Raw genomic sequence first — 115,343 nt, 5'->3', positions numbered from 1 at the left:
ACCACCCCTGACCAATCAAAACGAGTGCCCCGATAATACCCTTTATCCGCATCGGGCAGGTACAGATGAGCGTGAACCAGCCCGTTCGTTATATCGGCTTCGGGAACCTCCGGAACCGATTTCATGCTGATGGTCAAACCAGCCAGTGCGCCAAGGAGAAAGCAGGTACGTATCGCCGATTTTTTCATGATCTATTTTAAGGCAAAGGCTACGTAGTTACCGCCAATTTTCTGGCCTCGCCCACCGCCGGCCGCGATGACAACGTATTGTTTTCCATCGACTTCATAGCTGATCGGCGTGGCGAAGCCACCCGCCGGAAGCTGGTATTCCCAGACAACTTTGCCCGTTTTTCGATCAAACGCCCGAATCTTTTCGTCTTTCGTACCTGCGATAAACACAAGCCCACCCGCTGTGGCCAGTGGCCCGCCATAACTGTCGGTGCCGGTTGTCGGAACGCCTTTTTTTGCCAGTTCGGGGTACTCGCCCAGCGGCACCCGCCAGAGGTAATTCCCGGTGTTGAGGTCGATGGCGTTCAGCGTGCCCCAGGGTGGTTTGATGCCCGGATAACCATCCTGATCGGTGAAGCGCTGCCAGACTTTACTCACGTAGGCGGGCATGTAAGGGAAGCCGGTTTTGGGCGTTTCGGTAGGGGAGGCCGCCACCTTTGCCGGGCCGGTTTCGGTGTTCAGCAAAAAGCTGATGAGCGCATCCCGTTCCTTCTCCGACAGTTGCTGGAACGATGGCATCCGACCACTGCCGGTTCTCAGAATGGACCTGATTTCCTCCACCGACCGTTTTTTGCCAATGTCTACCAGCGAGGGCAGTTCGGGGCCGCTTCCTTTTCGATCCTGCCCATGGCAGGCCGAGCAGTTGGCAACATAAAGCGCATTTCCGGCGGTGAGTGGTTTGTTTTGAGCGTTCATCCCCGTTCGTTCGGCCATGATCAGCTCCCAGGGTTCCTCGTTGACATTCTGATACAGAACGCCATCAGGATCAATGGCGTTGCCGCCCCATTCTGCCCCACCGCTGTAGCCGAAAAGTAACGTACCGCTTGTGCTGGGTGGCGCAAATTTGTTGGTGGTCCGTATCTTCTCAAACCGTTCCTTCACGTAGGCATGGGCCTCTGGTGAGCGATCGGTGATGTCGGCTTCGGTGTAGACCTGACGCGAAAGGGGCAGCGGCTTGAGCGGGTATTTCTGGGTCGGCCAGGGGTGTTCGCCGGGCAACCCATTGACCGGGACCTTACGTTCCTCGACCGGAAAGAGCGACGTGCCCTTATCCCGATCCAGTACGTATACCAGGCCGTCTTTTGTCGCCTGAACCACCGCATCGACCAGCTTTCCGTTGTGTTTTAACGTAATAAGGTTCGGGGGCGATGGATGGTCCCGATCCCATAAATCATGATGGATGGTCTGGTAATACCATTTTAGTTTGCCCGTTTCGGCATCCAGCGCCATAATGCAGTTAGCAAACAGGTTGGACCCTTTGCGGTCGCCCCCGTAGAAGTCGGACGCGGGTGAACCCGTACCGAAATAAACCACGCCCCGTTTCTCATCGAGCGACATGCCGCTCCAGTTGTTGGTAGCCCCAATTTTCTTGTAAGCGTCTGGCGGCCAGGTGTCGTAGCCGAACTCACCCGGTTGCGGAATCGTATGGAACACCCATTTCAGTTTGCCCGTCACGACGTCGAATGCCCGCACGTGCCCTGGTGCGGCATCGCCCCCTTCGGACACCGCCGAACCAATAACCAGCGTGTTTCGGTAAACGATGCCCGGCGACGTAGCATTGACGGACAGCTTACTGACGTCGTGGTCCAGATTGGTTTGTAAGCCTTCGTGTAAATCCGCTTTGCCATCGGTACCGAAGCTGAGAATACCTTCTCCGGTTTGCGCATTCACGGCATACAAACTTGACCCAACGGTATAGAGTATACGCTTGTCGTTGCCTTTTTCCCAGTAAACAACGCCCCGATTTGAGTTCAGCCGGTCGTTTTTCGAGGGGTCAAACTTCCAGAGCTGCTCCCCCGTCCCGGCTTTGAGCGCGAATAATTTAAGCTCGGGCGTGGTGCCATACAGCACCCCATTGACAACAATCGGCTGGCACTGAATCGCCCGATCCCTCCGCCGACCGGGATTGTTCGGGTCGGGCTTTTCGGAGGCATCATATAGCCAGGCAACCTGTAAATTGTTGACGTTTCCGGTGTTTATCTGGGTGAGGGGCGAATAGCGATTTCCGGCTTTGTTACCCCCATAATTGGGCCAGTCCCGGCCCGTATCGACGGCCGTGTTTCGTTCCTGCATGCCGTAAATCAGGCAACTTCCCAGCAGTAGTCCAGTGGCTGCTACGTGGCGGGTTGTTGCATCAGAAAACGGCCAAAATTGAGTTGAGAGACGTTTCAATACGTTGAATTTGTTAAATTTATGTACCTGTTTTTTACGTGCGCTCATGCCTATGAATCGTTTAGTTCAGCCGTGCCATCAGGGATAGAGCCTCTTTGTTGCCAGCATCCACGGTTAAAACTTTTTGTCCGTAGTTGGCTGCCCCCGCTTTGTTATCCATTCGGTAGTAAGCATTCGCGATCTGGGTTAAAAGGGTGACATTCTTTGGGTCAGTAGCCAATTGTTTTTTCAATTGTACGACCTGTTCAGCATATGCTTTAACCGGGTTCAGGTTGAATTGGGACGTATTGTTTTGAATGGCAAAATCCAGATAGGGGATGGCCTGTTCTGGCCGATCGAGTTTAAGAAACAGCACAAACAAGTAGCGGGCTTTATCAAAAGAAGGAGCCAAGGCAAAAGCTTTCTGAAAATAGAAAATAGCGTTCTGGTCGTCTTTTAATTCCCCGCTTAACATAGCTGCTTTTTCAACGTAGCGGGCGTCCATTGGATACTCAAGCACGAGTGCTTCTACGGTGCGCCGGGCTTTTCGAAAATCATGATGAGCCAGATAATAATCGTATACGTTACTGAGCGCGTCGAGCCAGGTTATTTTTTGCGTGGTCAGGTCATACGCTATTTTTTCTTCGGTTGTTTCAATCGTAAACGGTTGAGCGGACATCACTTCATTGAAGGGCCAGTTTCGTTTGAGATTACTTACTTTGTAGCGCCCCGCCAATGAATCTACTTTTGTGATGGGCATGTCCTGAAGCAGTTGATCAATGCTTATTTCTTTTTCTTTTGGTACGGAAATAAACTTTTCTTTTTTCAGGGCCTCATAAAACGTATCAGACAATAAGGCATACCCCAATAAATTAGGGTGAACGTGTTCGAGAATTAAGGCATCGCCAATAATGCCATTTGCTGATTTACGTTCGAAGGTTGCCTTTGCGTCGACCAGGTGTGCATTCTTGTAATTGCTGCATAGTTGGTAGAGTATCTTATTGAAACTATTAGGTGCGCGAAAACGCAAACCATCCAGATCTTTTGCTTCGTCAAAATAGGTTTTAGCCTGGCTAAAATCACCCTGCAAATAAGCTGTTTGCCCCAGGTAATAATGGCAACGTGCATGCCCGGTATAAATCTGGTTAGCGGCCTTGAAATACGTATACGCATCGGAGAAATTTTTTCGATTATAAGCGGCTACGCCCAGCGCATATTGCTGGTTGAAACCCGGAAAGGCAGTACGTCCGACCGGGAAACTGACAAACGGTTTCAAGTCCTTTTCATTACTGACCAGATTGCTGACAAAAACAGGAATGCCATGTTGAGCCAGCAGCGCCAGCGTTGCCTCCAGGTTATGACGGAACTGCTCAACTCCCCGCTGGTAAAGGGCTGAATCAAAGGCTATTTTCTGCTCGGCAACCATCAGCTTTATGCGTGTGCCACCCTCGCCAGCCTTATCTCCGCCTGCCGTACGGTGTAGCTTCTCATAGACGTTGGTCATCAACTGCACAAGCCGGAACTGGCGTAAATAGAGGAGTGTATTAACAAGCTGCGGATTGCCGCCAATGTGTTCGGTAGAGCCGACTCCTAAGGCACCATAGTATTCATTATGGCCGGAATAAATCAATACCGCATCGGGTTCATAATTCACTACGTCTTTTGCAAAGCCATACACGGTATATGAATTGACGGCGGTCAGCGAGATGTTGATAATTTCAAAATTTCGGTCTGGAAATGTGTGCGTTAATCGATATTGAAGCCAGCGATGAAAAGAACCGTTGTGGAAATAAGGATACCCAATGGTTGTGGATTCACCAAGCACAAAAATTCGTAACGTATTGGCGTCTTTTTTCTTTTTGAAAGGCTCGACATTTCCCGTTGTGGCTATTGCCTGATTGGTAAAATATTTTTTAGATGCGTCAGGATTTAATACTAAGAAATTCCTGTCGGTGGGGTAGTCAATAAATAAGCGCACATCCTGCCCATAATTAAAAAGGCGTAAGGCCATTTCAACGAGACATAAAAGAAAAAGAGAAAGTAAAACGCTAATTACTTTAAAGAATATAATCCTTTTAGACGCTTGTTTTTCGGCTGGTTTATATTCTTTTACGACACTCATCGTTGACTACGTTATTTATAAATAATTCACTCTCCTTATATATTTTTTGAACACAGAGGCACCGAAGCGTCGGACCGCAGAGAATACAGGGTTAAAAAACTAATAGAGTCTGGTTGTCAATTTATAAAAGCTATTAAAACTCTGTGTCTCTATGTTCAAAAAATATGTTTGTATTGAAAAAAACTAATTAATACCCTTCATTCTGGACCCAGGCCGGATTTCTGGCCATCTCATTGATGGGAATAGGGGCCAGGTATTTCTGGGCGAAATTGGTATTCGCCGGAATCGGGTTTTCGGAAGAACTCCGTGCCGCCACAATCTGCGGAAGTAGTTGGAGCCGGACGATGTCGAACCACCGCACGCCAAATTCCCCGGCAAATTCGTAGGCGCGTTCATAGACCACCGCGTCCCGGAAGGCAGTCGCCGAAAGTCCGGGAGTCAGGTCGGGCAAGCCAGCTCGTTTGCGCACCAGATTGATGGCTTTATAGCTGTCAGCCGTTGGTCCACCGGCGGCCATCGCAGAGGCTTCCGCGTAGTCGAGCAGCACCAGGGGATAGCGAATAATGTCGTACACTTTGTTGGTACTTGGATTGATGGCGTTGATGACGGTTTCTGTTTCAGAGACGCCATCGCCATTCAGGCCCGCCCGGAACTTCTTGTAATAGGGATGTCCAGCGTGCGTTTCGGGCGAGTCCCAGGGAACCAGTTTAAACGTCTTGCCATCGGGCTGGCGCAGCTTGATGGTCGTGTAGAACGTAGCGTCGGTCCGGGTGCAGGGCGGGGCGTTTTTGTAAAAATTGATTTCGGGGTAATAATCATCCCACCCGCTTGACCCGTTCGTCGCCACTTCGTCGAGCGGCACCGACGATGACCCGGCACTACGTAGTGGCAGGCCACCGCTGACATTGTATTGCAAACCAAAGATAGATTCCGGGCTATTGTTCGTCGCAAAAACGGTGGCATAGGCCGTATTCAGGTTGAACTGATTTGACTGAATCACCGCGCTGGCTTCATCCGCAGCCAGTTTGTAGTTGCTTTCCTGTTTGAGGGGCCAGCCCGTCATGGTCAGATACACATCGGCCAGCAGCGAACGGGCTGCCATTTGATTGGCTTTGCCCGGCTGGCCCGGAAAGGACGCAGGCAATAGCTCTTTCGCTTTCTGCAAATCGCTGATGATAGCGGCATACACTTTGTCCACCGGATCTCTGGGCGGGCGGTCGTTCACATCGATCTGCGTCAGGATGATTGGAACCGGGCCGAACGTTCGCACCAAATAATAGTAGCCCAACGCCCGCAGGAAGTACGCCTGACCCGCAGCCTGATTCTTCAGTACGTCCGTTGACGCCACTTTGGTGTAGTTGGCAATCACGTTGTTGGCCTGATAAATGCCCTGCCACGGACCCTGCCATTGCGCCACCAGACTCAGGTTGCCACTGCCGCCACTGAGCCGATCGAACAGGCGAAAGTCTTCTTTATTCAAACCTGGATCGGTCGTGAAGTCGTCGGACCCAAAGTAAGACGTACTACGGTTGGTGAAACCCCAGGCGCCATCGCGAGCGAACTGGATATAGATAGCCGCCACGGATGCGTCGAGATCGGCCTGCGTTTTAAAATAGGTGCCCGGCGTTAAGCTGCCTTTGGGGTCCTCGGTGAGGCTTTGGCAGCCGCCCGCCAAAATCATCACGATGAATACGAGAAGTACTGAGTAGTTGGTGTTCATGATTATGTCTCTTGATTTAGCGATCAAAAACGGAAAAATAGCGGTTATAAGCCGAGCCGTAGGCCCACCGTATAGGTTTTAGGATTTGGAATAACGCCCATTTCCAGCCCCTGCGTGATCGCGTTGGTCCCGTTCGATACTTCTGGATCGTAGCCTGGGTATTTGGTGATGGTGAACAGATTCTGCCCACTCACATACACTTCGAGGCTGCGGATTTTTGCCTTGCTTAACAGGGTTTCCGGAATGCGGTAGGTCAGCGACAGGTTCTTCAGTTTGGTGTAACTACCATCGTATACGTAGCGGCTGCTGTTGTTAAAGTTCTTGCTGGTATTGCTGAACGCCGGATTATCGGTCTGATTGCTGGCCGTCCAGATGTTCAGCGCGTCCGTTGTGGTCGCGTTACGCTGGTCGCCCAGACCTCCCCACAGATACGCCAGTGTCTGCGAATAGATCTGGTTGCCATGCGTACCCTGGAACATGAAGCTGAGTGTAAAATTACCGTAACTTACGTCGTTGATAAACCCGAACGAATACTTGGGCGTACCGTTGCCAATGGCCACTCGGTCGTCGGTTGTGTAGGCATGATCCCCGTTGACATCCAGGTATTTGGCGTCGCCCGGTTTCATCCCAAATTGAGCGGCCTGATCGGCTTCGTTCGTTTTCCAGGTACCCAGGAACTGGTAGCCGAAAAACTCACCCAAGGGTCGGCCAACCCGCAGGATCGATGCGCTGTTGAAGGCCGACCCGACGCCGTTCACGATGACATTGTCGAGCCCACCCAGGTCGGTGACCTTATTGCGGTTAAAGGATATGTTGAAATTGCTGGTCCAGCGCAGTTTGCCGGTCGCAACGGGAGTTCCGCTCAGCGAAAATTCGAGTCCCTTGTTCTCGACGCTGCCGATGTTGCGCAGGTAGTCGCCACCCCCTAAGTAGAAGGGTGCCTGATAGCTATACAGCAGATTCGTGATGTTTTTCTGATATACATCGGCCGTAAATCGCAGGCGTCCATTCAGAAAAGAGGCATCAAGACCGGCGTCGTATTGAGTGGTCGTTTCCCACTTCAGGCTGTTCGACACGGGCGATCCCAGGGGCGTCGCCACGCTGGGGGTGGTGCCGTCAAAATAATAGGCTGGTTGACCGCCCCCCGTCGTTACCTGGGCAATGGTCGCGTAGGCACCAACCGCCTGATTGCCGGTCTGGCCGTAGCTGGCGCGTATTTTTAAGTCAGAAAATAGCTTGGAGTTGGTCAGGAAAGTCTCTTTGGCCAGGTTCCAGCCGAGAGCAAGTGAGGGGAACGTACTGTATTTCTGGGTCAGGTGCGATGAGCCATCCGTGCGAACACTGGCCGTGAGCAGGTATTTATCCTTGTATGCGTAGTTGACCCGGCCCATGTACGATTGCAGGCCATCGGCCGAGTAACCCGACGACGTTTGCTGCGACGTTCCCAGGCTTAAATTGTAGTAACCCAGCGCATAGGTGGACAAACTGTTTGCCCGCGCATTGACCGACATGCCCTGTCCCTGCTGTTGTTCATACAGGGCTGTAACGGTCAGCGCGTGCTCACCAAAATCGGCTTTGTAGGTCAGGAAGTTACTATTCTGGAAATTCCAGTTCCGGGATGCGTTTACCTGCGCATACAGCACGCCATTTCCTGTTCCCGGACCAAATAACGACTGGTTAAACGGAGACCCGATCTGATACGTAGTGTTGGTCGTAAACGTCAGACCTTTAATGATCTGATACGTTAGAATGGCCGTTCCGGCGACGTTCGTATTCCGGCTGTCATCGAGTTGGCTGGTTGCCCGCGCCACGGGGTTGAACTGGATCGACGCATAGGGCGCCGTAAGGATGAATTCACCGGTTGTCGGGTTGCGAACAGGGGAAGTCGGGTCCCATTCCGTGGCCTGCGTAAAGGGGTCCGTCAAATCGCCCGAATAATTCGTGTTCCGGCTATTGGGCAACACGGCTGACAGGTTGAATTTAACATTGATCCGGTCGTTGATTTTGGCGTCAATGTTGGCGCGCAGCGTGGCCCGCTTGTAATACTGGTTGAGAATCAGGCCCGGTTGGTCGAGGTAATTGGCTGACAGCAAGTATTTAACGTTGGCTGATCCACCCGATACGTCGAGCTGATAATTCTGGACCAACGGTTCCTGATGAAGTTCATCCTGCCAGTCGGTGCCGCCACTGGCTTTGAGGGCCTGCAGCCGATCGTCCGAAAAAGCAGGCGCATTACCCGTCGAGGCAAACTGCGTATTAACCGTCCGGGCAAAGTCGTAGGCGTTCATCAACGACAGTTTTTTGGGCATGCTGGCCCGGCTGAACCACGTACTGAAATTCACTTTGGCTTTGCCTTCCTGCCCCGATTTCGTCGTAATCAGCACGACCCCATTCGAGCCTCGGGAACCGTAAATGGCGGTAGCCGAAGCATCTTTCAGGATTTCCAGCGACTCAATGTCATTGGGGTTGATCGACTCGATGTTTCCGCCAATGAATCCATCGATTACGTACAACGGGTCATTGGAGCCCGTAATGGAATTGGCCCCCCGGATGCGAACGCTCAACCCACGGCCGGGCTGCCCGCTGCTGCTGGCCACCACCACGCCGGACGTAGTGCCCTGCAACGCCTGTTCGACCCGAACGAGTGGCCGCTTGGCGATCTCTCTGGCGCTAACTGTGCTGGTAGCCCCCGTTACGTCGCTTTTCCGCTGTTCGCCATACCCAACGACGACGACTTCCTGTAGTCCCTTCTCACTCACGGTTAGGGTGACATTCAGGGTGGATTGCGCGCCAACGGTTACCTCCTGACTCTCGTAGCCGACGAAACTAAACACAAGAATTACATTTCGTTCAGGCAGGTCGAGCTGAAATTGCCCGTTCGGATCGGTCGTTGTGCCTCGCTGGGAGCCTTTGACCACAACGCTCACGCCGGGCAGGCCTTCGCCTTTTTCGTCGGTAACCCGGCCCGTTATTGGCGCCAATGCACGTCTGAAACTCTGAACTCTGTCGGTGAGCATGTCCGACATTTTTTTCGCGACTTCCGACCTGGAATCTAAACGAAGCCCGGTTCGTAGCTCTGCCGTTGGGGGCGTTGACCCGTTAACCGGTTTCTCCAGTACCGATTCTTCTTTCCGTTTTATAACGATGGTTTTGCTGACAATCGAATAGCTTAACGGCTGATTCCTAAACAGTTCATCCAGCGCGTTTTCTAACGTAGCATTTTTCAGATGAAGGGAAACCCTGTTGCTTTTCGTGAGCAGATCCGTTTGCAGAAAAAAGGAATAACCGCTCTGTTTCTCGATCTTATCCAGCACTTTTTCGAGCGGAGCGTTCCGTTCATTCAGGGTAATGCGCTGGCTGTAGCCTGATGCATACATGTGCAAACAGGACACCAGGATCAGCATACTGGTAATGTTGAGTCGCATGATCAATTTTCGTTTCATGCCCGGACTGCATTCGGCCAGCCGGGAATTTATAAGCTTTTCCCAGGGCGCTGCCAGGCGATGCCATAGGTAAAAAGTAGAATAGTTCATACTTTTGTATGGGTTTGGAATTTGTAAATGCTTGTAGGTCAATAGTTTTTACGTGTCTGCCTGTGTTACTGGCAGGTTATTCCAAGCGTCAGGCCGGGAAGTGCTCGCAACACGTTCCGGCTTTTTTTGTGGGATACCCTGCGGCTGTGCCGAGCCTTGCCCGATACGGCCATGTCGATCATGATTTAACTGTTATTTTTCGTCCGTCTAGTTTAAAATTTACACCACTCAATTGCAGGATCTGGAAAATCTGGGAGAGAGGCACATCTCTGGAAATCTTGCCTCTAAATTTCATGTCCGGTATTTTGCCCTGGTAGCTAACCTTAACATCATACCAGCGGGCGATCTGGCGCATGATCGTGGGCAGGTCGGTGTCTTTGAAATGAAACTGGCCATTCTTCCAGGCCACCGCTTCTTCCAGGTCTGCCTGCGCGATCAGATTCAGGTTTGGCCGGTTCCCCGAGGCCAGTTGCGCCTGCTCACCGGGTTTAAGAATCAGGGCCGGGGCAGCCTTCCCGTCGAGTCGACTGGTTGATACGTTAGCCAGTGTTTTGATGACCTTTACCTTGCCTTCCAATAGGGTGGTTTTGACGCTTCTCTCGTCCGAATAACTATTGATATTAAAGTGAGTCCCCAACACTTCGACAACCTGACCTGCCGAACGGACCCGGAACGGCCGCGCTGCATTTGGTCCCGTTTTTAGGTGGGTAATCTCAAAATAAGCTTCGCCATTCAGCTCGACCTGCCGCTCGTGGCTCAGAAATTTAGTGGGATATTTCAGCGATGACGCGGCATTTAACCAGACCTTGCTGCCATCGGGAAGAATGACGCGGAATTTCCCTCCGCGGGGTGTCGTAATGGTGTTATAGGCAACAGCCAGCGCTGGTTTGGACGATACAGACGCTGTTGCTTTAGAAAGGTCGTAAACTAATTGACCATCAGCGGTTTTGGTGATTACCATGTCCGCTTGCTTGGCAATTTCACCATTGGTAGCATCGTCCAGGTTTATCCGAGATGCGTCGGCCAGTGTTAAAACGGCCTTGCTTCCGCCCGGTAGAATGTCGTTTGGCTGTTGGGCAACTGGCTGAGTGGGTTTATCCTTATAAACAAACTGATAAACGAGAAGGCCCGAAATGACGATAACAAGGGCTGCCGCCATGAACTGGGCTAAACGAATGCCTATATACGTAGTACGTGCCGCTTTAGCGTACCCTGTTTCGGCGACTATCCGTTCCCAGGCCGCTTTTTTATTGGCCGAACCAAATTGATCAAATTCCTGACCAAGAGTGCCTTCCTCCGTCAGCTTCTCAAATAGCGCTCTATTGTGCTCGCTTTGGGCGATCCAATCGGCCAGTTCTTCCCGTTCCTGATGGCTCAATTCGCCCTTGAGGTACTTTGCAATCAGGTCGCCTTGCCTGAAATAGCCGCTGTAGTCTTCCATTGTGCTGCTTTACGCAATAGAGACACCTGACTTCTATAATAGGATAAAGGAAATAAAAATTTTAATGAACTATTTTTTGACGACAACTTGGAGCGGTTAAAATTATAATAGTATCCCGTTGATTTTCAGTACTACACTAAAAGAAGGGGAAAGGTTGAGCATAGGTTAAACTATGTGCGAGGGTTAGCTGGTCTCCGGCGAAGTGGAGAACTTAACTTTACCGAACCACGGCCTAAAAGCTACCCTAACCAAATTTAAAGTGTATTCCAGAGGATAAGTAAGCCAAATAATTCGGGCGACAGGTTTAGCTTTAGCAGTTCCAGCGCCCGATGTTTCTGTTTTTTGACGGTATTGATGGACATCGATAACTCGTCGGCTATCTCCTGATTCTTTTTCCCTTCGAGATAACTCATGACTGAAATTGTCCGGTAGTTCTCGGGTAGGGCATTAATGGCGGCATGAATTTGGGCCATCACTTCCGACGAGATGATGGCATCCATGATGGTTGCTTCCTCAGGTTCACTGGTTCCCTGTTGCTGTAGGTATGCATCAACCACTTTCGCGTGACGTATTACATTCAGGCTGGCATTACGAACGGTGCTGTACAGATAGTTTTTCACCGCTACTTTATTGGCCAGGATAAACTCACGTTCCTGCCAGTATTTTATGAAAGCATCCTGGGCAATGTCCTGCGCCTGCGCCTGATCACGAACAATTTGTTGGGAAAAGTAGACAAGACGATCATAGAGTTCCTTGAACAGACTGTCCAGGTCAAGCGCGTCCGGGGTGGCGTCCGGACCACTTATCGTTGCATACATCTTCCGTAGAACACCCATCGTATGACGTAGTAAAGGTACGCGAATGGGGTTGTAAGCAAAGGCTTCTAGTGACAAAAGCGAATGCTACAAAACCATTATCTTTCTAAATAAATGACTGCTAAGTAAATGGCAGATACTTAAAAAAATCTTAACAAATGCTTAATATGTAAGTAATGGAGGGATTTTTAGGAAAAAAAAGAGAAAATTTGAGGGGTAAGCAGGCTTTTCCTGTGCTTTCGTCCAGGTCCTCAACCAATACGATCGGCCGTGATGAAGACAAGGTGACGTAGTAGAATTCCTCTGCAATGAAGAGAGCCACCTTATTTCGTGCCAAAGATCAGGCTTACAGCCTTATATAGTTAGTCGATTAGTTTTTTGGAGACCGATGAATTTTGACACGATTGACTATCTGAACAGTGGAACCCCCCGGCAACGGGAAGTACATCGGGTGTTGACAGAACACCAGGTCCTGGCTAAGCTGGATGCTTTTTCTCCCATCCTGGTGGGTACCCTACCCATCAACATCGATATTGAAACAAGCGACCTCGATATTATCTGCTACTGGACCGACAGGCAGACGTTTACGGCCCTCGTTCGAGAAAAATTTAGCTCCGAAAAGGGATTCCGGATCCGAGAATCGTTAACGCCGGACAGGGAGATTGTCGTGGCTAATTTTAACCTTGAGGGGTTTGCTATTGAAATCTATGGACAGAACATTCCAACCCGGCAACAAATGGGCTACCGGCATATGCTGATCGAATACAAACTCCTGTCAGAGCGCGGTGAAGCGTTCCGACAGGAGATTATCGTCCTCAAACGAAAAGGCTACAAGACTGAACCGGCTTTCGGTCTATTGCTCGGCCTTCAGGGGAATCCATACGTGGCGCTATTGGCGTATGAACATGATGGATAATCGTTAACTGGGGTTTCTTATATATGCCGTATTGGTTTTCAGCAGATAAACATCAGTAACCGATTTTTGATGAGCGTACTGATGGGGTGCCCGATAGGCTTTTTCAACCAATCAACTCAGCTTTTGAGTTGGTCGGCTGATTTGAATTCCTTAACTTTGAGTATGGCAGATCAATTCATGCGTTCGGTTTCGGAGTTCAATAATGAGCTAAAATTAAAAGGCTTCAATGTTTTTGAGATAGAATGTGACAGCAGCGCCACCCGCATCTATAGCCGGAAAGATTTCTACAAAATTTGCCTGACAACCGGCCAGAGCATCATCCATTATGCGGACAGGAGTTTTGAGCACAACGATACGGTTCTGTTTTTTGGCAATCCACACGTTCCTTATTCATGGGAAACGATTTCAACTACTTACGTGGGCTACACCTGCCTGTTTTCTGAGGACTTCCTCAAGTTGTCCGACCGGTCAGAAAGCCTGCAAAATTCTCCTTTGTTCAAGCTCAGCGGCACACCGATATTTATGATAAGTCAGCAGCAACGGGAGTTTTTAAATACAATCTTTCAGAAAATGATTGAGGAGCAGCAGACCAATTATTCGTACAAAGATGACCTGATGCGCAACTATATACACCTGATTATTCACGAAGCGCTGAAGCTAGAGCCCTCGCAACATTTTGACCAACACAAGAATGCCGCTTCCCGGCTGGCCGCGGTTTTTCTTGAATTGCTGGAACGGCAGTTTCCGATTGAGACCATCGCCCGTCCCTTGCAACTGACTACGGCGCAGGATTACGCCAGGAGCCTGAATGTTCACGTCAACTACCTAAACCGGGCTGTTAATGAGGTGACCGGTAAATCCACCACGGCTCATATTGCAGAACGCGTACTGGGCGAAGCAAAAGCCCTGCTACAACATACCGACTGGAACATTTCCGACATTGCCTATGCCCTAGGCTTTGATTATCCTTCCTATTTCAACAACTTCTTCAAAAAGTTTACGGGTACCAATCCCCGAAACTTCCGTCTGGCGGAGGTTTGAAATGTATAAGTATTGGTTTGAATACTTTTAACTGACCTATCCTTTCCGGCTGTAGCTTTGTCTGTATATAAATGTAGCAGATAAACCTAGACAGTTGCTTCGGCAGCCGATTGATATGATAGCAGTAAAAGGGTATGCAGCCCAAACCAAAGAGTCGGACCTGGCCCCCTGGAATTTTGGGCGCCGTGAGGTTGGTCCCCACGATGTACAATTTGACATTCTCTACTGTGGCGTTTGTCATTCGGATCTCCACCAGATCAAAGATGAGTGGGGTGGGAGCCTTTTTCCGATGGTACCCGGTCATGAGATCGTGGGCAAAGTCGTCGCCGTTGGCGAGCACGTCACCAAATTCAAGGTGGGCGATTTAGCGGGCACCGGCTGCATGGTCGATTCCTGCCGCGTGTGCGAATCCTGCCAGCATGGCCTGGAGCAGTACTGCCTCAACGGCAATAGCCAGACCTATAACGGACTGGAGCAGGATAAGAAAACCCCTACGTATGGTGGCTACTCCAATACCATCGTCGTCAATGAAGATTTCGTACTACACATACCTGAGAATCTGGATTTGGCGGCTACGGCTCCCCTGCTCTGTGCCGGCATTACTACGTATTCACCCCTACGCCACTGGAAGGTGGGGCCGGGTCATAAGCTGGCTGTCGTGGGTCTGGGAGGCTTGGGACACATGGGCGTCAAGTTCGGGGTAGCTCTGGGGGCCGACGTAACGGTGTTGAGTACATCCCCCCAGAAAGAAGCCGATGCTAAAAAGCTGGGCGCGCATCATTTTGTGGTAACGAGTGATCCCGCTCAGCTCGAAGCAGCCAAAGGGCAATTTGATTTCATCCTTGATACGGTATCGGCGGAGCATGATTACATGCAGTATATGACGATGCTGAAAGTTGACGGCGTACACATCTGTGTGGGTGCTCCCCCAACACCGTCGGCCATGCACGCCTTTAGCCTCATCATTGGTCGGAAAAGTATTGCCGGATCAAGTATTGGCGGTATTGCAGAAACTCAGGAGATGCTGGATTTCTGCGCCGAGCATGGTATTGTTTCAGACATCGAGATGATTGACATTAAAGACATTCAACCCGCGTATGATCGTATGGTGAAGGGGGACGTGCGCTACCGGTTTGTCATCGACATGGCTACTTTATAGCACGACCATTTTTAGTAAAGCTATGCCGCCTGAATCAGTGAGTAATGATATTTTCCAGCGGATGCGGGCTGGTGAACCGCTGCGAAAAGATGATCCTGAATACGCTACATTCGCCGAGGTCGTGGCCCGTACCATCCGGCAATGCGTCCAGATGAACGCCACGGCTACCGAGCTTGACGAGGTCCGCAGCCAGTTGAGTGCCATTATTGGGACCGGGATCGACGAGTCGACGACGATTTTCCCTCCGTTTTATACCAACTTTGCCCAGTTTATTCGCCTGGGCAAAAACGTCTTTATCAACCACAACTGTTCGTTTCTGGATATTGGTGGGATTACAATCGAAGACGATGTTCAGATCGGCCCCAGTGTCAAGCTTACGTCCGAAAATCATCCGCTGGATCCCGCAGATCGTAAAACAGTTCTTCTTCAACCCATTCTGATCAAACGGAATGCCTGGATTGGCGCGGGGGCCACCATCTTACCGGGCGTTACGGTTGGCGAAAACGCGGTGGTGGCAGCGGGGGCTGTGGTAAGTCGGGATGTACCGCCCAATACGGTCGTTGCCGGGATTCCAGCGAAGGTGTTGAAGACAATTTGACGCCAAACCAGCAAACAAAACGTATTGTCATGAAATCTTTCCACACATTATTAGCTATCGGGTTGTTTATTAGTACGCTCGTATCCATGACGGCCTGTGTTGGCACTAAACAGCATCAAAAAATGAAAACCGATTCGAACACGTCTCTTTTTCCAAAGGGCGAAAAATTAACGAATGAGTACTTTAGCGGGAATGCCTACCTGACGTCCCTTGGGGCGAGAGATAAAAATAACGATTTTGCTCTGGGTAGCGTAACGTTTGAACCCGGTGCCAGAACCTACTGGCATACCCATCCGAAAGGGCAGGTGCTGCTCGTTACGGAAGGCGAAGGGTTTTATCAGGAAAAAGGCAAGCCTGCCCGACGCATACAGAAAGGGGATGTGGTCAATATTCCTGAACAGGTAGAGCATTGGCATGGCGCATCGGTCACGCATAAACTGGTTCATATCGCGATTACCAATTACCGGGGCGATACCAATGTGGTATGGCTCACCCCTGTTTCGACCGAAGACTACACGGAAGTCAATGCACACTAACCGACAGACGTAATGCGCAAAACCAACTTGCTGTCCGGAATACTACTTTTTGTTATTTTATTACCTACAACGGTCATGAAGGCACAGCAGGCAAGCGCCGTAAATCAGGTACTAAATGCCCGGCAGCAACGTATCGTCGCCATTTCTGCGTTAACCGCCACGGGCGATCTGGACGGGCTGAAAGCGCAGCTGAGCGCGGGGCTCGATGCCGGTCTAACGGTCAATGAAATCAAAGAAATACTGGTGCAATTATACGCTTATTGTGGTTTTCCAAGGAGTCTGAACGGTATAACCACGTTTATGGCTGTGTTGGACGACCGGAAAGCGAAAGGCATTCAGGACCCGCAGGGCAAGAAAATCCGGTTGCCTGACGACCGTTCCGATACCTACGAGCAGGGACGAAAAGTACTGGAGACCTTAACGAAAACGCCCCAATCAAAGCCAGCGCCCGGTTTTGGTGAATTCGCTCCACGGATAGATGCCTTTTTAAAGGAACACCTTTTTGCCGACATATTCAGCAGCGATGTGCTAACCTATCAGCAACGGGAACTGGTAACCATATCTGCCTTAACTGCCATGTCGGGCGTTACATCCCAGTTACAAGCTCACCTAAAAATGGGGATGAATACCAGCATTACCGAAAGTCAGTTGGTAGCGGTTGCGGACTTAATCGAAACGTTAGTCAGCCGAACCCAGGCAAACACGCTACGTACCTTACTAGGCAAGCCTGCTGTCCCGGTCATCGAACCGGATATGATGGTACGTATTGCGGAAATTGAGATCGCGCCGGATCATCTGGATGAATATAAGGCTATTCTGAAGGAAGAGTCGGCCGCATCGGTTAAACGAGAGCCTGGGGTCATTGCTATTTTTCCGATGTATGAGAAAGAAAAACCCACCCAAATCAGGCTGGTAGAAATATACGCCAGCCAGGCTGCTTACCAGTCGCATTTGAAAACACCGCATTTTCAGCACTACAAAACCTCTACCCTGAACATGGTAAAATCATTGAAACTGGTTGAGATGGCTACTATCACCCCGGAAACGATGGTGGAGCTATTTGAAAAGTTAAAATGAGCTTTAAGGCTGGTCAGTACTGATTTTCAGGCCGTTCCAAATCAGTCCATGATGGCTGAGAACGACTGTCGGTAATCTTCGCCATAGATGATTTTATAATCTCTGGCGAATTTTTCGAAGGCATTCTTGGCCAGCGTATGTTTGCCCATCAGGGCCAGCGACTTGCATTTCATCACGATCGCTTCCTCATTGACCGGATCGTAATAGAAAATGTAATTGGTAAGTTGAACGAGAAATTCGGGATCGGTGCTAATGCTCAGGCTTTCAGTATATTGCAGAAATGTATTGATAATTTTATTGGAAATGTCTGATTTGAATTCATCCAGCCAATTATACTCCGTATTCAGTAAAAAAGAACCCCGTTTGGTGATTTCGCCCAGTTCACTGATCGTCTGTTTGGTAAGCGTTGCTTTATCGGTAACGATACCCATATAGCGCTCATAATCAACGTAAACCTGCCTGAAGTCGAACGTAATGCTCCAGTAACCCGATTCTTTTGAGAGCGAGCAGCCGCCAACTTTATCCAGTATATGCCGCAGCTTGGCAATGTTTACCGATCGATTATTGCTCGCATCACGACCGGCCTTGTCGGGCCACAGAATTTCATTAAGTTTTTCGGACGGCACGCCCCGTTGTTTGCCAATACTATTGAGGGACAGCAATAAAAACAACTCCTTAAGCAAGGGCGTGAACGCTTTGGTGATATCATTACTGGCTTGATCGAACACCTGAAAATTACCGAAAAAATAGACGCTGGCCGTGTGCACCGATTGGCTGGCGACGACAGCCAGTAGCGTTGGTTCGGTTGGTATCGCCCGGGGACTTACTTCTGCTGACTGGTCTGGAAGTGGCCCTGCTTCAGATCGATACGTCTTTGGGTGTAAACGCTTCCGCACATACAGGAAGCCTACAATACCCAGCATAAGACTGACCAGCGCCCAAAACCAGTACGCAGTAAAGGATAGTTTTTTTGCTGATTCCCGGGGTTCCAGCACATTAGGCGGAAACGAGATCGTGTAGATTTTTACGTCGGTTGTGTTCTTTTCACTTCGCAGTAGCGTGACCGCAACCAGTTGATGGCTGGCGGGACAATAATACAAATCTGCAAACGAATGCGTATCGTGAAATTGATACGGAATAGAATTGCCAACGGGTTCGTAGGTCGGCTTAATCAACGACCCCCGAATGAGTTGTAGCTTCGATTTAAACTGCTGATTGGGGAAGATCAGGCCATAAAAAAGCGTTGCTTTGGCGTCGATTATCAGCGAATTCCCGAAGGCGAAATCTGTTTTCGGAAGGGGTAACTCATAGAGTTTTTTGAACGAATTTTCTTTTACTACGTAGCGCAGCAGGTCATACGAGCTTTTCGGATTCAGCATTTGCTCGCCGGTCAGACTGCCGTAACCGCCAATGACATAGGCCGTGTCAGCTCCGGACGTAGTACCTAATGCGGCCAAATAACGTGGGGTGTACGTACTGTCTTTGGTCGGAATAATTTCCCACGTTCGAGTAGCAAATCGGTAGCGTTGAATGCTGTTTTTGTACGTCAGCTGACCGTAGCCGCCGAGAATGTAGAGGGCAGAATCAACCCCGGAAATGAATTTATTCGCCTGCCAGTACTCTGTGGCAATGGTGTACTTTGGCGTAATAGCCTCATTTTTCCAGCTGCGGCTGCCGGGGTCATACGCAGATACCGCCTTTTGATCGGCGTAGAACGTATACAGTTTTTGGGTGAACGGGTTATAAATGGACTGATTCCCAGGCAAAAAGCTTGGTGGCTGATTTTTGTGAGCCACGACCCTGACCTGCCGGTTCTGAACAGCATACCGATAAAGAATATCGGAACCGACAACATGGACCGTTTCGGTGGTGGGGTCAAACGCTACGCTGGCACTGCCATTTATACTGAACTGTTTGGCTAATTTCCAGTCCGTATGCAGCGATTTGATCCAGACAGGGTTCTTGACGGAAGCCACTTTTCCAGCTAGCTCATCGGTTGCGCTAGGGCCTTTGGTTTCGTTCAAGGGCCAGTAATACGTACGCTGCCCGTCTTCGGCGATCGCAATGTCTTTCAGGTTCATGGGAGGCAAATCTTTCGACTTGAACCCCCTGAACTCATTGCCGCCAAAAAGAATCGTAAAACAACCGGATTGATCGAAGGGGACTTTTTCCTGAACGACCAGTCTATTGTTCGTGAAGACCAGTAGGGATTGGCGCTTCAGATCCAGCTGGATTTTGAAGGTATTCCAGCGGTAGAAAAGTTGAGCCGAGTCAATCTTTATGACGGATTTCGAGAACCGTTCGCCGATGATGATTTTAAAACTTTTCGATTTTTGATCGTACAGTAAATCAAGGTTTTGCTTTTCATTCTGAATGATCCTGAAAATATACCCGAAATAGGTGGTGTAATTTGGCGCAAGGGATAAATCAAATGATAGCTCAACGGTTCCGTTTAGGCACAACGGGTTGTCGGGACTTAGATTCAACGACGTACGATTATCCTGTATTTCTTCCTGTCCAACAAAGCGCAACCCGTAGGATTGGGCGTTTAGCGTAACCGAAGCCGTCAAGAACGTAGCTATAGTGGAGAAACATAGACGTAGTAACACGCCGTAGATAGTCCTGCTAATTCCCGATATCATGTTGATTATCCTGCCTTATGCCATCAGTACGATGCGGGTAATTTGCCCACTAACGGTTGACTTACTGCCTGCGTTATACAGTAAAGTGGTTGAGGGTATTAATTTACCGAACCCACGTTGCCTTACAGGACCCGTAATTTGTGCAGGGGCGCCTTAGGATAGGAGGTTCATGGCCAAACGAAGCTACCCTTATAAGGTACTGTTGGGGTGCAAACAACTCTTCCAGTATTCGATGATTTGCTTGATCTGGTTAAAAAGGCCATCGTAAGACGGGGACTTTTTATAAAATCCCTGAACGGTAGCATCGTAGGCCATACGAACAAGCTGGGAATTGGCCGCTGTGGTTAAAAATACGAATGGAATGGATTTCCGCCTTAAATACTCGCTCTGGTTAATATATTGCCGAAGCTCCAGCCCATTCATAAGCGGCATATTGATGTCGCACAAAATCAGAAAGGGCTGTTGCTGTGTGTTTTCGAAATAATGCAGGGCATCCTGACCATTAGCGAAGAAAATCACCTCATTGACAACGCCGAGCCGCTGAATGGCCTGGCTAATAAGATACTGATCATCTTCGTCATCCTCAATAGAAATAATAGGACCTTGCAGGGACATGGGTTAATGAAGTCTACTAGATTGATTGGTAAATATAGGCCTTAAATTTCATGTGGGTCATGATAAACTGGATTACTCAAAGGTATTTCCTGAGGTAGTTACTATTGATTGTCGACATAGTCTCTCTGGTAACGCACTCAAAACCTTAATTTATAAGACCGAATCGAGAGCCCTTCACTATTAAATAAAGCGTTTTAACGAATTTAGCCGTTATACCTTTAAACGTACGATTATGGCCCGCGAAGAAAAACAGAAAAAGAACGTCAAGAAAGTGGCTACAAAGGCTCCCAAGGTACATGGTGCCCCCAAAGTGCCTAAATATGAGCAGAATGAATCGGGGTTTTCACCCATGGTTCCGCCGTCCAAGAGTAAGAAATGAGGCTGCTTACTACGTAGCCTCAGGGAATCAAATGTCAGTAGTTGAACAAGTTTAATCGTATGCTGATCTGTCGTAAACGACTCATTTTGGTACTGGGAATTTTGGTCGCCACCGTTGGCAATAGCCTCGCACAGTCAGCGCCCGACCTGCGCCGGATACGCTGGGGCTATTCCAAAAAACAAGTTCGAGAGGCTGAAGAAAAAAAGCCGACATCCACCCGAAGTGATAAGCTAATCTATGCTCAGGTGCCGCTTGGCAATCGGATGGTGGGTCTCGAATATGAGTTTAACGGCGATTCACTACTCTCGGCATCCTACTATTATTACGTGAACGCGTCCATTACTCAGTCGGATGTAGTGGCGGCCGCCACAGAATTTGAGGCCTTACTAACCGAAAAATACGGTCCAGGGAAATCGGCCAAAGTGGGGGAGATCAAACAGACGCTATGGATGACTCCCAGAACACGGATCAGTCTGGCCCTGGGCAACGTGGACAAAGGCTGGTCGGTAGAACTGGTCTATCTGTGTCGCGTTTGTTCGGGCGACGTTCAGGCCATGCCGAAGGAAGAATTTAAGCCGCGTAAAGAGATCCAGGATTTTTGAGAAACGGGGTAAGCGTCGCAAAGGTGGTATTAACCGAAATGCCCCGCTAGGGGCTTAACAGCATAGCGTCGGTAGTAAAAAATGGCTAACTAACTCGAGATAGCGTGCCGTCAGGTACACAACCGCATCGAATCGTCGCGTACCTGACGACACGCTAACGTAGCTGTGAATTACCATAAACTATTGACGCTACGCTGTTGAATCCCTACGGGATATTTGTAGGATTAATTAGTGAGAGTCAATACGGGGTCGATCAACGGTAGAATCCGCAGGCCGAAGAATAAAGAATTGCGCTATGCGTTAAGTCTATGAAATCTGGGGATGCGGACGTAGTGCGTTTCGTTATTCGTTCAGGTGTAAAAATTTTGATACGTTTTTTTAAGGGCCAGCTAGTTAATTAATTCGCTATGAAACAGTGAATTAGCTGATTAGTTGGTCTCTTTGTGTGATTTCCTGCCTCCCTACTAGTCATCATTGTATGAAAGTTTCTTCCGGACGTTTGTATCTGCCTGGCGCATCGGTCATGCTATTACTACTGTTCACCCGCTTATACATCAATTTATTACCAGTCCTGAATCAGGCGAAGCAAGCGTATGCAAAGGGGCAGGTGCTGACGGTAGAAGTGGGGCTAAAATCGACCGCTATTCAGCGGCTGCTCACCACCGGCAATTACTATACCGACTCACGGGACGTAGCCCTCGTGGCTGACTCGCTGCCCGCCAAACTTGCACAGAACGGTACGTTGGATAATCTCGGAGCCCTGAACAAGCGGCAATTTTCTGTGCTGGCTCCAGTGGCTTGGCGTAGTCGAATGGGAGGGGCCGATTTTCGAAGCCGCTTGCAAGTGTCGCGTCAGCAGATGGGTTTCGATTCGGTGCTGTACAATCGGGAGTTGACCAATCCCAAGCCGTATCCGTCCGTCGTAAATACGGGACGTGGTCCGGTGGCTATGTCGGGTCGGGTAGTCCGGGACGATCGACCCATGGCGGGAGTTTTGGTACAGCTCAAACGGCATCCGGCGACGGCCCAGCCCGATACGCTTCCCGATCGCTTTATTTACGCTCGTACGGATGCCGATGGCCACTTTTCGTTTACAGGTCTGAAAGCGGGGGCGGGCTATAGCGTTGTGCCGCTCAAACCCGGCTTTGAATTTGGCAGTCGACGCGGTACGTCCCGGCTCACCAGCGATCAGTCGTTTTCGTTTGCCGCCCGCCCGCATCATCTCCGACTGATTGGATCGACGGTGTACGGGCAACTCAAAGCAGACCATGCCCTTGCCGTTCGAACACCGGCTACGTATGGCAGGCAATTCTGGGGAATTGTACTCGGTTTTTTCCTGGCCTTCTGGGTCGTGCAGTGGATTTGGTCACTTCGGCGCTTTCAACCCGATCCGTTGTTGTTGCCGATCCTGATGCTGCTCACCGGCTTGTCGGTGCTGACGTTACTCGCGATTCAGGACCCGTTGCAGGACACGCTCTATGCCGCCCAAACGGTTCAGGGTATCGCCCTTGGTCTGGTGGGGATGACCATTTTGTCGCAGATAAACATCGGTCGATTCTACGCTACCTGGTGGTTTGACGGGCTTTTTGCCTTTCGGAGCCGGTCGTCGGTTCGGTTATCGGGCTGGACATGGCTGTTGCTGGCCGTTGGGCTCGCCGGACTGACGCTGCTGGTAGGGTCAGGTCCGGAAGGAAGCGGTGTGCGGGTAAACTTATCCATTTTGGGGCTAACGTTTCAGCCCAGCGAAATCACCAAATACTTGCTGTTACTCTTTTTTGCCGGTTTTTTTGCGGCCAACGAGCAGCAAATCCGGCAATTACCTGACTTGCGCTGGCGGTTTACCGTGAGTTTCGGTGCACTGGCCGGGGCCGGTTTGTTAATGTTTCTCTACCTGTTGCTGGGCGATATGGGACCGGCGCTGGTCGTCTGTTTTACGTTCTTATTGTTCTACAGCATTGCGCGGGGCAACCTCCCCCTGACACTGGCAACCGGCGTTGGGTATGGCGTCGCGTTGTGGTTGCTGCCGGGCTGGCTCGCTACGTTGCTAGTACTTGTCCTCGTGGTTGGTTACATGTATTGGAAGGGCGATGCCCGATCGAAAACCGGATTGGGCTGGCTGGCCTTGCTGGCTGAAGCACCCGTACTGCTGTTGCTGGTGATGGCCATGTTTGCTTTCGGTGATCTATTACCGTTCGTGGGGAGCCGCCTGGCCGACCGCAAGGCAATGTGGCTAAATCCCTGGAACAACGACGTGTATGGGGGGGATCATCTGGCGCACGGATTCTGGGCGCTGGCCTCCGGTGGCTGGTCGGGACAGGGACTGGGCAAGGCCTTTGCCAACGCCATACCAGCTGCCCATACCGACATGATTTTGCCCAGCCTGGGCGAAGAATTGGGTGGCCTGGGTGTCGTATGCGTTTTTCTTCTGTTCGGCGTGTTGTTGCATCGGATTTTTCTTCACGCCCGACGGGCGGGTCAGCCCTTTAGTTTTTTCCTGACCGCTGGCATTGCCATAGCCACAGGCATCCAGTTTCTGATTATCGCGGGTGGGTCTATCGGGTTATTGCCGCTCACGGGCATCAGCGTTCCATTTCTGAGCTACGGAAAAATTTCACTCATTATTAACCTGACCGCGATGGGCGCCGTATTTAGCGTGGCCCACCGACCGGGGCAAGTGGCTCAGCGCGAATACCTTGAGAAACATTACGACGTAGTGCTGATGGCGGGCATCACCGGGTTTCTGGCGGGGGTCGTGGTGCTTATTGGACACTTGTTGCCCATCGTTGGCTGGCGTGGAAGTGCCTACATTGTGCGGCCCGCGCGGGTGGTCACGCGCAACGGCGATCCGGTATATAGTTACAATCCACGTATTGAACGATTGACGAGGGCGCTCGCTGCGGGCACGATTTACGACCGAAATGGGCTGGTGCTGGCCACCAGTGAACCCGGCCTGATTACCCGGCAGTTGGGTAAATTACAGCAAAGCGGGCTCAATGCCAGTCAGGTTCAGGCATTGACGAAGAAACGGCTTCAGCGATATTACCCGTTTGGGGATCAGCTTTTTTTCTGGCTTGGCGACCTGAATACGCAACTTTTCTGGGGGCAAAGCAACGGCTACTATGCCGAAGCGACGCACCTGAGCGAGTTGCGGGGCTTCAACAGTCGCCCCCGAAAGTTGGACCTCGTCACGACCGACTACCGGGCCGATCGCTTTAGTCCATCGGTTCCGCAAACGCGGACGTTGTCGGTATACGATTACAGCGAGCTGGCACCGGCTTTGCGGGCAGGTATCGACAGTCGGGAAGTGGCCGAACGTAAAGCCAGAAATCGTGATCTTCACATAAGCGTGAACGCTGATTTACAGGTAGCGATCCAGAACGCGCTCGCTACGTCCGACTACCGCGATAAACGTATTTCGGTGGTGGTGCTGGATGCTGGCTCGGGTGATGTGCTGGCCTCGGCTATGCATCCCTTGCCGAACCTGCAAACGCCCGATGCGATGCTGCTGGCTGACCGGGACCGACAGAAATTGCCGTACCTTGTAACCGAGCGCGATTTAGGCATGACCTATCCAACGGCTCCGGGGTCAACGGCCAAAATTCTGACGGCGATGGCGGCCTTTAATAAACTTGGCTCATCGGCATCGGCCGTTAGCTACCGGATTTCGTGTGAGGAAATCATCCGTCGGGGCACGCGGGAATCGGAGCCCTGCAACGAATCGGTGGATATGCGCAAGGCGATTGTTCGATCGAGTAACGTGTATTTTATTCGCACCGCGAACGACAATAAGCTGGATAACGAACTGGCCGACCTGTATCTGGCGACGGGCATGAACATTGACTTCGTGGGGGGGTATTCGTTTTCCGATACCCGCACGGCTAAAGAGAAGGATCAGATTGAGCAACACTGGCGCGATTCGTCGTTTGTGGTGCGCCGGAATTTGTACAACAGCACGCAGTATCCCCGTCGCTACCGAAGTGAGTTTTCAGGACTGGCGTGGGGGCAGGGACAGTTAACATCGACCCCCGTAGCCCTAGCCCGGATGGCTGGAGCCATTGCCAACAAAGGCGTCCTGCAACCGTCGCGCTACGTCCTGAACCGGGCTGGTCTACCGCAACCCGTGCCAGCAGGCAGCCGACTGGCCCGGCAGCCTGAGTATGCTGAGCAACTGGAATCGTTTATGATTGATCAATCGAACTCGGGACGTAGTAAAATTAGTATAGCCAAAGTAGCAGGTAAAACGGGCACGCCCGAACGTATCGTGCAGGGTGTTCGACGGAACGATGGCTGGTATGTGTTTTTTGCCCCCACGCCCGACGGTCGGTCGCATACGGTGGTTAGTGTACGCATCGAGCTGGGCGATTCATCGGCTGACGCCGTCCAGCTAGCCAACACCGTGGTGGCGCCAATCCTAAAACAGCGTGGTTATTTAGGGAGTTTTTAACAAGGCTCTCACCCGGCGAAGTAAAGCGAAAATAAACAAACAGACTACATGAGCATTCTCGATAGCGTCAAAAACCTATTCGGATTTACCCCGGCCCAACCTGCTCCGGCCGTCAACACGACGGAGGAATCTGCTGAACCTGTTGTAGAAACGCCTAAGCCAGCACCGCAGGGACCGCCCCCGGCTGGACAGCGACGGGATCAGTTACTCCGGTTTATCGTCGATAAATTGCGACCTTACCAGAATGAGCCGGAAACGACGCCTGCTGGGGTTAAGCTATGCATTGTTCCTGAAAATACTGAGGAGGAAGAATTGTACCGAGTGGCTTTATGGGCCAGCCAGCCGGGCAAATTCCAGAAAGAATTAAGTCGGCAACTGGCGGATAATTATATCAAATTGCCCGAAAACTGGCGGTTTGAGTATACTTTTTATTCAGATGCGCTACCGGATTGCACGTATCGCGAAGGTAGTCTGGGTCTACTTGTGCTGGATGATTCGAAACCAACGGGTCCGCCCAAACGGGCTCGCGTATCGGCGTTGGTAGGCCAGACGGAACAAACCGATTACACGCTTGATCCTGCGCAGAAAACCATGTTCTGCATCGGGCGGGGGCATTCCGTGCAGACGACGTCGGGGCGGGTGCGAACCAATGATATCGTGATCCTCAATGACGACGATCCGGCGTTCAATCCTGAGAAGGGGAGAGGTAACGGAGCTGTCAGCCGTTCGCACGCGACCATCCGTTACGACGTAGCACACCAACGGTATGCGCTCCTTGTCGATGCGGGCGGACTGCCATCCAGCGGCAACAAAACCAAAATCTTCCATCCCGACAACACCACTGAACGGGCCGACATTCCCGGTATGGGCTATCCCCTTCAGCACGGCGATCAGATTGAGCTGGGCGGAGAAGTTGTGCTCTTGTTTGAATTGCCATAATTAAAATGAACACAGAGGCACAAAGAACACAGAGCAATTTAATCCTTTGTGTTCTTTGCGCTTCTGTGTTTAATAACTTTTATACCAGTTAATTGTACCTTTCACATCCAACAAACACCAGACATTACGTATGAAAAAGCGTATTTTACTACCCCTGATTATGGCGACGCTCATTGGTTGCAACGCCAACAAAAGCGAAAACACTACGTCCGATCCCGGCTTTGCGACCGTCCTGGATGATTATTACGAGCAACGGTTAAAGCTGTTTCCCCTGGAGGCTACCAGCCAGGGCGACAATCGCTTTAATGACCAGCTACCCAACGATATTTCACAAGCATTTCTGGAGCAGACAAAAAGCTTTTATACCGCTACACTGGATAAATTAAAGCCATTTGATCGGGAAAAACTGTCGGATGAAGACAAGATTTCTTACGACATTCTGAAACGCGAACTGGAGTTGCAACTGGAGCAGTATCCGTTTCATCTGGAAGATATTCCGTTTAACCAGTTTACCGGCCTGACGCTGACGTTTGGGCAGCTAGGCAGTGGGGAAGGGGCGCAACCGTTCAAAACAGTGAAGGATTATGACGATTGGTTAAAACGCGTTTCGGCCTTTGCCGTTTGGGGTGATACGGCCATCGCTACGTTCCGTAAAGGCATGGCCACCAGCAACGTATTGCCAAAAAGCCTGGTAGTGAAGATGATTCCGCAGATGACAGATCTGGTCGTGACCGATCCCACAAAAAGCCTGTTCTACGGACCCATTCAGAAACTGCCTGCGACGTTTAGTGAGGCCGACAAAACCCGACTAACCGCTGCGTATAAGAAAGCTATCTCGGAACAAATCGTGCCGACCTACCAGAAGTTAGGCACTTTTCTGAAGAATGAATACCTGCCCAAAGCCCGGACCACATCGGGCATTGACGTGTTGCCGAAGGGACCGGAATTATACAAGTATCTGGTTAAAGTGCAGACCACGACCAACGACACGCCGGAGGAAATCTACCAGATCGGCCTGAAGGAAGTGAGCCGGATTCAGAGCGAGATGGAGAAAGTGAAAACGCAGGTTGGCTTTACCGGTAGTTTGGCTGAGTTTTTTACGCACCTCAAAACCGACAGAAAATTCTATCCGTACAAAAGCCCCAAGGACGTACTGGACGCGTTCAATACCATTCTGGCCAAGATCGAGCCGAACCTGAAAAAAGAGTTCATCAACACCCCCAAGTCGAAATTCGAAATTCGGCAAACCGAGAAATTCCGTGAAGCGTCGGCCAGCGCCGAATATAACCAGGCATCGGCCGATGGGAGCCGTCCGGGCATTTTCTACGTCCCCATCCCCGACGCGACTAAATTCAATGTCACTTCGGGCATGGAGTCGTTGTTTCTGCACGAAGCCATTCCGGGTCACCACTATCAGTTGTCACTTCAACAGGAGAACACCAGTCTGCCCAAGTTTCGGCGGTTTGCCTGGTACGGGGCCTACGGCGAAGGCTGGGCGTTGTACTGCGAATCGCTGGGAAAAGAACTGGGCCTGTATACCGATCCGTATCAGTACATGGGCGCGCTGGGCGACGAAATTCACCGGGCCATCCGGCTGGTGGTGGATGTGGGCTTGCACACGAAGCACATGACGCGCGAGCAGGCGATCAAGTACATGATGGACAACGAACCCATTGCTGAACAGGGCGCTACGGCCGAAATTGAACGCTACATGGCCATTCCGGGCCAAGCACTATCCTATAAAATCGGGGCCATGAAGATCCGGGCGTTGCGGACCAAGTATGAGCAGGAACTCGGCGCAAAATTCAACCTGGCGGCTTTCCACGATGAGTTTCTCAAAGATGGCTGTATGCCACTGGACGTATTGGAGCGCAAAATGGATGCCTGGTCCGCGCGGCAGAAATAGCGGATACTGTTCGTAGGGCCGACCGGGTGGTCCGACACATCGGCGGTCGGCCCTGCGTTTCCCAATGCCTTATTGAAACATCGTGGCAGGGCGTTGGACGTTGATGGGAATTCCATTGGCTGGCACTGATTCCAGGTAGGCCGCAAACTCTTTATTATAGAGCGCGCCCTGACGCTTGGCACGCAACAACCGAACGGCTTCTTTGCCACTCAGGCCCAGATACGTTAGAACCAGGCCCGCCAGTAAGGCCGAGCGATTATGGCCCATGCCGCAATGCGACAAAACCTGGTGGCCGCTGTTAATTAAATTGGCACCCAGCCGGGCCAGGTCGTGTAATTTTTTGAGGTCAGGCAGGTGTTGATCTTCGAAGGGAAAGAAAATGTAAAGCGTCTCATTCATGACTTCCGGAATATTCTGATCCAGCGTACAATCCAGATTGAATACAGCGTCAATGGCTAATTGGGAAATGGGGGTCCAATCGTCAATAGAAGGAGAGATAAATAAAGTGCCTTCGTCGGTAATCTGGTAGAGTTCCATCAGCTAATCGTCTTTATTTCTTGGTACCATAACGGGCTGTAGATGAACTACTTGTTGTTATGTTATTTTAAAAGAGGTAGGCAATTTTAGTGAAATATGAATGCACTGACCGAGTAATTTAATTAAATGGTATACGGATTAGAGTTAACGGTAGGTATTGGTTGAAAAAAGGGGATAAATACGAGTATTCTCGGCTTCTTAATCATAAAAAAAGGCCCGCTGGACGTTGACGTCCAGCGGGCCTTTTTTTGATAAATAGCGCCTTATTTTATGGAGACGGGCACCTCCACATTTTCCCAGGTAAGCACAAACCCTTTGCCCGTTACGTCGTATTTGAGTTTCTCCGTCATGCTGGCGGCTTTTCCCGCTTTTGCGTCAACAGTCAGTACGTCTTTTGCTGGGTCCATATTTGCATCGCCCCCTCGTTTTATGCCCCACTGGCCCGTTTCGGAGTTGAAAATAAATTTCCAGTCCTTTTCGCCCGGCACCGCAAACAGGCTGTACTTGCCCGCCGGTAATTTTTTGCCTTCTACCATAATATCCTTGTCGGTCTCAAAAATGGTCGCTTCGTTCGCACCGGCCCGCCACGCTTTGCCGTAGGGTACCAAACTGCCCCAGATAGTCCGGCCCTTAACGGACGGGCTGCTATACGTAATGGTAATGGTTGCTCCGCCCACTTTTCCAGAAGCCGTTGCCGGGGGACTTGGCCGACTCGCTTTATCGCCCTGTGCCCAGGTTACCGTAGACAACAACAAGCCAAAAATTGTTAAGACAAGCCCTTTTGCGATTATTTTTTTCATGGTTAAACTGGTTTATTGATTTAGATGAGCTACTTTTTACCGGGTAAAGTTAATGGTTTCTCCGTCAGATTTGATTCGATAAATTGACAGGCGGTAGTTGCCAGTACTTTTTTAAAAGACGCATGGGGGGACGCAACATAAGACCGTCTCTACAACTACATCATCTATGATTCGATGGCTCATTACCACATTCACTACGTTCCTGCTTTGGGCTGTTGGCGTTACCGATACGGACACGCTGCGTTCGGGACGGCTGCACATTGACAGTCGGGATGCGGCTACGGGTAAATTGACGCCCGTGCGGGTGAGGATCACGCAATTGGGTAAACCGGTGGCGGCTGTTCCCGATGAAGCCGTAGCTGTTTCGTATGGGTTGTGGGACCATGCCGATGGATTTGCCTTTCAGCCCGATAGTTCGTTCTACGTGGCGGGTTCATTTACCATGACATTGCCGCCAGGAACTTACCAACTTGTGGTATCGAAAGGAAATGAATACCTCCGTCAAACGCATTCAGTGACGATTAAGCCAAATCAGGAAATCCGGCAAACGTATCGACTGGCGCGCTGGATCAATATGGCCGCTCGTGGCTGGTATTCGGCGGATGGGCATATTCATATTCGGCGGTCGCCCCATGAAGATCAGCCCTTACTTGACTGGATTCAGGCTGAAGATATCAACGTGGGCGTGTTGCTGAAAATGGGCGATTTCTGGGAAACCTATTACCCGCAGTATGCATTCGGAGAAAAAGGGGTGTATAGACGGGGTAACTACCTGCTGACGCCCGGTCAGGAAGACCCGCGCACCCCCGAGATTGGCCATGCGCTGGGTTTTGGCGCTACGTCGTCCGTGCGCTACAGCCGGGATTATTATTACTACGATAAGGTATTTGACGAGGTGCACAAACGGGGTGGTCTTACGGGCTACGCGCACCAGGCCGAGTCCTTCCACGGGTATCGGGGACTGATGCTGGATGGACTGCGCGCTAAAGTGGATGTGCTGGAGTTGCTTCAGTACTGCGTGTCGGACAAGCCGTTACGTACCGAACACTATTACCATCTGCTCGATCTGGGGTTTCCTTTAACCGCAACCGCTGGCTCCGATTTCCCGTGGTGCGGTCACGATCATGACCACGGACCACCCGAGCACTCAGCCCAAATCGGAAATGCCCGTTTTTATACCTACCTGACCGGTCCCTTTAGCCACAAGGCCTGGCTAGCGGCTGTAGCGGCTGGGCACACGTTTGTAACGAGCGGACCGATTCTTGACTTTCGGGTGAACAACGCCTTGCCGGGCGACCGGCTAAGGCTGAAAAAGGGGGATAATCTGACCATTACGGCGCAGGCTTTTGGTCACTCAGCACAAATGCCCCTCGATTCTATCGACATTATTGGCCACGGTCGGGTTTTAGGACGTATCACCAGGAATGACCCAGGGCAATCGGCAAGCCATCTGGTTATCACCCTAAACCTGAAATCCATCGAACGGGGCCTGTGGATCGCAGCCCGGTGCTATGGCGGTTCACAGCAAGCGGCTCACACGACGCCTGTGTACGTAACCATCGACGGGGGTGGATTCCATAATCCTGAAACGGCCGGAAACTACCTGAATCAAAGCGAAAAATACCTGCAGGAGTTAGAGAAGGAACTGGAGACAAAGCAGGATAACCCCGAGTCGCGGGCCTGGTATTATCAAAAAGGCCTCAAAACCCGCATTGAGGAAACCCGTCACGTCATTGCTGATTTGAGGAAGCGGCTGAGTACTCACTAAACATATACGGCTCTATGCACGCTGGTTAACGTACCTGACGAAAATCAGTTTTCCGACTGACATATATCAATAACTGGCGATTTAGAAACGCTCAACTTTGACTGATTAACCAGCTTGTTGTCATCGCTCCATAGCGGCAGTTTCCTGGGGCTTGCGCTGCTCCACCCAACTGAAAGAAAATCGTTAACTCCCTAAAATCACCCATCGGCATGAATCGTGTACCGTCAATCAACTTGTTCCCGCTACCTATAACGACTACTTCCTGCCACGAGGAACATCAGCACTGGCAACAAATTATTCGCCAGCAGGAGGAGGAAATTCAACAGCTTAGGACGCTGTTGCTCGATGTAATGGATCAGTACAATTGCCGGAGCCTGCGCCACGATGCCATCGATTATTACCAGGATCTGAACCAGCTGCAAACCAAACTTGATCGACTTCACCGCGACCTGATCTGCAACGGAGTCGATTGCTCACCCGCCAAACAGGAACTGGCATGCGACAATGTGCACTTTGGCCTGTCAGCCACCATTGAGCGACACACTACGTTGCTGATCAGCGAATTTTCCCGGATCAAGGACGGATGCCTTCAGTTTCTGTCGGGAATGATGAGCCTGAATCTGTTGTAAAACAAGGCTTTCTACACCTCGAAGGGAAGGTCGTATTCTTTCGTAACTACTTTCGAGCTACGCGTTTTTACTTCCACTTTGGCTTTGAGAGGTGAGCCAAGCACGAGGTAATTTTTTACGAACTGATCCTGATGCACCATCCAGGAATTGTTTTCCAGCAAGTACTCGTCAACGCCCTTTTTGGAGGCCTGATACGCCCATCGTTCCGTTATCAGCGGCTCATAGTTGATCGTGTTTCCCATGTAAAGAACCTGGATACCCGGTAAGGATTGATTGCCCAGCTCCGTACAGTTTACGACGGTGATTGTTAATGAAGACCCATCTTCGAGGTCACGTACCGACCATTCGTCGGCTACAGTTTTTGCGTTTGCCATTGTATCGTGTTAAGTTTTTGTAGCTTACTTACTGCAAAGAAACACTACATAACGGCGGGGTCAACGCGGGAGTCGATAACTGGTGGGAATGAATCAATAAGTAGCTGGTTTTGGCGGGGTTTTGGCTGATACGTACCCAGGTAAAACAACAACCGGGTAAATCATAGGCTCAATTGAGTCCATGACTTACCCGGTTGGGGCTAAATGATTTAGGTTTACAGCAAGTCGATCAGTATGACCAGCACATGCAAAATCAAGCTGGTTACAAATGCCGGGAAGATATATTTTACGGGTAATGCGGATAGAACCGGTACCAGCACCAGTAGAAAACAAAGCATGCTCATCAGGAATTGCCAATCGCCCCCACCGGTGTTGAACATCACCAGCAGAAGCACTGGCGACAGGATACAGCCCTGAAGGGCCACCGCCGTAGCCGCCCAGCCGATGCGGTTGAATTCGGCTTTATCAACGTAATTTTTATACGTGGTTAGCCAGTGACTGGATGAGGTACTGGAATAATCAGTTGTTGCATGTGTGAGGGTTGCCATGAGCATTGTGTATTTAAATGATGACACAAAGGACGTTGAACGGCCTTTCTCAATTCCTGATCGAAATCATACGAAAACCTGATTTTTGTTCAGTTATCGGGCTAAAGATTAGCGACTTTTGAGCGGAAATAAGTGACCATTTTGACCAATTCAGCTAGTACGATCAATTTATTGCCATTCAACAGACGCTAATTTGGATGCATTCCCCTCCCTACTTTATCTTCACTCGATATTTTCAGGAAAGCACGTCTTTTCGCGTTATTGTGATTGCCCGTCGCTTATCACATGGAATGTCTTTCCTGGGAATAGAGTCAGGTAACGGCTCTATCTCAACGGTTTAACTGATTGTCTTGCATGATTCTTATTGTTGATGATAGACGGGAAAATATTCTTCCCTTAAAAAAGATTCTCGAACTGCATCGTTTTTCGGTTGATACGGCCGAATCGGGGGAGGAAGCCTTAAAAAAAGTCCTTAAAAACGCGTACTCCGTCATTATTCTTGATGTACAAATGCCCGGCATGGATGGCTTTGAAGTGGCCAATGCCATTGCTGGTTTCAGCAGAGCCAAGGATACGTCCATTATTTTTCTGTCGGCCGTAAACACCGAGAAAAAATTCATTACCAAAGGCTATACCTCCGGGGGCGTTGACTACCTGACCAAACCCGTTGATCCCGATATTCTGGTCCTGAAAGTAAAGACGCTCCAGAAACTGTATGAGCAGCAACAAGAGCTTAGAGCTACCCAGGACTCGCTGCGCAAGGAGATTGACGTGCGCAAACAGGCCCAGGAGGCCCTGAGTGAGCGTATGGAGGAGTTACAGAAAGTCCTGGCCTCCCTACCCCAGATGGCTTTTACAATGGCACCGTCGGGTAAACTCGAATACGTGAATGAACACTGGTTTCGCTATGCCGCTAGTGCAACGGACTTCCCCGAAAACCACCCGGATGACGAAAGTTGCGACGACTGGAAAACAGCCTTTGCCAATGGGAAAGAGTTTACGCGGGAGGTGCGCCTGAAAGAATTGAGTACCGGATCGTACTGTTATCATCTTCTGCGTATCGTTCCCATCAAGCAGCAGGACGTAGTGATTCGATGGATTGGCACATTTACGGATATTCATTCGCAAAAGGAGGCTGCCGAACTGCTGGAGCAACAGGTCGAGTTAAGAACCAATGAACTCCAGCTTAAAAATGTCGAGTTAGAACGTACTAACCACGAACTCCAGCAGTTTACCTGGGTGGTGTCGCACGATTTGAAGGAGCCGCTGCGAAAGATTCAGCTGCTTAATGATACCATCAAGGTAAAGTACCTCCGGGATAATCCCGATGCGGTCTCTTACCTGGATCGGGCCATCCGGTCGGCGGCCCGCATGTCGACGATGATCAATGATTTACTGGCCTATTCCAGGCTTTCAATGCCGGAAGATTATCAGCCTACCGATCTTAAAGTCCTGCTCCATGAACTCCTGCTTGACTTTGATGATACCATCAGCCAAAAGAAAGCTGTAATTATCTTCGATGAACTCCCGGTTCTTGACACGATTCCGGGCCGGATACGGCAGGTTTTTCAGAACCTGATCAGCAATGCCCTCAAATTTGCCAAAGAAAACGAACCGCCACAGATACGTATCAGTGGCGAGCTGATTGATAGTAAGGCCATTGATGCCAGCCCATCACCCACCGGAACGTATTGCCGGATTGTAGTCCAGGATAATGGCATTGGCTTCGATGAAAAATTCCTGGATCGTATTTTTATTATTTTTCAACGCCTGCACAACCGGGCTACGTATGAAGGGACCGGCATCGGGCTGGCCATTGCGAAGAAGAATATCGAGAAACATAATGGCCTCATTTCTGCCAAAAGCCGGATTAATGAAGGAACGCGCTTTATCCTCGTTCTGCCGGTCAAACAAAGCAACCAGACACAACTTACTGACATATTATAGCCCGATCTGCCTACCACCATGCCACAAACCACCATGTCGAACTCGGTTATTCGGCAACTGCAACTTGTTTTTACTTTCTCAACGCTCTTACTCCTGATCAGTCTGATCGCGTCGTTTTATAGCATTCAGAAACTGATTGCCAACTCTCAACTGGTCAACCACACCAATCAGGTACTACTCGAATCCGAAAATATCATTTCCTACGTGAAAGATGCCGAAACAGGGCAGCGCGGCTATCTGGTTACCCTCGACCCGCTCTTTTTACAACCCTACAATGGCAGCTATGAAAAGGTAAAAGACAGCGACGACCGGCTGCAGATTCTGGTTGCTGACAGTCCCGGTCAGCAAACGAATCTTGCCCAGGCCAGAGCGTTGTATGAAGCCAAATTCATGCAGATGCAACGTATCATCGACATGACCAAACGGAATCGGACCTTTAGCCGGGATACGGTGGAGCAGTTAAAAGAGATGAAGCGAGGGAAAAAGGTCATGGATGATCTTCGGGCGGTAGTCAACCGGATGAAAGCGCAGGAAACTAAACTCTTGCAAACCCGGATTGAGCAACAGCAAATCTACATTACCTATACGCCCTTTCTGCTGATTATTGCGGCCATTATCTCCATGATGATCACAGCGTTTACGTATGTGCGTATCAAACGAGATCTGGATGATCGACTGGCGCAACAGAAACTGGACGAAGCCAAATACATTGAGACGGCCAACCGCATTGGCGTGATGGAAGAGGTAACCCGGGAAATTGCGGGCGGAGATTATTCAGTACGTAGTCCCGATACGCAAGAGGATGATCTGGGCCGTATTTCGAAGGCGTTGAACCAAATGACGGAATCGCTGGAGCAGACATTTACGGATTTAAATAATAGAAACTGGCTGCAACATGGAGCCGTCAGGCTAAGTGATGCGATTCGGGGTGAAAAAGAACTAAAAAAATTAGGGGTCCGGCTGGTTAACACCATCGCCGACTACCTGAATGCCCCACTGGCTACGGTGTATCTGATTGATAATGAAGGGAATTTTCAATTGTCTGGGAGCTACGCAACTCAGCAGGCGCCAACGATTATCAGCGTAGGTGAAGGATTGGTTGGCCAGGCCATTGAGCGCAAAAAGACACTGGTTGTTCAGGACGTACCACCTAATTACAGCCGGATTACCTCGTCGTTAGGTGATGCCTACCCGTCTTCGCTGGTAATTACTCCGCTGGTGTATGGTGATACGTGTCTGGGAGCCATTGAAGTCGGTATGCTGCGCCAACCCAATTCCCTGGAGATTGACTTTCTGGAACACAATCAGGAAACCATGGCTATTGGCGTCAATGCCGCACTCGACTACGTTAAGTTGCAGAATTTTCTGGAAGAAATGCAGGCACAGTCGGAGGAATTGCAGGCGCAGCATAACGAGATGGAAAACCTGAATGCGGAACTGGAAATGCAGGCCCAAAAGCTTCAGGCGTCCGAAGAGGAACTGCGTGTGCAGCAGGAAGAACTGCAACAGACCAATACCGAACTGGAAGAGCGCGGACTGCTCCTGGAGGAAAAAAACGATGAAATTCAGAAAAAGGCCGACGAGCTGGAGTTGACCACCCGCTACAAATCAGAGTTTCTGGCCAACATGTCCCACGAACTTCGGACGCCACTCAATTCAATTTTATTGCTGAGTCGGTTGCTGGCCGAGAATACGGACGAAAATCTGAACACCGATCAGGTTGAATATGCGCGCGTCATTCAGTCGTCGGGCAATGGCTTGCTGGGCCTGATTGATGAGATACTTGATCTGTCTAAAATAGAAGCCGGACAGATGACACTGGAGTATCAGGACGTACCCGTTTCCGAAATTACCCACGAACTTCAGTCGCTTTTCGGACTGATGGCTAAGGAAAAAGGACTTGATTTTTCGATCAACGTTGAGCCGGATGTTCCCTCGATTATTGAAACGGACAAGGTACGACTGGGGCAAATCCTGAAGAATCTGCTCTCCAATGCCCTTAAATTTACGTCGAGCGGCAGCGTAAGCCTGACCATCAGGAAGGATTCCGGCGACGCACAGAAAGCCAATACGGTCAGTTTTTCGGTTAAAGACACGGGAATCGGCATCGCACCTGAGAAACAGCCGCTCATTTTTGAAGCCTTCCAGCAAGCCGATGGGTCGACCAAGCGGAAATACGGTGGAACAGGATTGGGCCTGTCGATCAGCCGCGAACTGGCCAAACTACTGGGGGGCGAAATTACACTGACCAGTCAGGTTAATCAGGGAAGTGAATTCACGGTCAACATACCGGTTTCGGGTTCTCACGTAGCAACACCGGTCGAAAAAACGCTGCCTCAACGTACTGTAGAGCCATCCCCGGCCAGTCAGGTGCAGCCGCTTTCAAAACCTGCTACAGCCGTTAATCAGTACCTCAGTTCAACGATTCCGGAGGCCATTCCAGATGACCGCGCGTCCATCACGGCGCAGGATAAAATTATCCTGATTGTTGAAGACGACACAAACTTTGCCAAATCGCTGCTGGATTATGCCCGTAAAAAGGGCTACAAAGGCATCGTCGCCGTTCGGGGTGACGAAGGGCTGGAGCTGGCGGCTATTTATAAACCACTTGGTATTCTGCTGGATATCCAATTGCCGGTCATGAGCGGCTGGGAGGTGATGGATGCCCTAAAAGCGGATCCGCGTACCCGCCCCATTCCGGTGCATATCATGTCCTCCCACCAGCTGAAAAATGAGAGTCTGCTGAAAGGAGCCGTTGATTTTGTGGACAAGCCAATGGCCTTCGAGCAAATGCAGGACGTCTTTAAAAAGATCGAATACGTCCTGAATCGAGAGCACAAGAAAGTGCTGATTATTGAGGATAATCCCAAGCATGCCAAGGCATTAGCGTACTTCCTGGAGACATTCAACATCAATTCAGAACTGAAAAGTAACGTAGCGGAAGGCATCGATGCGCTGAAACGCAAGGAAGTAGACTGTGTCATCCTGGACATGGGTATCCCGGACAATAAAGCCTACGAAACGCTGGAAGAAGCCAAGAAAAATCCGGGTATGGAAAGCCTGCCTATCATCATTTTTACGGGTAAAAGCCTGTCGATGCCCGAAGAGCTGAAAATAAAAAAATACGCTGACTCGATCATTGTCAAAACGGCTCATTCCTATCAGCGGATGCTCGATGAAGTCTCGCTTTTCCTACACCTGGTGGAGGAGAACAAGCAGGAAAAGGGGAGTGGCACGACCAAAAAACTGGGTGGACTGAGTCAGGTGCTGGACAATAAAACGGTGCTGGTAGCCGACGATGATGTACGGAATATCTTCTCGTTATCGAAGGCGCTGGAGCAGTATAACATGACCGTTATCACGGCGCTGGATGGCAAAGAGGCCCTGCAAAAATTAGACGAAAACCCGACCATCGATGTCGTGCTGCTGGATATGATGATGCCCCAGATGGATGGCTACGAAACGGCCCGAAAAATTCGGGAGCATTACCAGTGGAAGAATTTGCCGGTCATTGCCGTAACGGCCAAAGCCATGACTGGCGACCGGGAAAAGTGCATCCAGGCTGGGGCGTCTGATTATATCACCAAACCGGTTGACATCGACCAGCTTATCTCGTTACTACGTGTCTGGTTATATGACCGGTCTTAACCTATAAACACAGAGGAAACGGAGGAAAACAGAGTACACCAACTTTCCTTTTGTTCGCTGTATTCTCCGTTAGTCCTCTGTTTTCTCTGTGTTGAACAAACGATATTATGCCTAAAAAACGAGTTCTGATCATTGACGATGATAGCCGGAATATATTTGCGATGACGGCTACCCTGAAGGCCCGGTCATTCGATTGTCTGTCGTGCCTCAGCGCCAAAGAAGCCCTGGAAATCCTGAAAACCGATGCCGTAGTCGATGCCATTCTGATTGACATGATGATGCCGGAGATGGACGGCTACGAAGCGATTCCCCGGATCAAAAATCTGGAGAACCGAAAAGACACGCCGATCATTTCGGTTACGGCGCAGGCGATGGTGGGCGATCGGGAAAAATGCCTCCGGGCTGGAGCGACGGATTACCTGTCAAAGCCAGTTGACGTGGATCGGCTGTTGCATTTGCTGTCGACTATTTAACGGGGGATCATGATTGAAGAAAACGAAGTTGATTTATTGCTGAATGATCTCTATGAGCTTCACGGGTACGATTTTACCCACTATTCCAGAGCTTCACTGAAACGACGTATCAATCGCCTGTGGGCGTTAGACAAGTTTCCGAGCTTTGCTGAATTGCGGTATCGGGTCAAGTCCGATTCGGATTACATAAAGCGATTTGTGGAGGAATTGACGGTGAACGTTACGGAAATGTTTCGTGATCCTCAATTTTATAAGACGCTCCGAACCGAGGTATTGCCGACCTTGTCGGCCAAGCCGTTTATCCGGATATGGCATGCGGGCTGTTCGACGGGCGAAGAGGTATTTTCGATGGCCATTTTACTCCGGGAAGCGCGGCTATTACACAAATCATTGCTGTATGCCACGGACCTGAACCCGGAAGTGCTCGAAGCGGCCCGCAAAGGTATTTTTGCCCTGGCCCCGATGAAGCAGTATTCCGAAAATTACATGCTATCGGGCGGTACGGCTGATTTTTCCAGTTACTACACGGCACAATATAGCCGGGTGAAATTCAGGGAAGAGCTGGCCGAAAAGATGGTGTTCTCGACGCACAACCTCGTGTCGGATGGCTCGTTCAATGAGTTCGACCTGATCCTTTGCCGGAACGTACTGATCTACTTTGATAAGGCATTGCAGGAACGAGTGTTAACGCTATTTGATGAGAGTCTGGGGCCGCTCAGTTACCTGGCGTTAGGGGCCAAGGAAACCCTGAAGTTCTCCACCATCCAGTCGAAATTCAAACAGGTAGAGAACGAAAAGATATGGCGGAAAATAAAGTGATCGACGCCTGTAAGGTAGTCCTGATTGGGGGGTCTACCGGTAGTATCGACGTGTTGCTGAGTCTGTTACCGGCTCTACGCGCTCCCTTGCCTTATGCTATGATCATTGTTTTGCACCGGAAAAATACGGCCGATTCCAACCTGGCGAATCTGTTTGCGCTCAAAACCAGTATTCCCCTCCTAGAAGTGGATGACAAAGAGCCCATTGTGCCGGGCCACATCTACCTGGCCCCCGCCGACTATCATTTGTTGATCGAACAGGACGGAACGTTTTCGCTGGACGACTCCGAGAAAATAAACTACAGCCGCCCGTCCATCGACGTAACCTTCGAGTCGGCTGCCGATGTATACGGCCCTTCGTTGCTGGGGATATTGCTGTCGGGCGCCAACGCCGACGGTACGAATGGACTCAAAGCCATCAAAAAAGCGGGGGGTATTATTGTTGTTCAGCAGCCCGAATCCGCCCAGGTTGCCTTCATGCCCCGACAGGCTATGCTGAGCATTCCCATTGATTATGTGCTGGACGTAGCGGGGTTGATCTCGCTTTTGACATGAGCGAATCTCAAGCCTACGCAGTAAAAGCAGTCGTTTAGTGGAGATAATAAGTTCGGATAAGCCGCATGGCCTCTTTTTCATCCTGGGCACATACATTACAAAACGTACCAATGCCATTGACGGGGCCTTCGTATTCCCAGACAAATGTTTTGGCGTAATTGGATTTAGTGTTGACCACTATTAACGTAGTGCCTTTGGGATTTACAGTTAGGGTAGTGTTATTCGGAAACCGGACCTGAAAGCTAGCCTCGTATTTACCGACGTAGCGTAGTTTAACGTCTTTTCGGTCTTTGCCATATGTATAATCGATGCTACTCTTTTGGCCATCTTTCATCCAGAAACTTAGCTGCTCATATGTATCCGTTCCGGGTTTCCCGTAGGAATAATTTGCCACTTTCGTTTGGGCGCTGACCATTCCGGCAACAAGTAAACTGGCAATAAACACAAAAAATGATCTTCTCATAGTACACTTGGTACCGTTATAAGTTGATTTATGCTATAATGACTATTCCTTTATAAACTGGCCACAGTCAACTATGTTACCTACTCCTTCGCCAACAACTCCTCCGCCAACTCCGTCAGGCCAACGGTAGCCGGTTCGGCGATGAACGTAACGTTGGGGCGTTTGTGCATGGTGGGAATGTTGGGGTCCACAACGTAGATCGGAACGCCATCCTGAACGGCGTAGACCAGGCCAGCCGCTGGATATACGTTTAGCGATGTGCCCACAACAATAAGCAAGTCAGCCTCATTCGTGATGTCAAGTGCTACGTCCATCATGGGCACGGCCTCGCCAAACCAGACGATATGCGGACGTAACTGAAAGCCTCTCTCGCATAGATCGCCTTCTTTCAATTCCCAGCCTTCGATGTCGTAAATCAGGCTCGGGTATTTCGTACTGCGTGATTTGAATAACTCACCGTGCAGGTGAATGACCTTCGATGATCCGGCCCGTTCGTGCAGGTTATCGACGTTCTGGGTGATGATCGTTACGTCGTATTTGGCCTCCAGTTTCACCAGGGCCAGATGTCCCGCGTTGGGCTGAACGGTAAGTGCCTGCTTTCGGCGCTGGTTGTAAAAATCCTGCACCAGCGCCGGGTTGCGTTCCCAGGCTTCGGGGGTAGCCACATCTTCGATGCGGTGATTCTCCCAAAGTCCATCCGAGGCACGGAACGTTGGAATGCCACTCTCCGCACTGATGCCAGCACCCGATAAAACGACGATTTTTTTGCGAGTTCCCATAACAATAAGATAAAGAGATTTAAACACAGAGTTACAGAGTTTTGGCACAGAGGTAACAAAGTTTTTGTTTCTGTGCACTCTGTTTTTCTCAGTAACTCTGTGTTGTAAAATTTACTCTACTACAATTTCATCCGTGGCGAACCACGTTTTTTCACCAGCGTTCGGGTGACCAGCCGGGCAGACCCCCGCGTTTTTGGCACGAATGCGAACGTAGCGCGCGCGGGCTGTTTTAAAGTCGGCCACGACGGGCAGAATGTCCCAGGGACCATTCAGCTCATACTTGACGGGTTGGGCAATGGCTTCTTTGTAGTCGGTGCCATCCTTTGATAGCGCAATGTCAACAGACGTGGGCGGGAAGTTTTTCTCTAAAATGACTTTCAGGAAATTCAGCGACACTTTCGTGACACTCGTTACGTCGCCAAGATCAACCGTTACGTCCATATCTGAACCGGAGAAGCTTACCCATTGTCGTCGGTCACGCGGTGTTTCTCCCCGAACGCCATCGGTAAGTTTGACCGTTTTCGGGTCGCTGCGCTGGTTGGGCGCACTGGCATAGGTATACGGCTTATTTTTGCCCTTGTGGAGGGTGAACGTCTGCGTCAGTTGGCCGCCCGTTTGCGTGATGGCCCGAATTGTCGTGGTTTTCGTGAGCGTGATTGGTCCGATGTATTCGGTGCTTTGTGGATTAGGTTCTTTGCCGTTCAGCGTATAGAAAATCCGGCTGTCAGCGTCCAGTTTTTTCAGAACGACCTGTATTTGACCCTGATCGTTAGCCTGCGTAGTAGCCGAAATATCAAAGAGCCGCTTAGCGTAATTGACCCCGGTAAGACGCGGCAGGTGATTTTTTAGCCGTTGCGCGAAATCCTCAAAATTATGCGGACCGGCCTGCATCCAGCCAAGTTCGGCAATGGCAATCGCCCGGGGAAATACCATGTACTCAACGGCTTCGGGTGTGGGTGTATATTCCGTCCAGATGTTCCCCTGAACGCCCAGGATGTATTTCTGCTCGGCGGGCGATAGTTCAGCAGGCATGGGTTCGTAGGCATAAACCTGATCGAGCGGCAGGTAGCCGCCAATCGCCAGCGGCTCGGTAGCCGGGTTGCCCTGGTAGTAATCCATGTAGCAGGTGCCGGCGGGCGTCATGACTACGTTGTGTTTCTGTTTAGCGGCCGCAATGCCCCCCTCAGTGCCCCGCCAGCTCATTACGGTCGCGTTCGGAGCAAGGCCACCTTCCAGAATTTCATCCCAGCCAATGATGGCCCGGCCTTTGCTGGTCACAAACTTCTCAATACGTCGGATGAAATAGCTTTGTAGTTCGTGTTCATCTTTCAGGTTATTTTTCTTCATCAACTCCTGGCAAAACGCGCTATTTTTCCAGGCTGTTTTCGGGCACTCGTCGCCCCCGATGTGAATGTATTTTCCGGGAAATAAGGCGATAACCTCCGTCAATACGTCTTGCAAGAAGCCAAACGTTTTGTCGGATGGACAGAAGACATCATCGAAAACGCCCCATTTCGTGGCTACCTGATAGGCTTTGGTTGGCTCACAGCCTAATTCGGGGTAAGCGGCCAGGGCACCTAGCGCGTGGCCGGGCATTTCAATTTCGGGGACAATGGTCACGAACCGGCTTTGCGCATAGCGTACTACGTCCCGGATTTCTTCCTGCGTATAAAATCCACCAACGGGCTTGCCATCAAACTGTTGCGGGTAATTCTGGAAATATTGACCGACGACTGTTTCGGCCCGTTTGCTACCGATCTGCGTCAGTTTTGGGTATTTTTTGATTTCAATGCGCCATCCCTGATCGTCGGTCAAATGCCAGTGAAACGTGTTTTGTTTATGCATCGCCAGCAGGTCGATGTACTTTTTGACGAACGACACAGGCATAAAATGCCGTGATACGTCGAGATGAAGCCCCCGGTAACTAAAGCGGGGTTTGTCAGTAATGGCGCAGGCAGGCATGGTTAGCGAAGAGCTTTGGGCGGAGGGCAGAGGGCCTACCGGTAAGAGCTGCCGCATGGTTTGGGCCGCATAAAACAACCCTTTAGGCGTAGCCGCTTCGGCCAGCACCCGCGTTGGAGTTACGGTCAGTTTATAGCCTTCGTCGCCAAGCGCCAGTTTCTTGTTCAGTGACAGGAAAATGTGCGCTCCTTTCGTTAACGCCGGGCTGGTGGGTGCCAGCGTCAGCGATAAGCCGTTAGCTGTTTTGACCTGGTTGATAAAGGTTTGCGCTACTGCTTTGACACTCGCATCCGTGCCCGGAGCCACCACCACACGGGTGCTGGCCGAGAGCGTGAATTGACCATTTTGTCCGGCAAATCGGGCAGGAAAGGGAATAAGGTTGTATTGATTATCGGGTTGAGCAAATGCCGAGCTGGCAGTAAACAGAAAAAAAAGCAGGTATTTCATGCGGCTGATATAGCGACGATACTATGGTTTAGGTGGCAAAATAGCGATGATTTTTCGAAAGGGCACAAAATAAAAGACCTCCCGGTAGATGATAACAACCAGGTTGGATTATCCGTAAAGAGAAGCTGTAGGGATGGGAAGACCATTAAGAACAGATTATAAATAGCGTTGCCGTGCGGTTGCGGTTGAAAAACCGTTTTACTTAGCGGCACGAGTTTTCTGACCTGTAAATTAACCCGTCTGGACGGATGCGGTCAAGAAGCCCGGTAATGTCTACTTTAAAAACAAGAATGATTAATGACCTCTACGTTCACTCAACAACTGAGTGCGGCCTTGGTAGCTGCCGCCATACTTTCTTCATGTAGCCGCCCGGTTGCTTATTTTCAGCACGGCTCCACTGAAACGTTCACTACGTCTAACCCGCAGCCAGTAACTGTACCTGTTCAGGCTAGTGCGCCATTGAACGAGTCGCCTGCGCAGGCCAGTACGGCGATCGCTCAGTCGGAAGCCTATGTCAGCACCGATAGCAAACAGGCGACCAGTAAAACCCTGACTACGCGTATGGTCAGGTTGACCCATCTGCTGACCTCAACTGATGGAACGATGAGCCCGAAGGCAACCCGTTCATCACACAAAATGAGCTTGATGGAGCGGCTGGTGATTAAGAAAATGAATAAACAGATCAGCAAGCAACTTGCCCCGAACCACCCCGAAAAAGCGATGATCAATAACGGCAAGCTGATCGGTGGCGCTGTGCTGTTGATCGCCGGGTTAATCATGTTGATTGCAGGCTCTGGCACGGTCGCCTTTATTGGCCTGATTATAGGCTTGGTGGGCGCGCTTGGCGTACTGGTTGGTGTGTTAGGAATTTGATTAAATCGTGAATTATCCCCAACCCCCTAAAGGGGGCTTAGCTCAACTATTCTCAACTTAAGCCCTCTTCAGGGGGTTGGGGGTAATTCAATAAGCAATAACCCAGTTTTGCTCAACTAAAAAAGGTTGACTTGCTGCAAGTCAACCTTTTTTAGTTGAAGGCGGAATTCGCTACGCTATTTCTTTGCCGTTGCCTTCTTCGCCGTGGCGGCTGGCTTCTTGGCTGTAGCGGTTGTCGCTTTTGTCTTGGCTGGCGCTTTGGCAGCGGCCGCCTTTTTTGCCGGTGCTTTGCCTGCGGGTTCGTCGCCCGCCAGTTTCAGGCAATCTTCGAGGGTCAACGTAGCGGGATCAATATCCTTAGGGATTTTGACGTTCCGCTTGCCCACGGCCAGATAAGGACCGTATTGGCCGTTCACGACTTTCACAGCCGGATTTTCCGGGAATTCCCGGATGTATTTATTGGCTTCCGTTACCCGCTTGGCCTGAATCAATTCGATGGCCCGTTCGAGGGTCAGGTCCGCCAGCGATTCATTGCGGGGTAACGAAACATATTTATCGTCAAACTTGACATAGGGTCCAAAGCGACCTTTGCCTGTCGAGACTAATTTGCCTTCAAACTCGCCCAGCGCTTCACTGACCGACTCCGCCCGTTTCTGCTGGATGAGTTGGATCGCCCGGTCTTCGTCAATCGTGTATGGGTCATCTTCCTTCGTGAGCGATACGTACTTGTCGTCGTGCTTCACGTAAGGCCCAAACTTACCAATGCCGATGGTCATGGGTTTGTCCTCAAAGAAACCGACTTCGCGCGGTAAGGTAAACAAGTCCAGTGCATCCTGTAACGTAATGGTTTCAATCAACTGACCATCGCGAAGGTTGGCATACTGCGGCTTTTCGTCGTCGGTCGATTCGCCAATTTGCGCGTAGGCCCCGTATTTGCCCAATCGGGCCGATACCTTCTTGCCCGAACGTGGATCAAGACCCAGATCGCGGGCGCCGGTTTTGAACGAGACAATCGACGAACCCTGAATGTCTTCGATGTTCTTGTGGAAATCGCCGTAGAAACTGCCCAGCATGGTCTGCCAGTTCATGCGTCCGTCGGCAATCTCATCGAACTCCTTCTCGACCGTCGCGGTGAACTTATAATCGACGATATCCGGGAAATATTCGACCAGAAAATCATTCACCACGATTCCGGTATTGGTCGGGAATAATTTGGCTTTTTCGGAGCCGAACGTTTCCTTTCCACTGGTTTCGCTGACCTGATTCTGCTGAAGCGTATATTCAACGTACTTTCGCTCCTGGCCGGGTTTGTCCTGCTTGACAACGTAGCCCCGGTTGATGATCGTCGAAATCGTGGGCGCGTACGTCGAAGGGCGGCCAATGCCCATTTCTTCCAGCTTCTTCACCAGCGAGGCTTCCGCGTAGCGTGGTTGCGGCCGTGTAAATTTCTCGGTGGCTTTCATCTGACCCAGGTTCAGCAATTGCCCGATCGTGAGCGGAGGCAGCATACCTTTGGCATCTTCGTCGTCCTCATCATCTTTCGATTCGAGATAAACGCGTAGAAATCCATCGAACTTAATCACTTCACCCTGAGCAACCAGCTCATTTGGAAGTGACTGTACCTTGCCAGTAGTAGGGGTATCTGCAAATGGGCTATCGTCAATATTGGTCTGAACCGTTGTGGTTACGCCATTCGCAAATTTAATGCTGATCGTTACCGTCGTGCGTTCGAGTTGCGCGTCGGACATTTGGGAGGCAATCGCCCGTTTCCAGATCAGTTCATACAGCCGTTTCTGGTCGCGGTCGGCACCCGCACTCCGGTCGTTGAAGTTCGTGGGCCGAATGGCTTCGTGCGCTTCCTGAGCCGATTCATTTTTAGTTTTGAACTGCCGGGTCTGGATGTATTTTTCGCCAAACTCCGAACTAATCTCGGCCACCGCTTTATCAATCGCTTCCTGCGAGAGGTTCGTCGAGTCAGTCCGCATGTACGAAATCTTACCAGCTTCGTACAGGTTCTGCGCAATGCGCATGGTGCGGTCTACCGAATAACCCAGTTTGCGCGAGGCTTCCTGCTGCAGCGTCGACGTCGTAAACGGTGGTGCGGGCGTCTTTTTGGCCGGACGGGTTTCTAAACTCTTAATCGTGAACGTAGCACCAATACAAGCCTCCAGAAACGCACGGGCCTCACCCGACGTAGCAAAGTTCTTAGGCAGCTCAGCATTCAGCACTTTGTTGCCGTCAACAATGAACTGAGCGGTCACCTTAAACGACGATTTCGCCGAGTGTTTGTCAATTTCGCGCTCCCGTTCGACAACGAGCCGTAACGCAACCGACTGCACACGCCCCGCTGATAAACCTGTGCTGCCGCCTTTGATCTTGCGCCACAGTACCGGCGAGAGTTCGTAGCCCACCAGCCGGTCCAGTACACGACGGGCCTGCTGAGCATTCACCAGGTCGACGTCAATGGTGCGGGGTGCTTTGATGGCATTTTGGATGGCCGTCTTCGTGATTTCACGAAAAACAATCCGTTTGGTATTGTCGCGCAGACCGAGTGCTTCCTTAAGGTGCCACGAAATGGCTTCGCCTTCGCGGTCGTCATCTGTTGCCAGCCAAACTTCGTCGGCTGCCTTGGCAAGCGATTTCAATTCACTAACTAACTTCTTCTTGTCTGGCGAAACTTCGTACGATGGCTTGAAGCCGTTCAGTACGTCTACGGCAAGCCCGTCTTTGGGCAAATCGCGTACGTGACCGAAGCTGGATTTCACGGTGAAGTCCTTGCCCAGGTAGCCTTCAATGGTTTTCGCCTTCGCCGGCGACTCCACTATGACTAAGTTTTTCGACATAATCGATTATTAAGTTGAAACGGTCTCCGCTGCCTTATACCACGAATCGAGCCAAATATAGACGCAAAAGCACTGACTTGTGCAAGACAAGTTTTGTGAAACGATACTAAAGTGGAGGATTGTTGGCTTCTCGGAGCACTTGTATATAGGTAACAACACGTAATGACTCCCAGTTCGGTTATACACCATAAAACCCATATAAATGAGCTAGTATGGCCTATTTTAAGGGATATTCCATCGTTAAAACCAGCTTATGGAATTTGGTGCCGTCAAGCATCTAAGCGGTATGAATAATTTTTTACTATTCGTCTTATTACTGGCCGCTACGGCTTGCCAGTCGGAGTCCGGCACCAGTCAGTCGAGGGTCAGTCAAGCGGTTCCTACGGATATGGCCACCATGAAATTGGCGGCTTCACCGCAAGCGGCTGAGGAGACAGAACCCCTGCCGTCCCCACAACCCGAGCAGAATCAGCCAACCGCCGTAATCAACCGGCAGCTTGTCCGGAATGCTCAACTGCGCATCCGTGTGAACGACTTTACGGCGTCGGGAAAGAATATTGAACAGGCCGTTCAGCAGGCGGGTGGGCAGCTTGAACGTTCGAACGAAACCAAAACCGATAACAGCATCGAAAACGCCCTGACGATTCGGATAGCCGCCACTCGCTTCGATGCGTTGCTGGCCTCCATCCTGAAAGAGTCCATGTTTACCGATACCAAAACGATTACCACGGAAGATATTACGCGCCGATACGTGGATATGGATGCCCGGATACGTAGCAAAAAAGCGGTTGAAGAAACCTACCTGAAACTGCTTAAACAGGCCCGTTCCGTAGCGGATGTACTGAAAGTGGAAGAACAGCTGGGTCAGATTCGGGAGGAGCGCGAAGTGCAGGAGGCCGAATTTCGCCAGTTGAAAGACGAAATTGCCCTGAGTACCATCCAGCTAACCTATTATCAGCAGACGGAAGTCGCTCTGCGGCCCGAGGAACCATTTTATGCGCAGATCTGGCGCAATTTCACCGACGGTTTTCGATTAATGGGGAACGTAGTGATCGGCGCATTTTACTTTCTGCCAGTGGGCCTGGTAGTCCTTTTGGTTAGTTGGCTGATTCAGCGCTGGCGTCGCCAGAAACAGCAGGCCAACGTTTAAAATATGGGAAGTTGGTATTACTTTCTAGCCCGGTAAGGGCTTATCAGCGTAGCGTCGGTAGGTAAATGGAGAAATACGTTTCGCGCATGCCGTCAGGTACGCAACCACTATGAATTTATTCTTTGCGGGTAATCATAGGGCTTCCAAAGTTAATGTGGCCATTGGTCTAGTGGCTGTACGTTGGTGGCTATTTTCGTAGCTGCTTTTTCAGGAATGAGCAACACCGTGAGTGCCGTTTTAGCCTTAGTGGGAACGGTTACCTCAAACCCGACCCGCGTTGTACCCGGATTGGGTGCGTCGTAGTCGTGGGGCGGATCGGTAGGCCAGGTCTTTAATTCGATCGTTGCCGGTTCCTGCACGAGCAGCGTTAGTTTTTTGCCATCCTTCGTCAATTCGGCTTTATTGCCAGTGACGGTAACCGTGGCGGATGTCAGCATCGTCCAGCGAACCGTTGTGGCTGTTGGCAGTGTTTCCAGCTCATCCCGAACCACTACGTAGTCTTTGTTCATGATGGCAATGCCGCGTTTGGCTTGCGCCACCGAACCTTTATAAACAGTCGTGAGGTCAGTAGTGGCATTCATGAACAAAGGCGTGTTCGATGCGCTGGTAATCTCCGCTTTTCCCGCGACGCGCTGGAGGCTATCGTTGATGGTTAGCGTATTATGGACGTAGTTGTTGTAGCGAAATACCTCCCATCGTTGCGAATGCTGGGTTTTATTCCACAAATCAACGCCTTTCGATTCCAGCGTTTCGTAACTCTGCATCCCGAAATCCATCGCCCAGCGTACGCCATCCGCGTCCATCACAAACGAACCGGCGTCCATATGAGCGTGATTCGTACCGGGACTGCCGCCTTTAAATCCGACAAAAATAGCTGCCGGATCAGACCAGGATGTCCGCATCAGGGCAACGGGTGTGGTTCCCGATCCAACCCACGTAGTGGATTTAGGCGCACGAATGGCGTCCATACTAATACCATTGCTCCACAGTAACGTAGCGGGCAGCAACCGATCTTTTACCTGCCGTTTTGTTTCGGCGGGGTTGGTCAAATAACGACGTTCCTCCCAGAGCAACGAAGGGTCTTTTAGCTTGTTGGCAAACCAGAACATGGCTGGCTGCAACTCCCCGTTAAGACCCGAGTCGGAGTAATTGAAGGCGTCACCGGTTGGGCCAGTCATGTTTTCCATATAGCCCGCTGAATTCAGGAAGCCCGGTTTCTGCGAGAGGCCAAAGTCGGTGCCGAACAACTTGTCGAGCGCGCTGATAAACATGACGTTGAAGCTCGTTCCGTATCCCCAGTAGCTGTACCCTTCGGGATAAGCGCCGTTGGGGCTATAATCGCCCATGGGCCGCACAATCGATTCGATCGACCGATTAATGATACGTTTGGCAAGCTCCGGCTGGTCTTCGTAAATAGCCATCGCTCCGTAGGCCATGCCCGCGTTGCAAACCTGATTCCAGTTGTTGGTAACCGTGAGCCAGCTATTGAATTTCGTGTCCAGCGACGGTTCAACGCCTTTTTTCAGAATGGCGTCTTTGATAGCCGCCCGCGATTCAGCCGACAGGGCGTTATACAACCAGTCGTACCCAATGGAGACGGCCATCGTCATTTCGGCAACGTCCAGAAAATGAGTTGGATTCCAGTCGCTGAAAGCCGATACGGCCAGCAATTCCTGTTCAGCCCGTTTCAAATACTTTTCCTGATGGGTCATGCGATAGGCATAGGCCATGTAAAATATCCGGCGTAACCCCTCCCGGCAGGTAGAAAGCAGCCGTCTGCCAATCTTGATACGTTCTAAGGGAGCCAGGGGCAGCATTCCGTCGCATTCCGTCAGGATGGCCTGGTTCAGATGTCCCCAGGTTTTGTCGGCGCTGACGGTTCGCTGGATCGTTGCCTCTTCGCCTTTTAGTAACAGAATTCGTGGATGGTCCGGAAATCTGGCAGCTCCAACCCGATCCACCTGCGCCCATGTGAGGGAAGGCAGGAAAACCAGCCACGTTATGGACTTCAGAAATGAGTTTTTCGTGATCATTGCGTAAGCGTGTCTGTTGGATGTAAACGCCGATTAAGGGCTCAGAATCGGTTTTTTACCGTTCCAGGTGACGGGAATATTCGACAAAAACCAGGTTTTACCTTTGTCGTTATTTCCCTGAAAAAACAAGTAGGTTTTGCCCGTGGTGTCCAGAAAAATATGCGGATGCCCCGATTCGCTGGCGTTCCAACTGCCCGGCGACCCATTTTTCAGGAAAGGCACCGACTGCATCCGTTCCCAGTGCAGACCGTCTTTGCTGCTGGCCACGCCAATCTGCTGCGGCCAGTTATTGTAGGCTCCGGCGTAGAACATGACCAGTTCGTTGCCCCGCTGAATGATGGACGGCGCTTCGATGCACTCGCCTTCCCAGGGAAGTTCGGGCTTTAGAATGGGTCCGTCGGTGGCAACCTGTTTCCAGTCGTCGCGGTTAAAGTTGGTCGCTGCCGGGGCGACGGCAACACCCAACTGCTGAATTTTATAGGCCGTATCGCGGGTCGCGAAATACAGAAAATACTGGTTTTTAAACTTGTAGACTTCCGCATCGATGGCCCGCCCGTATGACCAGTCAGATAGGGCAGGGCTGAAGATCGGGTTGGTAGCATTGCGGGTAAATTGAATACCATCGGCAGAAACCGCGTGACAAATCGCGTCTTTCCGGCCGTTGCCGTAGGTCTGATAAAAAAGATGTACGTTGCCATCGCGGACAAGTGCACTGGGCGCACACAGACCTTTTTTCTCATAGTCGGTAGCCGGTTTGATTTCGCCAATTTTCTGCCAGTTCGTTAAATCGAGACTTTTGGCAATGCCAATACCCCATATGTCGGCGCCGGTAGAGTCTTTTCCCATCGGCACGGAATAATAGAGCAGGTAGCGCCCCTTAAACCGAACAACGTGCGGATCTTTGGAATAGCCCGATTTTCGGTACGTAGCGTCGCCAAATAGCATCCTGGGCGGTAGGTTTTGAGCCGCTACGGGCAGGCAGAATCCACCGCTCAGCATCAATGCCAAACCGAAACAGACAAGTTTTAAAGACATAGTAGCCTTAAGATTAAGTTGCGGATAGGCAGCCAGCAAGGTAAGTGCTGCGCTTATCAGTAGTCAAGCAATCAACGGCTGATTGTTACTGATATAGCTATCTATGAAAAATACGAAGGCAGCGAAATTTCCTATTTCGCTGCCTTCAACTAAGATCAACAGGTACTTTGAATTTCTATTTTCTGCCCCTCCTTTGTCGGGAGGACAAAAAATAGAAATGGCCAAATTTACTTGAGTAAATTCAGATCGGGTTGTGCGTATTTATAGACTTTAAAATAGAGCGTCGTTTTGGTCTGGTAAATGCCTTCGATCGTTGAAATCTCGTTGATAAACTCGACCAAATCGTTGTTTGTCGGACACATAACGTCCACTTCCAGGTCATAATCCCCCGACGTACTGGCCAGAAAACTCACTTCGGGCATTTGGGAAATTGTCTGGGCAACCTGCTCTTTCAACGTAGCGGGCCGTATGTATACCGCCACGTGCGCATAGGCCTTAAAGCCAACTTTATCGGGGTCAACCCGCCCGATGATACTAATCACTCCGTCGTCAATTAATCGGTTCAGGCGGGTACGGGCGGTGCCCACCGACACACTCAACTGTTCGGCAATTTCCGTGAAGGACATACGTCCATCTTTCTGTAGACACGACAGAATCGCGAAGTCTAATTCATCCAGTGTGCTTTGTGTCTTTTCCATTACCGTGGTTTTGCACCGTAAAAATATTGTTAAAATTTGACTACTATCTAAATAATTTTTAGCTTACACATCTTATTTCTGCAAAAAGTGCAGCAGCGCAACAAAACCATGAAGTATACCCCCATTCAGAATTATATAAACGGCCAGTTTATTGAGGCAATGACCGACCGAACGCAGGAAGTGATTTCCCCTGTTGATGGTACGTTTCTGTCAACGGTTCCGCTATCGACGGCCAATGATCTGGATGCTGCAGTCAAGGCGGCTAAAGCGGCCTTCCCAGGCTGGAGCCGGACGACTATCAAAGAAAGAGTGCAGGTCTTTTTTCGCTATAAAGCGCTGTTAGAGAAGAATATAGACGAACTTGCGTTGCTGGTTCAGGAAGAAAACGGGAAAACTTACGCAGAAGCCGTAGCTGAAATCGAGAAAGGCGCTGAACTGGCCGAATTTGCCTGTTCGCTCCCCCAAATCGTTACCGGAGAAATTCTGGAAGTGAGTCGGGGGGTTGAGTGCCGCACCGAACACGTACCCCTGGGCGTGGTTGCCAGCATCGTGCCGTTCAACTTTCCGAGCATGGTCCCCAACTGGACAATCCCGAACGCCATTGCATTGGGCAACTGCATGATTCTCAAGCCATCGGAGAAAGTGCCGCTGAGTGTGGGCCGATTGGCGGAGTTGCTACAGGAAGCGGGTTTGCCAGCGGGCGTGTTCAACGTAGTACACGGCGATAAAGACGTAGTAGAAGCCATCTGCGACCATCCGGACATCGAAGCCGTGTCATTTGTGGGGTCGACGAAGATCGCCAAAACTGTTTATAAACGGGCCACCAGCAATTACAAACGCTGCCTGGCGTTGGGTGGTGCCAAAAATCACCTGATCGTTTTGCCGGATGCCATTCCGGGTATGACAGCTCAAAACATTACGGCGTCGATGGCGGGTTGCGCGGGTCAGCGGTGCATGGCGGCTTCGGCGATGGTAGCCGTCGGGCCGGTCGATCACATCATCGAAAAACTTTGTGAGGAAGCTCAAAAAATGATTCCCGGCGGAAATCTGGGGGCTGTAATCAACCGGGCTTCCAAGGAACGTATCGAACAATACATTACCGATGCCGAAAGGCAGGGCGCGAAAGTGCTGGTTGATGGCCGGAATCCGACGGTAGCAGGCAAAGAAAAAGGTACGTATGTCGGCCCAACGGTGATTGACTACGTAACACCCGATATGGCCGTTGCGCAGGAAGAAATCTTCGGGCCGGTCATCAGCATCATGCGGACCAACACCGTCGATGAAGCACTGGCCATCGAGAACGCCAATCCCTACGGAAATGCAGCTTCGGTGTTTACCCAGAACGGCGGCATGGCGCGCTACGTCATCGACAAAGCCAGTGCCGGCATGGTGGGTGTCAACGTCGGTGTCCCCGTTCCGCGTGAACCGTTTTCGTTTGGCGGTTGGAACGACAGTCGCTTCGGGGTAGGGGATATCACCGGCAAAAGCTCCATCGAATTCTGGACAAAACTGAAGAAAAGCACGACTAAATGGAACCCCGAAGCGGGGATTAACTGGATGAGTTAGAATGGTATTTGGTTTACAGTTTACGGTAGGCTGACGCATGAGTAACTGACGCGTCAGCCTACCGTAAACTGTAAACCAAATACCGTAAACTTCAAACCATAAACCAAAAAAACTATGCTTGACACAGCAACACTTTCCGAAACACAGGAAGTTCTTCAGGATAGCTTCGATTACACCGTGTTCGCCTGGAGCAAACAGAAAAATATTTCGCCCATCGCGGTGAAATACGCCAAAGGCGTTTACCTGTACGATTACGACGACAAGCGATACATCGACTTTTCGTCGGGTCTGATGAATGTGAATATCGGGCATGGGAATCAGCGGATTACGGAGGCTGTCGTTCGGCAAATGCAGGAAGTGAGCTATGTGACGCCTTATTGCGTGACTAAAGTTCGGGGGGAACTGGGTAAAAAGCTGGCTGAAATCTGCCCCGGCGATCTGAATAAAGCCTTCTTCACGTTGTGTGGGGCTACGTCTAATGAAGCAGCTATTAAACTGGCGCGCTTATATACCGGACGACACAAAATCCTGAGTCGCTACCAATCGTATCACGGCGCTACGTATGGTACGTTATCGGTGGGTGGCGACCCCCGCAAACTCCCCGATGACGCGCAGCAGGCGCCCAATTTTGTGCACATCGATATTCCGTATAAATACCGCTGGAACCACGACGAAGCCAGTATGCTGACGGACTCTGTGGCTCAGTTGGAGCGAATCATTGCCTACGAAGGACCGGGCAACATTGCGGCTATTATGCTGGAAGGCGAGTCGGGAACGTCGGGCTGTCTGCAATACCCGGTTGGCTATTTGGCCGCCGTTCGGGACATCTGCGACAAACACGGTATTTTGCTGATCATTGACGAGGTGATGAGTGGTTTCGGACGTACCGGCAAATGGTTTGGCTTTGAAAATCACAACATTGTACCGGATATGGTCACCATGGCAAAAGGGATTACGAGCGGTTATATTCCGTTCGGCTGCCTGATGGTGACGGATAAAATCGCGTCCCGCTACGACGATACAGTGTTAGCGACGGGCATGACCTATGCTGCGCATCCGGTGGGTTGTGCGGCTGCGCTGGAAACCCTGAAAGTATATGAGGACGAAAATCTGATCGAGAACACCGTCGAAATGGGCAGATACATGGATGAACAAGCTGCTATTTTGATGCAGAAGCATCCGAGCATCGGGGACTTCAGAAATACGGGTCTGCTTGGCTGTTTTGAACTGGTCAAAAACCGGAAGACGAAAGAGCCCATGGCGCCCTTCAACGCCAAGCCCGATGAAATGGCCGTGATGAGCAAAGTAGCTGCCAAGATCAAAGAGTTGGGCATGTACACCTTCGTCCGCTGGAGTTACGTATTTGTGGCACCACCGCTTTGCGTCACCAAAGAGCAAATTGACAAGGGTTTAGCGATCATCAGCGAAGCCCTTAAAATTGCTGACGAATACGTAAGCTAGGTTTACAGTTTTCGGTTTATGGTTCGCTGTCGCAAAGACAACCATGCGATAGTTTTCCTAAAAACCGAATACCGTAAACTATAAACCGTAAAAACATGCTCACCGCAAGACGCACATTTATCAAGGTACTTTCAGTGGGGACGGCCTCGGCTTTACTGCCCGCTACAACGTTTGCGTCAGTTGGAAAAGCCGATCCTGTAAAGCGAATTATCCTGGACAGCGACACGGCAACAGACGATGCCGTAGCGGTGCTGATGGCCGTTACGTCACCCAGATTGAACGTTGAAGCCATCACCATTACGTGCGGAAATGTTGGATTTGACCAGCAAACAAAGAATGCGCTGTATACACTTCAGATCGCTGGAAAGAAGGATCAGATTCCGGTTTATCAAGGTTCGGCGCGTCCAATGGTTCGGGAGGTTCACGGCAATGCGAAATACGTGCATGGCAGCGATGGCATGAGCGATTCATTCTTCCCTGACCCGCAACAAAAACCGGAGAAAGAACACGCCGTCGATGCCATTATCCGACTGGTGGACAAGTACCCAAACGAACTGACGATTGTGGCGATTGGCCCGCTCACTAACATAGCGTTGGCATTACTGAAAGAACCATCCATTGCGAAAAAGATCAAAGAGTTGTATTTCATGGGCGGTTTCTACAAGTTTTATGGCAACATCAACCCAGGTGCTACGTATAACGCCTGGGTTGATCCCGAAGCAGCCCGAATCGTTTTTCAATCGGGCATTCCGCTTACGACGGTTGGTTTCGACGTGAGTGTTAAAAGCTCTGTGTTTACAGATAACGACTACGCCAAAGTGGAAAAGCTAGGGACGAAATACAGCGACTTTTTCATGAAGATCAACAAAGTCCGTCGGAAGTATTGCAAAGAACATCAGAAGATGGACGGGTCCAATCACCCCGACGCCATTACCATAGCCGCCGTGATTGACCCAACGCTGGTGACGCAGAAAGTCTCGCGTTTTGTGGATGTCGAAACGCGGGGAGAATTAACCCTGGGGGCGTTAGCTATTGACGAACTCGGCGTCTGGGGAAAACCGCCTAATGCTACGATCTGCGTGGAGGCCGACGAAGCCAAGTTTAAGAAAATGGTATTTGATACGTTGAAAATGAGTTGAATAATTTGTAGTTTACGGTATTCGGTTTTTGGTGGCTGTCGCGAACCTGCTCATGCGTCAGCCCACCAAAAACTGAATACCGTAAACCGAAAACTTATGCAGGAATTTACTGAAGCAACCGTAGATGAGTCGTCCGCCCTGTACAGCGAAGATTTAGCGCCCATTCCCGCGTCGAAACGAACGTGGAATACCTGGAACTATGCGGCTCTCTGGATCAGCATGAGCCTGTGTATTCCCACCTATATGATGGCCAGTTCGCTTATACAGGGTGGCATGAACTGGTGGCAGGCCATTTTTACCATTTTCCTGGGTAACAGTATTGTGCTGATTCCGATGGTGTTGAATGGGCATGCGGGGGCCAAATATGGCATTCCGTTTCCGGTGTTGGTACGTTCCAGTTTCGGGACCAGTGGCGCTAACATTCCCGCATTACTACGTGCCGTGGTTGCCTGTGGCTGGTTCGGCATTCAGACCTGGATTGGCGGCTTTTCGATCTACCAGATGCTTCGGTTATGGATTCCGTCGCTGGAGACACTACCGCCCGTTTTTCCGGCTTCGTTTGGCTTGCAAACGGGTCCGGCGATCTGCTTCCTGCTGTTCTGGTTGTTGAACATGTACGTCGTTTATCTCGGCGTTGATAGTATTCGCAAACTATTGGTTTTCAAGGCTTTCTTTCTGCCCGTTGCCGCGTTAGCGTTGCTCTGGTGGGCGATATCGGCTGGAAATGGTCTTGGTCCGATTCTGGAGCAACCAGCCAAATTCGCGACCTCAGCCGAGTTTTTTGCATTTTTCTTTCCGGCCTTGACGGGCATGGTTGGTTTCTGGGCTACGTTATCGCTAAATATCCCGGATTTCACGCGCTACGCCACCACGCAGCGGGCACAAATTCGGGGGCAGCTTATTGGCCTTCCACCCTCCATGACGCTCTTCTCGTTCATCGGCGTCGTCGTTACGTCGGCGACGACCATCATTTACGGCACCACCATCTGGGACCCGCTCGTTTTAGCCGGGAAATTTGATAGTAAAATTCTGGTGAGCGTTGCCATGATTGCGGTAGCCGTTTCAACACTGGCGACCAACATTGCGGCAAATATTGTCAGTCCGGCCAATGATTTTGCCAATCTGGCTCCCTCGAAAATTGACTTCCGAAAAGGGGGCTATATCACCGGCGTGATCGGTATCTTAATTTTTCCCTGGAAGCTAATCGCCGATCCGACGGGCTTCATTTTTACCTGGTTAGTCGGGTATTCCAGCCTGCTTGGCCCCGTTGGCGGTATCATGATTGCGGACTATTTCTTCCTTCGCAAACAGAAACTTATACTCACTGATTTGTACAGCGAAACGGGCATTTACCAGTTTAAAAACGGCTTTAATTCAGCCGCCATTATTGCGTTGCTGGCGGGGATTCTTCCGAATATTCCGGGTTTCCTGACAACCATCAAAGTCATCCCCATAGACAGTGTTCCCGGCTGGATTTCCCAGCTTTACAATTACGCTTGGTTCGTCGGTTTTTTCGTGAGTGGGCTTTTGTATTTGGGGTTGATGAGAGGAAAAATAAATGCAAAAGGCGCAATGTATAGCGCAAAGAGCACAGAGGATTTTTCGCTAAATGCATAACGAATGCGGTAGTAGGTTTGAGAAGCCCTCAATCCCATGAAGGGGGCTTTGTCTATATGCGAGGAAAGTCCCCTTCAGGGGATTCAGGGGTTTTCAAACGATTTCTTAGCCAAGAACACTAAGAGCGAACATGTCTATACTTATTAAAAACGGTCGGATCGTTACGGCTGCCGACGATTACGTTGCCGATATTTTCGTGGAGGGCGAAACGATTTCCGCCATCGGCAAGAATCTGTCTGTTCAGGCGGATACGACCATTGATGCGTCGGGTAAACTGGTTTTTCCCGGCGGTATCGATCCGCACGTTCATCTGGCGATGCCGTTTATGGGGACGTTTTCGAGCGATACGCACGAAACGGGCACCCGTGCGGCTTTGCACGGTGGCACAACGACTGTCATTGATTTCGTCCTGCAAAAACAGGGGCATTCGCTCAAAGAGGCACTGGATGACTGGAATTCCCGCGCCAAAGGCACCACCGTTGGGGACTACAGCTTTCACATGGCCGTCACGGATTTCAACGAAAATACGAAAGCTGAGATTCGGGAGATGATTGAAAACGAGGGAATTACGTCGTTCAAGACGTTCATGGCCTACAAAGGAGCATTGATGATCAATGACAGCCAGATGGTGGGGCTGATGCAGGAGGTGAAGCAGCAGGGCGGCCTGGTGACGGTTCACGCAACCAACGGCGACATGATCGATTACCTCATTGCCAAACATCGGTCGGAAGGCAAACTAAGTCCGCTTTATCATTATCTCTCGCAGCCCGAAGTGACCGAAGCCGAAGCCAGCTGCCGTTTTACCGACTTGGCTGATTACACCGGATGTCCCGGCTACATTGTTCACATGACCTGCGAAGGTGCTTTGAACGGCGTTCGGAACGCAACCCGCCGGAATCAGAAAGTATATGCCGAAACCTGCATCCAATACCTGATCCTCGACGCATCCCTTTACGAGCAAAATTTCGAAGGGGCTAAGTGGGTCATGAGTCCACCGTTACGGGAGAAAAAAGATCAGGAAGCGCTGTGGGCCGGTATCAATCAGGGTCTGGTGCAGGTCGTTGCTACGGATCATTGCCCGTTTATGTGGGCGCAGAAACTGATGGGGAAAGACGATTTTTCGAAGATTCCCAACGGGCATCCGGCCATCGAAAACCGGATGGAATTGCTCTACAGCGAAGGGGTTCACAAAGGCAAAATTACACTGAATAAATACGTCGAAGTGGCGTGTACAAACCCGGCGAAAATCTTCGGCATGTTTCCTCGAAAAGGAACCCTTGCGGTGGACAGCGACGCGGATATTGTCATTTTCGACCCCAACGAAACGCATATACTTTCGGCGAAAACCCACCATATGAACGTCGATTATTCAGGTTATGAAGGCTGGGAGCTAACCGGAAAAGTAAAAACCGTTTTACTACGTGGTCGGGTGGCCATTGACGGCGATAAATGCCTGGTTGATAAGGGATACGGCCAGTTTATTAAACGTAGTAAAATGAACGGAAAAATCTAACAAGTTCACCGTTTACGGTTTTCTGTTTACAGTTGGCTGACGCATCATTTCTCATGCGCCAGCCAACTGTAAACAGAAAACCGTAAACAGAAAACACACTAGTATGCCACGAATTATTAAATCGGGACTGATACAAATGAGCCTGCCGAAGACCGAGGGGGAAGGCACGATTGAAGAAATAAAAGAAGCGATGGTGCAGAAACACATTCCGCTCATCGAAGAGGCCGGTGAAAAAGGCGTGCAGATCCTGTGTTTGCAGGAGATTTTCAACACGCCGTATTTCTGCCCGGGCCAGAACAGCGCGTGGTATGCGTCGGCCGAAAGCGTTCCCGGTCCAACCACCGACCGGATGGCCGAGTACGCCAAAAAATACAAGATGGTGATGATCGTTCCTGTCTACGAAAAAGAGCAGCCGGGTGTGCTATACAACACGGCTGCTGTGATCGACGCCGACGGTACGTATCTGGGCAAATACCGCAAGAATCACATACCACACACGTCGGGTTTTTGGGAGAAATTTTTCTTTAAACCCGGTAATCTGGGCTATCCGGTTTTCCAGACGATGTATGCCAAAGTTGGCGTGTACATCTGTTATGACCGTCACTTTCCGGATGGCGCCCGTTGCCTGGGCCTGAACGGTGCCGAAATCGTGTATAATCCATCGGCCACGGTAGCGGGTTTGTCGCAATACCTCTGGAAATTGGAGCAACCCGCCCACGCGGCTGCCAATGGTTATTTTATGGGGTGTATCAATCGCGTCGGGCAAGAAAAGCCCTGGAATCTGGGTCGTTTCTACGGGTCGTCGTACTTCGTTGACCCACGGGGTCAGATTTTCGCTACGGCCTCCGAAGACAAGGATGAATTGCTTATTTCCGAATTTGACCTCGACGTAATTGACGAAGTACGTAGCGTCTGGCAGTTCTTCCGGGATCGGCGACCGGAGACGTATGATAAATTGGTCGAACTTTAAATTAGTGAAGAATTAAGAGTGATGAGTGAAGAATAAAAAATTGAGAATCGCCTATATTCATCATTTCTGTTCTTTAACTAGTAGGCAAGTATGTTCGAAAAAGAAAGTATTATTCAGGTTAAGTCTTTTGACTTTTCAATACGTATTATTCGTATGTACCAATGGCTGTGTAAAGAACATCGAATTTATTCTCTGGCAGATCAAATTCTGCGAAGCGGAACCAGCATAGGTTCCAATGTAGAAGAAGCAACTGGTGGATTAACGAAGAAGGAATTTACAGCTAAAATAGGAATTGCCTATAAAGAAGCTCGCGAAACTAGATACTGGTTGAGGTTATTGGGAGCAACAGAATATCTCGATAAAAAGACTTTTGAATCAATGTTATCAGATTGTGAAGAATTAGTCAAAATTCTGGGGTCTATCCAAAAAACTGCACAAGAGAATCTCTTAAAAGCTAAAATGGGATGAAGGTTAAAAAGTAAAGAGTGAAGAATAACTCAGATGCTTTTATTCTTCATTCTTCACTAAAAAAGTATGGCAATTCTCAACAATCGATTAACGGCTGAACAGTACGAGCAAAACTTCAGCGACATCCACCCGCCATTCGACTCGCGCGAAGCGGCTTTGGTGGAAGCAAATCGCTGTCTGTTTTGTTACGATGCCCCCTGCATTAAAAGCTGCCCGACGAGCATCAACATTCCTAAGTTCATCAAGCAGATCACCACCGACAACATCAAAGGGTCGGCCTATACGATTCTGGATGCCAACATTATGGGGGGCGGCTGCTCGAAAGTCTGCCCGGTTGAGAAATTGTGCGAAGGTTCCTGCGTGTATAATTTTCTGGAGGAACCGCCCATTCCGATTGCCAAACTGCAACGCTACTCGACCGAAAAAGCGATTGCACACAAATGGCCGTTGTTCCAGCGCAAGCCCTCAATCGTGCGGAGGGTCGCCGTAGTAGGCGCGGGTCCGGCGGGACTGAGTTGCGCACACGTACTGAGCCGGGAAGGCGTGGACGTAACGATTTACGAGAAAGAAAGCAAAGGCGGTGGCCTGATGACCTACGGCATTGCGGCCTATAAAGTGACGCCCGAATTCTGTGAAGATGAAGTTGATTTCATTACGTCGCTGGGCGGTATCGAGATTAAGTATGAGCAGGAACTGGGCAGGAACGTATCGCTGGACGAATTACAGGTCAATTACGATGCGATCTATATCGGCATCGGTGTTGGGGTGGCACGGCAGCTGAACATTCCCGGCGAAGACCTGGCGGGTGTTGAAGATGCGATACGGTTCATTTACGACATTCGGGAGAAAGGGTATCCGTCCATACCCGTTGGCGATAAAGTGGCGGTCATTGGCCTCGGCATGACCGCCATCGATGCGGCTACCCAGGCTAAACGGCTGGGAGCCACAGAAGTAACAATCGTTTATCGCCGGACGCAGGCCGAAATGCCCAGCACCGAAGTGGAGCTAAATCTGGCGAAGCTGGACGGCTGTACGATCATTTGGCTGGCGTCGCCCAAAGAAATCATTGGCGAAAACGGCCAGGTAACGCAGCTGATCTGCAACGTAATGGAACTGGGCGTACCCGATACCAGCGGTCGCCGGTCACCGGTGGAAACGGGTGAAACCATTACGTTAAACGTCGATATGGTAATCAAAGCCGCCGGTCAGGTTCCTTATGAAGGACTGGTGAGCAGCCATGCGATTACTAACTGGAACGGTAAAATTGCCATAGACAGCCATTGTGCTACTAACATTCCCGGCGTCTTCGCGGGGGGCGACTGCGTCAACGGCGGCAAAGAAGTGGTCGATGCGGTGCAGGCGGGTAAGGATGGTGCGAGGGCGATACTAGGTTTTATAAAGAGCGAAAGAGCGAAAGAGTGAAAGAGCGGTTCGCTGGTTCGATAGAAGCTGGCGTAAGCAATTTTCACTCTTTCGCTCTTTCGCTCCTTCACTCTTTATAACATGGCTGACTTAAGCGCAAATTTCCTCGGTATCAAATCGCCTAACCCGTTCTGGCTGGCGAGCGCCCCCCCAACGGATAAACAATACAATGTACTACGTGCCTTCGAAGCCGGTTGGGGTGGTGTCGTCTGGAAGACCTTGGGGAGTCAGGTCAAGAACGTATCATCGCGGTATTCGTCGATTGATTACGGAGGAACCAGGATGATGGGATTCAACAACATCGAACTCATCTCCGACCGGCCGCTGGACATTAACCTCCGCGAAATTGCGGAGTGTGTTCGGCTGTTTCCCGACCGGGCAATGATCGTGTCGCTTATGGCCGACAACAGCCGCGAAAAATGGCATGAGCTAATTGCGCAGGTCGAAGATACGGGTGCGCACGGCCTCGAACTCAACTTCGGCTGTCCGCACGGCATGACCGAACGGGGCATGGGGGCGGCCGTGGGCCAGGACCCGGAGATTGCCAAAATGGTGGTCGAATGGGTAATGGAGAAAGCAACCATCCCGGTCATAACCAAACTGACGCCCAATGTCCATTCCGTCGTGCCGACAGGCCGGGCTGTGGTTGAGGGGGGAACAAACGCGCTGTCGCTCATCAACACCATCCAGTCGATCACGGGTGTCGATCTGGATACGTTCGTACCCAATCCTTACGTAGCCGGAAAATCGGTGTATGGGGGTTATTGCGGACCGGCGGTTAAACCCATCGCGCTTAAAATGCTGACCACCATTGCCCAGGACCCGATGACGGCCCGAATGCCAATCTCGGGAATTGGGGGTGTCAGTACGTGGAAAGATGCCGTTGAATTTATGCTGCTGGGTGCTTCAAACGTGCAGGTATGTACGGCGGCCATGAAACACGGATTCCGTATTGTTGAGGATATGATTGATGGGATGAACAACTGGATGGACGAAAAAGGCTTCAACACCCTCGACGACTTCATCGGGAAATCGGTGCCAACGATCACGCATTGGGAGGATCTTGACATCAATTACCACATCGTCGCCAACATCAACCAGGGCAAGTGCATTCATTGCGGCTTGTGCTACATCGCCTGCGAAGACACATCGCACCAGTCGATCAATCTGTCGTTTGGCAAGCCATTTAATACGTATTCGATCAAAGAAGATGAGTGCGTTGGCTGTAATTTGTGTAAATTGGTGTGTCCCGTCGATAGTTGCATTACGATGGTGGAGCAACGCAAGGGCGACGACTATGTAAACTGGAAAGAATTTCAACGGCGCGGTTTGCCATTGAACGACCACTAATAAAATGATAAATGATGATTTCTACTGATTACTAGCTTGATCATCATTTATAATTCATCATTTACAACCTATGAACGAACCCGTCAACGCGCAACCGACCCGTCTCGTTTACGGCCTGGAAGACAGAGTTCCGCTGATTCCGGCACTCCTGGTAAGTCTACAGCAGGTAGGGGCTATGGTCGTTGGAACGATTACGCCAGCGCTGATTTTGTCGGGTATTTTACATGTTAATCCGCAGGATACGGCCTATCTGGTCAGCATGGCACTGGTGGCATCGGCCCTCGGTACGTTCCTGCAAACGATGCGCTTTGGGGTTGTCGGCTCTGGACTACTTAGCATTACCGGAACAAGTTTTGCGTTTCTGGCCCCGCTGATTCAGGCGGGCACAACGGGTGGATTGCCGCTCATGGTGGGTATGTCGCTGGCGGGAACCCCCGTACAACTGGCGTTAGCACCCTTTTTGCCCAAACTGAAACGCGTTTTTACGTCATTGGTTTCAGGGATCGTTGTCTTACTGATCGGGCTTTCGCTGATTCCAACGGGTATGAGAAGTATTGCTCAATTGCCCGCCGAAGGTGCTCCCGCCTGGAGCAGTGGTCTGGTTGCGATGATCGTCATTGTGATGATGGTTATCGCTCAGTCGATTAACAAAGCCTGGGCACGAATGGCGGCTGTGCTGGTTGGCGTGGTTACGGGTTATATAATTTGTGGGGCGATGGGCTGGCTTCAAAGCCCTGCTCCCGGTAATGGTTCCTGGATTACGTTGCCCCGGCTTTTTCCGCACGGTCTGGCGTTCAAATGGGAACTGTTATTCCCATTTGCGTTTATCTACCTCGTCTGCGTCCTGGAAGCGATGGGCGACATAACCGCTACGTCGCAATTATCGGGCTTACCCACCGACGGCCCCGATCATTGGGCACGAATTCGCGGGGGTATTTTAGCCGATGGACTGACCTGCATTGGTTCGACCCTGGTCGGTGGTTTTCCGAGTGCAACCTACGCCCAGAATAACGGCGTTATCCAGATGACGGGTGTTGCCGCCCGACGTATCGGCTGGATGATGGCGATCATTCTGCTTTGTTTGGGACTCTTTCCGCCCGTAGGTCGCTGGATTACCGTCATGCCGCCCTGCGTATTAGGCGCCCTAGCGATCATGCTTTTTGGGCTGGTGGCCGTATCGGGACTTCGCCTGATGGTGTCGGGCGGATTGTCGCAACGAGACGCGCTCATTGCCGCGATTTCGTTGGGTGTCGGCCTTGGCGTTCCCTCGCAGGAGGAATGGCTAAAAACACTGCCGAGCGTGGTTCAAACGTTCTTAGAGTCAGGCGTCTCGGCGGGTGGACTGGTCGCTCTACTGCTTAATCTGCTATTGCCAATCGGCGATCAAAAGCAGCTGAAAGAAGAACCTGCTGAAGTGGTGTAAATGTTTTTGTCATGCTGACGAAGGAAGCATCTTCGGGCGAGCAGAAATAATAGCTTATCCGAAGATGCTTCCTTCGTCAGCATGACAAAAATCCATCTAAAATACCCTTGATCAAGTTTATCCTAAATAATAAAGAAGTCAGTACAGCGATGCCAAACGGTACAGCTGTGCTTGATTTCGTGCGCTATAATCAATACCTGACGGGTACGAAAATCGGTTGTCGCGAGGGCGATTGCGGGGCTTGTACGGTCATAGTCGGTGAGTTGAACAACGGCGAGCTGCGTTACCGAACGGCTACGTCCTGCCTGATGCCGTTGGGAAACGCACATGGCAAACACATCGTTACGATTGAAGGGCTTAATATGGCCGAGTTGAATCCAATTCAGCAGGCAATGTCCGACGAATCGGCGACGCAGTGCGGGTTTTGCACACCGGGTTTTGTGGTGTCGATGGCAGGATTCTGTCTGAGTAAAAAAGAACCAACTTCACAGAATGCCATTGCCGCTATTGATGGAAACATCTGCCGATGTACGGGCTATAAATCCATTGAGCGGGCGGCTGCTCGGGTTGCTGACTTGCTGAGGCAACGTACTGACGAAGAGCCAGCAAAATTTGCCGTGAAGCAGGCTATTTTGCCTTCGTATTTTTTCAACATGAAGGAACGCTTGCAGACGCTGGCGTTAAACCTGAATGGTGAATTGACGAATGCGAATCCAGCGGCTCAGCGCGTTGGTGGCGGAACGGATTTATACGTACAGAAACACGATCAAATTAAGGACGCGTCCATTCGTTTTCTACTCGATCAACCCGGATTGAAAGGCATTCAACAGGAAGGAAATCAATGTTGGATTGGCCCGTCAGCGACGGTGACCGATCTGATCGAGTCGCCGATTATACAGGAATACTTCCCTGATTTTAATACCTATACCAAACTGATCTCGTCGACGCCCATCCGTAATATGGCGACTATCGGAGGGAACTTCATCAATGCGTCTCCCATCGGCGATTTCACGATTTTCTTTCTGGCGCTGGATGCTACGTTGACACTCAGCGATGGGGATACGTCGCGGGAGCTGCCGCTACGTAATTTGTATCTGGGCTACAAAACGCTCGACAAACTACCCGACGAATATCTGGAGCAAATTCGCTTTGATCTGCCCAATTCAAACACAAGGTTCAACTACGAAAAGGTCAGCAAACGGACGCATCTCGACATCGCCAGCGTCAACTCGGCCATCCGTATTACGGTCGAAAACGAGGTTATTACCAACGTCAAATTATCTGCTGGGGGTGTCGCGGCTATCCCGAAACAACTGACAAAAACGGCTGAATTTTTAACCGGCAAACGGCTGACCGAAGCCTTGATTCTCGACGCTATTGCCATTGCGCAAACCGAAATTTCACCTATCAGCGACGCACGTGGCACCGAAACGTATAAGCGCTTGCTGCTCAGTCAGTTGATCAAAGCGCATTTTATTAAGTTGTTCCCTACGCTTCAGATCGGGCGCTTGATCCCAACGACGGCGAAATAAATAGAAATGACACCACATAAAAAGCGGTTACAGCAGACAATCACTGCTGTAACCGCTTTTTATGTGGTGTTCTACTGCCAGACGCTTTTAGGCAGCTGCCAGGGACTTTTCTTTCTGCGTATTGATGGCGTCCAGCAGTTTATCATAGGGCTTATTAAATTTCTCAATACCCTCATCTTCAAGTTGCTGAGCGATGGCCTTGAGCGAAATACCGGCCTTCTCTACGCGTTCCAACGTCTCGGTTGCTTTGTCGAGATCGTCTTCCAGACGGGAAGCTGCGTGGCCATGATCGCGGAAGGCTTCGAGCGTTTCCATCGGGATCGTGTCCACCGTTTTGGGGCCAATCAACGCTTCTACATACTTGACATCCGAAAAGGCTGGATTTTTGCTGCTTGTACTCGCCCAAAGAAGTCGCTGGGGTTTTGCCCCTTTAGCTTCCAGTTGCTTGAATCGGTCGCTGCTGAATTCGCGCTTGTAGATTTCGTAAGCTTTCTTGGCCAGTGCAATCGCTACTTCACCTTTCAGATCGCCCAATCCTTTTTCGTCCAGCATCGGATCAATCAGAACGTCGATGCGGCTGAGGAAAAAACTGGCCACAGACGCAATCTGATCAATAGGCTGTCTGGCTTTCGCTCGTTCTTCCAAACCCGAAATGTAGGCGTTGACAACGGCCTCGTAGCGTTCCAGGCCAAACAGCAACGTAACGTTGATGTTGATGCCATCGCTGATACTCTGCTGAATAGCGGGCAGGCACGGCGCCGTACCGGGAATCTTGATCATGACGTTGTTTCGATCCACCGCTTTCCACAACGTGCGGGCCTGCTGGAGCGTCCCGTCCGTATTCAGAGCCAGGTGCGGAGACACCTCCAGGCTTACATACCCATCGGCTCCCCGAACCTCTTCATCGTAAACGGACTTGAACAAATCCGCGGCTCGCTGAATATCGGTGATAGCGACGCCGTAAAATATGTCTTCGTTGCTCTTTCCTTCCTGCGCGAGCTTTTTGATATCCTCGTCGTAGTCGGAACCGCTGCTGATGGCCTTCTCGAAAATGGCCGGATTGGACGTAAGCCCGCGGACGCCGTCTTCGTCGATGAGTTTTTGCAACTCACCCGTATCCATAATTTTCCGGTCGATATAATCGAGCCAAATGCTCTGGTCGAAATCGTGAATCTTCTTTACGTTATTTTCCATGACTAAGTAATTTATATTCTTGGGTTTGAAGGTCGTGTTTTGTCGCCACAAATGCTTTTAGGACAGCACTTCCTTTTTTTCGATGCCCGGTGTCTGGCCTTTCAGGACCGCTTTTGCCTGTTCTACTACGTTCTCGACCGAAAAGCCAAAATACGCCATGACCTCTTCGCCGGGGCCCGAAAGACCGAACCGGTTCATACTGATGGTAGACCCTTCATCCGTAACGTACTTGTGCCAGCCAATGGGCGAACCAGCTTCGACGGCCAGCCGCTTCCGAACCGACGGGGGCAATACTTCGTGGTGGTAGGCCTGATCCTGCTGTTCGAATAATTCCCAGGACGGCATACTCACGACCCGCGCCCGAATACCCTGTTTTTTCAATTCTTCCTGCGCTTTCAACACCAGCGATACTTCTGAGCCGGTTCCGATCAGGATAAGCTCGGGTGTGCCGTCGGCTTCGCTGAGGATGTAAGCCCCTTTTTCGACGCCCCGTGCTGAGCCGTATTTTTCCTGATCGAAAACGGGCAGTTTCTGGCGGCCCAGAATCAGGACGACCGGGGTTTTAGGTTGGGTCATTGCTACACGCCATGCTTCAACGGTCTCATTGGCATCGCCCGGCCGGATCACGATAATATTTGGGATGGTACGTAGTGAAACGACCTGCTCAACGGGTTGGTGAGTGGGTCCATCCTCACCCAGACCGATGCTGTCGTGCGTAAACACGAAAGTGCCTTTTGACTCGGCCAGGGCGGTTAACCGGATGGCGCCCCGCATGTAGTCCGAGAAATTGAGGAACGTACCGCCGTAAGGATGGACGCCCCCATGCTGGGCCATGCCGTTCAGGGCTGCCCCCATCGCGTGTTCACGGACACCAAACCAGATGTTCGAATTTTCGTAATGACCCGGCTGGAAACTAATGTCGCCTTTGGTCGGCATCTCATTTGATGACGCCAGATCTGCCGATCCACCGAACAGAAAGGGGACGGATTTTTTCAGCGCTTCGAGGGCTTTGCCCGATGCCTGCCGGGTTGCCATATCTTTATCCGCGGGGGTAAACTTCGGCAGATCGGTATCCCAGTTTTCCGGGAGTTTTCCGCCAAATGACAGCAAAAACTGCTCCGCTTCGGCAGGAAACTGACCTTTGTAGGCATCAAATTTCGTTTGCCATTCTTCCTGTAGCTTGGCACCCCGCTGGCCCGGTTCGCGCAGAAATTCACGTACTTCGTCGGGCACGACAAACGATTTGTCGGGATCAAAACCCAGGAACGCTTTGGTTTTCCGTACGTTCTCTTCGCCCAGCGCACTCCCGTGCACTTTGCTGGTGCCTTCCTGCGGGCTGCCGTAACCGATGATCGTCCGAATCGAAATAATAGAAGGTCGTTCTGTTTCGAGTTGAGCCGCCCGGATAGCGCCTTCGATGGCATCCAGATCGTTGCCATCGGCTACGTGCTGGGTGTGCCAGCCGTAGGCATCGAATCGCTCCATCCGATCTTCGGTGAATGCCAGATCGGTCGGGCCGTCGAGCGAAATCAGGTTATCGTCGTATAGATAAATGAGTTTCCCCAGTTTCAAATGCCCGGCCAGCGAAGCCGCTTCCGACGCGATGCCCTCCATCAGGTCGCCATCACTCACGAGAACGTAGGTGTAATGATCTACGGGTGTATGCCCTTCCTTGTTATAGGTAGCGGCCAGAAAGGCTTCGGCCATCCCCATACCCACGCCATTGGCAAAACCCTGGCCCAATGGCCCGGTTGTCACTTCTACACCAGCAGTCAGGTTGGATTCGGGGTGGCCGGGCGTTTTGGAATGCAGTTGCCGAAACTGTTTCAGGTCGTCAAGCGACAGATCGTAGCCGTAAAGATGCAGCAGGCTATACAGCAGCGCCGACCCGTGACCGGCCGACAGAATAAACCGATCCCGGTCGGGCCAGTGCGGATCTTGCGGATTAAAGCGTAAAAAACGCGACCAGAGTACATAGGCCATCGGTGCTGCGCCTAGTGGCAGACCGGGGTGACCTGAGTTGGCTTTCTGGACGGCATCGACGGCCAGCAGCCGGATGGTGTTGATACTGAGTTGATCGAGGTCAAGTTCGAGTTGCTTGTCTGTCATGACCAGATAAGTTGAAGGTTTTTGTGAAAATAACGAGTTGCCCGAATAGGCTGAATGCACATTGCAACGGTTAGTTACTAAGTAACTCCCTACAGCCGGATTGGATTAGAAAAAATAAAGAAAAGTGACATAAGTTTCCTGAAACAGGAAGCAGCAGCCTGATTTGGCTAGCTTTTAACCTGTGCCTGAACTGGCTGTTTACTACGTTTCGACTGGCCTATCCGTAACTAGATTAGGTATTTACGTCGATTCCTGTAATTTTGATAAACAGGGGATCGTAATAAAAGTGGTAGGAAGCCAATGAAGAACATAGATTCCAGCACGCACGTACGGGGCGAGTCGATTTATCTGGACGATATTCCGCTGATTCGTGGTACGTTGTTCGGCGTGGCATTCGGTTCGCCGGTCGCACACGGCATCATCAGAAGCCTGGACCTCACGGAAGCCGAGGCCATGCCCGGTGTCGTGCGAATTCTGACACACAAGGACGTAACGGGCGAAAACCAGATCGGCGGTATTGTGCCCGACGAACCCCTGCTGGCTGAACGCCACGTCCATTATTGTGGTATGCCAATCGCGTTTGTGCTGGCGGAAACTGACGACGAAGCCCGGGCGGCTGTCAAAAAAATAACGGTCACTATTGAGCCGTTACCCGTCATTACGGACCCGCGCGACGCGCAGGCAAAAGGCGAGTTGATCGTACGGCCAAGAACGTTCCGGCTCGGGGAAACCGCTACTGCTTGGGAGCGGTGTGCGTATATTTTTGAGGGCGTTGCCGACACGAATGGGCAAGAACATTTATACATCGAGACGCAGGGTGCCTACGCCATTCCGCAGGAAAACAACGGAATCAAACTCTACTCGTCCACGCAGGGACCAACGGCGGTACAGCGTGCGATCACCAAATCGTCGGGCTTGCCGATGCACCAGATCGACGTGGACGTAACGCGGCTGGGCGGAGGGTTTGGCGGCAAAGAAGATCAGGCCAATATGTGGGCGGCTTTGTGTGCACTGGCCACGAATATCCTGAAAAAGCCCGTCAAATATTCGCTGCACCGCCTGGAAGATATGGCCATGACCGGCAAGCGTCACCCTTACTCCTCAGATTTTAAGATCGGCCTCGATAACGACCTGAAGATCATGGCGTATGAAGTCACGTTTTATCAGAATGCCGGTGCCGCTGCCGACCTGTCTCCGGCCGTCATGGAGCGCACCTTGTTTCATTGCACCAACAGCTATTTCATTCCGAACGTAACCGCAACGGCCTATTGCTGCCGAACGAATTTGCCGCCTAATACGGCCTTTCGGGGTTTTGGTGGGCCGCAGGGTATGTTTGTCATCGAAGCCGCCATTGCCAAAGCCGCTGAATCACTCGGGGTTGATGCGGCCGTCATTCAGGCGAAAAATCTGAACAGAACCGGCGACGAATTTCCGTTTGGACAGCAGGCCGAAAGCGAAGCCCATGCCTGCTGGACCAAAGCGGAAAAACTATATGATATCGAAGCCATACGAAGCCATATAGCGTCGTTCAATGCTGCGAATATCCTTTATAAAAAAGGCATGGCGCTGATGCCGGTTTGTTTTGGTATCTCGTTCACGAATACCCGAATGAACCAGGCACGGGCGTTGGTGCACGTCTACACCGATGGTAGCGTAGGCGTTAGCACCGGCGCGGTCGAGATGGGGCAGGGGGTGAATACCAAGATGTTGCAGGTGACCGCTCAGACGTTTTCGATTCAGCCGGGGCGGATAAAACTACAGTCGACCAGTACGTATCGAATTGCCAATACGTCCCCTTCGGCTGCCAGCGCTACCGCCGACCTGAACGGTCGGGCTGTCCAGATTGCCTGCACCGATATTCTCAACCGGCTGAAAGGAGTAGCCGCGGCTGCGTTGCAGGCCAGCGTTGATGAAATCAGCCTGCGGGATGAATACATGTATGTGGGCGATAAAAAGACGGATTGGCACTGGCAGCGACTCGTGATGGAGGCCTATGCCAAACGGGTCAGTCTGTCGGAACACGCGCATTATGCGACACCGGATATTCACTACGACGCCACGAAAGAGAAAGGACATCCCTTTGCGTATCACGTTTACGGTACGGCTATTGTCGACGTAACGGTTGACTGTCTACGGGGTACGTATGAGATGGAATCCGTGAAGGTTGTCCATGATTTTGGCGCCAGCATGAACCCACTAATTGACCGGGGACAGATTGAAGGCGGCATTGTGCAGGGGATTGGCTGGATGACGATGGAGGAGGTTGTCTTCGATAAGGCGGGCCGACTCAGATCCAATGCGTTATCGACCTACAAAGTGCCGGATATTTTCTCGGTTCCGAAAGAAATCCAGATTGATTTTTTACAGACCCAGCAGGATAATCTGGCTATTTTCCGGTCCAAAGCCGTTGGCGAACCCCCGTTGATGTACGGGATTGGCGCTTATTTTGCGTTGCGCAATGCCGTGTTAGCCTTTAATCCAGCAGCAACTATTCCTTTCGATGCGCCCATGACGCCCGAGAAAGTCCTGCTGGCTTTGTATGACGTCAATCCTGCCCTGACAATTGCTAATGATCAAACAGGTAAAGGTCTGGAAGTTACTGGCTAATAGCCTTCAGCAGAACCTGCCGGTTATGTTGCTTTATGTACTGGAAAGTCATGGCAGCAGCCCCGGTAGGCAGGGTTTTATGATGACTATCAATGCTTCCGGTGAGATGGAAGGCTCTATTGGCGGTGGCATCATGGAGCACAAATTTGTCGAGATGGCGAACGAAAAGCTCCAGCATAGTGTCGCTGAGCTTTCCATACGAACCCAGTACCATGACAAAAGTGCGGCTCACAACCAGAGCGGTATGATCTGTTCGGGCGATCAAACGATCCTGATCTACCGGCTTCAACCCGGCGACACGTCGGCAGTTCAGGGAGTAATTAGTTGTCTGGAACAGCACAAAAACGGCACACTCGAACTCTCCCCGGCTGGCATCAATTTCATTCCCGATCAACGGCCCGATGTCGATTATCAATTCAGGATGCAAGCTGAAAGTGAGTGGTTCTATCGGGAGAAAATTGGGTACAAAAATCAACTGTTCATTATCGGCGGAGGGCATTGCGCGTTAGCCCTGTCCGAATTGATAAGCCGAATGGATTTCTACATCCGCGTATTCGACGACCGGCCAGACCTCCACACAATGGTGCTGAACCACGCAGCACACGAGAAAATAGTGGTTAACAGGTACAGGGAATTAGCCGATTTGATTCCGTCGGGCAACCATCACTACGTCGTGGTCATGACGTTCGGGTATCGCACCGATGATCTGGCCATCAGAGCGTTACTGGATAAAGAGTTTGCTTATTTCGGCGTGTTGGGCAGCAAGGCTAAACTAGACAAGTTATTTGCGGAGTATCGGGCCGAAGGCATCAGCGAGGAAACACTCCGTCAACTATACGCCCCCATTGGGTTGCCTATCCATAGCCAGACACCCGAAGAGATTGCCGTCAGCATCGCTGCGCAGATTATCCAGGTGAAAAACGCGGGCTAAAACTTGTATATTTGTAAGTAGTAAATAGTCACAATAATGAAAAATACGCACCAAATCACACCTGGAAAAGGCAAAACGCTGCCCAAGTCAATTGGTAAAAATAAGTCTAAACGGGTCTTGGAAGCTTCTCCGCTCCGAAAATATGTTATTTATCGTGATCCACACCAATGGGATGATGATATAGCCACAGGTGGTAGCGAGAACTAACTGTCCATGAATGATCTCCTGCTTGATACGATTACGTTTGATTTACTACTGCATAATCCCAATGAAATACCCGCTAATTCCCGCTTATCTATCGAAGAAGCCGACGCTGTTTTCATCTCAGCAGTAAGCTTATGGGAATTATCTAATCATGTTCGACAAGGTCAATTGATATTATCTGTACCCTTCGAAAAGTACTTCAGACAGGCGATACGTACCTATCACCTAACCCTTCTGCCAATCGATTGGCAAGCCCTGGCTTACATGAGTACGTTTGATTATCAGGTCATTAGTAAGTCCTATTCGCGAGAGTTAAAAGGAGAAATAGTTTCCGGGGTAAAGAACGATGTTCATAAAGATACATTTGACCGAATGATTATTGCCCATGCATTGACGCATTCGCTTCCGGTCGTAACGCCCGATGAATTCTTCCCCTACTACACCTCACTAGGATTGAAAGTGATCTGGAAATGATAGCCTAAAAAGTATACTGCGGAGATTATCCAGGTGAAGAATGCATAGAAAAGCCGTAAGTAGGTTCCTGCTTACGGCTTTTCTGTACTAATAGGCAACGAATCAGGGTTAATAGCCAGGGTTTTGAACTAAATAACCCGGCAAGTTAGACGCCCCGTCGACGGCTGTCTGCGGAATCGGGAAAATCCGCTTCTGTTTATCGGTGTTCGTTTTTTCGGTCCATGTGCCCTCGTATTTGCCAAACCGGATCATGTCGGTACGGCGAAGCATTTCCCAGTAGAACTCAAAACCCCGCTCCTGAAACAGTAAATCCAGGTTCATCGCCGTTAGCGCGGGGGGCGGAGTTGTGAGGGTGCGCGAGGCCCGAACCGTGTTTACGTCGGCGAGCGCACCGGCGGCATCGTTGCTCTTTCGGAGCTTCGCTTCGGCCCGCATCAGGTAGATGTCGGCGAGTCGCACGATGACGATGTCGGCGTCGCCCAGGTTGCGGCCGCTGGTCGACTTCTTGCTGAACTCGTATTTCTCCACCCGATACCCCGTGTTGTAGTCACTGCCCGCTACAGTGTAGTTGATCTGCTCCGTAAAATTTACGGGAAGCGTTGGCCGGTTGCGCGTTACATTGAAGAGCTTGCCGACCTTGTACTTACCATCCGGGCATTTCACAAAGGCACCGTTCACCCGGATCAATCCATACTGCTGTCCCCGCAAAATTCCCCGGTTGACATTGAAATCCGCTTCGGCCACGCACGAATCGCCAGGATTGGAGTAAATAGACAGGTTTTGTTTGTAAAAACGGGGATCGACCGACGGGTCTTTTGCCCCGTAGGCATTCACCCAGGTGCGATAATAGTCGGGCGTAATACCCGGGCCGTCCGTGCCATTAGCCGCCGGAAACGCTGGAATGGGAAACTGATCGCCGGAAAGCGAGAAATACGCCAACCGGTTATTGCCGTTCAGCTCGGCCCGCTGATCGACGGCAAAAATCAACTCCTTGTTGTCGTGGTTCGTCTGATTGAAAAGGGAGAAATAGTCCCGCGACAACTGGTACTGGCCCGAGTTGATGATCTTGTCGCAGTATTCAACGACTTTGTCCATATCGGCTGGCTGGAACGTAAACTGGCTCGCGTAGCGATCGCGATAGACGCCCGCATTCAGATACAAACGGGCCAGGAGTCCCCAGGCCGCGCCCTTGCTCAATCGACCGGGACCAACGGTAGGCAGCAAATCAGGTTCTACTGCCAGCAGTTCGCTCAGTACGTAGTTGTAGGCAGGCTCTCCGCGAAGAACAGCTGAGTTGGCCTGCGGGTCATCTTTGACAAAGACAACACCAAACAGATCGAGCATCACCATGGAATAGTACGCCCGCATTCCCCTGGCTTCAGCCAGATAAACCTTAGCGCTCGGATCCTTGAGTGTTGGTAACGTATTGATGGCCGAAACCGAACGCGACAGGCTCTGTACCAGATAATTCCAGGTGCTCAGCAGGTTCGGGTCGGTGCTGGTGGTCGTATGCTGGTGCATTGCCAGATAGATGCCATTGTCGCCCCAGTCGGTGCCGCCCCGATACGGTAGAATAGCTTCGTCGGTCGAGATTTCCTGCAGAGTGAAATAATTGGTGTGCAGGAAAATATTGGGTAACTGCGCATAAACGGGCGCGATGTTGCCATCGGCCAACTGCTTGTCGGACAGACCCGATACCGATGCTTCGTCGAGCACGTTTTCTGCGAGATTCGTACAGCTATAGGTGCTGGCCAGGCTGACCAGCGCGAGTAGTGAAAGAACTATTTTTTTCATGTCGTTCGGTATTAAAAAGTGAGGTTGAGGCCAAAAACGACCGACCGGGCTTTGGGATAACTGAGGTAATCAATGCCGTACGACGAAATGCCGTTGACCGTCCGGTCGGTGTTGACTTCCGGATCGTAGCCGTCATAGTTGGTGATGACGAACAGATTCTGGCCCGTTACCGAAATCCGGATGGCGTTGATCCAGCGATTCATACCGATCAGCTTGGGGCTCAGGCTGTAGCCCAGCGCCAGGTTGTTGAGCCGGAAAAAGGCCCCATCTTTCAGGAAGCGTGTCGATACCGGCGCCGAGTTGTTGATGGACTCATTGGGGTATTTGATGGCCTCAGCCGTCGTATTCAGCCCTTTTGACAGGCGAAGTTTGTAGAAATTGGAATTGGCCGTGTTGTCGTACACCTTATTGCCCGATACGCCATTGAAATTAATCGCCAGATCGAAGCCCTTATAGGCCAGACTCGTGTTGATGTTAAACTGCTTCGTTGGCAGCGCACTGCCCGCGGCAATCCGGTCTTTGTCCGTCACAATCCCATCGCCGTCCGTGTCGCGGTAGGTGCTGATACCCTTGTCATCAAAACCGGTAAAATCTTTTAGAAAGAACGTACCGATGGGCTGCTCGTTGATGTATCCGTTAACCGTAGCCGACGTCAACCCCGAGCCCTGCGCCGACCCCGACGTAATGACTGAATAGGGCGAATTGCGGACAATGTTTTTGATAAAGGTCATATTACCGCCGATGTCAAACCGGAACCCGCTCTGGCTGAGGTACCGGTAGTTCAGGTCGATTTCTACCCCCTGATTGGAAATGCTCATGTTCGGTACGTTGGTCCAGTACGTACTGGCGGGTTGGATAGGATCGGCCGGAATTACTTCCAGCAGAATCTTTTTGGAGACCTTGTTGAAATAATCGACCGACCCCGACAGGGCACCCTTGAACAACGCAAAATCCAGCCCTACATCCGCCTGCGAGGATACTTCCCACTGAATGTCGGGATTGGCCAGGCGCGTGTACGAAATACCGGCGGGATAGCTGGTTGTATTATCGAGCGGATAACTGGTTGTGCCCGAGACTTGTGCCGTATAGAGTGCCTGCGTGATCTTGGCTGGAATTTCCTGGTTCCCCGTCTGGCCCCAGCCCGCCCGCAGTTTCAGGTCACTAAACGGCCCTGACTTTAGAAAAGCTTCGTCAGACAGCCGCCAACCCGCTGAGATGGATGGGAACACGCCGTATTTATTGTTTGAACCAAACTTCGATGAACCGTCGGCCCGCACCGTAGCCGTCAACAGGTATTTGTCGTTGAACTGGTAGTTCAGGCGACCGAAAAACGATTGAAGTTCGTTTTGCAGCGCCGAGCCAGTGGGCCGGTTATTGGCCAGCGTCAGATCCTGACCCAGGCCCGGATTGTAAATGGGCTCAACGGGCGTGATCGGAAATTTGTTGATGCTCCAGTCGCGTTCCTGAACGAAAAATTTCTGATACGAATGGCCCACTAACGCGGTCAGGTTATGACTGGATTTCGCCAGCGTGTAGGTGAAGTAGTTTTCGATCAGGGTGTTGCGATTCGTTTTGTAGATGCTTTCTAACCGGCCATCCTGTTGCGGAACGGCATTGGCCAATGTCTGCAGGTCGCGCACTGAAGTGGAATTGTCGACGCCCAGGTTGAGTTTGTAGACCAGGTTCGGCAGAATTTTAAACGAAGGCGAGATACTCCCCACAACCCGATTGATGGTCGTTACGTCTTTTTCCAGATTCAGCGTAATGAGCGGATTTGTGCCTCCCTGATATTGAAATGGATTGCCATTGGCGTCATAAGCCGCGTAGGTTGGGTTGGCCGAAATGGCACTTCCAATAACCGTAACGCCCGCGCCACTACCCACCGAACTGCCACTCGGTGGCCGCTGGTTGTTCGTTTGCGAAGCGGTCAGGTTCACGTCTACCGTGAGCCGGTCTTCCAGAAACCGCTGTGATACGTTGATGCGGCCCGTGTAGCGTTTGAGCGAACTGTTTTTCAGGATACCCTGCTGATCCTGTACACCAAACGAACCGTAGTACGTCAATTTCTCGGCGCCACCGCTAAACGACAGGTTATGATTCTGGGTATAAGCGGTTTGGCTGATCTCCTTCTGCCAGTCGGTCGATGCCCCTTTATCATCCAGTATCCCGCCCAGGGCGGTTACCTGTGTTCGGTATTCGTCCGCCGAAAACACCTTCAGCGGTCGGGCCATCTTCGAAATACCCAGGCTGGACGATAAATTGAACGTAGCGCTTCCTGCTTTCCCTTTTTTGGTGGTAATCAATACGACACCGTTGGCACCCCGCGCCCCGTAAATAGCCGTTGCCGAGGCATCTTTCAATACGTCGACCGATTCGATATCCTGTGGATTCAGGAAGGTTAGCGGATTGGTTGTGCCCCCCGTACTGGAGTTGTCGAGGGGAATTCCGTCGAGTACAAACAGGGGCGTACTGCCGGTACGAACACCACCCGGCCCCCGAATTGTGATGCTCTGCGAACTCCCCGGTTCGCCACTGGCCGACGTTACGTTTACGCCCGCCACTTTGCCCTGAATCAGTTGCTCCGGCGAGTTGATGATCCCCCGGTTGAAATCCGCACTTTTGATCGACTTTACCGAGCCGGTCATATCGCGTTTGGTCGTGCTACCGTACCCGATGACCACCACCTGCGACAATTCGGATGCGCTTGCCTTCAGCGCTACGTTGATGGTACTACGTCCGCCAACTTGAACTTCTTCCGAAACAAAACCAATGAAACCAAAGACCAGCACGGCCTGTCCACCCTCGGGAACTGCGATTTTGTATTCGCCTTTTGCATCGGTGGTTGTGCCTTTCTGAGTCCCTTTTAACAGGACGCTGCATCCGGCAAGGGCTTCGTTGGTCGCTGCATCGGTCACGCGTCCGCTGATGGTCATATCGGCTACGGGCTTGTCGATACTGACGTAGCGTGTTGTTGGGGAAGTGGCTGAAAAGTTTTCCCCAGTTGCACTTAGTGAGTTGATTGCCAGAAGAAAGCAATACAATACGCTCCATCTTCGGGAGAATGGAGGAGACAGGTAAAAAAGTCTCATAATTGTAGAAGTTAGTAGAGAATGAAAAATTGGTTTTGATAAAATCTGAAAAGAACCCGCAAGTATTAAATTAAAATTAAAAATACCCAGAAAAACACAATATTTAATAGTTAAATCCGCTCAGACCAGGACTCGGCTAGCTGACCCATTTGGGTGGGTAAATCGCTTAAAGTCAGTCAACTCGATTGTTAAGCTACTATGTCCTTATAAGTAAATAGACCTAGACGAGTGAGCCAGAGATATCGGAAATCTTCCTGTCGTGCCTTTGGTCGGGTGCCTGCTATGAAATGCACAAACGCACTACGTCCCCGACATACATACCGATGTGGCGACCCAAAAAGGCAATGAGGTAGGAACGTTTGTTATCAAGGCCAACCAGCCCGATCGGGGGCCACATAGAGCGAATGCAGGTTATGGACCCAGCGAGCGCAACAGGGAATTGGAAGAATGATATGTGCGTTTTCGCTGGAAGAAGGGTAACGGTTTGGCTATAAAGCCATGCAGTTCAACATCGTCATCAAGAGTAACGAACGTGCCGTGCGGTTGTGGCAAAAGCTAGGATGTACGAAATGCTTCACTGGCTATTCCCTCGTCACCGTTCCGGTGATATACCCAAACGGTTCATCGGTGGCGATGAAAATCTCGTTTTTGTTGTCCATGCCAAACGGTTCCAGATTGAATGGAATGTGGTGTTTATTGGGCATGATCAGGTTAATTTCGCTCACTACGTCATTTTCTTCCAGCACCGCCGACCCCATCGCCAGTAAGGTTTGCTGCACCGACAGGCTTTTGTGATGTGCAAAAGTTTTTAACAGTGTTTGGCGGATTTTCTCGAAAAGGGCTGTGAAGTCAAGGGCATGGCTGGTGTATATCCAGGTGGCTTCGCATTGGGTCGCCAGGATGCGATCTGCCGTTTCTTTTAACGTTGTGTATTGGTCTTTGATGTAACCTTCAAAACCAGAATCCGTTGTTTTTAGAATCAGAAAATCTTTGAGACCCGACGTAATGGTAACCCCGTGGGCAGTCTGAACGATCGTGGTTGTCCGTTTTTCGGAGCCACCCCCCACAAAGGCATGATGATGCGGTTCCTGATCGAAGGTCATCCGGGTCCAGGGATGCTCCGTTATCTCAATGGTAACCTGCGACACCTGCGGATTATTTCGAATAAAATGATTGGCTACGTACAGACCAAAATTCTCGATGGAGTCAACAAAGTGCTCTTTCGCCAATGCGTAGACCGTGTTTTTCTGCGTATCGGTTGGCAAAATTTTAGAATTATCGCCCAGTGTGTGGGCAGTTTCAAAGTCTCCTTCCAGCGATACGTTGACCGAGATCTGCCTGAATTCATGATAGGCAGGGTGCCGAATGATTTTTGACAGATTCACGGCATTCTTGCCGTACGCATTTTTTTTAAGGCTGATCTTCATGGTTGTTTCGGCTGTTTTGGGTAGTATTGACCTCTATACTAGCCATTTTTTTCTATTTAGCCGTATGGTTGATGTCGCAATTGTAGGAAATAAAATTCTTACCCCCGATGGTATCCGGCAGGCAGTCGTTCTGGTAAAAGATGGCCTGATTGCGGATATTCTTGCGGAGTTGCCGGATGGTTTTAGCGCCGACGTAGTCGATATTCAGGATAGTATTTTGATGCCGGGTGTTATCGACCCGCACGTCCACATCAACGAACCGGGTCGGACGGATTGGGAGGGTTTCGAAACCGCCACCCGGGCCGCCATAGCGGGTGGGCTGACAACGCTCGTGGATATGCCGCTGAACGCGTCGCCCGTGACGACAACGGCGCAGGCGTTCGACCAGAAAATTGCCGCCACCAGCGGGCAACTGCATACGAATGTCGGGTTCTGGGGCGGACTGGTGCCCGGAAAGACGGACGAAATTGAGCGACTGATTGACAAAGGCGTACTAGGTTTCAAAGCCTTCCTGACGCATTCCGGCATCGACGAATTTCCGAACGTAACGGAAGACGATCTGCGTAAAGCGATGCCCATTATTGCCCGACACGGGTTGCCGTTACTGGTGCATTGCGAACTATCGACCGACGAAAAATTAGCCACCGGCGATAATTGGTCGTATCAAAATTACCTGTCGTCCCGGCCAAAAGAATGGGAAGATACCGCCGTTGCCATGATGATCCGGCTGTGCGAAGAATACAATTGCCGGACCCACATCGTGCATTTGTCGTCGGCCAATTCGATTGAACCACTTGCCAGGGCGAAGCAAAAAGGGGTGCCGATTACGGTCGAGACGGGGCAGCATTATCTGTTTTTCAACGCCGAAATGATTCGGGATGGCCAGACGCAATTCAAATGTGCGCCACCCATCCGGGAAAAAGAAAATAATGACCGGTTGTGGGACGCACTACGTGCTGGCATCATTGATTTCGTTGCCACCGACCATTCGCCCGCCCCGCCCGATCTAAAGCAAATGCAAAGCGGCAATTTCATGACAGCCTGGGGTGGCATCGCGTCGTTGCAGCTGGCCCTGCCCGTGTTGTGGACGGCCGCCCGGCAGCGCGGTTTTGACGTAATAGATATGGCCCGGTGGTTAAGCGAGAAACCCGCCCAATTGATGGGTATAGTCCATAAAAAAGGACGTATCGCGGTAGGGTACGACGCCGACTTGATTGTCTGGAATCCGGAAGATTCGTTCATTGTATCCGCCGAAATTGTTCAGCATAAACACAAAATTACCCCGTATCTGGGCGAGGAACTATATGGCGTAGTTGAGCAGACGTATCTGGGTGGTGTAAAGGTTTTTGAGGATGGCGAGATAGTGAAGTTGAAGGCCGGGAAAGTGATTTATCAACGAAATGACTAACTATCAGAAGCGGGCGGAAAACGTACTGGATAAGATCAACAAACTGGCTTTACTCAGCGACGATCCGACGTGTATTAATCGCACATTTGGCACGACTGCCTTTCAGCAGGGGAGTCGCCTGATACAGACATGGATGCAGGATATTGGTCTGCAAACGCGGGTGGATGCCATTGGTAACGTAAGGGGCCGATTTGTGAGTCCGATCGTTGGCGCGAAGACAATTGTCATTGCCTCGCACATGGACACGGTCGTCAATGCCGGGAAGTTCGACGGACCCCTGGGCGTGATTATGGGCCTGTACCTGATTGACAACCTGATTCGATCGGGGAAAATACTGCCCTTTACGCTGGAATTGATTGCGTTCAGCGATGAAGAAGGGGTGCGCTTTCACACGACCTACCTTGGCAGCAAAGTCGTCGCGGGTTCGTTTGATCCGTCTCTGCTTGACAGGAAAGACGAATCCGGTACGTCATTGGGCGACCTCATTCAGTCAATGGGTGGCGACAGCGCTCGGTTGGTCAACGACGCGATTAAGCCCGACGATTGGTTAGGGTATTTCGAAGTTCACATTGAACAGGGGCCGGTTTTGTATGAACGCAACGTACCGGTGGCCCTTGTAACCGCCATCGCTGGCCAGAAACGAGTCGAAATTTCCTTTACCGGCATGGCTGGTCATGCCGGAACGGTGCCAATGGATATGCGCCAGGATGCCTTGTGCGCGGCCGCCGAATTTATTCTGGCAGTCGAACGATATGGCGTTGCCAGCCGAGCTACGCTGGTTGCTACGGTTGGCAAACTGAACGTAGTGAATGCCGCCAGTAATGTCATTCCCGGTGAAGTTATGTGTAGTCTGGACGTGCGTAGTCATGACCTGGCAGCGCTGGAGGCAGCCTACCAAAAACTACAGAAAGTATGCGCTAATATCTGCGCAGAACGGAACACCCGTTTCCACTGGAATCTGATTCAGGCAACGGCACCGGTCGCCTGTGATCCGGCCCTGAATGGACTGCTGGCGCAATCAATAACCGAAAGCGGGTATGACGTCATTCGGTTGGTGAGTGGTGCCGGACATGATGGTGTTCCGATTTCGCAGGTTTCGCCCATTGCCATGTTATTCGTGCGTTGCTTCAAAGGCATCAGTCACAATCCGTTGGAAAATGTGGATCTGCGCGATATGGCCGCCACCCTTCGCGTTGCCGATACGTTTTTTGATAAACTTATTGCCGATTTATGGCCTGCTGGAACGCCAGCATTATAAAAAACGAATACCCAACTACGTAGAGAACATGGAAATATCTGCTCTTACCCGGTCCGTTGTCAAACGCAATCACGCGGTCATCAGTCCCGACGGATACATCAATAGTCGCGTGCCCGGCTGGGACAACTGCACGGTCAATGTCATTATCAATGAGCAAATGGGGGCCAATCTGTGCCAGACGCTCATCACAATGAATTGGGACGGCAAACTTGTTGGCACAACGAAAGCCTCGCAACTGTTTTTCTATGTCGTCAGTGGGCGATGCCGGGCAAGCGTTGGCACGCAATCTGACATGTTGACGACCGGCCAGTTCGTTTATATACCCATTGGCAAATCGTATACGCTTGATAAACCGGAAGCGGGTACTCAACTACTTACGTTTCATAAAGTCTACGAAAAACTGGATGGCTATGACGTGCCCTCGGTGATTTTCGGGGATGCCGCAAACGTAGCGGACCCTATGTATATGGGTGATCCGGCCTTACGGTTGCAGGTGTTGTTGCCCGAAGAATTGTCATTCGATATGGCGGTCAATATTTTTACCTACGATCCGGGGGGGCACTTGCCGCTTGTCGAAACACATATTATGGAACATGGCCTGATGTATCTGCAAGGGCAGGGCGTGTATAGGCTCGATCAGGACTGGTATCCGATCAAAAAAGGGGATTCGATCTGGATGGCGCCCTATTGTCAGCAGTGGTTCACGGCGATGGGCAAAGAACCCGCGGTTTATATTTACTACAAGAATGTTAACCGCTTTCCAACAACTGTTTAATTGATGATACTGCCGGAATTAAATCAGTTGCCGCCTGCTGAGCTAAAAGAAGCGCTGGCTACGTGTTGCGGGTCAACGGCCTGGGTGAATGAACTGGCAAAAGTTTTTCCTGTCGAGAGTGAAGAAAGCCTGTTCGAACAAGCGGAAAGCATCTGGTTTGCCTGTTCTGAAAGCGACTGGCGGGAAGCGTTCAGCCATCATCCAAAAATTGGCGATATGGATTCGCTGCGGGAGAAATTTGCTAGTACAAAAGCCTGGGCAGCAGGTGAACAGTCGGGTGTTTCGGTAGCCTCACAGCAGGTGTTGGAAGATTTATCGGAAGGAAATCGGCGGTATGAAGCCAAATTTGGTTATATTTTTATCGTCTGTGCCACGGGAAAATCGGCTCGGGAAATGCTGGATATCCTGAACGCCCGCTTGCCGAACAGCCCGGAAACAGAAATCCTGATTGCCATGCAGGAGCAGAACAAGATTACTAAACTACGTTTGGAAAAACTACTCACGCCATGAGCCTCATCACCACGCATATTCTCGATACAACCCGTGGCAAACCAGCCGAAGGGGTGAGTATCGTTTTGTATCAGCAGCTCCGGGAATGGACCGAAGTCGCGCGGGGGTTCACCAATGCCGACGGGCGAATCGGTGATTTATTACCCAAAGAAACCGTCTTACCAACGGGCATTTACAAACTGCGGTTTGAAACCGGCGCTTATTTCGAACAGCTTGCGGTCGTTACATTTTACCCATACATCGAAATACCATTTCAGATAACGACCGGCGAGCATTACCACGTACCGCTGCTGGTAAATCCATTTGGGTATTCCACCTATCGCGGTTCGTGACAGTAACGCGCACGGTCCGCCGTTGCGGGTGAAAACCCACTTTTTTTAGGCTTGCGGGTTTCCACCCGTGTTACTAAACCATTTCATAATGAACATTAACGCAGAACGCCTTCGGCATTTCTTTGAAGTTTCGAGTGAGATTGGCCGGATTGGCGAAACCGGCATGTGTCGCCCGGCCCATTCGCCCCTGGAGAAGAAAATGTTTGAACACGCCAGAGGCTGGATGGAAGCTGCGGGCTTGACGGTACGTATAGACAGCTTTGGAAATTTAATCGGTCGGCTCAACGGCAAAAATCCGGATGCGCCCGTTTTGATGACCGGCTCTCATCTGGATACACAACCGTATGGGGGGCGTTTCGATGGTATTGCGGGCGTTTTGTGCGCGATTGAAGCCGTTATTACCATTGCCGAAAAAGGCATCGTGCCCGACAGTAGTATTGACGTGATTGCCTTCGCCGATGAAGAAAGCTGGCGATTCAACAAAGGTCTTTTTGGATCGAGGGGAATTTTAGGGAAGCTGGAAGCGGGTGAGCTGCAACGTAAGGACAAGGACGGAATCACGCGCGAGCAGGCTTTATTCGACTTTGGCTGCGACATAACCAGATTCAAGGACGATGAATATGCCCCCGGCAGCATTCGATGTTTCATTGAACTGCACATTGAGCAAGGGCCGATTTTAGATAAAACAAACAAGCCGATTGGCATTGTGAGTGGCATTGCCGGTCCACTTTTGCTAAGCCTGAATCTGAACGGGATGGCCGGTCATGCGGGGTCAGTACCGATGCCATTGCGTAAAGATGCGTTATTGGGAGCGGCCAAAGTCGTGGTGGCCGTTAACGAAATCGCGTCGCAGTTCACGCCCGCGCCAACCGTCGGTACGGTCGGTACGTTAAACGTGTTTCCATCCTCCCGGAATATTATTCCCGAATCGGTGAATATGACCATGGAGTTCCGGGATATTGACATGGAACGCCGGGATACATGCGAACGCCAGCTGAAAGAAGAGATTGAGGCTATTGCCCAGACCCACGGACTCACCTACGAACTGACCGTCGATACCGACATCAAATCAAGTTACTGCGCCGACTGGATCAAAGATACGATTCGGGAAAGTTGCGTCGATCTAGGGCTGGAGGCACCCGAACTGGTCAGTGGTCCTTTCCACGATGCCCTCGTGATGTCGGAAGCCTGCGATTATGGGATGATCTTCGTTCGTTGTAAAGACGGTATCAGTCATAACCCGCTGGAATATGCCTCGTACGACGATCTGGCTCTGGGAAGCGACGTGCTGTATCAGACAATCCTGAAAATTGTAGGTTGACCGGCGAATGCCAGAAGGCAACGTAGTAAACCGTATCACAAAAAATCCCGGTCAGACCTGACCGGGATTTTTTGCGTTGAAGCGTTTAAAAAACTACTTGATATCGCCCCGGATTTCGCCAGCGGGATACATCGGCGTATGCAGGTTGGCGTAATAGTAGCCATTGAATAAACTATCCAGCCGGGTAGCGGTGGTTAACGTAGTGGTCCCGATGATGGGCGAGGTCAGACTGGTAAATGGGATCTCGACGGGGCCTGTGCCGTTGGCCGCATTGATGCGGTGAAGATGGCCCATCGCAGGCGTTATGCCCGAATACGTAACGGTGTAGCTCAACACGCGGGTGGCTGGATCGACGACCCCAACAAACGCACCCGTTGCTGCCGACGGGGTTGGCGTGGGTTTTTCACTGGCCCCGTTCAGCGTAGCGGTTAATTTGATTTGCCCGTTCACCCGGACATTCCCCCGAATTTCACCCGCTGGATACATGGGTGTGTGCAGATTGGCGTAATAAAATCCATTGATCAAACTATCCACCCGGGAGTCCGTAGTCAGCGTAGCGGTGCCAATGATGGGCGAGGCCAGGCTGGTAAAGGGGATCTCAACAGGACCGGTTCCATTGGCCGAAGTGATGCGGTGCAGGTGGCCCATTGTGGGCGTTATACCTGAATACGTAAGGGTATAACTCAGCACGCGGGTAGCCCGGTCGATTGTGCCAACAAACGAACCCATACCCGGCGACACAACGGAGATTGGTTTCTCCCCGGCACCGCTCAGGGTAGTCACTAATTGAATTTTCGCATTTGATGGAAAGGTCTGGTGGTCATTGCAATACATGAGTGTAAAGCTGACGACAAGCAGGACGGCTACGGACAGGAGGGTAGATTTTTTGCTCATTTTTTTGATGTAGTTAATGGGTAAGGGATGAAAAAATACAGGAAATGATTGGCAATCGATTACGGAAAAATGTCGTTCAGCCGAACGCATTTGGTCGTATTAACGCAGTCCACACCAAGCTGGATGTCTTTAGCGATCGTTTATTTTCTTGAAATTTAGAATTTTTTATTTGAGTAATGAAAAGATTGTCAAGGTAAAGTAAATTATTGACAATCAATAAGGTGGATTATATAAATATTGATGATAACTGTAGGAAATACTTAGTCACAGTAGCCTCCTGTAAGCATGCCTTAGAAAAAAGTTTGTGATTTTTTAAAGTAAAAGCAAAAGCATCGCCGTCATCCCTAGTAAAGCCCCCAACCAGGAAGCGAGGGCCCTGAACAAAACGTCAGATTTTCTACCGCTTAGTTCAGCTTCAACCCGCTTCCGGATCAACAGGACTTTTGTAACCCATTAAATTATAAACAACATGAACATCATTTGGAGAGTAGCGGCTGTAGCGCTGGCGGTCGGTTTGGCCCTGTTTCTATTAACACTCATTCTTAAAATCCTTCTGGTAGGCGCGGGACTGTTCCTGCTGGCCAGGGTAGTCGGTCCACGGTTGATGGGACGACGGGGATTTGGTCAGCTAGGTCGGGGTGACTGGCAATCGTCAGACATAATCTCGATCGACAATCCAGCCTATCGGTCAGGTGCGAGCCGGGGTAATGTTGGACGTATTATCCCCATCGCCTAAGTCAAAACAATAAAAAACAATCCCACAAAATCAGTAAACACAAGACTAAAACACACACAAATCATGTATAATAAACACGCATTCGAAACAGGTAATAAAGGTGGTTGTGGCCCAATGGGTCGCGGAGGATTTGGCGGTCCGTTTGGCCGCGGTAAATTCGGTGGTTTCTTTGGCCGCCACGCTGGCGGATTTCATCAGAAGCCACCGGTAAATATTGAGGAAACGGATACCGAATTTACCATCTCGTTATTTGCGGCCGGTCTGGCCAAAGAGAACGTAACGTTATCCGTCAAAGACGACGTACTGACCATTTCGTATCAGGGGACCGATCAACCCGCCGACGATCAGTCGGCTACCGCAGGCAAATACACGTATCAGGAGCACAGCAACCGGTCGTTTGAGCGGTCATTTAAACTCAACGATAAGGTCGTCACGGAAAGCATCTCGGCGAGTTATGCGGATGGCATTCTGAAGGTGACACTGCCCAAAAATCCAGCGACGAATAAACCGGCACAAACCATCACGGTGAGCTAGGCTGGTTACGTAGTGAACTTAAGTAAAAAGGCCAGACCGATGATTCGGTCTGGCTTTTTTGTGGCTAAAGTTGGTTATTATTGGTGCTTAAAATCGGAAGACCAACATGCACCATAAACCCAGCCGACGAAAATTTGTCGCCACCCTGACCAAAGCCGTAGGAACGTCGATGTTCATTAACACACCGCTACTAACGCAAGCCCGACACGGTCGGGAAACCCCACCGTCGTTCACGGTTGGCCAGGTAATGGACATTATTCTTAAAACAATTCCCAATGCGCCGTTTCCCAAGACGGTCGATACGTTAAAATCAGGTAGCGCGTCCCAAAAGGTGACCGGTATTGTGTCAACGATGTTTGCGACCAGTGAGGTCATTGAAAAAACGATTGCCGCCGGGGCTAACTTCATCATTGCCCACGAACCGACGTTTTATAACCACGCTGACGAAACCGATTGGCTGAAAAACGATCCTGTTTTTCAGCACAAGCAGGAACTGCTGACCAAACACGGCATCGCTGTCTGGCGATTTCATGATTACTGGCATTCCCACCGACCGGATGGCATCTGGACAGGCATGCTGTCTGCGTTAGGATGGGAGAAGTACGTTGATGCCCAGAATCGGGGCGTACTGACGCTGCCCGCTACACCCCTGCATCAGCTCATAACGCAGGTGAAAGCGAAACTGGACATCAAAATGGTTCGGGTTGTTGGTGACAGGGCACAGAGTTGTCAGCGGGTTTTGTTGCTGCCGGGAGCCGCGGGCGGGCGGAATCAGATCGCGGCTATCGAGCAAGCCAAACCCGACGTTGTTTTGTGTGGAGAAGCCAGCGAGTGGGAAACGCCCGAGTATATTCGGGATGCCCGACGGCAGGGACAAACGATTTCTCTGGTTGTACTCGGCCACATTATGAGTGAAGCCGCCGGGATGGCGTGGCTGGTTCCCTGGCTGAAGCCTCAGTTACCCGATCTGCCCATCAGCTACATTCCCTCGGGTAATCCCTTCACGTATGAGTGAGTGGGCGGAAATATTAGGTGTTTCGATTTACCCCCAACCCCCTGAAGGTAGTAGCTACGAATTACAACAAGCCGCCTGGCTACGTAGCCAGGCGGCTTGTTTATGCAATGGGAAACCTCTTAACGTTACAGCTTTTTGACATCGCCCCGGATGGCACCCGCTGGATACGTAGCGGTATGTAAGTTCGCATAGTATAGTCCCGCCACCAGACTATCTACCTGACCCTGCCGAAGAGCGGCAGTTGTGGCAATGATCGGACTCGTTAAGGATGGGAACGGAATGTCAACGGGTCCGGTGCCATTCGCTGCGGTAATTTTGTGCAGGTGGCCACCTGTCAGTGGTTCCGTAAAGCCCTGATACGTTACAGTATAGCTCAATACACGGGTTGTCGTATTCAAACTGCCTGTAAATGTGCCGGTTGCCGCCACCGTCGTTGAGGTAGGTTTTTCGCCAGCGCCGGTCAGGGTAGCCGTCAACATAGTGGGTGGCGTTACGCCCAGTCCTACGGTATACGGATTCTCGTCGTCAAGGCAGGACGTTAAGGCCAACCCTACTGTGAGCAGGGCTGCAATCGATAAGAGAGTGTTCTTTTTGTTCATAATCAGTTAGTGTCTGTGCGTCAACGAATAAGGCCGTTAATCAATACTGAGTTTAACCGCTTAGCGCTATTTTGGTTGCCAAGATAGCTTGATTATCTATTTATGCCATAAAAAATCAACTATAAACAGAGTAAATGGTATAATGAAGGGGTTATATAGATACGTTCTGCCACCCATTTCGATGAATATTTCCAAAACGATCAAGAATCTTCTAATTTTGACCCACTAACCAGAATCCATTTTATGAATTCATTGGTTGTCATTATAGAATGTACTTTTAGTAACCTGTTTTTTTATTCCTACTTGCTATGGCTTTTGATGTAGACATGATTCAGCGCGTTTACGCTAACCTCGGCGAACGCGTCGAAGCAGCCCGGCAGGCAGTGGGCAAACCGCTGACCCTGTCGGAGAAAATTTTATACAGCCACTTATTTGCTGGGCCTGGTTCGTCGGCCCAACCGACTCGCTCGTTCGAGCGCGGTAAAGCCTATGTGGATTTCGCACCCGACCGGGTAGCCATGCAGGATGCAACGGCGCAAATGGCCCTGTTGCAATTCATGCAGGCCGGTCGGCCAAAGGTAGCCGTTCCATCAACGGTTCACTGCGACCACCTGATTCAGGCTGAAGTAGGAGCGGAGCAGGATTTAGATATTGCCAGAAACAAAAACAAAGAAGTCTATGACTTTTTGGCGTCTGTCTCTGATAAATATGGTATCGGTTTCTGGAAACCAGGCGGTGGTATCATCCACCAGGTGGTGCTGGAAAACTACGCATTTCCGGGGGGCATGATGATCGGTACCGATTCGCATACGCCAATGGCGGGCGGACTGGGTATGATCGCCATCGGTGTCGGTGGGGCTGATGCCTGCGACGTGATGGCGGGTTTAGCCTGGGAACTGAAAATGCCGAAATTGATCGGGGTTAAACTGACCGGCAAACTGAGTGGCTGGTCGTCGGCAAAAGACGTTATTCTTCGCGTTGCGGGTATCCTGACCGTTAAGGGGGGCACCGGTTGCATTGTCGAGTACTTCGGCGAAGGCGCCGAAACGCTGTCGGCAGCCGGTAAAGGTACCATCTGTAACATGGGTGCTGAGATTGGGGCTACTACCTCGATCTTCGCCTACGACGACAAGATGGGCGATTACCTCCGGGCGACCAACCGGGCTGAAATTGCCGATGCTGCCCAGGCCGTGAAAGCAGACCTCCGCTCGGATGAGGAAGTGTATGCAGACCCCGCAGCCTACTACGATCAACTGATCGAAATCAATCTGTCGGAGCTGGAGCCCCATATCAACGGTCCATTCACCCCCGATCTGGCCTGGCCGCTGTCTAACTTTGCCAAAGCCGTCAAGGAAAATAACTGGCCCGCCAAACTGGAAGTTGGTCTGATTGGTTCCTGCACCAATTCAAGCTACGAAGATATGACCCGCTCGGCGTCTATTGCCGCTCAGGCTACCGCCAAGCATCTGAAAACCAAAGCGGAGTTCACCGTAACGCCGGGGTCTGAACTGGTTCGATTTACGGCCGAACGGGATGGTCTGCTGGATACGTTCGAACAAATTGGTGGGGTTGTGCTGGCGAATGCCTGCGGTCCCTGCATTGGGCAGTGGGCCCGTCATATGGACGATCCAACCCGGAAGAACTCGATCATTACGTCTTTCAACCGGAATTTTGCCAAACGGAATGATGGTAACGCCAGCACGCACGCCTTCGTGGCCTCGCCCGAAATCGTAACCGCGTTTGCGATTGCCGGTGACCTGACGTTTAACCCGATGACCGATACGCTGACCAATGAAAACGGCGAGCAGGTGAAACTGGATGAGCCGCAGGGTATCGAGCAACCGGTAAAAGGCTATGCTGTCGACGACGCGGGCTACCAGGCGCCCGCTGAAGATGGTTCGGGTGTTTCGGTTATCGTTAGTCCAACGTCCGACCGGCTGCAACTGCTGGCTCCGTTTGCTCCCTGGGAAGGGACCGACCTGACAGGGTTGAAACTGCTGATCAAAGCGAAAGGCAAGTGTACAACCGACCATATTTCGATGGCAGGTCCGTGGTTGAAATACCGTGGTCACCTCGACAACATTTCGAACAACATGTTGATTGGCGCGGTAAACTTCTACAATGAGAAGACCAACAGCGTAAAAAATCAACTGACGGGTGAATATGGTGAAGTGCCGGCTGTACAACGCGCTTACAAAGCCGCTGGCATCGGGTCAATCGTGGTAGGTGACGAAAACTACGGTGAAGGATCATCCCGTGAACACGCGGCTATGGAACCCCGTTTCCTGGGTGTTCGGGCCATTTTGGTACGTTCATTTGCCCGTATTCACGAAACGAACCTGAAAAAGCAGGGTATGCTGGCCTTAACGTTCGCTAACCCCGCCGATTACGATAAAATTCAGGAAGACGATACCATCGACATCGAAGGCCTGACGGAATTCGCACCAGGTCGTCCGCTCGAAATCGTCTTGCACCACGCCGATGGCACGACGGATGAGTTTCTGGTTAACCACACGTACAACGAAGGTCAGATCGAGTGGTTCAAAGCGGGTGCTGCCCTGAATATCATTCGGATGAAGCAGAGCGCGTAAGCAACCCTATTTTTAGTAGTAAAACAGGTCGGCCGATTGTCAATTGACAATCGGCCGACCTGTTTTTATGCATATGAGATCGGGAGTTTACAGGCTTTTACAGTAAAAAAAGCGGAAATCAACGCTTTTACAGACATCGTTTTTCCATCCACAATTGATGACTTTCTGACTAGGCTTGCTTAGCTTGATCAACCTGAATGGTCCCTGCCCGACGTCGACAGCCAGCCAAAATCCTTCCTTGACGTTTGTGGCGATCGAAGCCAGAGCCGCCCATCAAAGCCGTGAAAGAAATGGAGAAGGGGATGTTGTACGCAGGACTAAACTAACTAAAGTGCTTTACAACGATCCGTGACACCGCTTCGAATTAAGGTACGGCTCGTTGCGAAACACTTTACCACTTATCGTCAGATGAAAATTTTATATCTCGGGTACGTATTGATGGGGCTGCTGCTGACGACTGTTCGGTTGCATGGGCAGCAGACCGGCAAAGGTGACCGGCTAACTGGACTTAATTTTGCTACCCGGAGCCCGGTACTTGGCCGACAGGGTATGGTGGCGACGAGCCATCCGCTGGCTACCCAGATTGGTCTGGACGTATTGAAACAGGGTGGCACAGCCGTCGATGCAGCCATCGCGGCCAATGCGGCATTGGGCGTAGTTGAACCCAATAATGGCGGAATTGGGGGTGATCTATTCGCCATTGTCTGGTCGGCCAGGGAGCGAAAGCTATACGGCCTGAATGCCAGTGGACGATCGCCCAGCGGGCTGACGTATCAGGCAATGAAAGAAATGCTGGGAAGCCGTACGCAGATTCCGCTTTACGGTCCGTTGTCGGTTTCGGTACCGGGCACCGTGGATGGCTGGTTTCAACTGCACAAACGGTTCGGCAAATTGCCAATCGCTAAACTGCTGGCGCCCAGCATTCGGTATGCCCGCGAAGGGGTGCCCGTTCCACAGGTGATTGCCTACTCCTGGCAGGTGGCCGTTCAGCGCCTGACCGCCCAGGAAACGGTTATCAACGAGTTTACTAATTTTCGTAAGACGTTTCTCATCGAGGGAAAAGCCCCCACTGAAGGACAGGTATTTCGAAATCTGGATCTGGCCACTACGTATGAGAAAATTGCCAGTGGAGGGCGGGATGCTTTTTATAAAGGCTCAATCGCCGATGCCATCGACCGCTACGCTCGTCGGGCGGGTTTGTATCTCCGCAAAGCCGATTTGACGGCTCACCAAAGCCAGTGGGTAGAGCCGGTGTCGGTTAACTATCGCGGGTACGACGTGTACGAATTACCCCCAAACGGCCAGGGCGTTGCCGTGCTGCAAATGCTGAATATGCTGGAAGGGTTTGATTTGAAAACAATGGGCCATAATAGCGCTGATTACCTCCATGTGCTGGTAGAAGCCAAGAAGTTAGCCTTTGAAGACCGGGCGCGTTATTATGCCGATCCAGATTTTACTAAAATACCCCTCAACTGGCTGATTTCCAAAGAATATGCTGCCCAGCGACGCAAGCTGATTGATCCAAAGAAAGCCGCCGAACGCATTGACGCTGGCATGCCGACCCTGCGCAACGGCGATACGGTCTACCTGACCGTTGCCGATGATCAGGGTAACATGGTGTCATTAATCCAAAGCAATATGCTGGAGTTTGGCAGTGGCATGGTGCCTGACGGACTGGGGTTTGTGTTTCATAACCGAGGGACAAGCTTCAACTTACAACCCGATCATGCTAACGTTTATAGTCCGGGTAAGCGCCCATTCTCGACCATTATTCCCGGCTTCGTTACCAAAAATGGCGAGCCGTTTCTGAGTTTTGGCGTCATGGGTGGCGCCATGCAGCCCCAGGGTCATGTACAGGTATTGTGCAACATCATTGACTTCGGGATGAACGTTCAGGAAGCGGGCGATGCGGCCCGATTTAGTCATTCCGGCAGTGGTGAGCCCATTGGCGGGCTCATGACCGATGGCGGACGGCTGGCGCTCGAAAGCGGAGTTTCGAGCGATGTGCGGACGGAGCTTGAAAAGCGCGGGCATCACCTGACCGGGACGGATTTTTTTGGTGGGTATCAGGCCATTCAGTGGGATGCCGTGAACCGAATTTACCGGGGCGCGAGCGAAATGCGTAAAGATGGTCAGGCCGCTGGTTACTAGCCGTTGCCAAACGGGCTGAGCTACGTTCGTTTAGCTAGATAAGCGCTCAGAATTTCTTCCCGAATCAGTACGGTTCGGCCAATCCGTTCGCTGGTCAGCCTGCTTTGGTCTAAGTAGCTTTTTAACTTGCCAACCGTGATATGCAACGCTATGGCTGCTTCCGGGAGGGTATAAAACAGGGTTCCTTGTATGTGCCTGGGCATGAATCTGATAAGTTGTCCACCTCTCCTTTGAAGGATATACAGCTTACACTATACCAAGAATTTGTTAAAGAAAAATTTTATAAACCACCCAGGTATACCCTTTTTGGGAAAGTCTTGATGGATTCTTCAGGGTGAATCTGATCCTGATCAAAGGTGATAGTTCTTTATTTTTCCAGTTTTTATAGGCTTGCTTTAGGCCTGCTTTTGCTATTGATCGAACAAGTTTCGCCAGATGATATATACCCAACATGTTGTTGGTAAATGATTTTTTTCAGGTACTCAGCATAAGGCAATGGTAAACACTACGTATACAAAAATCAGCCGCCGGATCGGCTGGTTTTTCGGGGGGCTGATCGCCTTCAGTGCAAGCGTTGTATTTCAGCGATGTGGTGTCGAGAAACCTGCAGCCATTGCCCAACTGGCCGACAAACTTCCCGCCAAACTCGACTACAACCGGCACGTCAAACCCATACTGTCGGATAAATGCTTTCTGTGCCATGGTCCCGACAAGGCTAGCCAGAAAGGCGGGCTGGAACTGGCAACGCGCGAAGGTGCCATGGCCGCCCTCAAAGACTCACCGGGTAAACACGCCATCGTACCCGGTGATTTGGGCAGCAGTGCGCTATACCAACGCATCATTACGACGGACGAGAAGGAAATGATGCCGCCCAAAGCCTCGAACCGGGTACTGACGGATTATGAGAAAGCCGTGCTGTTTAAGTGGATCGAACAGGGCGCCGAATATAAACCGCACTGGGCGTTGATCAAACCAGAAAAACCGCAATTGCCCAGCGTACAACAGGCGCAGTGGCCCCAAAATCCAATCGACTTCTTTGTCCTTAAGAAGATGGAGGAAAACGGGCTCAAACCATCTCCGCAGGCCGATAAAGAAACGCTGCTACGTCGGGTGTCGCTTGATTTAACGGGGCTGCCACCAACCCTCGACGAGATCGATGCGTTTCTGGCTGATACCTCGCCAAATGCCTACGAAAAAGTGGTGAATCGGTTGGTGCAATCCCCTCATTACGGCGAGAAAATGGCGGTTGACTGGCTGGATCTGGCCCGCTACGCGGATACTCATGGCTACACCGTTGACCGGCCCCGGCCCATGTGGCCCTGGCGGGATTGGGTGATTCAGTCATTCAATAAGAACCGTCCGTTCAGCCAGTTTCTGACCTGGCAACTGGCGGGCGATCTGTTGCCTAGGCCCACGCGGGAACAGCGGCTGGCAACGGGTTTCAACCGGAATCACTCCCAGAATATGGAGGGGGGCATTATCAACGAGGAGTTTCGGGTCGAATACGTAGCCGACCGCACCAATACACTGGGAACGGCCATGCTGGGTCTGACGGTCGAGTGCGCCCGTTGCCACGATCACAAATTCGATCCCATCTCCCAGAAAGACTATTACAGCCTTTTTGCTTTTTTCAACAACATCGACGAAGTCGGCCAGATTTCCTGGGATGATGCCATGCCGGTACCGACCATGCTCTTGACCGATAAGAAACAGGATAGCCTGCTGGCTTACATCGACGCCAAGATCAAAACGGTCGAAACCGCGCTCAATCAAACGGTCCGTAGCGAGCAAAAAGCATTTGACCAGTGGCAGGCTAAAATCGGTCCGTCGCTTCCCGTTGAGCTGAAGGCCGGTTTACAAGCACATTTTACGTTCGACAGGCTGATTGACGGTCGATTTGTTAGTGACATCAACCCGAAAGACAGCGGCAACGTGGCTGATCCGGTGCTGGTGCCGGGGAGACGGGGAAACGCCTTTCAATCCAACGGTGACGATATTCTCAGGCTGGGGCAGGTGGGTGTTTTCAACCGGGCGCAGCCTTTTTCAATCGGCGTGTGGGTGAACATTCCCAACGACGTAGTGAAAGCAGCGCTCATTCACAAAGGCAATGGCGACATTCTATACAATTTTCGGGGGTATTACCTGAATATCCGTGATGGGAAAGCGGAGTTGCTAATGGCCCACACCTGGCCCTATAACAGCCTGGTTCGGGTGAGTCGGCAACGGCTGCCGACAGAAAAATGGATTCACCTGACCATGACCTACGACGGTTCCAGCAAAGCCAATGGCCTCCGACTTTACGTTGACGGTAAGGAAATGGCGCTGCTCACTGAAAAGGACAACCTCTATAAAGACATCCTGTTCAAAGGCAAACAAACGGGCCTGATGGTAGGCGCTGATATGCGGGGACCGGGTTTTAAGAAGGGGGGCGTAGATGAACTGACCGTGTACAACCGGGCGCTGACACCCCCGGAAGTGCGGGCGCTGGCCCAGTTTGGGGCGACTGTTACGTCCATGCCGGGTGAGCCACTGATTGGTTATTATCTCAGTAACGTATCGCCCGTGTATCGACAGCAGCAACTGGCCTTACAAAAACTACGGGCCGAGCGAAACCGGGTGGTGGAAGACATTCCGGAAACCATGGTGATGGAGGAAATGAAAATACCCCGGCCAACCTTCGTGCTCAAACGGGGTGCCTATGATGTGCCCGGCCAGCGGGTGCAGCCCGACGTACCGGCCAGCGTGTTGCCGTTTTTGCCCGGCTTACCGCGCAACCGGCTGGGATTGGCCCAATGGCTGCTCCATCCCGATAATCCCCTGACCGCCCGCGTGGTGGTGAACCGCTACTGGCAGACGTATTTTGGAACGGGCCTACAGAAGTCGGCGAACAATTTCGGGAATCAGGGCGGACTGCCCACGCATCCTGAATTGCTGGATTGGCTGGCTGTTACGTTCCGGGAGTCCGGCTGGAATATGAAAGCGATGCAAAAGCTGATTGTGCTGTCGGCCACGTATCGGCAGGCATCCCGTGCCACGCCCGAAGGCTTCCGGAAAGATCCGGAAAACACATGGCTGTCGCGCGGGCCTATGTTCCGGCTAACGGCTGAAATGATCCGGGATAATGCTTTGCGGGCCAGTGGACTGCTGGTCGAAAAAATGGGTGGGCCGAGTGTAAAACCCTATCAACCCGACGGCTTGTGGGCCGTCAATAATGCGGTCTATGAACCCGATACTGGCGCAAATCTATACCGCCGGAGTCTGTATACCTTCGTTCGCCGGACCAACCCACCGCCGTCGATGAGTACGTTCGATGCACCCTCTCGCAGCTATTGTGTGGTGCAGCGACAGAAAACCAGTACCCCTCTGCAAGCCCTGATTTTGCTCAACGATCCGCAGTTTGTGGAAGCGGCCAGGGTGGTGGCAGAGCGCTCGTTGGCGCAACAACAAACGCTTCCTGGCCAACTGACGCAGGTATTTCGGGTATTGACCAGCCGAAAACCCACGTCAAAAGAATTGGCCATTCTAACGCGACTGTACCGGCAGGAATACCAGAAATTTAAGCAATCACCGGCAAAAATGCAGGGTTGGCTGCTAGCGGGTGAACATAAATCGAACGTAGTAACCGACCGGCCGGCGCTGGCGGCCGGGGCGGTGGTGGCCAGCACCGTCATGAATTCAGACGCTTTCATTACAAAGCATTAACCCAACAATGCCATGAACGATACCGTAACGCAATCCCTGGCCGATACCTTTAACCGACGGTCGTTTCTAACGAAAGCTACGTTGGGCCTGGGCTCAATAGCCCTTGGGACGTTGTTGCCGCAGCAACTTCTGTCAAAATCAGCACCTGCCGAGCGGGCGTTGTCATCCGCACCGATTATTCCCAAAGCCCGGCGGATCGTGTACATGTGCCAGAGTGGCGGGCCGTCGCAGCTGGAGCTGTTTGATTATAAGCCGTATCTGAAAACGATGCATGGGAAGGACCTGCCTGCTTCAGTACGGAAAGGACAACGGCTAACGAGCATGAGTGCTCAGCAATCGGCGCTGCCGCTGGTGAGTTCCCCCTATGCCTTTGCGCAGCATGGCAAAAGTGGCGCCTGGGTGAGTGAGTTACTGCCGTACACCAGCAAGGTCGTGGATGAACTATGCTTTATCAAATCCATGTATACCGAGCAGATCAACCACGACCCGGCTCTGACGTTCTTCCAGACGGGCAACCAACTCGCCGGGCGCCCCAGTATCGGATCCTGGGTAAGTTACGGGCTTGGGTCGGCGAATGATAATCTGCCCGCGTTTATCGTACTAGTCTCGAAAAATGCCCCACAGGATCAGCCGCTCTACGCCCGGCTTTGGGGTAATGGGTTTTTACCGTCCAGGCATCAGGGCGTGCAGTTTCGCTCCGGCACCGATCCAGTTTTGTACCTGAGCAACCCCGGCGGCTACACATCGTCGGATCGGCGGTATATGCTCGATGCCTTGAAAGACCTCAATCGGGTTCAGGAAGAAATCTACGGTGATCCGGAAATTACCAACCACATTGCGCAATATGAAATGGCTTTTCGGATGCAGGCGTCGGTGCCGGAAGTCAACAACCTGTCGGATGAACCGGACTGGGTGTTTGATCTGTACGGGCCCGAAGCACGGACACCCGGTACGTTTGCCGCCAATTGTTTAATGGCCAGACGCCTGCTGGAACGTGACGTAAAGTTCGTGCAGCTCTATCACCAGGGCTGGGACCAACACGGAGACTTGCCCAAAGGAATTGCCCGGCAGTGCAAAGCGACCGATCAGGCGTCGGCGGCTCTGGTACTGGACCTGAAACAGCGCGGTTTGCTGGAGGATACCATCGTGGTGTGGGGCGGTGAATTTGGCCGGACCAACTACTCGCAGGGGAAGTTGACCAAAGACAACTACGGGCGTGACCATCATCCGCGCTGCTTCACAATGTGGATGGCGGGGGGCGGCATAAAACCGGGCATTACGTATGGCGAGACGGATGAGTTCGGCTACAATATCGTGCGCAATCCCGTTCACGTCCATGATTTCCAGGCGACATTGTTGCACCTGATGGGGGTGAATCACGAAAAACTTACCTACGAATTCCAGGGCCGCCGTTTCCGGTTGACCGACGTAGCCGGGAAAGTAGTGAAGGGCCTTCTGGTTTGACAACAACTCTATTCGCCGGTCCGACGCTTCGGTTTTAGAAACCTTATAAGTGAGTTTGAGTTAGTTTTTTCGGCGATGGTTCGGCGAAGTTGAACCTATGCTCAACACTTCCAGCTCAACCCCACGCTAACGATTGGCTGTCCATAAGCCGCTTACTTTTTTATTTATTGTTCTTTCTGAAGGTAGCTGGTGACACACCCACTCGTTTTCCGAATAAGCGGATAAAGTACTTAGGATCTTCATAACCCAGACGACTGGCAATCTCCTGGATGCTTAAGTTAGTATACACCAGCAAGCGTTGTGCTTCTGTCAACACTGCTTGCTGGATATGATACGTAACCGAAAAGCCGGTAACTGACTTGACCGTATCGTTGAGGTGACTAGCCGATACATTCAGCTGTTGGGCATAGGCCGACGGCTTTTTACAGGTAAGGGCCTGCTGGTTCAGCAACTGACGGAAATTCTTTGTCAACTCCAGGTTGCGCGAGGAGTGGTCCCGGATGCGTTCATATACCTGGGCCTGAAAAATAGCAGCAATTCGGTAAATAACCCCATTGAGCAGTGCCTGAACAAGTTGATGGTAAAAAATGACCATTTTCCGTTCGTTCAGTACCTGATCAAGCAGCGTAAGTATCGTCCTGAACCACTCATTTTCGACCTCATTGATGGCTACTAACGTAACGATTGACAGCGACTGTTCGAGTAAGCCTCTGGCTGTTTCGTCAATCAGTTTGGCATCGAACAGAAGAATCCAGCCCCGACACTGATGGGCAGAACTGACTTGATGAATCTGGCCCGGATAGGATACCAGAAGGGACGTTTTGTTAATAGTAACAGGCTGAAAATCAATATTAAGGTCGGTAGTGCCTTCTTCAAGAAAGAAACAGGTGTAATGGTCATGCCGATGCGGAATAGCCATTTCAATCTGATGCTGTTGTATCACCGGATGAGACAACGGAAAAAGGGCTATCCCGTCCGAAATTTCAGCCATCTGGTACACATGTATGGGTTCTTTGGCCATAGGCTTTGTTTTGGCCTAGTGCCAAAATCCGTGTGCATAGATAGTTGCGTACCGATCCGCTCTGATTTTCAGCTTTTTTCGTAATTCCTTAACCATGGGTATGTAACCCGCAATATAAATTGACGAATAGTTGCTTAGATCTTTAGAATAGGACCATTGGTTCAAACTTTCCAGACTATTGCCCTCAGGGTTGACTATAAAATCAAATTCCGGGTTTTCACGGCTCAAGGTAGCCGGAATCTGGTAGTTATCATGAAGAAATACGCCTGCCTCCAAAGGATAGTCTGTTGGATCGGTCAACTGTTTTAACCCCAATACGTGACCAAGGGCACTACCATCAACCAGGCACAAAACTTTACCCGGTTTTGCCGGTAAGGGTGCCGCATGAGCAGGCCCCACAATGATCTGATCACCCGGCCGAACACGTTGTGCCCAGCGGCTACCGGCTCCCTCATGCCCGGCCTCTACATACAGCGTACAAATTCCTTTCTCAGCCTCCCACCAGGCAGGCGTGTAATCCCGATAGTCAAACTCATCCACCTTACATTTAAGCCGACGGACGCTTTTCCATTTACTCATATCGACGGTCGGCAGGTACAGGTCTATTTCATACATGGTAGCCGGGTTCCATGTTCTGACATCCAGCACGTTGGCATATGCCAACGTTTTTTCCATCAGCTTAAAGGCAGCCCTTTTAATGATATTTGCCATAGCTATTGTTTTTTTCCTGGCAAAAGTAAACGACGCAGATGGGCGATTTGTCCGACAAATGACGGTTTGTGGTGGACAAATCACGCTTTGATGCTGAACTTGCGCCATGGATGGATTAGGTACCTTGGTTTGAATTGTATAATTTTGCTACATGGCACAAATTGAAACGCTGGAAGATTTCTACCAAAAGAAATTCAATTGGTTGCCCGATAACCTGCAACAGGATATTGGGCATTTCAATGTATTTCGATTAGAAGATTGTATTGGGCCAACGGCTGTTCCCGTTCAGTATAGCCGCCGGGATTTTTATAAGATTAGCCTGATCCGGGGGCGAAATGTATATCACTACGCGGATAAGAGCATCGAGATCGAGGGGTCGACACTTATGTTTTTCAACCCGCAGGTGCCCTATGCCTGGGAGTCAAAATCGGAGGATAAAACGGGCTTTTTCTGCATCTTTAAAGAAGCTTTTTTTACCCAGAAAATTCGGGGTAGCGTGCATGAATTGCCCATGTTCAGCGCGGGTGGCAAACCTTCTTATTTACTTGATCCGTCTCAGGATGAACATGTTAGTCAATTATTTGTGAAAATGATTGATGAAATGAACGGTGATTACCAGTATAAGTATGACCTGCTTAGAAACTACGTAACGGAGTTGATTCACTATGCGCTCAAAATGCAGCCCTCCGAAACGCTCTACCAGCACGCCGATGCCAAATCCCGGATTACGGCCGTTTTTACCGAATTACTGGAGCGCCAGTTTCCCATCGAATCGCCGGCGCAGCGGTTTAAGCTGCGGTCAGCCAACGACTTTGCCCAGCAGCTTTCGGTGCATGTGAATCACCTGAACCGGTCCATTCGGGAAACAACCGGCCGAACCACAACCGACCATATTGCGGAACGCCTGGCAAGTGAAGCCAAAGCCTTACTGAAGCATACCGACTGGAATATTGCCGAAATCAGTTATAGCCTTGGCTTTGAAGAACCCGCTCATTTCAATAACTTTTTTAAAAAGCAGACCCAATTGACACCCTCCGCGTATCGTACTGTTTGAATTTTGCAAGTATTCGTTTGAATGGCGCAAGCACCACCGCCTTGACACCCATTAATTTTGCTCTCGTTAAACGAGCAAAATTATGGTCAATGAAAAAGTTTGGTTTGTTACCGGGGCGTCTAAGGGCTTGGGCCTTAGCCTAGTTACCCAATTGCTGGCGGCTGGCCACTCCGTAGCCGCTACATCCCGACATGAGGACGAATTAATCAGGGCTGTTGGCCCACCGAGCGCCCATTTCTTACCCTTGCAGGTCGATCTGGCCAACGAGGCTAGTGTCGCGCTGGCTATTCAGAAAGCCCATGATACTTTCAACCGTATTGACGTAATCGTTAATAACGCAGGCTACGGCATCGGCGGCAGCATCGAGGAACTAACGGATCAGGAAACCAGGGCTAGTTTCGACGTCAACGTATTTGGCATGTTGAACGTGATCCGGAAGATAATGCCGTACCTGCGCGCCCAACAGTCCGGGCACATCATCAACATTTCGTCCATTGCCGGTATCGCGGGCAACACGGGTTGGGCAGTTTATGCCGCCACAAAATTTGCCGTCATAGGACTTTCTGAAGTGCTGGCTCAGGACGTTAACTCATTCGGTATCAACGTAACGGTAGTCGTTCCGGGTGCTTTTCGCACCAGTTTCCTCACGCCCGACTCCCTCATGCTGGCTGAGCATCCCATTGATGCTTACGCCGACGTTCGGGCGTCACACGCTAAGTACCTGACAATGGATGGTGCCCAGGCTGGTGATCCCGAAAAAGCGGCAGCGGTCCTGATTCAGGTCGCGAACCAGGTGAATCCCCCCCTTTATTTACTTCTGGGCAGCGATGCTTATCAGCGGGCGATGAACAAGCTTGACCTGCTTAACAACGCCTTTACACGTCAGGAAGCATTGACTACATCAACGGATTTTACCTACTAAAAAACAAAACATTTCCATGAATACACAACAGATTTGGTTCGTTACCGGAGCTTCCAAAGGCCTTGGCCTTTCATTAGTGAAACAATTGCTGAGCCAGGGCTTTTCCGTGGCCGCTACGTCCCGAAATACCGACGATCTACGCCAGGCTGTGGGCATTTCCGATACCCGCTTTTTGCCCCTGGCCGTAGACTTAAAAACCGAAGCTAGTGTGGCAGAGGCTATCAACACCACCATTGATCACTTTGGCCGTATCGACGTCGTGGTAAATAATGCGGGCTATGGGTTGTTAGGCAGTATCGAAGAACTGACCGATCAGGAAGCGCGCGAAAATTTCGATGTGAATGTGTTCGGTTCGCTGAACGTCATCCGGAATGTTATGCCACATCTGCGCGCCCAGCAGGCCGGGCACATTATTAATATCTCATCCATTGGTGGTTTCACGGGTGCATTCCCAGGATTTGGTATTTATTGTGCCACCAAGTTTGCGGTTGAGGGTTTCTCGGAATCGCTGGCTGCGGAGTCCAGCGCATTTGGTATCAACGTAACGGTGGTTGAGCCGGGCTACTTCCGAACGGATTTTCTTTCCTCCAGCTCGTTGGGCGTTCCGACTCGCCAGATTGACGCTTACGAAGCCGTCAGGCAGTCGCAGGTAGCTCACCAGACGGCGATCGCCGGGAATCAGCCGGGCGACCCTGAAAAAGCTGTTGCCGCGCTGATTCAACTGGCGTCGGTCGAAAACCCGCCGATGCATTTATTCTTAGGCCAGGATGCCTACGATATGGCGTATGTGAAAATAAAGGCCGTTCAAAACGACCTGGAAACCTGGAAGGACGTAACGGTGTCAACCGGTTTTACCGTTGACGCCTAAAAATTAAAAGAAATCATAAGGTGTTGACTATGAATATACTGCCTTACACTTTATGCGAAATTACAGGATCATGGAAACTAAACCATACATTGGCCTTTGGGTCACTAAAGACGGGTATATCCGTCATGAACTTCTGCCGAATGGCCGCTACGATGAAGCCAGAGGGTCCCGTAAAAGCGCGTACCAGGGTCGTTATACGCTGGAGGGAAACCACATTGAGTACGTAGACGATACCGGATTTACGGCTGACGGCGACTTTCGGGATGGCATTCTTTATCATGCCGGGATGGTCCTTTACAAAGAAGAGACGACCTAATTCCTGTTTTGGTAGAAATAACGTTTTTGCAACGTACTGGTAGACAGTGTACTATCAAAACGAGTGAACAAGCGTCTTTGACGAACGCCTGCTCACTCGTTTTGATTTCTCTGCTACGTATAGCTGGGGATTTACCTAAATCCGTTCAGCCAGATACGCGGCTACTTCAGCCAGCCGGTTTGAAAAGCCCCATTCGTTGTCATACCAGGCAGCTACCGACAACAGATCGCCTTCTTTCATGGTCAGCGGTAGATCAATAATAGACGAATGCGGATCGCCAACAATGCGCGACGAGGCCCATTCCCCTTCTAATACGTCCATCACCCCTTTCAGTGGACCTTCTGCAGCCGCCTTGCGGAACGCATCGTTTACCTCCTGCACCGTGCAGGGTTTTTCGGTAAGCAGGTTTAATTCGGCGATGCTGCCCGTGCGGGTTGGTACCCGATACGCTTTGCCGGTGATCTTGAGATCAGGCCAGATAAACTGCAACGCCCGCGCGGCTCCCGACGACGAAGGAATAATATTTTCAGCGGCTGCCCACGAATCGCGCCGGTCTTTCATCGGCTGATCGGTTAGGGACTGCGTGTTGGTATAGGAGTGAACCGTCGAGAAGAGTCCGGACGTGATGCCAAAGTTTTCTTTAATGACTTTCACCACCGACGCCAGCCCATTGGTCGTGCAACTGGCCATGCTGATAATCTTATGGTTTTCCGGATCGAACGAATCCAGGTTGATGCCTTTCAATAAAACCGCGTCGCAATCGGCCAGCGATTTGCTGGGGGCGCTGACCAAAACGTACTTGGCGCCCCGGTCGAGGTGAGCCTGTGCCCCGGCGCGGGTGGTGGCCCGGCCTGTACAGTCGACCACCAGATCGACGCCCAGAGCTGCCCAATCCGGTACCTCTTTGGCTGAATTGATGTATGGAATTTTTCGATCACCAACGGTAATATGGCCCTCTCCGCCCGAAACCGGCTCTGTCCAGCGCCCGTAATTGGTATCGACTTCAAACAAAGCCGCCAGCGTAGGCTCATCTTTAATGTCTGAGATAGAAACGGGAACGAACAAGTTGTGGCTAAGACCAACCCGAAGGAACTGCCGTCCAATTCGGCCGAACCCGTACAAGGCAATACGTTTCATACTGATTGTGATTAGATGGTTTGCGTAAGTATTGTTTCAGCAGGAGATGGCAGAATCCATCCTTCACCAGGGCTGAATCCATTGTCATCGTCCTATAAAGTCAACACGGTAAACGCGTCTACAGTTACCAAATCGCCTGTGTTAATTTATGAATAGGCCAAAATCTCACTGGTGAACAGGAAGCAGGACCGGCTGAAAACCCCGCCCGACTGGCTGCCAAACTCAGGCTCTATTGTAGACTTTTAATACAGGCTCGCGTAAGATGCGCCCTTTATCGAATAGGACGAAGGTGATCATGTCGGCTAAATCCTGCGGATCGACCCAGGTTGTAAAATCAGCGTCGGGCATAGCCTGCCGATTCGTGGATGTATCGATGGTGCTGGGCACGATAACGGTCGAAACAATACTGGTCGACTTACCACTGGCATTGATGATGTCCGATAATTGGAACAGCAACGACTTCGACAGGGCATAGGCGACCAGATGCTGCCCCGCCTGCACGTCCAGCGCCGGGCGAGCCCCAATCAGTACAAACCGACCACCGGTTGGTTGCTGGGTCATGTGGGCGAAAATCGGTTGTACGGCGTTGTAGGCTGTTTTGAAGTTCATCGTTAGCATGTTGTCGATCAGCGTGGCATCCGTCTCCAGCAACGAACCCGGCGCAAACCCGCCCGCCAGTAGCACAGCCGCGTCGATGGGCCCATGATTCGATATGACTTGTTGAACCAACGCGTCAACCGCCCCGGCATCGGTTAGGTCGACTGGATACGAAAACAGTTCACCAGGGGAGTCGGCCGATCGTTGATGGGTATTCGTGGCGGCATGCACTGTGGCAATAACCCGATGCCCCTGATTTAGCAAGGTTTGTGTGACGACGTGGCCTAAGCCTCCCGATGCGCCCGTTAGAAAAATGGTTGCCATAAAGAGTGTGACAGCTTGTGTTTTAGTTGATAAGATAAGGGTTTCAATCTGTAATTATTGATAAAATCGTTCGTAGACCCGCTCTTTGATCATGGCACTTATCGTATTAAAATCTTCCTGGCTGGGTATAATCGGGATAGATAGTAAGTGCATGGGTATGGGTGAGTTCCCCGCTTCGTAGGGCGGTTGCGCATAGGGGAAGGGATTGAGCGAAAACCCCTGTCGTTCGTAAAACTGAATCCGTCGGCGGCTGATATCGGCCTCGGCCCGTTCGACTTCCAACACATAATAGAAACTGTCGATACGTAGTAGCTCGTCGAGCGCCCGCTGGCCTAACTGGTTGCCACGCCGGGTTGGGTCAATGGCAAAATGCTCGACAAATAGTACGGACGGCCATTGCCAGTAGATGATAAATCCAACGAGCTGGCCCTGATCGATCAATGCGCACAGATGCATATCGGAGCAGGAGAGAAGCTGACGTAGCGCATTAAAACGGCGTCGTTCATTTGCTGGAAATGAGGATTCATACCAGGTCTGGATGGTGGACAGATGTGGGTGTTCAGCCGTGATTCGTAGAAAAGTCATACTCAAAAATAGGCCAGCCTGCCCTCATAACTCAATTAAACGGGTGCTTTGGCTAAAAGTAAGGCTACTGACTGGTTCGATAAACTCCTCAGTTGAACCAATTCCTGATATAGTTATATTTTAAGAAGTTTAACAGAAAGTCAGGGGTTTTATCTTTACTTTTTTAATGTGTTTTTAATGAACCGGTGTAAATTTGTTTTTCTAGCCGGTATGGACATACGTCGACGAAATTTTCTGGTGTACCGAATCCTATGCTTTCTGATGGCGCTTCACGTCCTCAATAGCAGCATAGACACGCCTGATAGGACTACGCTATCAGGTCGGGCCACTACGTACCACAAAGACTTGTCGATCAATGAAATAGAGAGTATCAGCGAGTTTGTACTGGAAAAGTGCCTGGGTATGGCGGATGCAATCCCGGAACATGATGACCCGGACGATGAGACTGAAGCTGCCGAACAGGAACAGGACTACGCGTTCACGCAACTGTTCCGGTTTACCCCCCTGTTGCCGTCCATTCATTATCTGACGAGAAGCACCTTATATTTTCGACCGGCCCACATGCCGATAGCCGTGTCGGAGATTATTGCCCCACCCCCTCAGTACAGGGCCTGAGCCAACGCTCGTACGCATTGCCGTATTGAGTTTTGGATGGGCTGCTTGAACGATCCATATCGTTTCCCTACCCTTTTTGCTACGTTCTTTTTATGTCAATTTCCAGCGACCTGGTTAGTTGAGAATCCATGTGGTTTTTCAGGTAGCGGTTGCTGATTTATCACTCTGTATATGAAAAACAAGGTAAGTCTGATGCCCCTGCTGGTCGGTTTACTGCTGGTTAGTTGCGCCACCAAAGACAACGGCGCGGAAAGTGAGCCGCCGGAGACACTGACACTGCCCGTGGTTCAACTGACACGACAATCGACAACGCTGAAACGGGACTACGTGAGTCGGTTAGAAGCCACACAAAATGTCGAGATCCGGGCTCGTGTGTCTGGTTTTCTGGAGAAAATTTACGTGGATGAAGGGCAGACGGTCCATAAAGGGCAATTACTCTTCAAATTGAATGAAGCCGAATACCAGGCCGAATTCGACCGGGCGAGTGCCAACCTCAATAGTGCTATTGCCAAAGCCAAAACCGATGAAGTTGAAATGGGGCGGGTGCAATTGCTGGTCGATAAAAAGATCGTGTCGCCCTCGGAACTGGAACTGGCGAAGGCCAAACTTGAAGCGGCACGGGCGGCTATTGACGAAATGAAATCGATTCGCGCAACGGCCGCACTACGGCTGTCGCATGCGGGTATCAAAGCGCCTTTTGATGGGACGATCAACCGGATTCCATTCAAGATGGGGAGTTTAATCGAGGAAGGAGCCCTGCTGACGACCGTTTCCGACGTGCGGGATGTGTATGCTTACTTCGACGTATCGGAGAAGGAATACCTGAATTACCTCAAAAAGAATCCCAAACGCGACGGTCGGAATGGGCAGGAAGTCGAAATGCTGCTCGCCGATGAAACGCCCTACGCCTACAAAGGACGCATCGAAACGATGGAAAGTGTCTTTGAAGAAGGGGCGGGCACGATTGCCTTCCGGGCGCGTTTCCCGAATCCCAACAAATTGCTCCGGCACGGCGCTTCCGGTAAAATTCGCCTGGCCAACCCGGTCAATGATGCGCTGCTGGTGCCTCAGAAAGCAGTATTTGAGGTGCAGGACAAGAACTACGTCTATGTGGTTGATGCGGCCAACAAAGTGAAAACCCGAAGTTTCGTGCCGCAGGGACGGGTAGACAGCAACTACATTGTCCTGTCGGGTCTAAAAGCGGGTGAGCGGGTCGTTTACGAAGGCATTCAGAACATCCGCGATGGTATGCTGATCATTCCCAAAGCATTTTCTGCCGACACGGTATCGTCTTCCAACACGGTTGCTAAACAATAACAGGTTCTCGGTTTACGGTTTCTGGTATACGGTTGGCTGACACATAAGTAGCTCGCGTCAGCCAACCGTATACCAGAAACCGTAAACCGAACCGACCACTGTAAACGGTTTTCTCATGTTTGATTTATTTATAAAAAGACCGCTGCTATCGGCGGTGATTTCGGTTGTCATTACGTTGCTGGGGGTGCTGGCGCTGACGGGCTTGCCAGTCACGCAGTTTCCCGACATTGTTCCGCCCTCCGTTACGGTAACGGCCAAATACACAGGCGCTAACGCCGAAGTGGCTACCAAAGCGGTTGCCATGCCGCTGGAACGGGCCATCAACGGGGTGCCGGGCATGGTATACATGAACTCGGTGTCGGGCAATGACGGCAGCACGATTATTCAGGTGTTTTTCAACGTAGGCACCGATCCCGATCTGGCGGCCATGGGCGTGCAGAACCGCGTAACCACCGTGTTGGACGAACTGCCCGAAGAAGTCATCAAGGCGGGGGTATCGACCGAAAAAGAGGTGAACAGTATGTTGCTTTACCTCAATATTTTCAGTGAAGACCCGTCGGTCGACGAGAAGTTCATTTACAACTTCGCCGACATCAACGTACTGGCCGAACTCAAGCGGATTGATGGCGTGGGCTTTGTCGACATTATGGGCTCGCGGGAATATTCGATGCGCGTCTGGCTCAAACCCGACCGGATGACGGCCTACGACGTATCGTCCGACGACGTTATTGCGGCCATTCGTAGGCAGAATGTGGAGGCAGCCCCCGGAAAAGCGGGCGAAAGCGCCGACCGGAAACCCAATATGCTTCAATACGTATTGCGCTATAGCGGTAAGTTCTTCGAGCCCAAACAATACGAAAATCTGGTGCTGCGGGCCGAACCAGACGGCTCGATTTTGCGCCTGAAAGATGTGGCCGAGGTGGAATTCGGGTCGCTGGATTACGACGTATTATCCAAAACCGACGGCCGACCATCGGCGTCGATCATGCTGAAACAACGCCCTGGCTCCAACGCCCGGGATGTGATCAACAACGTGAAAGCCCGCATGGCGGAGTTGAAGAAAACGAACTTTCCGCCCGGCATGACCTACAACTTCGCCTATGACGTATCGCGCTTTCTGGATGCGTCCATACATGAAGTTATCCGCACGCTGATCGAGGCATTCGTACTGGTGTTCCTGGTCGTGTTTCTGTTCTTGCAAGACTGGCGTTCCACGCTGATCTGTGCGCTGGCCGTGCCGGTCGCATTGGTCGGTGCCTTTGCGTTCATGAGCCTGATCGGGTTTTCGATTAACCTGCTCACCCTGTTTGCGCTGGTGCTGGCCATCGGTATCGTAGTCGACAACGCCATTGTGGTCGTTGAAGCCGTACACGCTAAAATGGCCGAAAACGGGGCTGGCCATCTGTCGCCACGAGCCGCTACGTTTGCTGCCATGAAGGAAATCAGCGGGGCGCTGGTCGCGATTACGCTGGTGATGTCGGCGGTGTTTGTGCCGGTCGCGTTCATGTCGGGTCCGGTTGGGATTTTCTATCGACAGTTCTCGCTAACGCTGGCGGTTGCCATTGTTATTTCCGGCGTCAATGCCGTTACGTTAACCCCGGCTTTATGCGCGCTCTTGCTACGTAATACCCACGGCCATGCGCCCAAGGGCCTTTTAGGGCGCTTTTTTGCCAGTTTCAACCGAGGCTTCGACAAACTAACGGGTCGCTACCAGGGCTTGCTCAACCGGGTGGCCAGCCGGGGTTTGGTAACGGTGGCGATGTTTCTGGTATTCGTGGCCGGCACCTGGGGCATCAGTTCACTCCTGCCCAGCGGGTTCATTCCGACTGAAGATCAGGGCATGATTTACGTCAACGTAACGACTCCGGTTGGGGCAACCGTCAAACGGACCGAAGACGTTCTGGATAAAATTCAACAGGTTGCATCGAAAATGGAGGCCGTCGAGAACGTATCGACGCTGGCGGGGTATAGTCTGATGACCGATGGCGTGGGAGCGTCTTACGGGATGGGGATGATCAACCTGAAAACCTGGGATCAGCGGACTCAAACGATGGAGGACATTATTGCCGCGCTGGAAGCGAAAACCCGGCCCATTCAGGATGCCAGCATCCAGTTCTTTCCGCCACCCACCGTTCCCGGCTTCGGGAATTCCAGCGGTTTTGAACTACGGATGCTCGACCGTACGGGCTCCGGCGATCTGCAAAAGACCAAAAAAGTGGCCGATGAGTTCATTGCGGCCTTGAAAAAACGGCCTGAAATCGGAAACGCGTTTACGAGTTTCGACCCAAGTTTTCCGCAGTATCTGTTGCAGGTCGATCAGGACAAAGCCGCTCAGAAAGGTGTGTCGATTGACAACGCCATGAGTACGCTGCAAACGCTGATGGGAAGCTATTATGCCTCCAATTTCATCCGTTTCGGGCAGATGTACAAAGTCATGGTGCAGGCCCTGCCCGAATACCGGGCCAAGCCCGAGGACGTACTGGCGCTGCGGGTCAAAAACGATCAGGGCGAAATGGTGCCGTTCGCCAACTTTATCAGCCTCAAGCGGGTGTACGGGCCGGAGCAGATTACCCGCTACAACATGTACATGTCGGCCCTCATCAACGGCGACCCGGCACCGGGCTACAGCAGTGGCGATGCCCTGAATGCCGTTCAGGAAGTGGCCGCGAACGTACTACCACGCGGCTACTCGTTTGAATGGTCAGGCATGTCGCGGGAGGAAGTCTTGTCGGGCGATCAGGCTATTTACATCTTTCTGCTCTGTCTGATCTTCGTGTACCTGCTGCTGGTGGCGCAGTACGAAAGCCTGTTTTTGCCGTTGTCGGTACTGCTGTCGTTACCGGCGGGGATTTTTGGCTCGTTTTTGTGCCTGCAACTGGCGGGGCTGCAAAACAACATTTATGCGCAGGTTTCGCTGGTTATGCTCATCGGTTTGCTGGGAAAAAATGCCATTCTGATCGTGGAATTTGCCAACCAGCGTCAGCAGGAGGGACTCTCCATTGTGAAGGCGGCTATTGAGGGAGCTGTCACGCGGTTACGACCAATTCTGATGACGTCCCTGGCCTTTACTGCCGGGCTGATTCCGCTCTGTATTGCCTCTGGGGCCGGAGCCGTAGGAAACCGATCCATTGGTACGGCGGCTGCGGGCGGCATGCTCATTGGCACCGTATTTGGGCTGGTGCTGGTGCCGGGCCTTTATAGTCTGTTTGCTAAACTGGCGCAGCGATTCGCATCGAAAACCCCACCTGCCGACGACGAATCATTGCCACATATCCCTTCCAAGAAAACAAATGGTGCCTTACTTGAACAAGCCTAAAATGGGTTATCGTCTCGGTTTGCTTCTTTTTCTGGTCAGCCTGAGCGGTTGCCGGGTTATGCATACGCCACCGAAAATGCCGGACGTTTCACTACCCGTATCGTTTGCGGGCAGCACCGACTCTACCACTATCGGGCGTTTACCCCGGCAAACTCTCTTTGCCGATAAAAATCTGGTGCAACTGATTGATACGGCATTGACCCAAAATCCTGATCTTCGGATGGCGCTCCAACGTATCGAGATGGCGCAGGCCAGTTTCCAGATCAGCCGGGGTGCGTTGCTGCCGAGCGTGAACGCCGTTGCTGCCGCCGGGGTTGACCGATACGGAAAATATACCCTGAACGGCGTGGGAAATTATGACACGAATCTATCCGAAAACATAGTCGGTCAGAGCCGCATTCCCAACCCCACACCTGATTACTTCCTGGGATTGCGCAGTTCGTGGGAACTGGACATCTGGGGTAAACTGCGCAACCGACGACGGGCCGCCTATACGCGCCTGCTAGCATCACAGGAAGGGCGCAACCTGGTCGTTACGGCCCTCACGGGTGAGGTAGCCCGGCTGTACTACACGCTCCTGGCGCTCGATGCCGAACTGGACATTATTCGGGAGAATGAAGCGCTACAGCAACGGGCTGTTGAACTGGTGAACGTACAGAAAGCCGCCGGTCGCGTAACGGAGCTGGCGGTGCAGCAGTTTACGGCTCAATTGTTGAACACCCGCAGTCGGGAGGGTGGGGTTCGGCAGGAGATTGTCGACGCCGAGAATCAGTTGAATACGTTACTGGGTCGGTATCCGCAGCCGATCGTCCGGGGGCAATCCATCGAAGATCAAAAAATTCCAGCTCAGATACTGGCTGGTCTGCCGTCTCAAGTAGTACGTCGTCGGCCCGACATTCGGCAGGCAGAACGTGAACTGGAGGCCGCCAACGTCGATATTGCCGTGGCCCAGGCCGAGTTTTTGCCCTCGCTGACACTAACGCCCTACGTAGGCTTTAATGCGTTTCGCGTGTCCTCGCTGTTGGACCCGGCGTCCATTGCGGCTGGTGCCATTGGCGGACTGGCGGCCCCTATTTTCAATCGCCGGTTATTGAAAGGAAATTATACGATTTCCGTTGCCCGGAGTCGGGAAGCTTATTTTGCCTATCAAAAAACGATTCTGACCGGCGTTAGCGAAGTGGTGAGCAGCCTGAAGGGATTGGACAACTTCCGGAACGTAGCGGAACTGCAACGGCAGGAAGTGGCCGTGCTGCGGCAGGCCGCTACGACGTCGAATGAATTGTTTGTGAATGGCTATGCTACGTATCTGGAAGTGATCACGGCCCAACGTAGTGTGCTGGACGCCGAACTGGCCCTGGTCGAAACAAAGCGGTCACAGTTTCTGTCGCTGATCGGTTTATACCGGGCTCTGGGTGGCGGATGGGAGTAAGAAGATACACGCGCTGTTCGGGTAAACTATTGTATCATTTGGCAGTTATTGCCTACAAACTGTTCACTTTATTTATCAATCATCATAATGAAAAAGATTTCTATCGCCGTTTTAGGGATTTTCCTACTGGCGCTGACGCCTTCTTTTGCGCAATTCTCGGTTGGGATCAACGGGTCCGCAGCCTTCTCGGATGTTCAAAATTCGAAAACGATTTATGGAGGTGGGTTGAACGCCAAAATTTTCCTGGGGTCAAAGCTCGACGTGGGTATCGGCGTCAAAGCCTTTGGTGAAAGCCGTAGTTTTTCGGC

General features: G+C 51.1%; 90 protein-coding genes (2 of these 90 only partly in view). 57 read left to right on the top strand and 33 right to left on the bottom strand.

Features of this window, described 5'->3' with window-relative positions:
• The 7 genes from ACYVEA_RS20810 to ACYVEA_RS20780 form a co-directional block, all read right to left on the bottom strand.
• A protein-coding gene (locus ACYVEA_RS20810; protein ID WP_461115359.1) for a hypothetical protein crosses the window boundary here: on the bottom strand, nucleotides 1-188 show its 5' end (the start). 790 nt of this gene lie to the left of the window's left edge; only the first 188 of its 978 coding nucleotides appear in the window; its start codon is at nucleotides 186-188; its stop codon lies off the left edge, out of view.
• A 3-nt stretch (nucleotides 189-191) separates the two neighbouring features.
• Entirely contained in the window at nucleotides 192-2,300 is a 2,109-nt protein-coding gene (locus ACYVEA_RS20805) for an outer membrane protein assembly factor BamB family protein (protein WP_461115448.1), read from the bottom strand.
• 160 nt (nucleotides 2,301-2,460) lie between these two features.
• Complete coding sequence (locus ACYVEA_RS20800; protein WP_461115358.1) at nucleotides 2,461-4,389, bottom strand: tetratricopeptide repeat protein; 1,929 nt, start codon at nucleotides 4,387-4,389, stop codon at nucleotides 2,461-2,463.
• Nucleotides 4,390-4,687: 298 nt separating this feature from the next.
• Nucleotides 4,688-6,220, bottom strand: coding sequence for a RagB/SusD family nutrient uptake outer membrane protein (locus tag ACYVEA_RS20795; RefSeq protein ID WP_461115357.1), 1,533 nt, complete (start codon nucleotides 6,218-6,220; stop codon nucleotides 4,688-4,690).
• Nucleotides 6,221-6,264: 44 nt separating this feature from the next.
• On the bottom strand, nucleotides 6,265-9,753 hold the full coding sequence (locus ACYVEA_RS20790; protein ID WP_461115356.1) for a TonB-dependent receptor: 3,489 nt from the start codon (nucleotides 9,751-9,753) through the stop codon (nucleotides 6,265-6,267).
• A gap of 178 nt (nucleotides 9,754-9,931) precedes the next feature.
• The gene (locus ACYVEA_RS20785; RefSeq protein WP_461115355.1) at nucleotides 9,932-11,194 is read right to left on the bottom strand and encodes a FecR family protein; all 1,263 of its coding nucleotides are present in this window, start codon (nucleotides 11,192-11,194) and stop codon (nucleotides 9,932-9,934) included.
• Nucleotides 11,195-11,448: 254 nt separating this feature from the next.
• Nucleotides 11,449-12,087 carry an RNA polymerase sigma-70 factor gene (locus ACYVEA_RS20780; protein ID WP_461115354.1) on the bottom strand — a complete coding sequence of 213 codons (639 nt, stop codon included), beginning with the start codon at nucleotides 12,085-12,087 and terminating at the stop codon, nucleotides 11,449-11,451.
• Between the two features lie 310 nt (nucleotides 12,088-12,397).
• On the opposite strand from ACYVEA_RS20780, the gene ACYVEA_RS20775 reads away from it, so the two are divergent.
• The 6 genes from ACYVEA_RS20775 (at nucleotide 12,398) to ACYVEA_RS20750 (ending at nucleotide 17,336) form a co-directional block, all read left to right on the top strand.
• Nucleotides 12,398-12,925 carry a DUF4269 domain-containing protein gene (locus tag ACYVEA_RS20775; RefSeq protein WP_461115353.1) on the top strand — a complete coding sequence of 176 codons (528 nt, stop codon included), beginning with the start codon at nucleotides 12,398-12,400 and terminating at the stop codon, nucleotides 12,923-12,925.
• 162 nt (nucleotides 12,926-13,087) lie between these two features.
• A complete protein-coding gene (locus ACYVEA_RS20770) occupies nucleotides 13,088-13,966 on the top strand; it encodes a helix-turn-helix domain-containing protein (protein ID WP_461115352.1) in 879 nt (292 codons plus the stop codon).
• Nucleotides 13,967-14,081: 115 nt separating this feature from the next.
• Nucleotides 14,082-15,125 carry an NAD(P)-dependent alcohol dehydrogenase gene (locus ACYVEA_RS20765; protein WP_461115351.1) on the top strand — a complete coding sequence of 348 codons (1,044 nt, stop codon included), beginning with the start codon at nucleotides 14,082-14,084 and terminating at the stop codon, nucleotides 15,123-15,125.
• Between the two features lie 22 nt (nucleotides 15,126-15,147).
• A complete protein-coding gene (locus ACYVEA_RS20760; RefSeq protein ID WP_461115350.1) occupies nucleotides 15,148-15,723 on the top strand; it encodes a DapH/DapD/GlmU-related protein in 576 nt (191 codons plus the stop codon).
• A 29-nt stretch (nucleotides 15,724-15,752) separates the two neighbouring features.
• Nucleotides 15,753-16,259, top strand: coding sequence for a cupin domain-containing protein (locus tag ACYVEA_RS20755; RefSeq protein WP_461115349.1), 507 nt, complete (start codon nucleotides 15,753-15,755; stop codon nucleotides 16,257-16,259).
• A gap of 12 nt (nucleotides 16,260-16,271) precedes the next feature.
• Nucleotides 16,272-17,336 carry a carboxymuconolactone decarboxylase family protein gene (locus ACYVEA_RS20750; protein ID WP_461115348.1) on the top strand — a complete coding sequence of 355 codons (1,065 nt, stop codon included), beginning with the start codon at nucleotides 16,272-16,274 and terminating at the stop codon, nucleotides 17,334-17,336.
• 41 nt (nucleotides 17,337-17,377) lie between these two features.
• Here ACYVEA_RS20750 and ACYVEA_RS20745 read toward each other — a convergent pair whose 3' ends face one another.
• Both ACYVEA_RS20745 and ACYVEA_RS20740 read right to left on the bottom strand, forming a co-directional pair.
• Nucleotides 17,378-19,978, bottom strand: a complete 2,601-nt coding sequence (locus tag ACYVEA_RS20745; RefSeq protein ID WP_461115347.1) for a Kelch repeat-containing protein — start codon at nucleotides 19,976-19,978, stop codon at nucleotides 17,378-17,380.
• A 189-nt stretch (nucleotides 19,979-20,167) separates the two neighbouring features.
• Complete coding sequence (locus ACYVEA_RS20740) at nucleotides 20,168-20,593, bottom strand: response regulator (RefSeq protein WP_461115346.1); 426 nt, start codon at nucleotides 20,591-20,593, stop codon at nucleotides 20,168-20,170.
• Nucleotides 20,594-20,825: 232 nt separating this feature from the next.
• Between ACYVEA_RS20740 and ACYVEA_RS20735 the strand changes: the two genes are divergently transcribed.
• The 5 genes from ACYVEA_RS20735 to ACYVEA_RS20715 all read left to right on the top strand — a co-directional run bounded on the left by ACYVEA_RS20735 (nucleotide 20,826) and on the right by ACYVEA_RS20715 (nucleotide 28,863).
• Nucleotides 20,826-20,972, top strand: coding sequence for a hypothetical protein (locus tag ACYVEA_RS20735; protein WP_461115345.1), 147 nt, complete (start codon nucleotides 20,826-20,828; stop codon nucleotides 20,970-20,972).
• A 59-nt stretch (nucleotides 20,973-21,031) separates the two neighbouring features.
• Nucleotides 21,032-21,574 carry a hypothetical protein gene (locus ACYVEA_RS20730; protein ID WP_461115344.1) on the top strand — a complete coding sequence of 181 codons (543 nt, stop codon included), beginning with the start codon at nucleotides 21,032-21,034 and terminating at the stop codon, nucleotides 21,572-21,574.
• A gap of 478 nt (nucleotides 21,575-22,052) precedes the next feature.
• Nucleotides 22,053-26,018, top strand: a complete 3,966-nt coding sequence (locus ACYVEA_RS20725) for an FtsW/RodA/SpoVE family cell cycle protein (RefSeq protein ID WP_461115343.1) — start codon at nucleotides 22,053-22,055, stop codon at nucleotides 26,016-26,018.
• Between the two features lie 48 nt (nucleotides 26,019-26,066).
• Nucleotides 26,067-26,957: an FHA domain-containing protein gene (locus ACYVEA_RS20720; RefSeq protein ID WP_461115342.1), complete on the top strand. Its 891-nt coding sequence runs from the start codon at nucleotides 26,067-26,069 to the stop codon at nucleotides 26,955-26,957.
• Nucleotides 26,958-27,087: 130 nt separating this feature from the next.
• Nucleotides 27,088-28,863, top strand: coding sequence for a DUF885 domain-containing protein (locus ACYVEA_RS20715; protein WP_461115341.1), 1,776 nt, complete (start codon nucleotides 27,088-27,090; stop codon nucleotides 28,861-28,863).
• 69 nt (nucleotides 28,864-28,932) lie between these two features.
• Here ACYVEA_RS20715 and ACYVEA_RS20710 read toward each other — a convergent pair whose 3' ends face one another.
• Both ACYVEA_RS20710 and ACYVEA_RS20705 read right to left on the bottom strand, forming a co-directional pair.
• Nucleotides 28,933-29,400 (bottom strand): protein-tyrosine phosphatase family protein, encoded by a 468-nt coding sequence (locus tag ACYVEA_RS20710; RefSeq protein ID WP_461115340.1) that lies wholly within the window; start codon nucleotides 29,398-29,400, stop codon nucleotides 28,933-28,935.
• A 263-nt stretch (nucleotides 29,401-29,663) separates the two neighbouring features.
• Entirely contained in the window at nucleotides 29,664-30,200 is a 537-nt protein-coding gene (locus ACYVEA_RS20705; RefSeq protein ID WP_461115339.1) for a DUF2911 domain-containing protein, read from the bottom strand.
• 166 nt (nucleotides 30,201-30,366) lie between these two features.
• Here ACYVEA_RS20705 and ACYVEA_RS20700 point away from each other — a divergent pair, with 166 nt between their 5' ends.
• Together ACYVEA_RS20700 and ACYVEA_RS20695 are read left to right on the top strand one after the other, a co-directional pair.
• Nucleotides 30,367-31,968: a CehA/McbA family metallohydrolase gene (locus ACYVEA_RS20700; RefSeq protein ID WP_461115338.1), complete on the top strand. Its 1,602-nt coding sequence runs from the start codon at nucleotides 30,367-30,369 to the stop codon at nucleotides 31,966-31,968.
• A 209-nt stretch (nucleotides 31,969-32,177) separates the two neighbouring features.
• Complete coding sequence (locus tag ACYVEA_RS20695; RefSeq protein ID WP_461115337.1) at nucleotides 32,178-32,597, top strand: hypothetical protein; 420 nt, start codon at nucleotides 32,178-32,180, stop codon at nucleotides 32,595-32,597.
• Between the two features lie 11 nt (nucleotides 32,598-32,608).
• On the opposite strand, the gene ACYVEA_RS20690 is transcribed toward ACYVEA_RS20695, so the two are convergent.
• A complete protein-coding gene (locus ACYVEA_RS20690) occupies nucleotides 32,609-32,971 on the bottom strand; it encodes a hypothetical protein (RefSeq protein WP_461115336.1) in 363 nt (120 codons plus the stop codon).
• Between the two features lie 215 nt (nucleotides 32,972-33,186).
• Nucleotides 33,187-33,519, bottom strand: a complete 333-nt coding sequence (locus ACYVEA_RS20685; protein ID WP_461115335.1) for a hypothetical protein — start codon at nucleotides 33,517-33,519, stop codon at nucleotides 33,187-33,189.
• 354 nt (nucleotides 33,520-33,873) lie between these two features.
• Between ACYVEA_RS20685 and ACYVEA_RS20680 the strand changes: the two genes are divergently transcribed.
• The 5 genes from ACYVEA_RS20680 to ACYVEA_RS20660 all read left to right on the top strand — a co-directional run bounded on the left by ACYVEA_RS20680 (nucleotide 33,874) and on the right by ACYVEA_RS20660 (nucleotide 40,960).
• A complete protein-coding gene (locus ACYVEA_RS20680; protein WP_461115334.1) occupies nucleotides 33,874-35,466 on the top strand; it encodes a hybrid sensor histidine kinase/response regulator in 1,593 nt (530 codons plus the stop codon).
• Nucleotides 35,467-35,484: 18 nt separating this feature from the next.
• Entirely contained in the window at nucleotides 35,485-39,114 is a 3,630-nt protein-coding gene (locus ACYVEA_RS20675) for a response regulator (RefSeq protein WP_461115333.1), read from the top strand.
• A gap of 107 nt (nucleotides 39,115-39,221) precedes the next feature.
• Nucleotides 39,222-39,587, top strand: a complete 366-nt coding sequence (locus tag ACYVEA_RS20670) for a response regulator (protein WP_461115332.1) — start codon at nucleotides 39,222-39,224, stop codon at nucleotides 39,585-39,587.
• 9 nt (nucleotides 39,588-39,596) lie between these two features.
• Nucleotides 39,597-40,406 (top strand): CheR family methyltransferase, encoded by an 810-nt coding sequence (locus tag ACYVEA_RS20665; RefSeq protein WP_461115331.1) that lies wholly within the window; start codon nucleotides 39,597-39,599, stop codon nucleotides 40,404-40,406.
• Nucleotides 40,388-40,960 carry a chemotaxis protein CheB gene (locus ACYVEA_RS20660; protein ID WP_461115330.1) on the top strand — a complete coding sequence of 191 codons (573 nt, stop codon included), beginning with the start codon at nucleotides 40,388-40,390 and terminating at the stop codon, nucleotides 40,958-40,960. The genes ACYVEA_RS20665 and ACYVEA_RS20660 overlap by 19 nt, the downstream gene beginning before the upstream one ends.
• 34 nt (nucleotides 40,961-40,994) lie before the next feature.
• Here the strand turns inward: ACYVEA_RS20660 and ACYVEA_RS20655 are convergent, their stop codons facing one another.
• The 3 genes from ACYVEA_RS20655 to ACYVEA_RS20645 form a co-directional block, all read right to left on the bottom strand.
• Nucleotides 40,995-41,423 (bottom strand): hypothetical protein, encoded by a 429-nt coding sequence (locus ACYVEA_RS20655; RefSeq protein ID WP_461115329.1) that lies wholly within the window; start codon nucleotides 41,421-41,423, stop codon nucleotides 40,995-40,997.
• Nucleotides 41,424-41,503: 80 nt separating this feature from the next.
• Nucleotides 41,504-42,202: an SIR2 family NAD-dependent protein deacylase gene (locus ACYVEA_RS20650; protein ID WP_461115328.1), complete on the bottom strand. Its 699-nt coding sequence runs from the start codon at nucleotides 42,200-42,202 to the stop codon at nucleotides 41,504-41,506.
• A 111-nt stretch (nucleotides 42,203-42,313) separates the two neighbouring features.
• Nucleotides 42,314-44,611, bottom strand: a complete 2,298-nt coding sequence (locus ACYVEA_RS20645; RefSeq protein ID WP_461115327.1) for a glycoside hydrolase family 20 protein — start codon at nucleotides 44,609-44,611, stop codon at nucleotides 42,314-42,316.
• A gap of 297 nt (nucleotides 44,612-44,908) precedes the next feature.
• Here ACYVEA_RS20645 and ACYVEA_RS20640 point away from each other — a divergent pair, with 297 nt between their 5' ends.
• Complete coding sequence (locus ACYVEA_RS20640) at nucleotides 44,909-45,484, top strand: hypothetical protein (RefSeq protein ID WP_461115326.1); 576 nt, start codon at nucleotides 44,909-44,911, stop codon at nucleotides 45,482-45,484.
• Between the two features lie 176 nt (nucleotides 45,485-45,660).
• Here ACYVEA_RS20640 and topA read toward each other — a convergent pair whose 3' ends face one another.
• Nucleotides 45,661-48,327 (bottom strand): type I DNA topoisomerase, encoded by a 2,667-nt coding sequence (gene topA, locus ACYVEA_RS20635; protein WP_461115325.1) that lies wholly within the window; start codon nucleotides 48,325-48,327, stop codon nucleotides 45,661-45,663.
• Between the two features lie 286 nt (nucleotides 48,328-48,613).
• Here topA and ACYVEA_RS20630 point away from each other — a divergent pair, with 286 nt between their 5' ends.
• The gene (locus ACYVEA_RS20630) at nucleotides 48,614-49,477 is read left to right on the top strand and encodes a DUF4349 domain-containing protein (RefSeq protein ID WP_461115324.1); all 864 of its coding nucleotides are present in this window, start codon (nucleotides 48,614-48,616) and stop codon (nucleotides 49,475-49,477) included.
• Nucleotides 49,478-49,626: 149 nt separating this feature from the next.
• On the opposite strand, the gene ACYVEA_RS20625 is transcribed toward ACYVEA_RS20630, so the two are convergent.
• The 3 genes from ACYVEA_RS20625 to ACYVEA_RS20615 form a co-directional block, all read right to left on the bottom strand.
• Nucleotides 49,627-51,510 (bottom strand): heparinase II/III domain-containing protein, encoded by a 1,884-nt coding sequence (locus ACYVEA_RS20625; protein ID WP_461115323.1) that lies wholly within the window; start codon nucleotides 51,508-51,510, stop codon nucleotides 49,627-49,629.
• A 33-nt stretch (nucleotides 51,511-51,543) separates the two neighbouring features.
• Entirely contained in the window at nucleotides 51,544-52,545 is a 1,002-nt protein-coding gene (locus tag ACYVEA_RS20620; protein ID WP_461115322.1) for a family 43 glycosylhydrolase, read from the bottom strand.
• A 227-nt stretch (nucleotides 52,546-52,772) separates the two neighbouring features.
• Nucleotides 52,773-53,243, bottom strand: a complete 471-nt coding sequence (locus tag ACYVEA_RS20615) for an Lrp/AsnC family transcriptional regulator (protein WP_461115321.1) — start codon at nucleotides 53,241-53,243, stop codon at nucleotides 52,773-52,775.
• 108 nt (nucleotides 53,244-53,351) lie between these two features.
• On the opposite strand from ACYVEA_RS20615, the gene ACYVEA_RS20610 reads away from it, so the two are divergent.
• The 11 genes from ACYVEA_RS20610 to ACYVEA_RS20560 all read left to right on the top strand — a co-directional run bounded on the left by ACYVEA_RS20610 (nucleotide 53,352) and on the right by ACYVEA_RS20560 (nucleotide 67,704).
• Nucleotides 53,352-54,809: a CoA-acylating methylmalonate-semialdehyde dehydrogenase gene (locus ACYVEA_RS20610; RefSeq protein ID WP_461115320.1), complete on the top strand. Its 1,458-nt coding sequence runs from the start codon at nucleotides 53,352-53,354 to the stop codon at nucleotides 54,807-54,809.
• Nucleotides 54,810-54,923: 114 nt separating this feature from the next.
• Nucleotides 54,924-56,270, top strand: coding sequence for an aminotransferase class III-fold pyridoxal phosphate-dependent enzyme (locus ACYVEA_RS20605; RefSeq protein WP_461115319.1), 1,347 nt, complete (start codon nucleotides 54,924-54,926; stop codon nucleotides 56,268-56,270).
• Nucleotides 56,271-56,365: 95 nt separating this feature from the next.
• Entirely contained in the window at nucleotides 56,366-57,409 is a 1,044-nt protein-coding gene (locus tag ACYVEA_RS20600) for a nucleoside hydrolase (protein ID WP_461115318.1), read from the top strand.
• A gap of 96 nt (nucleotides 57,410-57,505) precedes the next feature.
• Nucleotides 57,506-59,026, top strand: coding sequence for an NCS1 family nucleobase:cation symporter-1 (locus ACYVEA_RS20595; RefSeq protein ID WP_461115317.1), 1,521 nt, complete (start codon nucleotides 57,506-57,508; stop codon nucleotides 59,024-59,026).
• A gap of 130 nt (nucleotides 59,027-59,156) precedes the next feature.
• Nucleotides 59,157-60,539 carry a dihydropyrimidinase gene (gene hydA, locus ACYVEA_RS20590; RefSeq protein WP_461115316.1) on the top strand — a complete coding sequence of 461 codons (1,383 nt, stop codon included), beginning with the start codon at nucleotides 59,157-59,159 and terminating at the stop codon, nucleotides 60,537-60,539.
• A gap of 103 nt (nucleotides 60,540-60,642) precedes the next feature.
• Nucleotides 60,643-61,509 (top strand): nitrilase-related carbon-nitrogen hydrolase, encoded by an 867-nt coding sequence (locus ACYVEA_RS20585; protein WP_461115315.1) that lies wholly within the window; start codon nucleotides 60,643-60,645, stop codon nucleotides 61,507-61,509.
• Between the two features lie 90 nt (nucleotides 61,510-61,599).
• Nucleotides 61,600-61,977, top strand: coding sequence for a four helix bundle protein (locus ACYVEA_RS20580; protein ID WP_461115314.1), 378 nt, complete (start codon nucleotides 61,600-61,602; stop codon nucleotides 61,975-61,977).
• Nucleotides 61,978-62,043: 66 nt separating this feature from the next.
• On the top strand, nucleotides 62,044-63,399 hold the full coding sequence (locus ACYVEA_RS20575; RefSeq protein WP_461115313.1) for an NAD(P)-dependent oxidoreductase: 1,356 nt from the start codon (nucleotides 62,044-62,046) through the stop codon (nucleotides 63,397-63,399).
• An 81-nt stretch (nucleotides 63,400-63,480) separates the two neighbouring features.
• On the top strand, nucleotides 63,481-64,749 hold the full coding sequence (gene preA, locus ACYVEA_RS20570) for an NAD-dependent dihydropyrimidine dehydrogenase subunit PreA (RefSeq protein ID WP_461115312.1): 1,269 nt from the start codon (nucleotides 63,481-63,483) through the stop codon (nucleotides 64,747-64,749).
• A 70-nt stretch (nucleotides 64,750-64,819) separates the two neighbouring features.
• Entirely contained in the window at nucleotides 64,820-66,172 is a 1,353-nt protein-coding gene (locus tag ACYVEA_RS20565) for a uracil-xanthine permease family protein (RefSeq protein WP_461115311.1), read from the top strand.
• A gap of 107 nt (nucleotides 66,173-66,279) precedes the next feature.
• A complete protein-coding gene (locus ACYVEA_RS20560; protein WP_461115310.1) occupies nucleotides 66,280-67,704 on the top strand; it encodes an FAD binding domain-containing protein in 1,425 nt (474 codons plus the stop codon).
• Between the two features lie 87 nt (nucleotides 67,705-67,791).
• Here the strand turns inward: ACYVEA_RS20560 and tal are convergent, their stop codons facing one another.
• Together tal and tkt are read right to left on the bottom strand one after the other, a co-directional pair.
• A complete protein-coding gene (gene tal, locus ACYVEA_RS20555) occupies nucleotides 67,792-68,898 on the bottom strand; it encodes a transaldolase (RefSeq protein ID WP_461115309.1) in 1,107 nt (368 codons plus the stop codon).
• 57 nt (nucleotides 68,899-68,955) lie between these two features.
• Nucleotides 68,956-71,007, bottom strand: a complete 2,052-nt coding sequence (gene tkt, locus ACYVEA_RS20550; protein ID WP_461115308.1) for a transketolase — start codon at nucleotides 71,005-71,007, stop codon at nucleotides 68,956-68,958.
• A gap of 300 nt (nucleotides 71,008-71,307) precedes the next feature.
• Between tkt and ACYVEA_RS20545 the strand changes: the two genes are divergently transcribed.
• Genes ACYVEA_RS20545 through ACYVEA_RS20530 form a run of 4 tightly spaced genes read left to right on the top strand, consistent with a single transcriptional unit; the run spans nucleotide 71,308 to nucleotide 75,223 of the window.
• On the top strand, nucleotides 71,308-73,614 hold the full coding sequence (locus ACYVEA_RS20545) for a xanthine dehydrogenase molybdopterin binding subunit (protein ID WP_461115307.1): 2,307 nt from the start codon (nucleotides 71,308-71,310) through the stop codon (nucleotides 73,612-73,614).
• On the top strand, nucleotides 73,577-74,545 hold the full coding sequence (locus ACYVEA_RS20540; RefSeq protein WP_461115306.1) for an XdhC family protein: 969 nt from the start codon (nucleotides 73,577-73,579) through the stop codon (nucleotides 74,543-74,545). The genes ACYVEA_RS20545 and ACYVEA_RS20540 overlap by 38 nt, the downstream gene beginning before the upstream one ends.
• Nucleotides 74,546-74,581: 36 nt before the next feature.
• Nucleotides 74,582-74,752 carry a hypothetical protein gene (locus ACYVEA_RS20535; protein WP_461115305.1) on the top strand — a complete coding sequence of 57 codons (171 nt, stop codon included), beginning with the start codon at nucleotides 74,582-74,584 and terminating at the stop codon, nucleotides 74,750-74,752.
• 6 nt (nucleotides 74,753-74,758) lie between these two features.
• Nucleotides 74,759-75,223, top strand: a complete 465-nt coding sequence (locus tag ACYVEA_RS20530) for a type II toxin-antitoxin system VapC family toxin (protein WP_461115304.1) — start codon at nucleotides 74,759-74,761, stop codon at nucleotides 75,221-75,223.
• Between the two features lie 108 nt (nucleotides 75,224-75,331).
• Here the strand turns inward: ACYVEA_RS20530 and ACYVEA_RS20525 are convergent, their stop codons facing one another.
• From ACYVEA_RS20525 to pucL, 3 genes are all read right to left on the bottom strand, one after another.
• Nucleotides 75,332-77,017 carry a RagB/SusD family nutrient uptake outer membrane protein gene (locus ACYVEA_RS20525; protein ID WP_461115303.1) on the bottom strand — a complete coding sequence of 562 codons (1,686 nt, stop codon included), beginning with the start codon at nucleotides 77,015-77,017 and terminating at the stop codon, nucleotides 75,332-75,334.
• A gap of 11 nt (nucleotides 77,018-77,028) precedes the next feature.
• Entirely contained in the window at nucleotides 77,029-79,950 is a 2,922-nt protein-coding gene (locus ACYVEA_RS20520) for a SusC/RagA family TonB-linked outer membrane protein (RefSeq protein WP_461115447.1), read from the bottom strand.
• Between the two features lie 737 nt (nucleotides 79,951-80,687).
• Nucleotides 80,688-81,533 (bottom strand): factor-independent urate hydroxylase, encoded by an 846-nt coding sequence (gene pucL / locus ACYVEA_RS20515; protein WP_461115302.1) that lies wholly within the window; start codon nucleotides 81,531-81,533, stop codon nucleotides 80,688-80,690.
• 64 nt (nucleotides 81,534-81,597) lie between these two features.
• On the opposite strand from pucL, the gene allB reads away from it, so the two are divergent.
• From allB to ACYVEA_RS20485, 6 genes are all read left to right on the top strand, one after another.
• On the top strand, nucleotides 81,598-82,941 hold the full coding sequence (allB, locus tag ACYVEA_RS20510) for an allantoinase AllB (RefSeq protein ID WP_461115301.1): 1,344 nt from the start codon (nucleotides 81,598-81,600) through the stop codon (nucleotides 82,939-82,941).
• A complete protein-coding gene (locus ACYVEA_RS20505; protein WP_461115300.1) occupies nucleotides 82,934-84,199 on the top strand; it encodes an allantoate amidohydrolase in 1,266 nt (421 codons plus the stop codon). The genes allB and ACYVEA_RS20505 overlap by 8 nt, the downstream gene beginning before the upstream one ends.
• Before the next feature lie 28 nt (nucleotides 84,200-84,227).
• The gene (allE, locus tag ACYVEA_RS20500) at nucleotides 84,228-84,974 is read left to right on the top strand and encodes a (S)-ureidoglycine aminohydrolase (RefSeq protein ID WP_461115299.1); all 747 of its coding nucleotides are present in this window, start codon (nucleotides 84,228-84,230) and stop codon (nucleotides 84,972-84,974) included.
• 3 nt (nucleotides 84,975-84,977) lie between these two features.
• Nucleotides 84,978-85,484 (top strand): 2-oxo-4-hydroxy-4-carboxy-5-ureidoimidazoline decarboxylase, encoded by a 507-nt coding sequence (gene uraD / locus ACYVEA_RS20495; protein WP_461115298.1) that lies wholly within the window; start codon nucleotides 84,978-84,980, stop codon nucleotides 85,482-85,484.
• Nucleotides 85,481-85,816 (top strand): hydroxyisourate hydrolase, encoded by a 336-nt coding sequence (gene uraH / locus ACYVEA_RS20490; RefSeq protein ID WP_461115297.1) that lies wholly within the window; start codon nucleotides 85,481-85,483, stop codon nucleotides 85,814-85,816. Before uraD ends, uraH begins: the two co-directional genes overlap by 4 nt.
• Nucleotides 85,817-85,904: 88 nt before the next feature.
• Nucleotides 85,905-87,137 carry a M20 family metallo-hydrolase gene (locus tag ACYVEA_RS20485; RefSeq protein WP_461115296.1) on the top strand — a complete coding sequence of 411 codons (1,233 nt, stop codon included), beginning with the start codon at nucleotides 85,905-85,907 and terminating at the stop codon, nucleotides 87,135-87,137.
• Nucleotides 87,138-87,230: 93 nt separating this feature from the next.
• On the opposite strand, the gene ACYVEA_RS20480 is transcribed toward ACYVEA_RS20485, so the two are convergent.
• Nucleotides 87,231-88,031, bottom strand: a complete 801-nt coding sequence (locus ACYVEA_RS20480; protein ID WP_461115295.1) for a CHRD domain-containing protein — start codon at nucleotides 88,029-88,031, stop codon at nucleotides 87,231-87,233.
• 469 nt (nucleotides 88,032-88,500) lie between these two features.
• Here ACYVEA_RS20480 and ACYVEA_RS20475 point away from each other — a divergent pair, with 469 nt between their 5' ends.
• The 3 genes from ACYVEA_RS20475 (at nucleotide 88,501) to ACYVEA_RS20465 (ending at nucleotide 90,316) form a co-directional block, all read left to right on the top strand.
• Nucleotides 88,501-88,767, top strand: a complete 267-nt coding sequence (locus tag ACYVEA_RS20475) for a hypothetical protein (RefSeq protein WP_461115294.1) — start codon at nucleotides 88,501-88,503, stop codon at nucleotides 88,765-88,767.
• 63 nt (nucleotides 88,768-88,830) lie between these two features.
• Nucleotides 88,831-89,301: an Hsp20/alpha crystallin family protein gene (locus ACYVEA_RS20470; RefSeq protein ID WP_461115293.1), complete on the top strand. Its 471-nt coding sequence runs from the start codon at nucleotides 88,831-88,833 to the stop codon at nucleotides 89,299-89,301.
• A gap of 106 nt (nucleotides 89,302-89,407) precedes the next feature.
• Nucleotides 89,408-90,316 carry a Nif3-like dinuclear metal center hexameric protein gene (locus tag ACYVEA_RS20465; protein ID WP_461115292.1) on the top strand — a complete coding sequence of 303 codons (909 nt, stop codon included), beginning with the start codon at nucleotides 89,408-89,410 and terminating at the stop codon, nucleotides 90,314-90,316.
• Between the two features lie 125 nt (nucleotides 90,317-90,441).
• Here the strand turns inward: ACYVEA_RS20465 and ACYVEA_RS20460 are convergent, their stop codons facing one another.
• Nucleotides 90,442-90,915: a CHRD domain-containing protein gene (locus ACYVEA_RS20460; RefSeq protein WP_461115291.1), complete on the bottom strand. Its 474-nt coding sequence runs from the start codon at nucleotides 90,913-90,915 to the stop codon at nucleotides 90,442-90,444.
• A 308-nt stretch (nucleotides 90,916-91,223) separates the two neighbouring features.
• On the opposite strand from ACYVEA_RS20460, the gene ACYVEA_RS20455 reads away from it, so the two are divergent.
• Both ACYVEA_RS20455 and ggt read left to right on the top strand, forming a co-directional pair.
• Entirely contained in the window at nucleotides 91,224-93,506 is a 2,283-nt protein-coding gene (locus ACYVEA_RS20455) for an aconitate hydratase (RefSeq protein ID WP_461115290.1), read from the top strand.
• Between the two features lie 408 nt (nucleotides 93,507-93,914).
• Nucleotides 93,915-95,657: a gamma-glutamyltransferase gene (ggt, locus tag ACYVEA_RS20450; RefSeq protein ID WP_461115289.1), complete on the top strand. Its 1,743-nt coding sequence runs from the start codon at nucleotides 93,915-93,917 to the stop codon at nucleotides 95,655-95,657.
• A 20-nt stretch (nucleotides 95,658-95,677) separates the two neighbouring features.
• Here ggt and ACYVEA_RS20445 read toward each other — a convergent pair whose 3' ends face one another.
• Complete coding sequence (locus ACYVEA_RS20445; RefSeq protein ID WP_461115288.1) at nucleotides 95,678-95,860, bottom strand: DNA-binding protein; 183 nt, start codon at nucleotides 95,858-95,860, stop codon at nucleotides 95,678-95,680.
• A gap of 292 nt (nucleotides 95,861-96,152) precedes the next feature.
• On the opposite strand from ACYVEA_RS20445, the gene ACYVEA_RS20440 reads away from it, so the two are divergent.
• Together ACYVEA_RS20440 and ACYVEA_RS20435 are read left to right on the top strand one after the other, a co-directional pair.
• Nucleotides 96,153-99,359: a DUF1553 domain-containing protein gene (locus tag ACYVEA_RS20440; protein WP_461115287.1), complete on the top strand. Its 3,207-nt coding sequence runs from the start codon at nucleotides 96,153-96,155 to the stop codon at nucleotides 99,357-99,359.
• A 12-nt stretch (nucleotides 99,360-99,371) separates the two neighbouring features.
• Complete coding sequence (locus ACYVEA_RS20435; RefSeq protein WP_461115286.1) at nucleotides 99,372-100,823, top strand: DUF1501 domain-containing protein; 1,452 nt, start codon at nucleotides 99,372-99,374, stop codon at nucleotides 100,821-100,823.
• A 160-nt stretch (nucleotides 100,824-100,983) separates the two neighbouring features.
• Here ACYVEA_RS20435 and ACYVEA_RS20430 read toward each other — a convergent pair whose 3' ends face one another.
• Complete coding sequence (locus tag ACYVEA_RS20430) at nucleotides 100,984-101,844, bottom strand: helix-turn-helix domain-containing protein (RefSeq protein ID WP_461115285.1); 861 nt, start codon at nucleotides 101,842-101,844, stop codon at nucleotides 100,984-100,986.
• Nucleotides 101,845-101,859: 15 nt separating this feature from the next.
• Nucleotides 101,860-102,555, bottom strand: coding sequence for a ferredoxin reductase domain-containing protein (locus ACYVEA_RS20425; RefSeq protein ID WP_461115284.1), 696 nt, complete (start codon nucleotides 102,553-102,555; stop codon nucleotides 101,860-101,862).
• A 151-nt stretch (nucleotides 102,556-102,706) separates the two neighbouring features.
• Between ACYVEA_RS20425 and ACYVEA_RS20420 the strand changes: the two genes are divergently transcribed.
• The 4 genes from ACYVEA_RS20420 to ACYVEA_RS20405 all read left to right on the top strand — a co-directional run bounded on the left by ACYVEA_RS20420 (nucleotide 102,707) and on the right by ACYVEA_RS20405 (nucleotide 105,715).
• Complete coding sequence (locus tag ACYVEA_RS20420; protein ID WP_461115283.1) at nucleotides 102,707-103,609, top strand: helix-turn-helix domain-containing protein; 903 nt, start codon at nucleotides 102,707-102,709, stop codon at nucleotides 103,607-103,609.
• Nucleotides 103,610-103,691: 82 nt separating this feature from the next.
• Nucleotides 103,692-104,531 (top strand): SDR family NAD(P)-dependent oxidoreductase, encoded by an 840-nt coding sequence (locus ACYVEA_RS20415; RefSeq protein ID WP_461115282.1) that lies wholly within the window; start codon nucleotides 103,692-103,694, stop codon nucleotides 104,529-104,531.
• A gap of 16 nt (nucleotides 104,532-104,547) precedes the next feature.
• Complete coding sequence (locus ACYVEA_RS20410) at nucleotides 104,548-105,399, top strand: oxidoreductase (RefSeq protein WP_461115281.1); 852 nt, start codon at nucleotides 104,548-104,550, stop codon at nucleotides 105,397-105,399.
• A gap of 70 nt (nucleotides 105,400-105,469) precedes the next feature.
• On the top strand, nucleotides 105,470-105,715 hold the full coding sequence (locus ACYVEA_RS20405; protein WP_461115280.1) for an Atu4866 domain-containing protein: 246 nt from the start codon (nucleotides 105,470-105,472) through the stop codon (nucleotides 105,713-105,715).
• 135 nt (nucleotides 105,716-105,850) lie between these two features.
• Here the strand turns inward: ACYVEA_RS20405 and ACYVEA_RS20400 are convergent, their stop codons facing one another.
• From ACYVEA_RS20400 to ACYVEA_RS20390, 3 genes are all read right to left on the bottom strand, one after another.
• On the bottom strand, nucleotides 105,851-106,852 hold the full coding sequence (locus ACYVEA_RS20400) for a type I glyceraldehyde-3-phosphate dehydrogenase (protein ID WP_461115279.1): 1,002 nt from the start codon (nucleotides 106,850-106,852) through the stop codon (nucleotides 105,851-105,853).
• A gap of 222 nt (nucleotides 106,853-107,074) precedes the next feature.
• Nucleotides 107,075-107,773 (bottom strand): SDR family NAD(P)-dependent oxidoreductase, encoded by a 699-nt coding sequence (locus ACYVEA_RS20395; protein ID WP_461115278.1) that lies wholly within the window; start codon nucleotides 107,771-107,773, stop codon nucleotides 107,075-107,077.
• 54 nt (nucleotides 107,774-107,827) lie between these two features.
• Entirely contained in the window at nucleotides 107,828-108,358 is a 531-nt protein-coding gene (locus ACYVEA_RS20390; RefSeq protein WP_461115277.1) for a GNAT family N-acetyltransferase, read from the bottom strand.
• Nucleotides 108,359-108,568: 210 nt separating this feature from the next.
• Between ACYVEA_RS20390 and ACYVEA_RS20385 the strand changes: the two genes are divergently transcribed.
• The 5 genes from ACYVEA_RS20385 to ACYVEA_RS20365 all read left to right on the top strand — a co-directional run.
• On the top strand, nucleotides 108,569-108,973 hold the full coding sequence (locus ACYVEA_RS20385) for a hypothetical protein (RefSeq protein ID WP_461115276.1): 405 nt from the start codon (nucleotides 108,569-108,571) through the stop codon (nucleotides 108,971-108,973).
• A 171-nt stretch (nucleotides 108,974-109,144) separates the two neighbouring features.
• Nucleotides 109,145-110,290, top strand: a complete 1,146-nt coding sequence (locus tag ACYVEA_RS20380) for an efflux RND transporter periplasmic adaptor subunit (protein WP_461115275.1) — start codon at nucleotides 109,145-109,147, stop codon at nucleotides 110,288-110,290.
• A 115-nt stretch (nucleotides 110,291-110,405) separates the two neighbouring features.
• Nucleotides 110,406-113,606, top strand: coding sequence for an efflux RND transporter permease subunit (locus ACYVEA_RS20375; protein WP_461115274.1), 3,201 nt, complete (start codon nucleotides 110,406-110,408; stop codon nucleotides 113,604-113,606).
• Nucleotide 113,607: 1 nt separating this feature from the next.
• Nucleotides 113,608-115,035, top strand: coding sequence for a TolC family protein (locus ACYVEA_RS20370; RefSeq protein WP_461115273.1), 1,428 nt, complete (start codon nucleotides 113,608-113,610; stop codon nucleotides 115,033-115,035).
• Between the two features lie 87 nt (nucleotides 115,036-115,122).
• Nucleotides 115,123-115,343 carry the start of a hypothetical protein gene (locus tag ACYVEA_RS20365; protein WP_461115272.1) on the top strand. 376 nt of this gene lie beyond the right edge of the window, so the window shows 221 of its 597 coding nt (coding positions 1-221); the start codon lies at nucleotides 115,123-115,125; the stop codon falls past the right edge of the window.

It is taken from the genome of Spirosoma jeollabukense (assembly GCF_054777855.1).
The sequence above is the reverse complement of the archived record's forward strand: the minus strand, read 5'-3'. Positions and strand labels throughout refer to the sequence as shown.

Coding starts and splice junctions, on each gene's coding strand:
- ACYVEA_RS20660 (WP_461115330.1), top strand. CDS start 40,388: ATGGCGGAAAATAAAGTGATCGACGCCTGTAAGGTAGTCCTGATTGGG.
- ACYVEA_RS20435 (WP_461115286.1), top strand. CDS start 99,372: ATGAACGATACCGTAACGCAATCCCTGGCCGATACCTTTAACCGACGG.
- tkt (WP_461115308.1), bottom strand. CDS start 71,007: ATGACAGACAAGCAACTCGAACTTGACCTCGATCAACTCAGTATCAAC.
- ACYVEA_RS20700 (WP_461115338.1), top strand. CDS start 30,367: ATGATTCGATGGCTCATTACCACATTCACTACGTTCCTGCTTTGGGCT.
- uraD (WP_461115298.1), top strand. CDS start 84,978: ATGATACTGCCGGAATTAAATCAGTTGCCGCCTGCTGAGCTAAAAGAA.
- ACYVEA_RS20390 (WP_461115277.1), bottom strand. CDS start 108,358: ATGACTTTTCTACGAATCACGGCTGAACACCCACATCTGTCCACCATC.
- ACYVEA_RS20620 (WP_461115322.1), bottom strand. CDS start 52,545: ATGTCTTTAAAACTTGTCTGTTTCGGTTTGGCATTGATGCTGAGCGGT.
- ACYVEA_RS20605 (WP_461115319.1), top strand. CDS start 54,924: ATGCTTGACACAGCAACACTTTCCGAAACACAGGAAGTTCTTCAGGAT.
- ACYVEA_RS20465 (WP_461115292.1), top strand. CDS start 89,408: ATGCACCATAAACCCAGCCGACGAAAATTTGTCGCCACCCTGACCAAA.
- ACYVEA_RS20475 (WP_461115294.1), top strand. CDS start 88,501: ATGAACATCATTTGGAGAGTAGCGGCTGTAGCGCTGGCGGTCGGTTTG.
- ACYVEA_RS20480 (WP_461115295.1), bottom strand. CDS start 88,031: ATGAGCAAAAAATCTACCCTCCTGTCCGTAGCCGTCCTGCTTGTCGTC.
- ACYVEA_RS20410 (WP_461115281.1), top strand. CDS start 104,548: ATGAATACACAACAGATTTGGTTCGTTACCGGAGCTTCCAAAGGCCTT.
- ACYVEA_RS20505 (WP_461115300.1), top strand. CDS start 82,934: ATGACTAACTATCAGAAGCGGGCGGAAAACGTACTGGATAAGATCAAC.
- ACYVEA_RS20710 (WP_461115340.1), bottom strand. CDS start 29,400: ATGGAACTCTACCAGATTACCGACGAAGGCACTTTATTTATCTCTCCT.
- ACYVEA_RS20610 (WP_461115320.1), top strand. CDS start 53,352: ATGAAGTATACCCCCATTCAGAATTATATAAACGGCCAGTTTATTGAG.
- ACYVEA_RS20675 (WP_461115333.1), top strand. CDS start 35,485: ATGCCACAAACCACCATGTCGAACTCGGTTATTCGGCAACTGCAACTT.
- ACYVEA_RS20395 (WP_461115278.1), bottom strand. CDS start 107,773: ATGGCAACCATTTTTCTAACGGGCGCATCGGGAGGCTTAGGCCACGTC.
- topA (WP_461115325.1), bottom strand. CDS start 48,327: ATGTCGAAAAACTTAGTCATAGTGGAGTCGCCGGCGAAGGCGAAAACC.
- ACYVEA_RS20670 (WP_461115332.1), top strand. CDS start 39,222: ATGCCTAAAAAACGAGTTCTGATCATTGACGATGATAGCCGGAATATA.
- ACYVEA_RS20455 (WP_461115290.1), top strand. CDS start 91,224: ATGGCTTTTGATGTAGACATGATTCAGCGCGTTTACGCTAACCTCGGC.
- ACYVEA_RS20565 (WP_461115311.1), top strand. CDS start 64,820: ATGAACGAACCCGTCAACGCGCAACCGACCCGTCTCGTTTACGGCCTG.
- allB (WP_461115301.1), top strand. CDS start 81,598: ATGGTTGATGTCGCAATTGTAGGAAATAAAATTCTTACCCCCGATGGT.
- ACYVEA_RS20720 (WP_461115342.1), top strand. CDS start 26,067: ATGAGCATTCTCGATAGCGTCAAAAACCTATTCGGATTTACCCCGGCC.
- ACYVEA_RS20685 (WP_461115335.1), bottom strand. CDS start 33,519: ATGGCAACCCTCACACATGCAACAACTGATTATTCCAGTACCTCATCC.
- uraH (WP_461115297.1), top strand. CDS start 85,481: ATGAGCCTCATCACCACGCATATTCTCGATACAACCCGTGGCAAACCA.
- ACYVEA_RS20775 (WP_461115353.1), top strand. CDS start 12,398: ATGAATTTTGACACGATTGACTATCTGAACAGTGGAACCCCCCGGCAA.
- ACYVEA_RS20755 (WP_461115349.1), top strand. CDS start 15,753: ATGAAATCTTTCCACACATTATTAGCTATCGGGTTGTTTATTAGTACG.
- ACYVEA_RS20595 (WP_461115317.1), top strand. CDS start 57,506: ATGCAGGAATTTACTGAAGCAACCGTAGATGAGTCGTCCGCCCTGTAC.
- ACYVEA_RS20785 (WP_461115355.1), bottom strand. CDS start 11,194: ATGGAAGACTACAGCGGCTATTTCAGGCAAGGCGACCTGATTGCAAAG.
- ACYVEA_RS20750 (WP_461115348.1), top strand. CDS start 16,272: ATGCGCAAAACCAACTTGCTGTCCGGAATACTACTTTTTGTTATTTTA.
- ACYVEA_RS20745 (WP_461115347.1), bottom strand. CDS start 19,978: ATGATATCGGGAATTAGCAGGACTATCTACGGCGTGTTACTACGTCTA.
- ACYVEA_RS20600 (WP_461115318.1), top strand. CDS start 56,366: ATGCTCACCGCAAGACGCACATTTATCAAGGTACTTTCAGTGGGGACG.
- ACYVEA_RS20760 (WP_461115350.1), top strand. CDS start 15,148: ATGCCGCCTGAATCAGTGAGTAATGATATTTTCCAGCGGATGCGGGCT.
- ACYVEA_RS20520 (WP_461115447.1), bottom strand. CDS start 79,950: ATGACCATCAGCGGACGCGTGACCGATGCAGCGACCAACGAAGCCCTT.
- ACYVEA_RS20545 (WP_461115307.1), top strand. CDS start 71,308: ATGAAGAACATAGATTCCAGCACGCACGTACGGGGCGAGTCGATTTAT.
- ACYVEA_RS20725 (WP_461115343.1), top strand. CDS start 22,053: ATGAAAGTTTCTTCCGGACGTTTGTATCTGCCTGGCGCATCGGTCATG.
- ACYVEA_RS20485 (WP_461115296.1), top strand. CDS start 85,905: ATGAACATTAACGCAGAACGCCTTCGGCATTTCTTTGAAGTTTCGAGT.
- ACYVEA_RS20415 (WP_461115282.1), top strand. CDS start 103,692: ATGGTCAATGAAAAAGTTTGGTTTGTTACCGGGGCGTCTAAGGGCTTG.
- ACYVEA_RS20805 (WP_461115448.1), bottom strand. CDS start 2,300: ATGCAGGAACGAAACACGGCCGTCGATACGGGCCGGGACTGGCCCAAT.
- ACYVEA_RS20525 (WP_461115303.1), bottom strand. CDS start 77,017: ATGAAAAAAATAGTTCTTTCACTACTCGCGCTGGTCAGCCTGGCCAGC.
- ACYVEA_RS20705 (WP_461115339.1), bottom strand. CDS start 30,200: ATGAAAAAAATAATCGCAAAAGGGCTTGTCTTAACAATTTTTGGCTTG.
- ACYVEA_RS20540 (WP_461115306.1), top strand. CDS start 73,577: ATGATCAAACAGGTAAAGGTCTGGAAGTTACTGGCTAATAGCCTTCAG.
- ACYVEA_RS20535 (WP_461115305.1), top strand. CDS start 74,582: ATGAAAAATACGCACCAAATCACACCTGGAAAAGGCAAAACGCTGCCC.
- ACYVEA_RS20440 (WP_461115287.1), top strand. CDS start 96,153: ATGGTAAACACTACGTATACAAAAATCAGCCGCCGGATCGGCTGGTTT.
- ACYVEA_RS20690 (WP_461115336.1), bottom strand. CDS start 32,971: ATGGCAAACGCAAAAACTGTAGCCGACGAATGGTCGGTACGTGACCTC.
- ACYVEA_RS20800 (WP_461115358.1), bottom strand. CDS start 4,389: ATGGCCTTACGCCTTTTTAATTATGGGCAGGATGTGCGCTTATTTATT.
- ACYVEA_RS20740 (WP_461115346.1), bottom strand. CDS start 20,593: ATGTCCCTGCAAGGTCCTATTATTTCTATTGAGGATGACGAAGATGAT.
- ACYVEA_RS20715 (WP_461115341.1), top strand. CDS start 27,088: ATGAAAAAGCGTATTTTACTACCCCTGATTATGGCGACGCTCATTGGT.
- ACYVEA_RS20425 (WP_461115284.1), bottom strand. CDS start 102,555: ATGGCAAATATCATTAAAAGGGCTGCCTTTAAGCTGATGGAAAAAACG.
- ACYVEA_RS20795 (WP_461115357.1), bottom strand. CDS start 6,220: ATGAACACCAACTACTCAGTACTTCTCGTATTCATCGTGATGATTTTG.
- ACYVEA_RS20580 (WP_461115314.1), top strand. CDS start 61,600: ATGTTCGAAAAAGAAAGTATTATTCAGGTTAAGTCTTTTGACTTTTCA.
- ACYVEA_RS20460 (WP_461115291.1), bottom strand. CDS start 90,915: ATGAACAAAAAGAACACTCTCTTATCGATTGCAGCCCTGCTCACAGTA.
- ACYVEA_RS20630 (WP_461115324.1), top strand. CDS start 48,614: ATGAATAATTTTTTACTATTCGTCTTATTACTGGCCGCTACGGCTTGC.
- ACYVEA_RS20770 (WP_461115352.1), top strand. CDS start 13,088: ATGGCAGATCAATTCATGCGTTCGGTTTCGGAGTTCAATAATGAGCTA.
- hydA (WP_461115316.1), top strand. CDS start 59,157: ATGTCTATACTTATTAAAAACGGTCGGATCGTTACGGCTGCCGACGAT.
- pucL (WP_461115302.1), bottom strand. CDS start 81,533: ATGAAGATCAGCCTTAAAAAAAATGCGTACGGCAAGAATGCCGTGAAT.
- ACYVEA_RS20380 (WP_461115275.1), top strand. CDS start 109,145: ATGAAAAACAAGGTAAGTCTGATGCCCCTGCTGGTCGGTTTACTGCTG.
- ACYVEA_RS20420 (WP_461115283.1), top strand. CDS start 102,707: ATGGCACAAATTGAAACGCTGGAAGATTTCTACCAAAAGAAATTCAAT.
- ACYVEA_RS20665 (WP_461115331.1), top strand. CDS start 39,597: ATGATTGAAGAAAACGAAGTTGATTTATTGCTGAATGATCTCTATGAG.
- ACYVEA_RS20650 (WP_461115328.1), bottom strand. CDS start 42,202: ATGGGAACTCGCAAAAAAATCGTCGTTTTATCGGGTGCTGGCATCAGT.
- ACYVEA_RS20695 (WP_461115337.1), top strand. CDS start 32,178: ATGAATCGTGTACCGTCAATCAACTTGTTCCCGCTACCTATAACGACT.
- ACYVEA_RS20430 (WP_461115285.1), bottom strand. CDS start 101,844: ATGGCCAAAGAACCCATACATGTGTACCAGATGGCTGAAATTTCGGAC.
- ACYVEA_RS20640 (WP_461115326.1), top strand. CDS start 44,909: ATGACCTCTACGTTCACTCAACAACTGAGTGCGGCCTTGGTAGCTGCC.
- ACYVEA_RS20790 (WP_461115356.1), bottom strand. CDS start 9,753: ATGAACTATTCTACTTTTTACCTATGGCATCGCCTGGCAGCGCCCTGG.
- tal (WP_461115309.1), bottom strand. CDS start 68,898: ATGGAAAATAACGTAAAGAAGATTCACGATTTCGACCAGAGCATTTGG.
- ACYVEA_RS20445 (WP_461115288.1), bottom strand. CDS start 95,860: ATGCCCAGGCACATACAAGGAACCCTGTTTTATACCCTCCCGGAAGCA.
- ACYVEA_RS20730 (WP_461115344.1), top strand. CDS start 21,032: ATGCTGATCTGTCGTAAACGACTCATTTTGGTACTGGGAATTTTGGTC.
- ACYVEA_RS20575 (WP_461115313.1), top strand. CDS start 62,044: ATGGCAATTCTCAACAATCGATTAACGGCTGAACAGTACGAGCAAAAC.
- ACYVEA_RS20615 (WP_461115321.1), bottom strand. CDS start 53,243: ATGGAAAAGACACAAAGCACACTGGATGAATTAGACTTCGCGATTCTG.
- ACYVEA_RS20680 (WP_461115334.1), top strand. CDS start 33,874: ATGATTCTTATTGTTGATGATAGACGGGAAAATATTCTTCCCTTAAAA.
- allE (WP_461115299.1), top strand. CDS start 84,228: ATGGAAATATCTGCTCTTACCCGGTCCGTTGTCAAACGCAATCACGCG.
- ggt (WP_461115289.1), top strand. CDS start 93,915: ATGAAAATTTTATATCTCGGGTACGTATTGATGGGGCTGCTGCTGACG.
- ACYVEA_RS20385 (WP_461115276.1), top strand. CDS start 108,569: ATGGACATACGTCGACGAAATTTTCTGGTGTACCGAATCCTATGCTTT.
- ACYVEA_RS20655 (WP_461115329.1), bottom strand. CDS start 41,423: ATGAGAAGATCATTTTTTGTGTTTATTGCCAGTTTACTTGTTGCCGGA.
- ACYVEA_RS20530 (WP_461115304.1), top strand. CDS start 74,759: ATGAATGATCTCCTGCTTGATACGATTACGTTTGATTTACTACTGCAT.
- ACYVEA_RS20470 (WP_461115293.1), top strand. CDS start 88,831: ATGTATAATAAACACGCATTCGAAACAGGTAATAAAGGTGGTTGTGGC.
- preA (WP_461115312.1), top strand. CDS start 63,481: ATGGCTGACTTAAGCGCAAATTTCCTCGGTATCAAATCGCCTAACCCG.
- ACYVEA_RS20645 (WP_461115327.1), bottom strand. CDS start 44,611: ATGAAATACCTGCTTTTTTTTCTGTTTACTGCCAGCTCGGCATTTGCT.
- ACYVEA_RS20585 (WP_461115315.1), top strand. CDS start 60,643: ATGCCACGAATTATTAAATCGGGACTGATACAAATGAGCCTGCCGAAG.
- ACYVEA_RS20735 (WP_461115345.1), top strand. CDS start 20,826: ATGGCCCGCGAAGAAAAACAGAAAAAGAACGTCAAGAAAGTGGCTACA.
- ACYVEA_RS20375 (WP_461115274.1), top strand. CDS start 110,406: ATGTTTGATTTATTTATAAAAAGACCGCTGCTATCGGCGGTGATTTCG.
- ACYVEA_RS20625 (WP_461115323.1), bottom strand. CDS start 51,510: ATGATCACGAAAAACTCATTTCTGAAGTCCATAACGTGGCTGGTTTTC.
- ACYVEA_RS20370 (WP_461115273.1), top strand. CDS start 113,608: ATGGGTTATCGTCTCGGTTTGCTTCTTTTTCTGGTCAGCCTGAGCGGT.
- ACYVEA_RS20400 (WP_461115279.1), bottom strand. CDS start 106,852: ATGAAACGTATTGCCTTGTACGGGTTCGGCCGAATTGGACGGCAGTTC.
- ACYVEA_RS20405 (WP_461115280.1), top strand. CDS start 105,470: ATGGAAACTAAACCATACATTGGCCTTTGGGTCACTAAAGACGGGTAT.
- ACYVEA_RS20765 (WP_461115351.1), top strand. CDS start 14,082: ATGATAGCAGTAAAAGGGTATGCAGCCCAAACCAAAGAGTCGGACCTG.